The organism is Gillisia lutea (assembly GCF_021568705.1).
In the GTDB taxonomy this organism is placed as follows: domain Bacteria; phylum Bacteroidota; class Bacteroidia; order Flavobacteriales; family Flavobacteriaceae; genus Gillisia; species Gillisia lutea.
This window is the reverse complement of record NZ_JAKGTH010000008.1, coordinates 346,028-461,370: the sequence shown is the minus strand read 5'-3', so window position 1 is coordinate 461,370 and position 115,343 is coordinate 346,028. Positions and strand designations below refer to the sequence as shown.

At 35.6% G+C, this 115,343-nt stretch carries 104 protein-coding genes, 1 tRNA gene and 1 riboswitch (2 of these 106 running past the window's edge); of the genes, 41 read left to right on the top strand and 64 right to left on the bottom strand.

Annotated features, from left to right (window positions below; translation table 11 throughout):
- The 4 genes from accC to L1I30_RS09270 form a co-directional block, all read left to right on the top strand.
- Nucleotides 1-335 carry the final stretch of an acetyl-CoA carboxylase biotin carboxylase subunit gene (accC, locus tag L1I30_RS09285; protein ID WP_236134001.1) on the top strand. Its footprint begins 1,111 nt before the window's first position, so 335 of the gene's 1,446 nt are visible here — the last part of the coding sequence; its start codon lies beyond the left edge, outside the window; the stop codon is at nucleotides 333-335.
- A 76-nt stretch (nucleotides 336-411) separates the two neighbouring features.
- The gene (locus L1I30_RS09280; RefSeq protein WP_236134000.1) at nucleotides 412-1,953 is read left to right on the top strand and encodes an acyl-CoA carboxylase subunit beta; all 1,542 of its coding nucleotides are present in this window, start codon (nucleotides 412-414) and stop codon (nucleotides 1,951-1,953) included.
- Between the two features lie 160 nt (nucleotides 1,954-2,113).
- A complete protein-coding gene (locus L1I30_RS09275) occupies nucleotides 2,114-2,671 on the top strand; it encodes a YeeE/YedE family protein (RefSeq protein WP_236133999.1) in 558 nt (185 codons plus the stop codon).
- A 3-nt stretch (nucleotides 2,672-2,674) separates the two neighbouring features.
- Nucleotides 2,675-3,088, top strand: coding sequence for a DUF6691 family protein (locus L1I30_RS09270; RefSeq protein ID WP_236133998.1), 414 nt, complete (start codon nucleotides 2,675-2,677; stop codon nucleotides 3,086-3,088).
- Nucleotides 3,089-3,130: 42 nt separating this feature from the next.
- On the opposite strand, the gene L1I30_RS09265 is transcribed toward L1I30_RS09270, so the two are convergent.
- Nucleotides 3,131-3,763: a trimeric intracellular cation channel family protein gene (locus L1I30_RS09265; RefSeq protein ID WP_236133997.1), complete on the bottom strand. Its 633-nt coding sequence runs from the start codon at nucleotides 3,761-3,763 to the stop codon at nucleotides 3,131-3,133.
- A gap of 185 nt (nucleotides 3,764-3,948) precedes the next feature.
- Here L1I30_RS09265 and trxB point away from each other — a divergent pair, with 185 nt between their 5' ends.
- Nucleotides 3,949-4,923, top strand: coding sequence for a thioredoxin-disulfide reductase (trxB, locus tag L1I30_RS09260; protein WP_236133996.1), 975 nt, complete (start codon nucleotides 3,949-3,951; stop codon nucleotides 4,921-4,923).
- 79 nt (nucleotides 4,924-5,002) lie between these two features.
- Here trxB and L1I30_RS09255 read toward each other — a convergent pair whose 3' ends face one another.
- From L1I30_RS09255 to L1I30_RS09235, 5 genes are all read right to left on the bottom strand, one after another.
- Nucleotides 5,003-5,245 (bottom strand): hypothetical protein, encoded by a 243-nt coding sequence (locus L1I30_RS09255; protein WP_236133995.1) that lies wholly within the window; start codon nucleotides 5,243-5,245, stop codon nucleotides 5,003-5,005.
- Nucleotides 5,246-5,331: 86 nt separating this feature from the next.
- A complete protein-coding gene (locus L1I30_RS09250; protein ID WP_236133994.1) occupies nucleotides 5,332-5,514 on the bottom strand; it encodes a hypothetical protein in 183 nt (60 codons plus the stop codon).
- Between the two features lie 2 nt (nucleotides 5,515-5,516).
- Entirely contained in the window at nucleotides 5,517-7,283 is a 1,767-nt protein-coding gene (locus L1I30_RS09245) for a PspC domain-containing protein (protein WP_236133993.1), read from the bottom strand.
- The gene (locus L1I30_RS09240; RefSeq protein WP_236133992.1) at nucleotides 7,276-7,620 is read right to left on the bottom strand and encodes a PadR family transcriptional regulator; all 345 of its coding nucleotides are present in this window, start codon (nucleotides 7,618-7,620) and stop codon (nucleotides 7,276-7,278) included. Before L1I30_RS09240 ends, L1I30_RS09245 begins: the two co-directional genes overlap by 8 nt.
- Entirely contained in the window at nucleotides 7,617-8,141 is a 525-nt protein-coding gene (locus L1I30_RS09235; protein WP_236133991.1) for a DUF4870 domain-containing protein, read from the bottom strand. The genes L1I30_RS09240 and L1I30_RS09235 overlap by 4 nt, the downstream gene beginning before the upstream one ends.
- Nucleotides 8,142-8,286: 145 nt before the next feature.
- On the opposite strand from L1I30_RS09235, the gene L1I30_RS09230 reads away from it, so the two are divergent.
- The 3 genes from L1I30_RS09230 (at nucleotide 8,287) to L1I30_RS09220 (ending at nucleotide 9,898) form a co-directional block, all read left to right on the top strand.
- Complete coding sequence (locus tag L1I30_RS09230) at nucleotides 8,287-8,745, top strand: DUF4442 domain-containing protein (protein WP_236133990.1); 459 nt, start codon at nucleotides 8,287-8,289, stop codon at nucleotides 8,743-8,745.
- Between the two features lie 28 nt (nucleotides 8,746-8,773).
- Nucleotides 8,774-9,574 (top strand): TIGR00266 family protein, encoded by an 801-nt coding sequence (locus L1I30_RS09225; protein ID WP_236133989.1) that lies wholly within the window; start codon nucleotides 8,774-8,776, stop codon nucleotides 9,572-9,574.
- A 129-nt stretch (nucleotides 9,575-9,703) separates the two neighbouring features.
- Nucleotides 9,704-9,898, top strand: a complete 195-nt coding sequence (locus L1I30_RS09220; RefSeq protein WP_236133988.1) for a hypothetical protein — start codon at nucleotides 9,704-9,706, stop codon at nucleotides 9,896-9,898.
- A gap of 11 nt (nucleotides 9,899-9,909) precedes the next feature.
- On the opposite strand, the gene L1I30_RS09215 is transcribed toward L1I30_RS09220, so the two are convergent.
- From L1I30_RS09215 to L1I30_RS09180, 8 genes are all read right to left on the bottom strand, one after another.
- Complete coding sequence (locus L1I30_RS09215) at nucleotides 9,910-10,878, bottom strand: LysR family transcriptional regulator (protein WP_236133987.1); 969 nt, start codon at nucleotides 10,876-10,878, stop codon at nucleotides 9,910-9,912.
- 77 nt (nucleotides 10,879-10,955) lie between these two features.
- Nucleotides 10,956-11,381 carry a DUF2141 domain-containing protein gene (locus L1I30_RS09210; RefSeq protein WP_236133986.1) on the bottom strand — a complete coding sequence of 142 codons (426 nt, stop codon included), beginning with the start codon at nucleotides 11,379-11,381 and terminating at the stop codon, nucleotides 10,956-10,958.
- A 171-nt stretch (nucleotides 11,382-11,552) separates the two neighbouring features.
- Nucleotides 11,553-12,884, bottom strand: a complete 1,332-nt coding sequence (locus L1I30_RS09205) for a DUF58 domain-containing protein (RefSeq protein WP_236133985.1) — start codon at nucleotides 12,882-12,884, stop codon at nucleotides 11,553-11,555.
- A complete protein-coding gene (locus tag L1I30_RS09200; protein ID WP_236133984.1) occupies nucleotides 12,885-13,883 on the bottom strand; it encodes an AAA family ATPase in 999 nt (332 codons plus the stop codon). It abuts the gene before it with no gap.
- Nucleotides 13,880-15,082, bottom strand: coding sequence for a DUF4350 domain-containing protein (locus L1I30_RS09195; protein ID WP_236133983.1), 1,203 nt, complete (start codon nucleotides 15,080-15,082; stop codon nucleotides 13,880-13,882). The genes L1I30_RS09200 and L1I30_RS09195 overlap by 4 nt, the downstream gene beginning before the upstream one ends.
- Nucleotides 15,075-15,836, bottom strand: coding sequence for a DUF4129 domain-containing protein (locus L1I30_RS09190; protein ID WP_236133982.1), 762 nt, complete (start codon nucleotides 15,834-15,836; stop codon nucleotides 15,075-15,077). Before L1I30_RS09190 ends, L1I30_RS09195 begins: the two co-directional genes overlap by 8 nt.
- Before the next feature lie 4 nt (nucleotides 15,837-15,840).
- Nucleotides 15,841-16,692, bottom strand: coding sequence for a YciC family protein (locus L1I30_RS09185; RefSeq protein ID WP_236133981.1), 852 nt, complete (start codon nucleotides 16,690-16,692; stop codon nucleotides 15,841-15,843).
- Nucleotides 16,685-17,650, bottom strand: a complete 966-nt coding sequence (locus tag L1I30_RS09180; RefSeq protein WP_236133980.1) for a stage II sporulation protein M — start codon at nucleotides 17,648-17,650, stop codon at nucleotides 16,685-16,687. Before L1I30_RS09180 ends, L1I30_RS09185 begins: the two co-directional genes overlap by 8 nt.
- A gap of 35 nt (nucleotides 17,651-17,685) precedes the next feature.
- Between L1I30_RS09180 and L1I30_RS09175 the strand changes: the two genes are divergently transcribed.
- Entirely contained in the window at nucleotides 17,686-18,399 is a 714-nt protein-coding gene (locus L1I30_RS09175; RefSeq protein WP_236133979.1) for an RDD family protein, read from the top strand.
- Here the strand turns inward: L1I30_RS09175 and L1I30_RS09170 are convergent, their stop codons facing one another.
- Nucleotides 18,400-19,119: a peptidylprolyl isomerase gene (locus L1I30_RS09170; protein WP_236133978.1), complete on the bottom strand. Its 720-nt coding sequence runs from the start codon at nucleotides 19,117-19,119 to the stop codon at nucleotides 18,400-18,402.
- Between L1I30_RS09170 and L1I30_RS09165 the strand changes: the two genes are divergently transcribed.
- Nucleotides 19,118-19,759, top strand: coding sequence for an NUDIX hydrolase (locus L1I30_RS09165; RefSeq protein ID WP_236133977.1), 642 nt, complete (start codon nucleotides 19,118-19,120; stop codon nucleotides 19,757-19,759). The genes L1I30_RS09170 and L1I30_RS09165 overlap by 2 nt on opposite strands.
- A gap of 64 nt (nucleotides 19,760-19,823) precedes the next feature.
- On the top strand, nucleotides 19,824-20,627 hold the full coding sequence (locus L1I30_RS09160) for a lysophospholipid acyltransferase family protein (RefSeq protein WP_236133976.1): 804 nt from the start codon (nucleotides 19,824-19,826) through the stop codon (nucleotides 20,625-20,627).
- Nucleotides 20,628-20,701: 74 nt separating this feature from the next.
- Here the strand turns inward: L1I30_RS09160 and L1I30_RS09155 are convergent, their stop codons facing one another.
- Complete coding sequence (locus L1I30_RS09155) at nucleotides 20,702-21,340, bottom strand: DUF8845 family protein (RefSeq protein ID WP_236133975.1); 639 nt, start codon at nucleotides 21,338-21,340, stop codon at nucleotides 20,702-20,704.
- Between the two features lie 4 nt (nucleotides 21,341-21,344).
- Nucleotides 21,345-21,839, bottom strand: coding sequence for an RNA polymerase sigma factor (locus L1I30_RS09150; RefSeq protein ID WP_236134034.1), 495 nt, complete (start codon nucleotides 21,837-21,839; stop codon nucleotides 21,345-21,347).
- A gap of 236 nt (nucleotides 21,840-22,075) precedes the next feature.
- Here L1I30_RS09150 and L1I30_RS09145 point away from each other — a divergent pair, with 236 nt between their 5' ends.
- On the top strand, nucleotides 22,076-23,383 hold the full coding sequence (locus L1I30_RS09145; protein WP_236133974.1) for an NAD(P)/FAD-dependent oxidoreductase: 1,308 nt from the start codon (nucleotides 22,076-22,078) through the stop codon (nucleotides 23,381-23,383).
- A gap of 56 nt (nucleotides 23,384-23,439) precedes the next feature.
- Here L1I30_RS09145 and L1I30_RS09140 read toward each other — a convergent pair whose 3' ends face one another.
- Nucleotides 23,440-23,874, bottom strand: a complete 435-nt coding sequence (locus tag L1I30_RS09140; protein WP_236133973.1) for a hemerythrin domain-containing protein — start codon at nucleotides 23,872-23,874, stop codon at nucleotides 23,440-23,442.
- A gap of 183 nt (nucleotides 23,875-24,057) precedes the next feature.
- Here L1I30_RS09140 and L1I30_RS09135 point away from each other — a divergent pair, with 183 nt between their 5' ends.
- The 5 genes from L1I30_RS09135 (at nucleotide 24,058) to L1I30_RS09115 (ending at nucleotide 29,423) form a co-directional block, all read left to right on the top strand.
- Complete coding sequence (locus L1I30_RS09135) at nucleotides 24,058-26,211, top strand: TonB-dependent receptor (RefSeq protein ID WP_236133972.1); 2,154 nt, start codon at nucleotides 24,058-24,060, stop codon at nucleotides 26,209-26,211.
- Between the two features lie 123 nt (nucleotides 26,212-26,334).
- Entirely contained in the window at nucleotides 26,335-26,958 is a 624-nt protein-coding gene (locus L1I30_RS09130; RefSeq protein WP_236133971.1) for a hypothetical protein, read from the top strand.
- Between the two features lie 15 nt (nucleotides 26,959-26,973).
- Nucleotides 26,974-28,314 (top strand): 2TM domain-containing protein, encoded by a 1,341-nt coding sequence (locus L1I30_RS09125; protein WP_236133970.1) that lies wholly within the window; start codon nucleotides 26,974-26,976, stop codon nucleotides 28,312-28,314.
- A complete protein-coding gene (locus L1I30_RS09120; RefSeq protein ID WP_236133969.1) occupies nucleotides 28,314-28,634 on the top strand; it encodes a 2TM domain-containing protein in 321 nt (106 codons plus the stop codon). Before L1I30_RS09125 ends, L1I30_RS09120 begins: the two co-directional genes overlap by 1 nt.
- A 15-nt stretch (nucleotides 28,635-28,649) precedes the next feature.
- Nucleotides 28,650-29,423 (top strand): LytR/AlgR family response regulator transcription factor, encoded by a 774-nt coding sequence (locus tag L1I30_RS09115; RefSeq protein ID WP_236133968.1) that lies wholly within the window; start codon nucleotides 28,650-28,652, stop codon nucleotides 29,421-29,423.
- 291 nt (nucleotides 29,424-29,714) lie between these two features.
- Here the strand turns inward: L1I30_RS09115 and L1I30_RS09110 are convergent, their stop codons facing one another.
- From L1I30_RS09110 to L1I30_RS09090, 5 genes are all read right to left on the bottom strand, one after another.
- A complete protein-coding gene (locus L1I30_RS09110) occupies nucleotides 29,715-30,512 on the bottom strand; it encodes an anti-sigma factor (protein WP_236133967.1) in 798 nt (265 codons plus the stop codon).
- Nucleotide 30,513: 1 nt separating this feature from the next.
- Entirely contained in the window at nucleotides 30,514-31,041 is a 528-nt protein-coding gene (locus L1I30_RS09105; protein WP_236133966.1) for an RNA polymerase sigma factor, read from the bottom strand.
- Between the two features lie 94 nt (nucleotides 31,042-31,135).
- Nucleotides 31,136-31,720, bottom strand: coding sequence for a superoxide dismutase family protein (locus L1I30_RS09100; protein WP_236133965.1), 585 nt, complete (start codon nucleotides 31,718-31,720; stop codon nucleotides 31,136-31,138).
- A 129-nt stretch (nucleotides 31,721-31,849) separates the two neighbouring features.
- Nucleotides 31,850-33,064: a bifunctional alpha/beta hydrolase/OsmC family protein gene (locus L1I30_RS09095; RefSeq protein ID WP_236133964.1), complete on the bottom strand. Its 1,215-nt coding sequence runs from the start codon at nucleotides 33,062-33,064 to the stop codon at nucleotides 31,850-31,852.
- A 53-nt stretch (nucleotides 33,065-33,117) separates the two neighbouring features.
- Nucleotides 33,118-34,005, bottom strand: coding sequence for a diacylglycerol/lipid kinase family protein (locus L1I30_RS09090; RefSeq protein ID WP_236133963.1), 888 nt, complete (start codon nucleotides 34,003-34,005; stop codon nucleotides 33,118-33,120).
- Between the two features lie 66 nt (nucleotides 34,006-34,071).
- Here L1I30_RS09090 and L1I30_RS09085 point away from each other — a divergent pair, with 66 nt between their 5' ends.
- Both L1I30_RS09085 and L1I30_RS09080 read left to right on the top strand, forming a co-directional pair.
- Nucleotides 34,072-35,037 (top strand): App1 family protein phosphatidate phosphatase, encoded by a 966-nt coding sequence (locus L1I30_RS09085; RefSeq protein WP_236134033.1) that lies wholly within the window; start codon nucleotides 34,072-34,074, stop codon nucleotides 35,035-35,037.
- A gap of 99 nt (nucleotides 35,038-35,136) precedes the next feature.
- Nucleotides 35,137-37,260, top strand: coding sequence for a Tex family protein (locus tag L1I30_RS09080; RefSeq protein ID WP_236133962.1), 2,124 nt, complete (start codon nucleotides 35,137-35,139; stop codon nucleotides 37,258-37,260).
- A 51-nt stretch (nucleotides 37,261-37,311) separates the two neighbouring features.
- On the opposite strand, the gene L1I30_RS09075 is transcribed toward L1I30_RS09080, so the two are convergent.
- The 3 genes from L1I30_RS09075 to L1I30_RS09065 form a co-directional block, all read right to left on the bottom strand.
- Entirely contained in the window at nucleotides 37,312-38,670 is a 1,359-nt protein-coding gene (locus tag L1I30_RS09075; RefSeq protein ID WP_236133961.1) for a M28 family metallopeptidase, read from the bottom strand.
- Between the two features lie 124 nt (nucleotides 38,671-38,794).
- Nucleotides 38,795-39,082, bottom strand: a complete 288-nt coding sequence (locus tag L1I30_RS09070) for a YtxH domain-containing protein (protein WP_236133960.1) — start codon at nucleotides 39,080-39,082, stop codon at nucleotides 38,795-38,797.
- A 164-nt stretch (nucleotides 39,083-39,246) separates the two neighbouring features.
- Nucleotides 39,247-41,457 (bottom strand): bifunctional alpha,alpha-trehalose-phosphate synthase (UDP-forming)/trehalose-phosphatase, encoded by a 2,211-nt coding sequence (locus L1I30_RS09065; RefSeq protein WP_236133959.1) that lies wholly within the window; start codon nucleotides 41,455-41,457, stop codon nucleotides 39,247-39,249.
- Nucleotides 41,458-41,553: 96 nt separating this feature from the next.
- On the opposite strand from L1I30_RS09065, the gene L1I30_RS09060 reads away from it, so the two are divergent.
- Nucleotides 41,554-43,353: a glycoside hydrolase family 15 protein gene (locus tag L1I30_RS09060; RefSeq protein ID WP_236133958.1), complete on the top strand. Its 1,800-nt coding sequence runs from the start codon at nucleotides 41,554-41,556 to the stop codon at nucleotides 43,351-43,353.
- Here L1I30_RS09060 and L1I30_RS09055 read toward each other — a convergent pair.
- The 10 genes from L1I30_RS09055 to L1I30_RS09010 form a co-directional block, all read right to left on the bottom strand.
- The gene (locus tag L1I30_RS09055) at nucleotides 43,350-44,393 is read right to left on the bottom strand and encodes a mechanosensitive ion channel family protein (protein ID WP_236133957.1); all 1,044 of its coding nucleotides are present in this window, start codon (nucleotides 44,391-44,393) and stop codon (nucleotides 43,350-43,352) included. The genes L1I30_RS09060 and L1I30_RS09055 overlap by 4 nt on opposite strands.
- A gap of 158 nt (nucleotides 44,394-44,551) precedes the next feature.
- On the bottom strand, nucleotides 44,552-45,601 hold the full coding sequence (locus tag L1I30_RS09050; protein WP_236133956.1) for a zinc metalloprotease: 1,050 nt from the start codon (nucleotides 45,599-45,601) through the stop codon (nucleotides 44,552-44,554).
- A gap of 161 nt (nucleotides 45,602-45,762) precedes the next feature.
- On the bottom strand, nucleotides 45,763-47,571 hold the full coding sequence (locus L1I30_RS09045; protein WP_236133955.1) for an acyl-CoA dehydrogenase FadE: 1,809 nt from the start codon (nucleotides 47,569-47,571) through the stop codon (nucleotides 45,763-45,765).
- A gap of 87 nt (nucleotides 47,572-47,658) precedes the next feature.
- Nucleotides 47,659-48,849 carry an acetyl-CoA C-acyltransferase gene (locus tag L1I30_RS09040; RefSeq protein ID WP_236133954.1) on the bottom strand — a complete coding sequence of 397 codons (1,191 nt, stop codon included), beginning with the start codon at nucleotides 48,847-48,849 and terminating at the stop codon, nucleotides 47,659-47,661.
- A gap of 82 nt (nucleotides 48,850-48,931) precedes the next feature.
- Nucleotides 48,932-51,337, bottom strand: coding sequence for a 3-hydroxyacyl-CoA dehydrogenase/enoyl-CoA hydratase family protein (locus tag L1I30_RS09035; RefSeq protein ID WP_236133953.1), 2,406 nt, complete (start codon nucleotides 51,335-51,337; stop codon nucleotides 48,932-48,934).
- A gap of 66 nt (nucleotides 51,338-51,403) precedes the next feature.
- Nucleotides 51,404-51,856, bottom strand: coding sequence for a MarR family winged helix-turn-helix transcriptional regulator (locus tag L1I30_RS09030; RefSeq protein WP_236133952.1), 453 nt, complete (start codon nucleotides 51,854-51,856; stop codon nucleotides 51,404-51,406).
- A gap of 167 nt (nucleotides 51,857-52,023) precedes the next feature.
- Nucleotides 52,024-53,799, bottom strand: coding sequence for an AMP-dependent synthetase/ligase (locus tag L1I30_RS09025; RefSeq protein ID WP_236133951.1), 1,776 nt, complete (start codon nucleotides 53,797-53,799; stop codon nucleotides 52,024-52,026).
- Between the two features lie 126 nt (nucleotides 53,800-53,925).
- A complete protein-coding gene (gene purL, locus L1I30_RS09020; protein ID WP_236133950.1) occupies nucleotides 53,926-57,585 on the bottom strand; it encodes a phosphoribosylformylglycinamidine synthase in 3,660 nt (1,219 codons plus the stop codon).
- A gap of 183 nt (nucleotides 57,586-57,768) precedes the next feature.
- The gene (locus tag L1I30_RS09015) at nucleotides 57,769-59,115 is read right to left on the bottom strand and encodes an endonuclease (RefSeq protein WP_236133949.1); all 1,347 of its coding nucleotides are present in this window, start codon (nucleotides 59,113-59,115) and stop codon (nucleotides 57,769-57,771) included.
- A gap of 12 nt (nucleotides 59,116-59,127) precedes the next feature.
- Nucleotides 59,128-60,342, bottom strand: coding sequence for an RsmB/NOP family class I SAM-dependent RNA methyltransferase (locus L1I30_RS09010; RefSeq protein ID WP_236133948.1), 1,215 nt, complete (start codon nucleotides 60,340-60,342; stop codon nucleotides 59,128-59,130).
- A 72-nt stretch (nucleotides 60,343-60,414) separates the two neighbouring features.
- Here L1I30_RS09010 and L1I30_RS09005 point away from each other — a divergent pair, with 72 nt between their 5' ends.
- Nucleotides 60,415-61,461 (top strand): WD40/YVTN/BNR-like repeat-containing protein, encoded by a 1,047-nt coding sequence (locus L1I30_RS09005; RefSeq protein WP_236133947.1) that lies wholly within the window; start codon nucleotides 60,415-60,417, stop codon nucleotides 61,459-61,461.
- A 93-nt stretch (nucleotides 61,462-61,554) separates the two neighbouring features.
- Here the strand turns inward: L1I30_RS09005 and L1I30_RS09000 are convergent, their stop codons facing one another.
- The 7 genes from L1I30_RS09000 to L1I30_RS08970 form a co-directional block, all read right to left on the bottom strand.
- Nucleotides 61,555-62,010: a hypothetical protein gene (locus tag L1I30_RS09000; RefSeq protein ID WP_236133946.1), complete on the bottom strand. Its 456-nt coding sequence runs from the start codon at nucleotides 62,008-62,010 to the stop codon at nucleotides 61,555-61,557.
- A gap of 5 nt (nucleotides 62,011-62,015) precedes the next feature.
- The gene (locus L1I30_RS08995) at nucleotides 62,016-62,537 is read right to left on the bottom strand and encodes a hypothetical protein (RefSeq protein ID WP_236133945.1); all 522 of its coding nucleotides are present in this window, start codon (nucleotides 62,535-62,537) and stop codon (nucleotides 62,016-62,018) included.
- 32 nt (nucleotides 62,538-62,569) lie between these two features.
- Nucleotides 62,570-63,115 (bottom strand): RNA polymerase sigma factor, encoded by a 546-nt coding sequence (locus L1I30_RS08990; protein ID WP_236133944.1) that lies wholly within the window; start codon nucleotides 63,113-63,115, stop codon nucleotides 62,570-62,572.
- A 370-nt stretch (nucleotides 63,116-63,485) separates the two neighbouring features.
- Nucleotides 63,486-65,309 carry an ABC transporter ATP-binding protein gene (locus tag L1I30_RS08985; protein WP_236133943.1) on the bottom strand — a complete coding sequence of 608 codons (1,824 nt, stop codon included), beginning with the start codon at nucleotides 65,307-65,309 and terminating at the stop codon, nucleotides 63,486-63,488.
- Between the two features lie 10 nt (nucleotides 65,310-65,319).
- Complete coding sequence (locus L1I30_RS08980) at nucleotides 65,320-67,050, bottom strand: phospho-sugar mutase (protein WP_236133942.1); 1,731 nt, start codon at nucleotides 67,048-67,050, stop codon at nucleotides 65,320-65,322.
- Nucleotides 67,051-67,095: 45 nt separating this feature from the next.
- A complete protein-coding gene (locus tag L1I30_RS08975) occupies nucleotides 67,096-68,055 on the bottom strand; it encodes a glycosyltransferase family 2 protein (protein ID WP_236133941.1) in 960 nt (319 codons plus the stop codon).
- 6 nt (nucleotides 68,056-68,061) lie between these two features.
- Entirely contained in the window at nucleotides 68,062-68,592 is a 531-nt protein-coding gene (locus L1I30_RS08970) for a DUF4199 domain-containing protein (RefSeq protein WP_236133940.1), read from the bottom strand.
- Between the two features lie 182 nt (nucleotides 68,593-68,774).
- Between L1I30_RS08970 and L1I30_RS08965 the strand changes: the two genes are divergently transcribed.
- The 3 genes from L1I30_RS08965 (at nucleotide 68,775) to mtaB (ending at nucleotide 71,792) form a co-directional block, all read left to right on the top strand.
- Nucleotides 68,775-69,026: a type B 50S ribosomal protein L31 gene (locus L1I30_RS08965; protein ID WP_236133939.1), complete on the top strand. Its 252-nt coding sequence runs from the start codon at nucleotides 68,775-68,777 to the stop codon at nucleotides 69,024-69,026.
- 180 nt (nucleotides 69,027-69,206) lie between these two features.
- Nucleotides 69,207-70,382 carry a GlmU family protein gene (locus L1I30_RS08960; RefSeq protein ID WP_236133938.1) on the top strand — a complete coding sequence of 392 codons (1,176 nt, stop codon included), beginning with the start codon at nucleotides 69,207-69,209 and terminating at the stop codon, nucleotides 70,380-70,382.
- A gap of 75 nt (nucleotides 70,383-70,457) precedes the next feature.
- Nucleotides 70,458-71,792: a tRNA (N(6)-L-threonylcarbamoyladenosine(37)-C(2))-methylthiotransferase MtaB gene (gene mtaB / locus L1I30_RS08955; RefSeq protein WP_236133937.1), complete on the top strand. Its 1,335-nt coding sequence runs from the start codon at nucleotides 70,458-70,460 to the stop codon at nucleotides 71,790-71,792.
- Here mtaB and L1I30_RS08950 read toward each other — a convergent pair.
- Entirely contained in the window at nucleotides 71,789-72,094 is a 306-nt protein-coding gene (locus L1I30_RS08950) for an N-acetyltransferase (protein ID WP_236133936.1), read from the bottom strand. The two genes, mtaB and L1I30_RS08950, sit on opposite strands and share 4 nt — an antisense overlap.
- Before the next feature lie 257 nt (nucleotides 72,095-72,351).
- Between L1I30_RS08950 and L1I30_RS08945 the strand changes: the two genes are divergently transcribed.
- Both L1I30_RS08945 and L1I30_RS08940 read left to right on the top strand, forming a co-directional pair.
- The gene (locus tag L1I30_RS08945) at nucleotides 72,352-73,044 is read left to right on the top strand and encodes an alpha/beta hydrolase family protein (RefSeq protein ID WP_236133935.1); all 693 of its coding nucleotides are present in this window, start codon (nucleotides 72,352-72,354) and stop codon (nucleotides 73,042-73,044) included.
- A 1-nt stretch (nucleotide 73,045) separates the two neighbouring features.
- Entirely contained in the window at nucleotides 73,046-73,981 is a 936-nt protein-coding gene (locus tag L1I30_RS08940) for a lytic transglycosylase domain-containing protein (RefSeq protein WP_236133934.1), read from the top strand.
- Between the two features lie 76 nt (nucleotides 73,982-74,057).
- Here L1I30_RS08940 and L1I30_RS08935 read toward each other — a convergent pair whose 3' ends face one another.
- Nucleotides 74,058-74,765 (bottom strand): TlpA family protein disulfide reductase, encoded by a 708-nt coding sequence (locus tag L1I30_RS08935; RefSeq protein ID WP_236133933.1) that lies wholly within the window; start codon nucleotides 74,763-74,765, stop codon nucleotides 74,058-74,060.
- 134 nt (nucleotides 74,766-74,899) lie between these two features.
- Entirely contained in the window at nucleotides 74,900-75,415 is a 516-nt protein-coding gene (locus tag L1I30_RS08930) for a DUF2892 domain-containing protein (RefSeq protein ID WP_236133932.1), read from the bottom strand.
- Nucleotides 75,416-75,578: 163 nt separating this feature from the next.
- Here L1I30_RS08930 and rpmH point away from each other — a divergent pair, with 163 nt between their 5' ends.
- Nucleotides 75,579-75,737, top strand: a complete 159-nt coding sequence (rpmH, locus tag L1I30_RS08925) for a 50S ribosomal protein L34 (RefSeq protein WP_006990417.1) — start codon at nucleotides 75,579-75,581, stop codon at nucleotides 75,735-75,737.
- A 106-nt stretch (nucleotides 75,738-75,843) separates the two neighbouring features.
- Entirely contained in the window at nucleotides 75,844-78,693 is a 2,850-nt protein-coding gene (gene carB / locus L1I30_RS08920) for a carbamoyl-phosphate synthase large subunit (protein ID WP_236133931.1), read from the top strand.
- Between the two features lie 68 nt (nucleotides 78,694-78,761).
- Here the strand turns inward: carB and L1I30_RS08915 are convergent, their stop codons facing one another.
- A complete protein-coding gene (locus tag L1I30_RS08915; protein WP_236133930.1) occupies nucleotides 78,762-79,157 on the bottom strand; it encodes a lipocalin-like domain-containing protein in 396 nt (131 codons plus the stop codon).
- A 90-nt stretch (nucleotides 79,158-79,247) separates the two neighbouring features.
- On the opposite strand from L1I30_RS08915, the gene L1I30_RS08910 reads away from it, so the two are divergent.
- Nucleotides 79,248-79,640 (top strand): DUF423 domain-containing protein, encoded by a 393-nt coding sequence (locus L1I30_RS08910; protein ID WP_236133929.1) that lies wholly within the window; start codon nucleotides 79,248-79,250, stop codon nucleotides 79,638-79,640.
- A gap of 11 nt (nucleotides 79,641-79,651) precedes the next feature.
- On the opposite strand, the gene L1I30_RS08905 is transcribed toward L1I30_RS08910, so the two are convergent.
- From L1I30_RS08905 to L1I30_RS08875, 7 genes are all read right to left on the bottom strand, one after another.
- Nucleotides 79,652-80,602, bottom strand: coding sequence for a bile acid:sodium symporter (locus L1I30_RS08905; RefSeq protein WP_236133928.1), 951 nt, complete (start codon nucleotides 80,600-80,602; stop codon nucleotides 79,652-79,654).
- A 3-nt stretch (nucleotides 80,603-80,605) separates the two neighbouring features.
- Nucleotides 80,606-81,151 (bottom strand): acyl-CoA thioesterase, encoded by a 546-nt coding sequence (locus L1I30_RS08900; RefSeq protein WP_236133927.1) that lies wholly within the window; start codon nucleotides 81,149-81,151, stop codon nucleotides 80,606-80,608.
- Complete coding sequence (locus tag L1I30_RS08895) at nucleotides 81,148-81,516, bottom strand: 6-phosphogluconate dehydrogenase (RefSeq protein WP_236133926.1); 369 nt, start codon at nucleotides 81,514-81,516, stop codon at nucleotides 81,148-81,150. Before L1I30_RS08895 ends, L1I30_RS08900 begins: the two co-directional genes overlap by 4 nt.
- A gap of 98 nt (nucleotides 81,517-81,614) precedes the next feature.
- On the bottom strand, nucleotides 81,615-83,021 hold the full coding sequence (locus tag L1I30_RS08890) for a DNA recombination protein RmuC (RefSeq protein ID WP_236133925.1): 1,407 nt from the start codon (nucleotides 83,019-83,021) through the stop codon (nucleotides 81,615-81,617).
- Nucleotides 83,022-83,101: 80 nt separating this feature from the next.
- Nucleotides 83,102-83,896, bottom strand: a complete 795-nt coding sequence (locus L1I30_RS08885; protein WP_236134032.1) for an ABC transporter ATP-binding protein — start codon at nucleotides 83,894-83,896, stop codon at nucleotides 83,102-83,104.
- Nucleotide 83,897: 1 nt separating this feature from the next.
- Nucleotides 83,898-84,929, bottom strand: a complete 1,032-nt coding sequence (locus tag L1I30_RS08880; RefSeq protein ID WP_236133924.1) for a FecCD family ABC transporter permease — start codon at nucleotides 84,927-84,929, stop codon at nucleotides 83,898-83,900.
- The gene (locus tag L1I30_RS08875; RefSeq protein WP_236133923.1) at nucleotides 84,930-86,063 is read right to left on the bottom strand and encodes an ABC transporter substrate-binding protein; all 1,134 of its coding nucleotides are present in this window, start codon (nucleotides 86,061-86,063) and stop codon (nucleotides 84,930-84,932) included.
- A 69-nt stretch (nucleotides 86,064-86,132) separates the two neighbouring features.
- Nucleotides 86,133-86,389, top strand: a riboswitch (cobalamin riboswitch).
- Between the two features lie 64 nt (nucleotides 86,390-86,453).
- On the opposite strand from L1I30_RS08875, the gene L1I30_RS08870 reads away from it, so the two are divergent.
- Nucleotides 86,454-88,385, top strand: coding sequence for a TonB-dependent receptor plug domain-containing protein (locus L1I30_RS08870; protein ID WP_236133922.1), 1,932 nt, complete (start codon nucleotides 86,454-86,456; stop codon nucleotides 88,383-88,385).
- Nucleotides 88,386-88,457: 72 nt separating this feature from the next.
- Here L1I30_RS08870 and L1I30_RS08865 read toward each other — a convergent pair whose 3' ends face one another.
- Nucleotides 88,458-89,909, bottom strand: coding sequence for a GFO_1087 family putative carboxy terminal peptidase (locus L1I30_RS08865; protein ID WP_236133921.1), 1,452 nt, complete (start codon nucleotides 89,907-89,909; stop codon nucleotides 88,458-88,460).
- Between the two features lie 129 nt (nucleotides 89,910-90,038).
- Between L1I30_RS08865 and L1I30_RS08860 the strand changes: the two genes are divergently transcribed.
- The 4 genes from L1I30_RS08860 to L1I30_RS08845 are packed head-to-tail and all read left to right on the top strand — an operon-like array spanning nucleotide 90,039 to nucleotide 92,075.
- Nucleotides 90,039-90,548, top strand: a complete 510-nt coding sequence (locus tag L1I30_RS08860) for a GFO_1088 family ECF-type sigma factor (RefSeq protein WP_236133920.1) — start codon at nucleotides 90,039-90,041, stop codon at nucleotides 90,546-90,548.
- Nucleotides 90,535-90,981 carry a PG0215 family putative anti-sigma factor gene (locus tag L1I30_RS08855; protein WP_236133919.1) on the top strand — a complete coding sequence of 149 codons (447 nt, stop codon included), beginning with the start codon at nucleotides 90,535-90,537 and terminating at the stop codon, nucleotides 90,979-90,981. Before L1I30_RS08860 ends, L1I30_RS08855 begins: the two co-directional genes overlap by 14 nt.
- A gap of 15 nt (nucleotides 90,982-90,996) precedes the next feature.
- A complete protein-coding gene (locus tag L1I30_RS08850) occupies nucleotides 90,997-91,524 on the top strand; it encodes a GFO_1090 family protein (protein WP_236133918.1) in 528 nt (175 codons plus the stop codon).
- A gap of 2 nt (nucleotides 91,525-91,526) precedes the next feature.
- On the top strand, nucleotides 91,527-92,075 hold the full coding sequence (locus tag L1I30_RS08845; RefSeq protein ID WP_236133917.1) for a GFO_1091 family lipoprotein: 549 nt from the start codon (nucleotides 91,527-91,529) through the stop codon (nucleotides 92,073-92,075).
- 74 nt (nucleotides 92,076-92,149) lie between these two features.
- On the opposite strand, the gene purB is transcribed toward L1I30_RS08845, so the two are convergent.
- Entirely contained in the window at nucleotides 92,150-93,487 is a 1,338-nt protein-coding gene (gene purB, locus L1I30_RS08840) for an adenylosuccinate lyase (RefSeq protein ID WP_236134031.1), read from the bottom strand.
- Between the two features lie 126 nt (nucleotides 93,488-93,613).
- Nucleotides 93,614-94,291 (bottom strand): SIR2 family NAD-dependent protein deacylase, encoded by a 678-nt coding sequence (locus L1I30_RS08835; protein ID WP_236133916.1) that lies wholly within the window; start codon nucleotides 94,289-94,291, stop codon nucleotides 93,614-93,616.
- A 573-nt stretch (nucleotides 94,292-94,864) separates the two neighbouring features.
- Here L1I30_RS08835 and L1I30_RS08830 point away from each other — a divergent pair.
- The 5 genes from L1I30_RS08830 (at nucleotide 94,865) to L1I30_RS08810 (ending at nucleotide 104,848) form a co-directional block, all read left to right on the top strand.
- Nucleotides 94,865-95,944 carry a polysaccharide deacetylase family protein gene (locus L1I30_RS08830; protein ID WP_236133915.1) on the top strand — a complete coding sequence of 360 codons (1,080 nt, stop codon included), beginning with the start codon at nucleotides 94,865-94,867 and terminating at the stop codon, nucleotides 95,942-95,944.
- 443 nt (nucleotides 95,945-96,387) lie between these two features.
- Entirely contained in the window at nucleotides 96,388-99,552 is a 3,165-nt protein-coding gene (locus L1I30_RS08825; protein ID WP_236133914.1) for a SusC/RagA family TonB-linked outer membrane protein, read from the top strand.
- A gap of 10 nt (nucleotides 99,553-99,562) precedes the next feature.
- The gene (locus tag L1I30_RS08820; protein ID WP_236133913.1) at nucleotides 99,563-101,194 is read left to right on the top strand and encodes a RagB/SusD family nutrient uptake outer membrane protein; all 1,632 of its coding nucleotides are present in this window, start codon (nucleotides 99,563-99,565) and stop codon (nucleotides 101,192-101,194) included.
- 41 nt (nucleotides 101,195-101,235) lie between these two features.
- Entirely contained in the window at nucleotides 101,236-102,594 is a 1,359-nt protein-coding gene (locus L1I30_RS08815) for a glycan-binding surface protein (protein WP_236133912.1), read from the top strand.
- Nucleotides 102,595-102,658: 64 nt separating this feature from the next.
- Nucleotides 102,659-104,848, top strand: coding sequence for an endo-1,4-beta-xylanase (locus L1I30_RS08810; protein WP_236133911.1), 2,190 nt, complete (start codon nucleotides 102,659-102,661; stop codon nucleotides 104,846-104,848).
- Between the two features lie 289 nt (nucleotides 104,849-105,137).
- On the opposite strand, the gene L1I30_RS08805 is transcribed toward L1I30_RS08810, so the two are convergent.
- Together L1I30_RS08805 and L1I30_RS08800 are read right to left on the bottom strand one after the other, a co-directional pair.
- Nucleotides 105,138-109,175 carry a hybrid sensor histidine kinase/response regulator transcription factor gene (locus L1I30_RS08805; RefSeq protein ID WP_236133910.1) on the bottom strand — a complete coding sequence of 1,346 codons (4,038 nt, stop codon included), beginning with the start codon at nucleotides 109,173-109,175 and terminating at the stop codon, nucleotides 105,138-105,140.
- Between the two features lie 375 nt (nucleotides 109,176-109,550).
- A tRNA-Met gene (locus L1I30_RS08800) sits at nucleotides 109,551-109,624 on the bottom strand.
- Between the two features lie 192 nt (nucleotides 109,625-109,816).
- On the opposite strand from L1I30_RS08800, the gene L1I30_RS08795 reads away from it, so the two are divergent.
- Entirely contained in the window at nucleotides 109,817-110,203 is a 387-nt protein-coding gene (locus L1I30_RS08795) for an START-like domain-containing protein (protein WP_236133909.1), read from the top strand.
- 57 nt (nucleotides 110,204-110,260) lie between these two features.
- Nucleotides 110,261-111,106 (top strand): aminotransferase class IV, encoded by an 846-nt coding sequence (locus L1I30_RS08790; protein WP_236133908.1) that lies wholly within the window; start codon nucleotides 110,261-110,263, stop codon nucleotides 111,104-111,106.
- Here L1I30_RS08790 and L1I30_RS08785 read toward each other — a convergent pair.
- The 5 genes from L1I30_RS08785 to L1I30_RS08765 form a co-directional block, all read right to left on the bottom strand.
- Nucleotides 111,103-111,663, bottom strand: coding sequence for a YqgE/AlgH family protein (locus tag L1I30_RS08785; RefSeq protein WP_236133907.1), 561 nt, complete (start codon nucleotides 111,661-111,663; stop codon nucleotides 111,103-111,105). The two genes, L1I30_RS08790 and L1I30_RS08785, sit on opposite strands and share 4 nt — an antisense overlap.
- A gap of 118 nt (nucleotides 111,664-111,781) precedes the next feature.
- On the bottom strand, nucleotides 111,782-112,054 hold the full coding sequence (locus tag L1I30_RS08780; protein WP_006990442.1) for an HU family DNA-binding protein: 273 nt from the start codon (nucleotides 112,052-112,054) through the stop codon (nucleotides 111,782-111,784).
- 184 nt (nucleotides 112,055-112,238) lie between these two features.
- Entirely contained in the window at nucleotides 112,239-113,186 is a 948-nt protein-coding gene (gene fmt / locus L1I30_RS08775) for a methionyl-tRNA formyltransferase (RefSeq protein ID WP_236133906.1), read from the bottom strand.
- Nucleotides 113,186-115,087 (bottom strand): RecQ family ATP-dependent DNA helicase, encoded by a 1,902-nt coding sequence (locus L1I30_RS08770; protein ID WP_236133905.1) that lies wholly within the window; start codon nucleotides 115,085-115,087, stop codon nucleotides 113,186-113,188. Before L1I30_RS08770 ends, fmt begins: the two co-directional genes overlap by 1 nt.
- Nucleotides 115,088-115,089: 2 nt before the next feature.
- Nucleotides 115,090-115,343 carry the end of an AAA family ATPase gene (locus L1I30_RS08765; RefSeq protein ID WP_236133904.1) on the bottom strand. Its footprint extends 286 nt past the window's final position, so the window shows 254 of its 540 coding nt (coding positions 287-540); its start codon lies beyond the right edge, outside the window — the gene reads right to left on this strand; it ends in the stop codon at nucleotides 115,090-115,092.

Below are 115,343 nucleotides of genomic sequence, written 5' to 3'. Positions count from 1 at the left end.
TTGAAGAAGGAATGGAAGTTCCTATTTATTACGACCCTATGTTATCTAAACTTATCACCTATGGAAAGACGCGAGAAGAAGCAATGCAACTCATGATAGATGCCATAGATAATTATGAGGTGAAAGGAGTGATGACTACACTTCCTTTTGGAAAATTCGTTTTTGAACATGAGGCTTTTAGAACCGGAAACTTTGATACCCATTTTGTAAAGAATTATTATTCTGCCGAAAAATTGGAATCTAAGTTCGAGGAAGAAGCTAAGTTAGCAGGTCTAATTGCTTTGAAACAATATCTTAAAGATCAACAACTAGTGAGACTCCCAAATAATAACTAAAGCTATTTCATTTAAAATATATTCATTAAAAATGCTAAGCTTTAAAAGGCATTTTCAATGTAAACTACTATAAATAATGAGCCAAAATATAGAGAAATTACAAGATAAAATTGCTCAAGCCCATTTAGGGGGAGGAGAAAAGCGCATTGAAAAACAACATGAGAAGAAGAAACTTACCGCAAGAGAGCGTGTAGATTATCTTTTAGATGAGGGTTCTTTTGAAGAAATTGGAATTCTGGTGACTCACAGGACCACCGATTTTGGGATGGAGAAGCAAAAGTTCTATGGAGATGGAGTGGTAACCGGCTATGGAACCATTAATGGGCGATTGGTATATGTATTTGCACAGGATTTCACCGTTTTTGGGGGTGCTCTTTCTGAAACTCATGCTGAAAAGATATGTAAGGTAATGGACCATGCCATGAAGGTTGGGGCACCAATTATAGGTTTGAATGATTCAGGGGGCGCCAGAATTCAGGAAGGAGTACGCTCTTTAGGTGGTTATGCTGATATCTTCTACAGAAATGCACAGGCTTCAGGAGTGATTCCCCAAATTTCAGCAATTATGGGCCCCTGTGCTGGGGGAGCAGTGTATTCTCCAGCCATGACAGATTTTACTTTAATGGTACAGGACACTAGTTACATGTTTGTAACCGGACCTAATGTGGTGAAGACCGTAACTAATGAAGAGGTTACTTCAGAAGAATTGGGAGGAGCCAGTACTCATTCTACTAAATCGGGTGTAACACATATAACTTCCTATAATGATATCACTTGTTTGGAAGATATCAAGAAGTTGATGAGCTATCTTCCGCAGAACAATAAGGAAACCCCTAAAAAGTTAAATTACGAACTTAACGATGAGGTTCGCGAGCAACTGGATAGTATTGTACCTGATAGTTCGAATAAGCCTTATGATATGCATACAGTTATCAAAGGGATTATAGATGAAGATTCTTTCTTTGAGATTCATAAAGATTATGCCGATAATATTATCGTCGGTTTTGCAAGATTAGGAGGAAGAAGTATTGGGATTGTTGCCAATCAGCCCAGCAGTTTGGCCGGAGTTCTCGATGTAAATTCATCGAAAAAAGCAGCCAGATTTACTAGGTTTTGCGATTGTTTCAATATTCCTTTACTAGTTCTGGTAGATGTACCAGGTTTCTTACCCGGAACCGATCAGGAGTGGGATGGGATCATTCTACATGGTGCTAAATTATTATATGCGTTAAGTGAAGCTACGGTACCAAGAGTAACAGTTATTACCCGAAAAGCTTATGGTGGGGCCTATGATGTAATGAATTCCAAACATATAGGAGCCGACCTGAATTTTGCATGGCCTACGGCAGAAATAGCAGTGATGGGAGCAAAAGGCGCCAGTGAGATTATCTTCAGAAAAGAGATACAGGAAGCTGAAAATCCGGAGTTGAAATTATCAGAAAAGGAAGCAGAATATGCTGAAAAGTTCGCTAATCCTTTTGAAGCGGCGCAACGCGGATTTATAGATGAGGTAATAATGCCTAGAGATACCAGGAAGAAGTTATTAAAGGCGTTTAGTATGCTTGAAAATAAAACGGTTTTAAGAGCCGATAGAAAACACGGGAACATTCCTTTGTAACAAATTTTAAAAGACATTAAACCGGCAGGAATGTCGGTTTTTTTATTTTAAAATAGTTTGAAGGAAGTAACTTTATGAGCAAGGTTGCGACTGTAACATTTGTTACTGTTTTTTTAGAGGAATTAGGTTTTCTTTGCAACCAAATAAAAAAAAAGAATTTATGGAATGGATTTATGAACCCTGGCCATGGTATGTGTCGGGGCCACTTATAGCAGGAATAATGTTTTTGCTGATCTTCGTTGGAAGGCAATTTGGAATGTCATCAAATTTACGCACCATGTGTACCATAGCAGGTGCCGATAAGAAAGCAGATTTCTTTGCTTTTGATTGGAAAGCACAGCGATGGAATTTAGTAGTAGTAGTGGGGGCAGCCTTGGGTGGATTTTTGGGATCTCATTATTTAACCAATACAACCGCTGTAGCTATTAACCCTGATACTATTGCAACTTTAAATAATTTAGGCTTTCAAAGTGCCGGAGAAACCTACCTTCCAGAAGAATTGTTTGGTATGGAAGCACTTACCAATATCAAATCACTCGTACTGCTTTTACTTGGTGGTTTATTAATCGGTTTTGGAGCGAGATATGCAGGAGGTTGTACTTCCGGGCATGCTATTTCAGGACTGAGTAATTTACAGTTACCATCTTTAATTGCTGTGATCGGATTTTTTATAGGTGGACTTTTTATGATCCACATTTTGTTCCCCTTTATATTTTAGAACATGAAAACATTTAGTTATTTATTTATAGGAACCATTTTTGGAATTGTAATGTATAAATCGGAAGCCGCATCGTGGTTCAGGATTTATGAGATGTTCCAATTTCAATCGTTCCATATGTATGGAATTATTGCATCGGCTTTAGTTTTGGGTGTAGTTGGAATTCAGCTTATTAAACGTAAGAACATAAAATCTTTTTATGGTGAGCCTATTACCTTTTCTCCTAAAGACAGAGGTTTTAGCAGATACATGTATGGTGGAATTATATTTGGACTAGGTTGGGCTTTAGCCGGATCTTGCCCAGGACCAATCTATACATTGATTGGCGCAGGATATGTCTCTATTATCGTTGTGCTTTTTGGAGCGCTATTGGGTACATTTTTATACGGAGTATTCCGTAAGAAATTACCTCATTAAGAGAGCATATACTTGATAATAATTAATCCCTATTCTAAATACTTAGTTTGGGGATTTTTTTTGATCTAAGGTGAAAAAGGGGAGGGAGATCTTATATTTTACCACAAGCAGTCTGATGCTTATTACCGTAAGTGCGGTAACCAGGTAAGTAATATCGGTGTTTACTTGAAGCTCATCCAACAATACAAAGATTAATGCTCCGGTTAAACTAGCAGTTGCATAGATCTCTTTTCTAAATAGTACCGGAATTTCATTACATAGAATATCCCTAATAACACCTCCAAAGGTACCTGTCATTGCTCCCAGTGCAATTGAAATAATTGGATCAAGATCGTTTTGAATTCCGGTTTCTACCCCTGTTATGGTAAAGATGCCCAGACCAATGGTATCAAAGAGAAAGAGAGAAGTCTTTAGATAGTTAATCTTATTGCGGAAAATGATGGTTAAAATGGTTACCACTCCAATTAGATATACATAGTTGGTATTTTCCATCCAGTTAACAGGAGTGTTTCCAATTAAAACATCCCGAAGTGTTCCTCCACCAATAGAAGTAACAAAAGCAATGATGAATATCCCGAAAAGATCCAATTTTCGGCTCATTGCGGCTAATGCACCGGAAATGGCAAAGGCCATAGTACCCAAAAGATCGAGGATGTTGAATAATGAAAACTCCATAGACAAGATGCAAAGGTAATTTTTATATGCTTATTTTATTAAAACTTGCAATAATAAAGAAAGCTTTGCGTGTTGCAAAGCTTTCAAATACAATTGATTTATAAATAAATAACAAATCTTAATAGGAATAACTGTAAGGTTTTGACTAAAGTTTCTACTTTTACAGAATAAAATTTATTTAAGACATGACAGATAGCATTGAACGAATTAAATGCCTTATTATAGGATCTGGGCCTGCGGGATATACCGCTGCAATTTACGCTGCACGTGCCGACATGAAACCTATAATGTATACCGGGATGGAACCTGGCGGACAGTTAACTACTACCACAGAAGTTGATAATTTCCCTGGATATCCTGAAGGTATAGATGGCCCGGCTATGATGGTAGATCTGCAGAAACAAGCCGAACGCTTTGGAACCGAAGTAAGAATTGGAATGGTCACTGAAGTTCAATTAAGTAAAGAAATTGGTGGAATTCATAAAGCTTGCATAGATAACGCACATTGGGTAGAAGCTGAAACGGTGATAATCTCAACCGGAGCAACGGCTAAATATTTAGGCCTACCTAGTGAACAGCGCTTGCGTGGAGGTGGAGTATCTGCCTGTGCCGTTTGTGACGGATTCTTTTATAAAGGACAGGATGTTGCAATTGTTGGAGGTGGAGATACCGCTGCTGAAGAAGCTACTTATTTAGCGAATATCTGCAACAAAGTTACAATGTTGGTTAGAAAAGATGAAATGCGTGCTTCTAAAGCTATGCAACACCGTGTAACTAATACAAAGAACATCGATTTAAGATATAATACCGAAATTGATGAAGTATTAGGTGAACAGGTTGTAGAAGGCTTAAGAATGGTAAACAATGCTACCGGAGAAAAGGATGAAATAGCCATCACCGGTTTATTTATTGCAATTGGGCACAAACCTAATACCGATATCTTTAAAGGTCAGCTAGACATGGATGATGCGGGTTATCTAATAACAAAGGGGAAGAGTACAAAAACTAATCTTCCGGGAGTTTTTGCTTCAGGAGATGTTCAGGATAAAGAATACAGACAGGCAATTACCGCTGCAGGAACAGGTTGTATGGCTGCGCTAGATGCTGAAAGGTATTTGAGTACAGTTGAAGAACAAAAAGCAGAAGAGTTAAATGCATAATTGAGTTTATATTCTTAATTCAAGCGTAGAACAAAAAAAGTCCCGAATTATCGGGACTTTCTTCATTATAGAATATTGGTTAATCGTCAATCTTCACTTTCTTTTCAACAGAGCCGTCTTCATTTACCTCGACCTTTATTTTCTTCTCATCGGTCTTAATTTTTAATTCGTCTCCGTCTTCACTTACTTTTATTTTTGCGTCAGGATCGTTGCTTAATTCAGTAACGTCATCTACTTCCTCTTTTTCTTTGGTATCGCGACATGCAATTACCGAGGTGCTTATAGCTAATAATAAAAGTGCAGTTCTAAAAAATCTTTTCATAGTTTAAGGGATATAGGTTTATTTTAATTAAATATACTATAAATAGCTTTTAGTGTAACAAGTATTTTTAACCTGTATCCTCTAACTTAAACTGTGCGATATAGTTGATAGCAATTCAACAAATCCTTACTTGGGCATTGAATTTCACATTCAAAGTTGGGTTCGGCATCTTTCATGAAGTAAATTGCTTGTTCTGTAGGGGGGACTTCAGTAATAGAGGTGAAAAGACCAATTATGGCGCTTACTAAAATTTCTACTAGAGTTATCATGATTAATTGCTTTTAATTTCAATTCCATTCTTGTCTATTTGAACCTTTTTCTTCTGGTTCTTATTAATTCTTATTCCATTTTCGTTTATTTTTATACTAACATCACTTAAGCTGTCATCATCAAATTCGAAAGAATCTTCATATTCATTATCATCTTCGTCCCAAGAATCATCACTTTCCCAAGAATCATCATCACTGTCTAATTGTTTTACTGGGCAAGCTTCACAAGTAGTACCGTTTTCAGTAATAGTTAAGAAATTCTCTTCCTCTCCATAATTCAATATTCCCCCGTAATAATCAGAATATCTGTGAAAGTTAGAAGTATTCTTATCAGCATACAGGGTGGTGCCTTCCGGTAAATAAAGAGTCACTCTTACTTCTTGATCTCTGTATTTGTTGGTCAAAGCCGTAGTGAGGAATGCATCTAAGTATAGCTTGTCTCCCGTAAATTTGGTACGGTAATTAATATTTTCTGCTCTTGTACGTGCCTCTTTATAATCGCTCCCTTCAGCAGTCTTCACGATTTCAAGCTTAGCGATAGAATCTTTAGTAGATTTCACCACTAAATTAACATCGGTAGAATACATAATTTTGTTATCGGTTTCATCATACTTAATCTGCACATCTCTCCTATAAATATTAGAAGTATAGAAAGGGTTGTTTTGCATAGCCAGATATAGAGTATCCTGTGATTTTACAGGTAATACTTCGCTAATAACCACTTCCCCGTCAAAGGCTCTTGTAGTTGCCTGGTTGATTGCCAATGTAACTCCGGCTATAACCGATAATAACCAAATTCCAAGCAATACCAGTTTCGCCGGTGTACCAATAGATTTTAGTTTTTTAACAAGTATCTTCAGCCCTAATATGAAAAGGAAGAAGAAAGGTATTCCCACTATTAAGAAGGCTAGAAGAAACAGTACCCACAATGGAGCGCCAATTCCTGCCATTTCAATATAATCGGTCCAGGGAGCATCAAAGATTCCAAAAATTCCCACCGTGAAGAGAGCAATGAAAAGTGAAATCAAAACACTTCCTGCCACCAAAAGAACAAATACTCCTATAAGTTTTACGAAAATATTCAGAATAAAAAGTATCCCCGAGCCAATGCCTGTTGCGGCATGAGAAGCACCAGACTTTGCTTTATTCCCATACTTTTCATAATCTACATTTCTTACTTTTCCTGCAACATCTTCAAAACCTTCACGTATCTTACGTTCTATGTTAGTGATGTTCACCGCTTCCCCTCGCATAGATAATTTATCGGCTGTTGTCTTAGCTTCAGGAACAAATATCCAGAGAGCGATATATATAAGGATGAAGGCTCCACTGGAAGCAATGGTTAGAATAACCCACAGCAACCTGATCCAAACCGCTTCTATGGCCAGGTAATGTCCCAAGCCTGAAGAAACTCCACCTACATACGAATGTTCGGTATCGCGAAATAATTGTTTTCCATTTGTGCTCTTATATGAATAACTAGGTTCATCTTCAAAGATTTCCTCATCAACCATATAGTCTTCCGGCTGTCCCATAACAGAGATTACTTCTTCTACCTCTGTAGCGCTAATAACCTGACGCTTGTCCTTGATTTTCTCTGCAAATAATTCAGCAATACGAGCCTCGATATCTGCAATAATCTCATCTCTCCCCTGAGTATTGGTTAGAGAGCGTTTTATAGCCTCAAGATAATGTTGCAATTTGGCATATGCATCCTCATCAATATGAAAGAAAATGCCTGCAAGATTTATATTTACTGTCTTATTCATGATTCTTAGGTTTTTGGGTGGTTACTATACTTACAGCAGTTTGTAATTCTCCCCATGTATGGGTGAGTTCATTTAAAAATAATTTTCCGGTATCGGTTAACCCGTAATATTTACGAGGAGGCCCACTTGTGGATTCTTCCCAACGATAATTGAGTAATCCTGCATTTTTCAAGCGGGTGAGCAGGGGGTAAATTGTTCCTTCTACCACTAGCAATTTTGCGTCCTTCAGTGTGTCAAGGATCTCTGCCACATACGCATCATTGTCTTTTAAGACAGAGAGAATGCAGTATTCCAGCACGCCTTTACGCATCTGCGCTTTAGTGTTTTCAATCTTCATAGCGTTTGATTTTGAGTGTTGTTAAACTGTTCATTTTTTGATTGATGTTTTTCAACCGGAGTTGAGTTGATGAAATTGATGCTAAGCGGATACTTATATAATAAACCTTCTTTGGCTTTCATTGTGGCGGCAATTACCGAAACCACTTCTAAAATAAGCAAGCCTAAAAGTAAGGTTGCAATTACTACAAGGAATACAAGTAGCGGAAATGCTTGAGAAATATCATTGATCTTCACAAGATGTTCTGAGATAATCAAAGGTTCATTCATACCAAAACTTACACCCCATAATACAATACCTGCAAGTCCTAAACATACAAGAACTACAAAGTACAGGAAGATGCTGATTTGAAAATTGATGGCCTGTTTTCCATGATCGTCTACAAAAGGATCATTCTTTTTTGCGGTCCAAAAAATAAGGGGGAAAATAAAATTTCCGAAGGGGATAAAATACTTTGAAAAAGTAGACAGATGCAAAAAAGCAGCAACTGTTTTATCCGGGTTTGATGAGTACGTTTCCATAATTGATTGATTTTCTTATACAAATATATATCTTTAAAAAGGTATTATGCAAAACAAAGTACTAAATTTTTTAACTGAAGTGTAAAATTTAACATTTCGGTATGTTTGAAATTTTGAATACTTTTAATGAAAATCAAACAAGAATATGAGCATTACAGCCTCTCAACTAAACAAATTCCTATTATTTAAATTACCCAGTGCCTGGATTTGCGGGGTAAGAGTTAAAAAAATCGATTCGCATAGCTGTGAAGTGGGAGTAAAGCATCGCTGGATCAACCAAAATCCTTTCAATTCCATGTATTTTGCGGTACAGGCTATGTCGGCAGAATTAAGTACGGGAGCAATGGTAATAGGTCAAATAAGAGAAAGTGGCAAAAAAATCTCTATGCTTGTAGCTCAAAATAAGGCGACATTTACCAAAAAGGCCACCGGGAAAATTACTTTTGTTTGTAATGACGGACAATTAATAACCGATGCCCTTCAACTAACTATTGAAACGGGAGAAGGACAAACCTTTTGGATGAAATCTATAGGAACCAATGAAGAAGGAGTAGTGGTTTCTACATTTGAATTTGAGTGGACCGTGCGATTAAAATCGAAATAATAAAGTAAAGCCATTAAAAAATAATATTATGAACTCACATGAAATAGACTACCAGATTTTTGGCGAGGAAATGCAATACGTAGAGCTTGAATTAGACCCAAGGGAAGCAGTTATTGCCGAAGCAGGAAACTTTATGATGATGGAGAGCGGGATTTCCATGAACACGATTTTTGGAGATGGTTCCAAACAAAATGAAGGGTTTTTAGGCAAAGTTCTTGGTGCTGGAAAACGCTTGCTTACCGGAGAGAGTTTGTTTATGACCATCTTTTCAAACGAAGTTCAAGGCAAGAAGAAAGTGAGTTTTGCTTCACCCTATCCCGGAAAGATCATTCCGATAGATCTTACTAAATATAATGGTAAATTCATTTGTCAGAAGGATGCTTTTCTATGTGCTGCTAAAGGAGTTTCTATAGGAATTGAGTTCAGTAGAAAATTAGGTAGAGGCTTTTTTGGCGGTGAAGGTTTTATCATGCAAAAAATAGAAGGAGATGGAATGGCCTTTGTTCATAGTGGGGGAACCATGGCTAGAAAGGAATTGAAACCGGGCGAAAAAATAAATGTAGACACAGGTTGTATTATTGGTTTTACCCAAGATATTTCCTACGATATAGAATTTGTAGGCGGAATTAAAAATACCATTTTTGGCGGAGAAGGACTGTTTTTTGCCAGTTTGACCGGGCCGGGCATTGTTTATGTTCAATCTTTACCTTTTAGCAGATTGGCAAACAGAGTGTTACAGGCAGCACCTCAGGGAGGTGGAAAAGATAAAGGAGAAGGTAGTTTGTTAGGTGGTTTAGGTGATGTTTTAAGCGGGGATAACAGATTTTAATTAATTAAAATCAAGTTTTCTCAAACGTTTTCGGAAATATTTGTATCTTTAAAGAAGTAATAAAAATTTAGCCTATAGCTTCAACTCTACTTAATATTTTATCAATCAACCTAAAATCAGTATCAAATTATGGCGAGAGCGATGTTTGAATACACCAAGACAATACTTTCAAAAGTGAGTTTTGATGCGGTACTATTCTGTAAAGAAGTTAAGAAAGCACTCCAAAGATTATTACCTCATGAAATTGAGGAATTAAAGATTTGGATTGTATCTCTTACAAGACAAAATCCAGAGTTAAATCAATGTTTAATATTTTTAACGTAAAAAAAGCCGGTCTACAGACCGGCTTTTTCATTGGTATTTTTCTTAGGACTTAATGGACTTATTATTTTCACATTCTGAAAAGCAATGGCTCCTTTTATTACCCCAGAAATACTGGTTCTTAGTGCCTCTATAATCTGCATTTTAAGTTCACTCTTGTTATAAATAAGACTAACTTCTCTGGCAGGTACGGGCTCTTTGAACATTTTTAAGTTTTTCTTACCCGCTTCATTGATATCTAATGTATGCAGGTACGGTAAAAGTGTCATTCCAAGGCCTTCATCAGCTAATTTAATAAGAGTTTCAAAACTTCCGCTTTCCAATTGAAAACGATCTGCATCTGAATTTTTCGAGGCTTTGCATAGGTTTATAATACCATCTTTGAAACAATGTCCGTCTTCCAGTAATAACATATCATCTAGATCCAGACTCTCTACATCCAATTTTTCTTCACTATCTAATCGGTGACCTTTAGGAATGTACGCTACGAAAGGTTCATAATAAAGTACTTGTTCTTTTATACCCTCCAATTCTAATGGAGTAGCAGCAATGGCAGCATCCAGATGTCCTTCTTTTAATCTTTCAATAATAGCTTCGGTATTAAGCTCTTCTATTTTAAGCTTAACTTTTGGGTATTTCTTAATGAAATTATTCAGGAACATGGGAAGTAAGGTAGGCATAACCGTTGGAATGATCCCTAAACGAAAAGCACCTCCAATAAAACCTTTTTGTTGATCTACAATATCTTGTATTCTGTCACTTTCATTCACTATGTTACGGGCCTGAACAACAATTTTTCTTCCCGTTTCTGTGAGTTGAATAGGTTTTTTCCTTCTATCGAAAATCTGAACCTGTAATTCATCTTCCAGTTTTTGAATTTGCATACTTAGCGTAGGCTGTGTAACAAAAACCTTTTGAGCTGCTTTAGTGAAATTTTGATGTTCGGCTACTGCCAATACATATTGTAACTGAGTAATTGTCATAAACTGTAAATCTATAAGCTACAAATGTATTGATTTTTTCTATTACACATTTATAATACTTATAATATACCTATAGTTTAACGCGTAAGTTTAATGTTCATTTTCATCTCATTTCCTTCAGTATCAAATTTAGCGTCGCTCCAGATAGGAGGTCCGTATAAATTCACTTTGTTATTAGAGATTCCGTAAGCTTCTTTCGGAATTCCGGTAGGTTCGAAATCCATTTTATTGTTCCCGTTTGCATCATGGAAACAGGAAATAGCATAAGTGCCTTCAGGAATGTTTTCAAAAGTGATCTGGGCAACGCCATCAAGAATTTCGCTTTTTGCGCTATAATTAGGTTTCGCCTTCATAAAAGTATCTTCCGTATAAAGACCAAATAAAACACTACCGTCTGCACTGCTTATGTTTTCTACGATTACTTCAATATTAAGAGATTTTTCACTTTGAGCATTAAGTGTATGCGCAAGGAACATGGCGAATAGAATGGAAATAGTTTTCATAATAGTAGCTTTTAAGATTATAATTTCAAATGTAACCGCTATTTATTTTAGCTGATAAAAATTAATACTGAACTGTAATTTTTTGAGGTTCAACGGTATTTTTATGATAAAAAACGTTGATTTACAGTTTGTTAAAATAGCCTTGTAGGGAAAACTATATTATGATAATGTTTAAAGCAAGCCTCGGGCTTTTATCTCTAAATATTTATTGATGGTGTTTACGCTAAGGTCTTCTGGGCGTGTTAGAACGCTCTGAATTCCATTTTGTTGTAATTTCTTCACCATTAATCTCTTCTCAAATGAAAAGTCTTCAGCAATGGTTTGATGTGCTATTTTGGGTAAGCCCTCTACATTTTTATTAATAAGAGCTTCAACTTCTGTATTCTCAAAAAAGATGACCACCACAACATGTTTTTGAGACAAGGCTTTTAAATAAGGGAGTTGTCTCTCCAAACCATTCATATGCTCAAAGTTAGTATAAATTAGTAATAAACTTCTATGTTTTATACTGCGCTTTACCCAGGCATATAACAAGCCAAAATCTGAATCTAAGAAAGCAGTTTTAATGTTATACAGGCTTTCTAACAACTGGTTTAAATGAGTTTTTTTGGAACTTGCCGCAACTAGATTCCCTGGTTCATTAGAGAAAGTTAGCATTCCCACTTTATCTTTTTTCTTGAGAGCAATATTTGAAAAGGCTAAACTGCTATTAACAGCATAATCTAACAAACTTAAGCCATTGAATGGCATTTTCATTACCCTGCCAATATCGATGATGGAATAAACCGGTTGTGCTTTTTCATCCTGGTATTGATTTACCATGAGGTCGCCATGTTTAGCGGTAGCCTTCCAATTTATACTTCGTATATCATCTCCGGAAACATATTCTTTTATTTGTTCGAATTCCTGAGTGTGTCCTATTCGTCGTATTTTTTTTAGTCCTACATGATTAAGGCGATTATCTATAGCCAGGAAATCATATTGCTTCATCTGTATAAATGATGGATATACCTTTACTTCCTGATCTTCATTGAAGATTAAGCGTTTTTTGATGAGTTTAAGCGGTGTAGAAACGTAAATGTTAAGCTTTCCAAATATATATTCGCCACGCTCTACCGGTCTTACTCCATAAGTAACGGTGTCTTTCTGCCTGGCACTGAGTTGTAATTTTTGAAGAAAATCTCTTTTTTGGAACTGTATAGGTAATTCATCTATAATTTCTATACTAACCTTGAAAGCATGTTTATTCTCCAATGTAATATAAATAGTATTTAGATCGGAGTTGGAGAGTTTTTCGGGTAACTGTCGGTTGGCATTAATGGCATTTCTTGAAAATAAAACAGTAATATCCAATAAGGAAAATACGCTTAATAATACTGCCAGTATCCATGCAATTGGATACAAAAAGGCTATCCAATAGGAGAAAAGAAAGATAGTTGCAATGGCAAATATCCCTACAAAAAATCTCTGATGAAAATAAATAGCCTTTACAAACTTCAGCATTTAGCGTGGTATTTCAATAGAATTGGTAATCATGTCAATAACATTATCTGGCGTTACCCCTTCCATTTCCCGCTCAGGAGAAAGGATAATACGATGCGCTAAAACAGGAGAAAGCACTTTCTTAATATCTTCAGGAAGCACAAAATCTCTTCCGGAAATAGCGGCCATAGCCTTTGATGCATTCATAAGGGCTATGGAAGCTCTAGGGGAAGCTCCTAAATACAGATGCGGATGATTTCTTGTTTTAATGACTATTTGAGCGATGTAATTCAATAATTTTTCTTCTACCAGCACTTCCTGAATTTGTACCTGAAAAGCTAACAGTTTTTCTGGATCAAGAACTGGAAGGATGTTGGTTTCAGGTAAGGCACCTTTTCGCTGATGGTGAGACTGTAGAATTTGAATTTCTTCTTCAGGTTGAGGGTAATCTACCTTTATCTTAAATAGAAATCGGTCCAGTTGTGCTTCGGGCAGGGCGTAGGTTCCTTCCTGCTCAATAGGGTTTTGGGTTGCCAATACCATAAAAGGTGGTTGCATCGGGTATTTTTTACCATCTATGGTTATTTGACGTTCTTCCATCACTTCAAATAGGGCAGCTTGAGTTTTTGCAGGAGCTCTGTTAATTTCATCTATTAAAACAATATTTGAAAATATAGGACCTTCCTTAAATTCAAAATCTGAACTTTTAGCATTCAAGACCGAAGTTCCTAACACATCGCTAGGCATAAGATCTGGAGTGAATTGAATTCTGCTATATCCGGTTTCTAAACTTTTGGCAAAGAGTTTTGCGGTTATTGTTTTGGCTACTCCGGGCACACCTTCTATTAACACGTGACCGTTTGCAATTAATGCTGTAATTAGTAACTCAATAAAATTCTCCTGACCGATAATTACGGTGGAGAGTTGTTTTTTTAAATCGATTACAGCTTGTTGTAAATCCTGTAAAGGAATGCGATTATCAAAATTGAGTTCTGGGTTTTCAGAAGTTTCGTAGGTCATGATTTATATTTTTTAAAAGTAAGAATCAGCTCATGTAATTCTTCCAGTTCTTTCTTTGTAATGTTGTTTTTTTCAGAATATTTACCAAGCTTTGCTAGAAGTATAGAAATTTCATCAAGCTCTTTATTAGCTTTTAAAGCAAAGTCTTCCTGAAGATTTTGATTGCTTTGAGAAGTATCTACTCGGTACTTCGATCTAATATAATCATAAAAATGTTCGATCTTTTTATCGGCTAAAGTTTTATAATCTTTTTGCTCTAAATAGAGTTGTGAAATTGTTTTGGAGTATTCGTAACTCTGATTCTTTAATGGGGACACAATAGGAATAGCACGTTGTTTTCTTTTTCCTTCAAAAATGATAAAAAGTACAACTCCTATTAATATAAAATAATAAGCCCATTTTAAGGATCTTTTACTGAAAAGTACATGAAGGGGAGAGGTGAAGAACGATTTTCCAGTTTTATAATAAGCATCCCAATACAGCGGCTTATCCTGGTCTAAATAACTCACAACAGATTGAGCGTAGGTGTAATTAGTGTTAGAAAGCATAAAATAATTACTAAATGCCTCGGGCATAGTATGGATGTAGATCTTTCCTTTTCCAAAAGCCGTGCTTATAAAATTTACTTTCCCTTCATTTTTAGTTGAAAGGTTGTCCAAGTTGGAAACTCCTAAAATAGTATGTTTTAGTGTGTCTATCTTTTTTAAATATACCAGAGAACTTTCATGTTCATACTTATAAGGCTGGGAAGGTGCAATTTTAGGATTTACCAGAGTAAGTAAAGGTTGGGAGGAAAAATCTTTTCCCGGCACTTTAATAGCCGTTTCCAATTTTAAAGTGTCTAGTATATTCTCACTATACCACCCGGAAGATAGAAATAGTATATTCCCTTCATATACCCAGTTTAGTAGCTTTTCCAACTCAGAATCGTCGAAATTCAAATAATTATTTACAAAGAAATATGTGCCTTTCGGTTTCTTATTCAAAAATTCAAAAGGAGGGATTTTTACTTTTATAATACTATCTTTTCGGCTTTTCTGCCAGGCTTCATAGAAAACGTAACTTCCTAACGCAATCTTATCGGTTTCGAGGTAGCTTGGATTCCAGTTTACGGGATCTGGTTCTGAAGCTTCTAAATACGTTAAAAGAAGCAGCAGTAGCAGGAACACTGCAAATAGTAATTTAAAGCCTTTATTCATTTGGTAGACTTTTAAGTGTTCTTTCCAACTGCTCAAAATGAAGCTGCGCCTGATGAAAATGGTTTTCAGAAATAGGGAAGTTTCCATACCATATGAAATCGTAAATGCGCATAGCCTTTTTGATCTGTTCCTTTGAGTTTAGATGTTTTATTTCCTGTAAATACTCAGAATTTGTTTTTTGAAACTCATATTTAATCTCAGCTTTCTTATTGAGCGTTCGTATCAGTTGTAGGTAATAATATCTTATAGCGAGCCTTAAATTTCCGGCGGTAATCGCTTCTTGTATTAACTGCGAAATATTTTCTGAATGTACCAGTTGTTCTTCTTCATTTAAAATTACATCTGCAGAAGCTGTTTCCTTAAAAAATGAAGCTCCTGGATTTAATCGAATGAATAACCAAATTATCAATCCCAAAATGGCTCCAATAATAATGAAAGGTAATATTGTTACGAGCAGTTTAATAAAATCGTTCGCCTGGTAATCTCCAAATAACCAAGCTATAATTTTGTTGTATTGCAGTTGTAACCAACGTTTAAATCGTGTCCACCAACTATCGTTTTCAATTTCGTTTAAATAATTAAATGCCTCTTCATTCTTATGAATTTCAATATTCTCTTCAGAAAAATGAACGGGTTGCAGTTTGCTGTTCTTATCGTATAGCAACTCATTAGGAGTTATAGCAATAGAGTCCTGCGCCTTCAAAGGCAAGAATGCAATGGAAAACAATAAGATTAATAGCAAACGCTTGTTCATAGGTTTAATTTCCCAAATTATCTATCGCTTCGTAAGTTCCCGTTAGATTTTTATGTTCATTTAAATTATAATAGATCAAGCTTATTGATATGATGGTAATACCAGAAAGTACATATTGCATTACTGTAGCAAATGTGTTTAGGCTTATAAATATCCAATCTTGAAAAGAGGAAGGATCGGCAATCGAACCTTCTTGTGAGCTCATAAAAACCTTGGTAACTGTATATATAAGAACTGGTAATTGAAATATAAGCCCTATTACATATACCAGAATATAGATTACCAATAAAGAACCAAAGGTAGTCCACCAATGATTTTTCACTAGATCGAAGCAATAGGATATCGATTCAGAAATACTTCTATTCTCAATAATCAAAATAGTAGAAGCCAGCGTGAGGGGAACGAAAATATAAATTCCTGGAATTACAAGAAACATGAATCCGGCAATGGTAAGAACGGAGGTAATTACATATAGAAGTATCAATTTCAAGAAATTTTGACGTACTCCGGTGCGAATATTTTGGGGTTGTACCACCCCATTGTTTTCTACATAACTTTTAATGTAATGCAGGATTGTAGCGTAATAAGCCGAATAAAATAGCATTAAGGCCAGGAATAACACGAGCATTGCAATTAAAAAATTGGCAGCACTATCTTGCATTGCTTTAAAAGGACTTCCCGCTATAGCACTTGTATAGTAAGCAATTGCAGCAATAAAAATAAGGAATAACGGTCCTACATTTTTGATTATGCTTTTCAATAAAGGCTTGTAATTATTTCTTATAAACTGAAATGTAACAGTGATAATTTCACCTAATTCACGTTTCCTTTTAAATTGGATGTAAGTTTCATTCATGATGTGAGTTGACCTTATTTAAGTAGATTGGATAATAAACGTAATAAAATAGAATGCTAAATAATGAAATGCTAATTATGACTATCGCTAACCAATCTGGCATTTCTGTTCTCCTTGTTACAAAACCTTCTAAGAAGCCTGCAACAATAAAAAAAGGAATGGTGCTAAGAACGATCTTTAAACCATTTTTTACGCCATTTATAAAAGAACTTAAGCGGGTATATGTTTCCGGAAATAAAATACTTTTTCCAACTACCAGACCAGCACAACCGGCAATTATTATCACCGATATTTCTATGGTGCCGTGAATCCAGATGGTTCGTGCCGATTCCCATAACATGCCATTTGCATAAAAGAAATATTGAAAGGAGCCAAGCATAATAGCATTTTGCATGAGCACGTAGGCAGTACCTATTCCTGCTAAGATTCCTAGCGAATATGCCATAAGTGCTACCCGAATATTATTTATTGTTATCCCCAAAAACATATCTAATTCCCCCATCTTTTTATAAACAGCCATGGGGTCATTTTTCTCAATGTTCTCTAAGGTCATATTTACATACGCATCGCCTAATATGGCTCTTACAAAAGCAGCATCGTTTGCTGCTGAAAAGATTCCTACCGATACGAAAATAAGGAAGATCAAAAAGCTGATGAGCAATTGTTTTTGATGAGTATAGAACATCTTAGGAAAATCTTTAGCATAGAATTTCCAGAAAACATTTCCCGATTCTTTCTTGTTCGTATAGATCTTTTGATGTGCCTTTACCGCTAATTCATTTAAATATGACGTAGTATTGCTTTGAGGATAGAACGTCTTGGCATAGCTCAAATCTTGAGTTATTTCCAGATAGTGAGCTGAGATCTTTGAAGGTGCTAACAATTTTTTATTGTGAAGCTCTTTTTCAAAATTAAGCCATTTATCCTTATTTTGCCTGACGAAAGCGGCTTCGCGCATATAATGGGAATATTTCTCTCAAAGAAACGTATTTAATGGATAAATTTCAAATAGAAACAGCCCAAAATATTGGGATTCACCAAAAATCTGCATCAGTAGGAGACAGGATCTTGGCATTTTTAGTAGATTGTTTAATCCTAGGGGCTTATGCAATTATTATTTCTTTAAGTATTTCAGGCATGGGACTGGATGGGGGAAGTAAATGGGTTCTCTATTTAGTAATTGGGTTGCCCATGTTTTTATATTATCTCCTGTGGGAGGTTTTCAATAACGGTCAAACTCCAGGTAAGAAAGCTCTAAATATAAGAGTTGTTAAATTAGATGGGGCCAGACCCGGTTTTAGTCAGTATTTAATTAGATGGTTATTAAGATTGATCGATATCAGTTTAAGCAGTGGGAGTATAGCAGTAGTAACTATTTTGTTCAATGGGAAGGGTCAACGTCTAGGCGATCTGGCTGCAGCAACCACAGTAATTAGTGAGAAAACACAAATCGGAATTTCACAAACCTTAGTAATGGATGTACCGGAATCTTATATTCCTAAATATCCTCAGGTAAGTATTTTAAAAGATAGGGAGGTTCAGGAGATCAAAAACATCTTTAGTTCAGCTAAACTTCAGGGCAATCATAATGTTATAATCGCATTATCCCAGAAGATCGCCGGTATTCTCCAAATTAATCCGGAAGAACGCCCTGTAGATTTTATTAATACGGTTCTATTAGACTATAATTATTACACGCAGCATTAATTATTCTAAGATTTCAATTTTTAATTGAATATTAATAAGAGGCCATTCGCCCTCTCCAACAGGTTGTTTAGCTATAGTATCTACCACATCCATGCCTTTTATCACCTCTCCATATACAGTATGATCGTTATCCAAATGATGTGCGCCTCGTTCACTTTGAACAATAAAAAATTCATAAGGAGAGGAAGCTTTGCTAACATTTTGCTCACTGTATTTTGCTGCTGAAAAAGCCCCACGCTTATGTTTATGACCTGCTTCAAATTCGCTTGGTATTAAATAGGATCCATTCTTGTTCCTTTTCTTGCTAGTTTCGGGATTATCTGAATTTCCTCCCTGAATAACAAAACCTTGTGCTACCCTATGGAAAAAGGTACCGTTAAAATATCCTTCTTTAGTAAGATAGATGAAGTTGGCTCGATGCAAGGGAGTATCGGTATAAAGCAACACATCAATATCTCCAAATGAAGTTTTTATTCGAATTTTACGTTCTTGATTTTCATTTCCAAATTCAGTTAAAAAAGGGATAAGTTCTTCCTGAGTTAAGGTTTTAGAGATTTTAACTGGTTTTGTTGTTTTTTTGTTATTAGAGGTATCATTTTTTACTTTTTCAGTAATCTTTGGCCCACTGTTAATAACATTTTTCTTGGACTTTTGCGTATCTTCACAACTTGCACAAAATAAAAACAATACACTTAAAAAAATTGAAAGATATCTTCGCATGGTGTTTACTGACTTTAAATATAAGGTTTCAAATTTAGAAAAAATAGCACTTCCCGGGGAGGAATCGCACTATAAATTGGCTCCTGTTTTAAGAATACGGGAGATTGAAAAAATAGATATCGCTTCAAAAAATCCTAATAAGGCTGGGGTGATGGCAGTTTTTTACCCCAATAAACAGGACATTACCAGCATGGTATTGATTTTACGTAAAACCTATAAGGGTATACATTCCAATCAGGTTGGTTTTCCAGGCGGTAGAGTGGAGGTATATGATAAAAATTTAAAATATACAGCGCTTCGAGAAACCGAAGAGGAAGTTGGAATACCTCAAAGTGAAGTAAAAGTGATTAAAAAGCTTACAAAGCTTTATATTCCGCCAAGCAATTTTTGGGTTCATCCCTATGTTGGGATATTAGAGAGAACCCCAATACTGGTACCGCAGGAATCTGAAGTAGAGCAAATACTGGAAGTGGATTTAGATCAGTTCCTGGATGAAAAGAATATTATTACTCAGAATATAACCACTTCCTATGCTAAAAATATTGAAGTGCCGGCCTTTACTTTAAGCGGACATGTTGTATGGGGAGCAACGGCAATGATGCTTAGCGAATTAAAAGATATCTTGAAACAAGTACTCTAATAGTAATTGTTATATTTGCGACTTTTTTAACATAAAGGCAGATAATTTAATATAAAAATCAAAAATGGGGTTGTTTAAAAAAAATCCGTTTGGACATTATCTTTTTCTGAAAAAATGGCTCATCCGTATTTTCGGTCTGTTATCTCATAGACGCTATCGAGGCTTTAATGAATTGCAAATTGAAGGCTCCGAGATCATAAAGAATTTACCCAACAACAACGTGTTATTTGTTTCTAATCACCAAACTTATTTTGCCGATGTAACCGCAATGTTCCATGTATTCAATGCCAGTTTAAGCGGTCGGGTAGACTCCATAAAGAATGTTGGTTATTTATGGCAGCCTAAATTAAATGTCTATTACGTTGCTGCAAAAGAAACCATGCAAGCAGGACTCTTAACCCGGATTATGGCATATGCCGGAGCGGTAAGCGTAGAAAGAACCTGGAGAGAAAAGGGTAAAGAGGTTCAACGGGAAGTAAATTTTGATGATACCGAGAATATAGGTATTGCCTTAAAAGATGGTTGGGTAATTACCTTTCCACAGGGAACTACCAAGCCATTTAAACCTATTAGAAAGGGGACGGCCCACATCATTAAACAATATAAACCCATTGTAATTCCTATTGTTATTGACGGATTTAGAAGGTCTTTCGATAAAAAGGGAATCAGAATCAAGAAAAGGGGGATTTTACAATCTTTTCAAATTAAACCACCTTTAGAAATAGATTATGATAATGAATCTGTAGAGGAAATAGTAGAAAAGCTAGAATATGCTATAGAACAACATTCCTCATTTTTAAAGGTAATTCCTCAGGATGAGCTGGAAGCTATAGAAGAGCTTAATAAAACAAGACAGTGGGAATATTGATATTATATTCTTAATAGAAACGAAAAAGCCTGAATAACACTATTCAGGCTTTTTTATATTTTGAAACTTATGAATTATACTTCTAGTTTCTTCAATTCCTTATAATTTTTTGAAAGTCTTTTAAGTAATATTCCATAAAGAAGGCGATAGAACAACCAAATCAAGCCCAGGAATACAGCGAAAAATACAAACATCAATCCAAGGAAGATCAACCATTGCTTAGTATTGAAGTCGTATGTCGTAATTTTCTCAACCTGGGTTTCTGTTGCATGATAGCGTAACATGAAATACGTATATACTAAAGCTGTTAAACCAGAGGAAATAAGCACATACCAAATATAATATTTTACGGTCTTTCTGGTTTTTAGAATGCTTTCCATGAGATGGGCAGCATTATCTGTTGAAGAGATTTTTCTATAGTTTTGGTAAAAATTATAGATAAAATAAAAAGTTATGATATAGCCTATAATATATAGTGCTATTGTAAAGCCTTTTAAATGAATACGTTCCATTTCCTTCCAGTATTCATTGTCTGCCAGAAATACATTCATAACAGCCCAAAATAGAAATTCAATAATACTGATAACAAATATCCATTTTACTATGGAGGAAGATTTCTTCCAAATCATTTTATAGATCTCGTCATAGCTAAGCTTAGGGTAATTACCCTCCTGCTTTTTCCAATCTTTTTTTAATAAATCTAATTCATCCATATGCTTACGGATTTAATATTTTTTTTAGTTTAGTTTTCACTCTGTTCATTTTCACTCTGGCATTTACTTCACTTATCCCAAGTGTTTCTGAGATTTCTTTATAGTTCTTATCTTCTAAATACAGAAAGACAAGGGCTTTATCAATATCATTTAATTCTTTAACTGCAGTGTACATCAGTTTTAATTGTTGTTCTTCCTCATCATCGTATTCCTGTGCCGTTATTCTAAAATGTACGCTATCGTAGTCCTGAGTCTGGATTCCTCTCTTTTTCTTACGGTATAATGTAATTGCTGTGTTTAAAGCTACTCGATACATCCAGGTACTAAATTTGGCGTCTCCCCTAAATTTGGGGTAAGCTTTCCAAAGCTGAATGGTAACCTCCTGAAAGAGATCGTTGTGAGAAGCCTGATCATTAGTATAGATGCGACAAATTTTGTGCACTATATTTTGGTGTTTCTCCAAATTACTAACAAACGTATGTTCAAGTTCTTTATTCACAAATCTTGGTTGGCAAATATTAGTAGCTTCTTTATAGACAACGTTACAAAGGTTTTGAAAATAATCCAACAAATAAGGTAGTTTAGAGTTATTTTTTCCTGACATCTTTTCCAATGTTTGAACTTAGGAGCTTCTAAAATGCTTATAAGATCATTTAGATTTGTTTTTTAACTAATTTTTGGGCTGATAAAAGTATTCATCAGATTTTGAAATGATAACTTTGGAAAAAGAGCAGTATGAACGTACCAAAAAGCGATTTACCAAGAGTAGTAATAATAGGAGGAGGCTTTGCCGGAATCTCATTATTGAAGAAACTATTGAAACTGCCCTTACAGGTGGTGCTTTTGGACCGACATAATTATCACACATTTCAGCCCTTATTATATCAGGTTTCTACTTCAGGTTTAGAGCCAGATTCTATTGCATATCCACTTCGGAAAATAACCAGAACCGGAGATAAGGCATTTTTTAGAATGGCGGAAGTAACAGGTATAGATCCTGATAGAAATCTTATAAGCTCAAGTATTGGGGATATCGCCTTTGATTATTTGGTTATAGCCACAGGTTCTAAAACAAATTTCTTCGGAAACAAAAGTATTGAAGAGAATGCCATGTGGATGAAAACCGTTCCACAGGCATTGAATATTAGAAGTTTGATACTCGAAAATCTTGAACAAGCGGTAATAACCGATAATGTTGATGAACGAAAAGCTTTACTGAATTTTGTACTAGCTGGTGCGGGACCTACGGGCGTAGAGCTTAGCGGGGCTATTGCCGAGTTAAAGAATCATGTGGTTCCTAAAGATTATCCTGACATTAATGTAGAGGAAATGAATATTCATTTATTGGAAGGAATGGATAGAGTCCTTCCTCCCATGAGTGAGAATGCTTCCCAAAAGGCAGAAAAGTTTTTAAAAGAATTAGGGGTAAAGATCCATCTCAATACTATGGTAGAGTCTTATGATGGGAAAGAGGTCGTGACAAACACCAATGAAGTTTTTAAAGCAGCAACTTTTATATGGAGTGCGGGAGTTACTGGTGCGCCGGTAAAAGGCTTAAATGCATCGGCAATGCTGGAAAAAGCAAATCGGTACCAAGTAAATGTTTTCAATCAGGTAAATGGCTATGAAAACATTTTTGCTGTAGGAGATATAGCAGTTATGCAAACAGAAGAATTTCCTAAAGGGCATCCTATGGTAGCCCAGCCTGCTATTCAACAAGGAAGCCATTTAGCTAAGAACTTTGCCCGTTTATTAAAAAATGAGCCATTAGAGCCGTTTCAATATAAAGATAAAGGGACTATGGCAACGGTAGGAAGAAACAGGGCTGTTGTAGACCTCAAAAAGTTCAAATTTGGTGGCTTCTTTGCGTGGTTTGTATGGATGTTTATCCATCTATGGTTCTTAATAGGTTTTAGAAACCGATTAGTTACCTTTTTTAATTGGGTGTATAATTATGTGAATTATGACAAGGCTGCCAGGCTGATCATTAGGCCTTTCAAGAATTATAAGAAGAATTTAGAAATAGAAAAGAAGACGTCTTAATAAATGTTTGTTCAGAAATACCCTGATGTAGAAGGCTATTTCTGAACAAAATAATACTATCTGTTTTCTCTTATTTCCTTGTTATAATCAGCAGCTAGAGAGATTTTTTGCTTTTCCGTCAAGGCTTTCCCAGCCATTTGAAAAACTTCATGCTCTTCTTCATCTAAATGATGATTCACTTTATGTCTTAGGTCTTTTGCAATCTTTAACCAGTTTGAAGCACTCATTTCGGTATCTTCCAATTGCTCTACTAGTTCATCCATTTCATGATGCTCAGCTACACTATGCCTTGCTTTTTCCTGAGTTAAATCCTTTTGAATAAGAGGTACGTAGAAATGTCTCTCTTCTGCATCGGCATGTATCTTAAGTTCATGTTTCAACTGGTCAAAAATTTTCTTTCGTTCCTCGGTGTCTCCATGTGTTTCTACTAGCTTTTTAGCTAGGTCTCGTTGTATTTCATGTTCTTGTCGTAAAGCCTCAAAAATGTTCATGTTATTGGTTGATTGATTAAGTTTTCAAGGTATAAAATATAGTGTTAAGGATAATTTAAAAATTTAAGAACTGATAAAATTGATACATGAATTTCAGCTCATCCGTTCAATACTACATTTCAGTATTAATTTTTATATAGTAACATAGAAATAATTCAATTTTGACCTTATAATCCAACTGTTATGAGATCTATATTTATTTTGTCAATTTTATTTTTTAGCCAATTTCTTTGTGCTCAAACCGAAATATCAGGGAGAGTTGTAAATGTTAAAGGGAAACCGGTAATGGGTGCCAATGTTTTTATAGAAGGCACTTATAATGGAGACACCTCTAAGGAAGACGGTTCCTTTTCATTTTCTACCAAAGCATCAGGGGAACGGACTTTGCTTGTTTCTTTCCTGTCTTTTAAGACTACGAGATTACCAATGTTAGTCTCCAATATGAAAGCTTTAAACATTGTTTTAAAAGAAGACCTGAATGCACTGGATGCAGTAATTTTGAATGCGGGGTCATTTCAAGCAGGGGCAGCTTCAAAAGTTTCGGTTTTAAAACCATTAGATATTGTAACTACGGCAGGAAGTGCAGGTAATATTATTGCGGCCCTTCAAACTTTACCGGGAACTCAAGTGGCTGGAGAAAGCGGTAGACTCTTGGTAAGAGGAGGGGAGGCCGAAGAAACTCAAACCTATGTTGATGGCCTAAGAGTGGCACAACCTTATAGTGCATCAGTTCAAAATGTACCAAGTAGAGGGAGATTTTCACCATTTCTTTTCAAAGGTATTTCTTTTCAAACCGGAGGTTATAGCGCAGAATATGGGGAAGCACTCTCTGGAGTTCTATTGCTGAATACTGAGGACGAAGCCGAACAAAACAAAACCGACATCTCATTAATGACGGTAGGTTTAGGGATTGGAAATACCCAGAAATGGAAAAACAGGTCGTTAAGCGTTAATGCTTCCTATATTAACCTTGCTCCTTATATGCTGGTTGCACCTCAAAATTTAGACTGGAACAAGCCTGCTGAATCCATTTCGGGAGAAGCAGTTTATAGACAATCTTTAAAAAGGGGATTATGGAAAACTTATGCAGCCTTTGATGCTTCAAGATTTGATTTTAATCGTGAAAGTGTGGAGTTGGAAAGTAAGGAAAGAATTGATTTAAAAAATAATAATTTTTATTTGAACACCTCTTACTTAGGTAATTTCGGCGATCGCTGGGAATTAAATACCGGCCTGAGCTATGGTTATGGAACTAATCATATAAATTATAACACTACTAAGATCAATAATTCTGAAAACGCATTTCATTTAAAATTGAAAGTAAGCAAAAGATTTTCAGATCATATAAAACTGTCAGCAGGATCTGATCTGTTTTCCTCCAAATTTGATGAAACTATAGAGCAACCAGAGATTTCTACGTTTATATCAGATTTCCATACAAATATTGGCGCAATTTATACAGAAGCAGATATTTTATTCAACAAGAATTTCGCTCTTAAATTAGGAGTGCGCGGATCATATAATGACTATTTAGACGAGACCAGAATTTCTCCAAGACTTTCTATGGCTTATAAAGTGAGTAATTCTTCACAATTCTCCTTTGCATATGGCGACTTCACACAAGCTCCTAAGGCAGATTATTTGAAATACAACGAAGAGCTATCATCTGAAAAAGCATCACATTATATAGTGAATTATCAATTTAATAAAGATAACAGGTTCCTAAGATTAGAAGCTTATTATAAAAAATACAGAGATCTAGTTACTTATAACGGGAATGAGAATTCTTATTTAACAGCTCTTCAAAATTCTGGAGACGGATATGCCGGCGGGTTGGAAGTATTTTATAGAGATGGTTCCAGTATTAAGAATTTGGAATATTGGGTTTCTTATTCTTATATAGATTCTGAAAGAAAATTTAAGAACTATCCTGTACAAACCACTCCAAATTTTGTGGCCAATCATACCTTATCTATGGTAACTAAATACTGGATTTCAAATTTAAGATCTCAGGTAGGACTTACCAATACTTTTAGTTCTGGAAGGCCCTATAACAACCCCAATCAAGATTCATTTATGAGCTCTAAAACCAAATCGTATAATAACTTAAGCTTGAGTTGGGCTTACCTTTTAAGTAAGCAGAAGATTCTTTATTTCTCTGTGTCGAACGTATTAGGAACTAAAAATGTCTATGGTTACGAGTATGCATCTTCAGCAGATTCTAATGGTAACTTTAGAAGGCAGGCAATTACTCCAACTGCAGACAGGTTTTTCTTTGTTGGTTTCTTTTGGACTATTAGTGACGATAAGAAAACAAACCAATTAGATAATCTTTAAAACTATTGAATTCAAAGAAATGAGATACAATTCATCATTAAAATTGTACAACTCGGTAATTCTTAATTTAAAATCGGTGATAATCAGAAGATATTTGTAAAACAATTAATAAAAATAGAACTTATGGAAAAAATCATTTTAATACTCGCGTTGCTTTTCACTAATCTCATTTTTTCTCAAAATAATTATGATGAAGGAATGGCACAAGCCTTAGAACTTTGGCAAAATGATAGACCAGCTGAAGCTTCAGATCTTTTTGAAAGAATTGCAATTGCCGAGCAGGAAGAATGGATACCTAATTATTATGTGGCTCTAGTTAATACCACGAGGGCATTTCAGAACTTGGATAATAAAAACGTGGAAGATTTGGTGGCAAAAGCTCAAGAAGCACTGGATAAGGAGCTTAATAAAGATCCTGAAAATCCCGAATTGCTGGTTGTACAGGCTTTAATATACACAGCATTAATTGCTAATGATCCCATGAACAACGGTCAGAAACTATCTGGAAAAGTAATACAAATCTATGAACAGGCAGAAAAAATCGATCCTACTAATCCTAGAGTAATACTCTCCAAAGCCCAATTTGAAATGGGATCGGCCAAATATTTTGGAACAGATACCCAGCCAATTTGTGACAGGATAGAAAAATCTTTAACACTTTTTGATACCTTTAAGTCGGAAATAGCTTTTTATCCTAAATGGGGTAAAGAACAGGCCGAGCAGGCCATAAGCCAGTGTGGTAAATAATATTGAAATAGAATAATGAAAAAAGTCATAAAACTTGCAATTATAATCTTGGTAATAAGCTTCTTATTGAATGCTTTAGAGGTGAGTTTTAAGCTTCTATCTGGTGAAGGTCTGGATCTGGATATTTCCACTCTCAAATCTTTTGGGTTATACGTGCTTTATACGCTGCCGCTTACACTTATTAACTATTATTTCTTCAATTATATCAATCATAAAATCAATTGGGAGAAATATGATCAGCGATACAGGTTTGTGGTAGGTTTTTTAGGATCTATCTGTCTCACCTTATTTGCACTATTTTTTATAAGGTTACTACATAACGTTTTATTAGAAGGGAAATCGTATACCGAATTCATTAAAGATCAAAATGGCACTTTTTACCTGACAGCATTAATAATTACGGTAGTTATATCATTATTTTTTCATGCTTTTTATTTTTATAAAGCACTTCAGGAGAAAAAAGTAAAAGAACAGAAAATTATTGCAGGTACGGCTTCAGCAAAATTTGAAAGCTTAAAAAATCAAATAGATCCTCACTTTCTTTTTAACAGTTTAAATGTGCTAACCTCATTAATTGAAGAAAGTCCGGAGAATGCTCAAAAGTTCACCACTTCCTTATCTAAGATCTATCGCTATGTTTTAGAACAAAAGGATAAGGAGCTGGTCTCTATAGAAGAAGAATTATCTTTTGCAGTGCTTTATATGAACCTGCTTAAAATGAGATTTGAAAATAGTATTCAGTATGAAGTGCCCAATAGCATCACAAATCCTGAAGGTAAGGTGGTGCCTCTATCATTGCAATTGCTATTGGAAAATACAATTAAGCATAATGTGGTAAGTGAAAACAAACCTTTACATATAAGGATATACGAAGAAGATGGTTATTTAATTGTGGAAAATGATTATCAAAAAAAAGAAGTACTTAAAGCAAGAAAAGGGGTAGGCCTGCAGAACATTGCCGACAGATATGCTCTAATTACTAAACGGGAAGTACTTATAGAACAGAACCCGGATGTATTTCGAGTGAAATTACCAATATTAACAAAACAATTTTCAGTTATGGAAACAAATCAATATAACAAGAGTGAAGCTTATTTTAAAGCTAAACAGCGTGTAAAAGAGATCAAGGATTTTTATGGGAACTTAATTTCCTATTGTGTAATTATACCATTTTTGATATTTATAAATTATATGACCTATTGGGGCTTTCAATGGTTTTGGTTCCCTTTATTTGGATGGGGATTAGGCTTAGCCATTCATGGATTTTCAGTTTTCGGATATGGATCTACCTGGGAAGAGAGAAAGATAAAGGAAATTATGGAAAAAGATATCGAACAAAATAATACCTGGAACTAATGAGAGAGCAAAATCAACAAAGAATGTCTTATGAGCAGGCTAAGAAACGGGTAAAACGAATTAGAGGATTTTACATTCATCTGGTTATATATATAGTGGTGAATACCGCCATCTTAATATTCGATTCTAATAGAAAGATTTTTGTAGACGGAAACTTACAATTTTGGGGTATAGCTAATCTCTTCTTTTGGGGAATTGGGTTATTTGCACACTGGGCAAGCGTATTCGGTCCAAACGTTTTTCTAACTAAAAGATGGGAAGAACGCAAAATTAAGGAGTTGATGGAGAAGGATAGCTACGAACAAAAAAAATGGAAATAAAAAGAGTACAACATTATGAATGCCATTATTATTGAAGATGAAAAACCTGCCGCCAGACGTTTAAATAGAATGTTAGACAAACTGGAGGTGCCAATAATTGCTGTACTTCATTCGGTAGAAGATGCTGTTAACTGGTTCATAGAGAATGAACATCCTGATATTATTTTCTTAGATATTCAACTTAGTGATGGCTTGTCTTTTGAAATCTTTGATAAAGTGAAAATTAAAAGTGCTGTGATATTTACAACGGCTTATGATGAGTATGCGCTGCAGGCCTTTAAATTGAATAGTATAGATTATCTTCTGAAACCTATAGATGATGAGGAGCTACAAGTAGCGGTAGATAAATATAAGGAGTTATTCACGAACCTGACTCCTAATGAGTCAAATACCAGCTTACAACTAAATTTTGAAGATATCAAGAAATTGCTTGTCAACCCTGTTGAGCGTGAGTATAAGAAAAGATTTACTGTTAAGGTTGGACAACATTTAAAAATGATTCCCCTGGAAGAGGTAGAATGTATTTATAGCGAAAATAAAGGAACTTATGTTCATACTTCGGAAGGAAGAAATTATTTGCTGGAAACAACTTTAGAGGGACTAGAAGATGAATTGCCCCCAGACGATTTTTTTAGAGTAAGTAGAAAGGTGTTTATACAATTGGCTGCAATAAAAGATATTATAGCTTACAGTAATTCAAGGTTAAAAATTGTACCTAATAGTTTTAAAGATTTTGAAATTATTGTAGCGCGAGAACGGGTGAAATCGTTTAAGCAATGGCTGGGCTAATACTATTTTCAATAAAAATGCAATAAATAAAACCAACCTGGCAATATCTTCGTAAGTATGTTATAAGAAGGTTTTTAGGAAGATATCTTAAAATGAAAATTTCTATTACTGTTATTATTTCTTGGTTTGGAATTTTGAACAGCGCTTTCTAAAATATCTTCTGCATGATTTTTTGGTTGGTTAGTGAAAGGTTTGTTCATTCTGGACAAACCTTTCATTTTTAGAAGGAATACACAAAAAAAGAGGCTGTATATAACAGCCTCTTTTTTTGTTGGTAGAAATAGTAAGTGTTTATGAGGATATTGTTCCCAATGTGTATAAACGTTCTAAGGTAGGTGTTTCGCTTCCGCCTTCAGGTTCTAGCGTTATACCAAATCCTTCCGACAAATTAGCATTATCTAATTCAAATATTTTATTAGCATCATCCTCAAATTTATCTAGTAACCCGATACTGGTTGGGGTAAGAGGAGTCATTTTTAAAGACCATACCTGATAGACCATTCCCCGGGGTGGAGTTGGAAGATCCTGTGCATCAATATAAGTAGTATTGGTGTTCTTATCCCAGTACGCAGTGGCATAAGCATCTGGAGCTACAGCCTGTCCCGCTAATGGTATTCTAATGATGTTCTTGTCGCGTAGAACATTAAGTAATTTTGTAGTTTTCTCTGCATTATCCCTTGAACTGGCAATTTGTGATTCCATTTGAGCTTTCTCCGCCTGCAAGGCCTGTAAATTGGCTCTTAAATCATTATTTTTGTTGAAGAGCGCAAACAATCCGACCAAAAACAGAAGCGATGCTGCCCAACCTAAGTAGGCTGCCCAATTTGTACTTGGTTTCTCAATGGGAATAACTTTGGGATTACCTGAAGAAAGTTTTAATTTCAGTTTTTCTAAAACATGCTCAGGGTTATATGGAGCTACCGAAGAGGAAAGTTTTAAAAGTGAATTTTCGATCTCTTCTACCTCCTGCCGTACTTCAGGATATTTTTTTAAGACTTTGCTTACTTCTGCGCTTTCAGCAGCACTAAGTGCTCCATAAACATAGAGCTCTAAGATTCCTGAAGATATATATTCGTGTATGTTGTTCATATTATATTACTGTTGATCTCAATTTATCGATACAAACCCTGTTACGAGTTTTAACCGTTCCTAATGGCATAGCTAGTTCTTCTGCAGTTTCTTTTTGAGTGAACCCTTTAAAAAAGAGCAAGTCTATTAGCTTTTTACAAGTTGGTTCCAGTATGTCTAAATATTTCTGTAGTCCTATAGCATCCAGCTTACCGGAAGTATTGGACTTAGATTCTAATATATCTACGAAATTATCACTCTTAAGGTTTAAGCGCTTGTTCTTAAAATCTTTAGATCGAATCTTATCTATGGAAGCATTTCTAGCAATGTTTAACACCCAAGTGAAAAAACGTCCCTTTTCGGGGTTATATGATGAAGCATTGTTCCATATCTTCATGAAAACATCCTGAAGTATTTCTTCTGATACTTTTTCATCTTTCGTAATACTGAATATTATCCCATATGTGCTTACAGAATAGAGTTGATAAATTCTCTCAAAAGCTCTTTCGTTTTTCTGTTGAAGTTCAGCAATTAATTGGTCTTGTTGCATATAATATAATTGGACTTAAAAATATGAAAATAATACTGTAATAAACAAAAGCAACCCAAAGGCTGCTTTTGTTTATATAATATGTAATAAATGCTTAAAGTTTAATAACTCCGCATCCAACTCTTGTTCCGGCAGCCCCAGATGGTTGAGATGTAAAATCATCTACTCCATCATGTACTATAATTGCCTTCCCTACAATGTTTTTTGTTTCATCATCACAATCAATACACCATTGGTCGGTAGTCATAGTAATGGTACCATTACCATTGGCATCTACTTTAAAGTTACCAATATCGCCTCTGTGGTACCCATCAGGATCGCCCCATTTTCCGTGCTTTTCAAAAGTTGGATTCCAGTGTCCGCCAGCAGAAGAACCATCTTTCGCAGAACAATCAGCACTTTCATGAATGTGAATAGCGTGCATACCTTCTGCAAGTCCATCAATTATAGCTGTCATGGTCACTTCTCCATTTTCTTGTTTGAAAACTACATTTCCTGAGAGCTTACTATCGCTTTTAGGATCTAGAGTAACCTTTATCTTTTTTACTTCTTCTTTCTTAGTTTCCTGAGTCACCTCAGTGTCAGAAGTTTTATCAGCTTCTTTTTCCTTTTTTTCGTTTTTACATCCTATAATAGCAAGGGATGCGCAAAATAATAATGTTAAACTTATACGTTTCATAATTTGAATTATTGGTTAATTACATTAGTACCTCTAAAGTAATTTGAATAGCATGAAACACCAAAGATTTAAGGATTGCTTAACACATGGCAGCATTGGTGTTTTAAAAAGAGGAAGCCTTACAGTGTATCATTTTTTAAGCAATGTGGTAATGATTTGAGTAGGGCTATGTAATGTTTTATGAACAGGACATTTGTCTGCTATTTCTAACAATCGGGTATATTGTTTTTCATCAAGATCGCCCATGATCACTAATTTCCTTTTAAAAGTATCTATTTTAGCAGTGGTGTCATCACAATGATCACAGTCTGAGGCGTAATCCTTGCTATAGTCTATATGTGTTTCTACCGAGTGGATTTTCCATCCTTTTCTTCGTGCATACATTTGAATGGTCATGGAAGTACAGGCCGCTAATCCAGCCGACACATATTCATATGGATTAGGACCAAAATTATTTCCTCCCACACTTATTGGTTCATCAGCAATGAGCCTGTGTTCTCCTGATTGTATGTGTGTAGTAAAGCCAGATTCACCTAAATAAGCCGCTACATCGTGTTTAGATTGAAGGGATACGGTTTTAGGCTTATCAATATATCTCATAGCCCAAGAACCAATTAGTTCTCCAGTGTATTGTGAATCTTCGGTTTGTTGTAATAAATGGTCGGCCCTATCTAGAGATATAAAACTTTTTGGATGTCGGGCAGCAAGATATAGTTCTTCTGCATTTCTAATTCCAACTATTGTATCTTGTGGGCTATGTAGTAACAGCAAAGCAACTTCAGTATTTGGCAAAATATCTAAAAGTTGTTTGCTCTCCAGATCGTCTAAAAACTGTTTCTGAATATAAAATGATCGTCCCCCGATATTTACAGAAGCTCTTCCCTGGGATTGAATCTCCTCTATATGCTTTTCAATTAAATTTTGTACATGGGTAACTGAGGCTGGAGCGCCAATAGTTGCAACGGCTTTAACCGATTTTATTTTTTTGGCAGCAAATAGAACGGCAGCCCCGCCAAGAGAATGTCCCACCAACATAGTTGGAGCTTTATATTCCCTTTCTAAAAAATCAGCAGCCGATAATAGATCTTCTACATTGCCCGAGAAATTGGAATCCTCAAACTCCCCATCGCTTTCGCCCAAACCTGTAAAGTCAAATCTTAGCACACCAAATCCCTTAGAAGTAAGTGCTTCGCTAATATTTTTAACAGCGAAATAATTTTTGTTGCAGGTAAAGCAATGTGCAAATATCACAAAGTTATGCGGTTCCTGATCTATGGGTAATTCTAGTTTTCCATGTAAACTGTGGCTGTCTTTATTAGTAAATGTTACTTTAGTTGAACTCATTTTTAAATTTGTTAAGGAGTATATTCAGTTTGCGGAAATAATAGTTTTAAGAGCTATTCGATAGGTGAAGGAACTGCAATTAGCAATTTATTAGGGGAGATTTGAGCTTCAACTTCACACACTTCCCCTACATATTCACCGTCAATTTGGAAGGCCACAGGAGTTGTACATCTTATCTTAGCCTGAGTTGTCGAGATAATCTCTACAAAATCGGATCCTAATTTTGCATTCTCACTTAAGGTTTTGAAGATCTTAATGAAATTCAGTTTTTTAAACACCAAAATTTCAAATTTACCGTCATTCATTTTACCGGTAGGATTAACATTGGCCCCGGTTCCGAATTTATTGGCATTAGCTATAGCTAAAAGAATACCTTTTTTATAAACCGTCATGTGGTCTATTTCAATTTCGAAATTAAATGGAAAGTTGGAGTGAAAGAGCGTAGGTATCGATTTTAGGAAATAACCTAATTTCCCACGAATGCTGGCATGTTCATAATTTTTAATGAGTTCAGCATTAATTCCCAGGTCGGCAATATGCAAACAGGTTCTTCCGTTAATTTTGAGGACATCCATTTCCAAAATATTATCACCTAAGGCAATTTTTAACTGGTCTTGTAATTTAGGAGGTAATTTTAAATTAACAGCTAGGCCATTTGCGGAACCGGCGGGAAGTATTCCTACGCTTATTTTGTGGCCATCCAATACCTCGGCAACCAATTGAATGGTACCATCGCCACCAACCACCAGGATATGGTCGGGTTGAAAATCTTCAATCATTCTTTTGATTTTCTTCTTATCCTTTTTTCCGGTAGTTTCATATAACTCTAGCTGTAAACCCCTTTTTTTAATTTCAGCTTTAACCGTAACCAGCATAGTACGCTTATTAAGGCCTCCGGAAATGGGATTTACTACAAGTAAAATCTTATTTTTTATTTTCATTGATTGTAGATTGTATTTAAAATTAAGTAATTTGGAACAGAAGTATCGTTAACAAAACCTCAATTGATAAAATTTGATTTAAAGCTATATCGCGGATATCTCAACGACAAGAACTTAGTTGTTTTTGGACATGTTTTTAAATCGTGGGCACCAGATAAGTATAGAACCGATCAACGCGGAATAAAGCATGCGGTTTCTGTTATTCAGATGTTCAATATTAGTCCTATCTCCAATATAAAAGTTGAATTGCAATTCAAAAACTCAACCGTAACAACAAAAACCTTAGCCGATGGTTATTTTAGATTTAGTATTCCTTTTGAAGAAGAACTGGAAAGCGGTTGGCATGAGTATAAGGTGAAATGCGAGTTTAATAATATTGGGGTTGTAGAAGTGGGAGAAGTTCTTAAGCCGTTTGAGAGTAAATATGGGATTATCTCAGATATCGATGACACCTTTTTAATTTCCCACAGCGACAATGTACTTAGGAAATTATATGTAATGTTGCTTAAAAATATCAATAAGCGTAAAGTTTTTGCAGATGTGGTTATGCATTATCGCGCTTTAAGTTCTTATGGCCAGGAAAAAGATACAGCCTTTAATTCTTTTTTCTATGTATCCAGTAGTGAATGGAATTTATACGATTTTATAATGAAGGTTGCTCAAATTCATGAATTACCAAAAGCGGTTATTAAATTAAAAAAGATCAAAACCGGTGTTGCAGATTTTCTGTTTACAGGAAGAGGCAGCCACGATCATAAATTTGAGAAAATTAAAGATATAATTTCCTTTTATCCTAAGTTGCCTTATGTGCTGTTGGGAGATGATTCTCAAAAAGACCCAAATATCTATGAGCGTATTTGTAAGATCTACCCATTAAATATTCAGGCTGTTTATATTAGGCAAACTTCCGACGCTCCCAAGAAAGCAACACAGGAAATATTAAAGAACCTAGAAGATATGGGGGTTAAGATATGTTATTTTGAACACAGCGAAAAAGCCATTCAGCATTCCAAAGAAATAGGCCTCATTTAGATAGTAAACTTTTCAAGTTTTCAATACCATTTCTAAAAACAAAACTATAAGCTAAGGCGTATATTTGCGCCAATGCTAAACCGCTAAAAATCCTCACTTTTGAAATTATTAGATTTTATACTTCTACAGGTTAAACTGCCTGTAAGATCTGTAACAAACACTATAGAACTTCTATCCCAAGATGCTACAATTCCATTTATTGCCCGGTATAGAAAAGAGCATACGGGCAATTTAGATGAAGTGCAAATTGAAAGCATTGCCAATCAGATCAAATTATTTCAAGATCTTGAAAAGCGAAAAAAAGCAATTCTGAAGAGTATTGAACAGCAAAATGCTTTATCTGATGAATTAAAATTAAAAATCGGGAAATCGGTGAGCCTGATAGAGCTAGAGGATTATTATTTGCCTTACAAAAAGAAAAGAAAAACCAAAGCTGATGCGGCAAGAGAGAATGGATTGGAACCTTTGGCCAAGATCATCATGGCGCAAAATCAATCAGATATAAAAAGATCTGCTGAAAGATTTGTCAAAGGAGATATAAAAAATATAAATGAAGCTATAGAGGGTGCTAAATATATAATTGCAGAGTGGATCAATGAACATAAATTAGTTAGGGATAAGCTTAGAAAATTATTTCAAAGGCAGGCCAAAATCGTATCTAAGCTTGTTAAAAAGGAAAGAGAGAATGAAAACGCTCAAAAATATAAACAGTATTTCGATCTGGAGGAGACACTTTACAAAATGCCCTCTCATCGATTTCTCGCCTTACACAGAGCAGAAAGTGAAGGTTTTGTAAAGCTTAAAATAGAAGTAGAAACAACTACGGCTCATCAACAAATAGAGCATATTATTTGCAGGGCAGGTAATTCCCCATCTCGGTATATAGTGGAGGCCATTGAAGATGCTTATAAACGTTTGTTAAAACCTTCTTTTACGAATGAAATGATTACTGAAGCTAAAAAGAAAGCCGATGCAGATGCAATTAGGGTGTTCGCTTCAAATTTGGAACAACTATTAATGGCCTCGCCATTAGGAGGAAAGCGAATTTTAGCTATAGACCCCGGATTTCGTTCAGGATGTAAGGTGGTATGCTTGGATGAACGGGGAATGCTGTTGCATAATGAAACTATTTTTCCGCATCCTCCGCAAAAGGAGATGAACATGGCGCTCAAAAAAATTAAATCATTAGTAAATGCTTATAATATTGAAGCCATTTCTATTGGAAATGGAACAGCATCTAGGGAGACAGAATTTTTTATAAAGAAAGTGTCATTTGACAGAGATATATCAGTTTATATAGTAAATGAGGCCGGAGCTTCTGTGTATTCAGCATCGAAGATTGCTCGCGACGAATTTCCCAATTATGATATTACCGTTAGGGGGGCAGTCTCAATAGGAAGAAGATTGAGTGATCCGTTAGCAGAATTGGTGAAAATAGATCCGAAATCTATTGGGGTAGGGCAGTACCAGCATGAAGTAGAACAATCAGCACTAAAGGAAAAACTGGATACTGTAGTCATGAGTTGTGTTAACAGAATAGGTGTCAATGTTAATACGGCTAGTAAGGAGTTACTAGCTTATGTTTCCGGGATTGGACCTTCAATAGCCGATAATATTATCACTTACAGAAACGAGGAAGGAAATATTGTTAGTAGAAAGCAGTTATTAAAAGTTCCTCGTCTAGGAGAGAAAGCTTACGAACAAGCTGCTGGATTTCTAAGAATTAAAAATGCTAAAAACCCTTTAGATGATTCTGCCGTTCACCCGGAGAGCTACCAGGTGGTAGAAAAGATCGCAAAGGATAAAAAAGTGAAATTAAAAGAGCTCATAGGGAATAAAGAAGTGCTTGAGAAAATTGATCTATCAATTTATATCACTGATGATTTGGGATTACACACTTTAAAAGATATTGTAAAAGAATTGGAAAAGCCGGGAGTAGACCCTCGAAAAGCAATAAGTAATTTTCAGTTCGATCCTACTGTGAAAACTATTGAGGATATTAAAATTGGTATGAAGTTACCTGGAATAGTCAATAATATTACCAATTTTGGATGCTTTGTAGATATAGGAATTAAAGAAAGTGGGTTAATTCATATTTCAAAATTAGCGAATGAATTTATTAGCGATGTAAATTCGGTGGTTAAATTAGGACAAGTACTGGAAGTTAGTGTTGTTGATGTTAATGTGGAAAGAAGAAGGATACAGTTATCTTTGATAGATTAATAAAAAAGCCTGAGAATTTATCTCAGGCTTTTTTATCTGAAAGTATAATTTCTATCTAAAAGTTCCCGAAGGAAAAACCACAGGACTTTCGTGCCCGTTCTTTCCGACGGTGGCAATTCCAAAGAAGAAATTGTCTATTACAATTCCATTTAACGTGAACTGGTCTACATCTCCCACAAACCTCGAGTATTGCCAGTGTGGATTAGTTGTATCCCTCCAATATATCTTATATCCTGCAACATCTCCTTCAACTTTTTCCCATCTTAATTTGGTTGATGCTTCCACGATACCGCCAATCTCTACATTGTTGGGAGCAGGTGGTGCCCAGGCCAAACTTGCTAAATTAATAGCGTTTACGCTGGTAAGTTTGGCAGCATAATCAAAATTAACACCTTCGATAACGTCTCCGTATTTTATCCCATTTTCTATGCGAATATTCTGGTGCTGACGATTGTAATTTTCATGGGCCTCCATGATACGTACCCCGGCATAGCCCAGATCATTGAATGAGCGGTGATGCCCCCCTCTTCCAAACCGGTCTAATCTGTAGATCATCATAGGGTTCATTTCTGGCATATATGCTTTAGTGGTCTTGTAAATATATCTAGCCAGTTGCCTAGAAATTCCGTCTACTTCCCCTCCGTAATAACGACGCATATTACGTTCTCTTTCGGTTTCGGTGGGAGGAACTGGTTCAGAAAAAATCCTGAAACTTCTGTTGTCTATCACACCATCTACTCCCTCGATATTCCCTATCATATCATTGTTTAACACTCCAATAATTTCCCAATTCTTGTTTTTAGCATATTGTGCAACTCCCTTTCCTCCAAACAGGCCTTGCTCTTCTCCGCTAAGCCCCACATAGATAATACTGTTTTCAAATTTATATTTAGAAAGCACCCTAGCCGCTTCAATGGAACCGGCCATTCCACTTGCATTATCATTTGCACCTGGAGCATCGTTCGTAAAATCACTTCCATCAGAGTTTCGAGAATCTATATCACCACTCATTATTATATATCGATTGGGATATTTTGTTCCTTTTTGAATTGCAACAACATTTACAATCCAGGCTTCCTTAGGGATTCGCTCCCCATCTTTAGGTGTTACAAAATCCTTTTGGTAAAATACCTCCAAGCAATTTGAGCAGTTTGAAGATATTTTGTCAAATTCAGATTTTATCCATCTTCTCGCTGCTCCAATACCACGCGTATTGGATATAGTATCACTAAAAGTGTTCCTGGTTCCAAAACCTGCTAATTTTCGGATATCTGCTTCAATTCTTTCAGAAGAGACGTTGTCTATAATGTCGTAGATTCTCGAATCGCTTTGCTGGGCGGTTGCAGAAGAGATGGAGGTAAATGATAGGATGCTAAATAGTACTCCTGAGGAGAGAAAGTGTAATTTCATATATTTCTTTTTTAAAGCATTCTAAAGTACAGAAAGTTTGGCGGTTCCCAAAATTAGCATTTTTGATTTTAAGGCATAAAAAAACCCCGATGTACATCGGGGTTTTTGAACTCTAATAACCAGTTTAACTGGCTTTCATTTCGTGTATTGCAGCTTTCGCTTCATTTACCTTTTGCTCTGATGTAGACTTAGATAAATTCGCTTTTGTTTTAGCTTTTACAGCCTCTACTTTATGACTTAAATTATCGGCAAATTCATTGAATTTTCCTTTAGCGCCTTGTATGTAGTCTTCACTGGTATCGGTGATTTGTTTTCTGGTATCTTTTCCCTTTTTAGGGGCAAATAATATCCCTAACGCTGCTCCTGCTGCTGCTCCTGATACTAAACCTACTAACAATTTTCCTACTTTCATAATTATGTTTTTATTTATTGGTTTTACAAATATTCTATTGTAAATGTACTTTTAATAAGTGGTTTAGATATATAATTCTAGTTAAGCTTGGTATAAAATTTTATAAGAATTGCTAAGAAATTTAACACTTGTAAAAAATCAATTTAAGTCTCCATATCACATTATTAAACTTGTAAAAACCCCCTTAATAAATCTCTTACTTTTTTGGTGTTATTTACATAATAATTGGCGCTGGTATTCTTTAAACCTACTTTTACCGTTACAGCTTTATCAGGCAACTCTTTAAATAAATATTCATCAGTCCAATCATCTCCAATAGCGAATATAAAATCTGTTTCCTTTCTTAAAAGAAATTTCGTAGCGGCCTTTCCTTTATTCACTCCACTACTTTTAATTTCCAGAACTTTATTTCCATCTAAAACGCTTAAGCCATGATTAGAAATAAGATCTTTTAATACGGTAGAAAGTTCATTAGCCCGTTTTTCTCCAAGATCGGGATCTGCTTTTCTGTAATGCCATGCAAGGGAATAGTTTTTCTCTTCTATGAAACTTCCTGGAGTTCTGTCTACAAAAGCTTCAATAACCGGACGTATAGATTCCATCCAATCGTTCCTTACATTTTCATTAAGTCTCCACTCCTTATTAGATTTTAATGCCCAAACTCCATGTTCTGCAATTAATTCTACATCAACTTCTTTCCACCAGGTTCCCAAAGTTTCTTTATCCCTTCCGCTAATAAGAACTACCGTAATATTTTCCATAGCTGCAAGTTCAGTAATTAGTAAGGTAAGTTCTTCATCGGGTTTTGCATTTTCGGGTTTATCTACAAAATCTACCAATGTGCCATCGTAATCTAGAAACAATACTCTGTTTTTAGAGTTCTTAAAGTCAGAGAGTATTTTTTCTTTAATATCTTCAGAGATATGAGTAGCTTTATTACTTTGCCTATTTTCCTGGGTTTTGCTCAATGATTTCATAAAGTCGTTAGCCCATTTCTCTACATCGTAACGTTTTAATCGTTTCTGAAGGAGTTTGTTTCTGCTAATCTGTTCTTCTACAGGCATCTCGATTGCCTGGTTAATAGCATCCGCGATTTGTTCGAAGTTATTAGGGTTAATAAGTATAGCTTCATTCATTTCCTGGGCTGCACCGGTCATTTCACTTAAAATAAGCACTCCTGTTTGATCTTTTCTGCTAGCAATATATTCTTTAGCCACCAAGTTCATTCCATCCCTTATTGGGGTTAACAGAGCGATGTCGCATGATGCATAAAGGTCGATTAAGTTGGTAAATGGCATAGATCTATAAAAATACCAGATAGGGGTCCAGCTTACCGTAGCAAATTTTCCATTTATTCTACCTACTAACGCATCTATCTCTTTTTTCAGTAACTGATATTGGGGCACTTCCGATCGGGATGGCACCGCAAGCATTACCAGACGTATCTTTTCTATATACTGAGGGTATTTTTCCAGGAAATACTCAAAGGCTCTTATTCTATGAGCAATTCCCTTTGTGTAATCTAACCTGTCTATACTGAGAATCAACTTAGCTCCCGGTGCTCCTTTTCTGTGATGATCTAACCTTTGTTGCAAATCTGATTGACTTTCCAACGTGTTTTCGAAATGATTTAGGGCTGCCTGCTCAAATTTGTTATAGTCTATTCCCATAGGAAAGGAATCTACTTTTACCATTCTGTCTGGAAGGCTCACTTCATTGAAATTAACCTGATGCCTTAAGATGCGGCTTACAGAACTTAAGAAATGACGTTCATAGTCGTAAGTATGAAAACCAATAAGATCGGCACCCAGTAAACCATTCAGAATTTCTTCTCTCCATGGCATGGTTCTAAATACCTCATAAGAGGGAAATGGGATATGATTGAAGAAACCAATAATAGCATTAGGACGTTGTTCCCTAACCATATTAGGCACTAGGAGAAGTTGATAATCATGTACCCAGATTTTATCTCCTTCTTTATAATGTTCTAAAATGGCATCGGCATATTTTTGATTTACGCTTTTATAGGTTTCCCAGTGCCATGTTTCCCATTCGGTAAATTCCATGAAATAATGAAAAAGAGGCCAGATACTTCTATTGCTGAATCCATAATAGAAGCCTTCCATTTCCTTTTCGGTGAAATTTACCGCTATACATGCCTGCTCTTTGGCTTTTTGAGAGACTTCATCTATAAGATTAGCGGGGATTTCTTCTGTGGTTAAACCGCTCCATCCTATCCAGATACTATCTCCGTCTCTGTGGAACGATTTTAATCCGGTGGCCAGACCTCCAACACTAGGGGTGACATCTAATTTCCCGTGATTTAATGAAATTTGTAAGGGTAATCTATTGGAAATAATGATTGTTTTACTCATAATATAATGTGAATGCTGTGGTAAGGTTTTGGTTTTTTACTAAATTTCCGAAAATACATTCGTTCCACCATCATTTTTAAAGAATTTTATGATTATATGAAGAATTTAGACTACGGAATAATAGGAAATTGTAAGAGTGCTGCACTGGTTTCAAAAACAGGTTCATTGGAATGGTGTTGTTTACCAAATTTTGACTCGGCAGCGGTTTTTGCTAAATTATTAGATGAAAAAAAAGGCGGAAGCTTTGAATTAAAAGTTACAGAAGATTATAAAATAACTCAGGAATATCTCTGGGGAACCAACATATTAAGTACCATTTTCGATAATGGATCCGATGCTTTTCAGCTAATAGATTTTATGCCTCGGTATCAACGTGACGATAGATCATATTATGCGGCGCCTGATGTTATTCGATTTATCCGATTATTAAAAGGAAAACCTTCATTTAAAACCTTGTATAATCCTAAATTGGATTTTGCCAGGGAGAAGACTTACAATGAAAATAAAGGGAATTATATAAAGAGCTATACTACTGAAGGAAAATATGATTCTCTTTTCCTATATTCAAGTTTCGATCTTGATGCTATTTTAGAACAAAAAGAGATCGAGCTAACCGGGAATGCGTACTTTTTAATGGGATATCACGAAAAATTGATCGAACAATCGTTAGATAGAACGTATCTTAAATACCAGCGCACCAAGACTTATTGGATGAACTGGAGCGAGCATACCACGAAATATAAACACTATAACGAAGAAATATTAAGAAGCGCTTTAGTGCTTAAAGCTCTTACCTTTAAAAAATCTGGTGCTGTACTTGCAGCAGCTACCACATCGCTTCCTGAAACTATTGGAGAAGAGCGAAATTGGGATTACAGATTTTGCTGGATACGAGATGCCTCTATGGTAATTAAAGTAATGGCCGGGTTAGGACATGCTAAATCGGCTAAAGATTTCTTACAGTTTATTATTAACTTAATACCTCATAAGGATGAAAAGATCCAGATTATGTATGGTATTAATGGAGAGAAGAATCTAACCGAACATATATTAGACCATTTAGATGGCTACGAAGGCTCCAAGCCTGTACGTACCGGGAACGCTGCCTATATACAGAAACAGAACGATATCTATGGAATATTGATGGAAGTTATCTATCAGCAATTTGTTCAGTTTGATACTAATCTGGAAAACAGTGAGGAGTTATGGACAGTGGTGAGAGGTATTGTAAATATAGTAGAGGAACATTGGCAGGAACCTGATAAGGGGATATGGGAACTGCGGACAGAAGATAGGCATTTTGTGTTTTCCAAGTTGCTATGTTGGGTGGCAGTAGATAGAGCAGTTAAAATAGGAGAGATTCTTAGAAAGGGGATAAATGATACAAAGTGGATTTCTTTAAGAGCTGAAATATATGATGATATCTACAAGAATGGATGGAATGAAGAGGTGCAGGCATATACGCAATCTTACGGATCTAAAGACTTAGATGCTTCCACACTTTTAATGGAGAATTATGGGTTTATTGAAGCTTCAGATCCTAGGTTTATAAGTACTGTTAAGGCAACAGAAAGGGAGCTTTCTCGAGATGGTTTAATGTATAGATATAAGAATAAAGATGACTTTGGTGAGCCTACTTCATCTTTTACCATTTGTACTTTCTGGTTTATAGATAGTTTATATAAAATAGGAGAAACACAAAAGGCAAAAGAACTTTTCGATAAGCTATTATCCTATAGCAATCACTTAGGATTATTCAGTGAGGATATCGATTTTGAGACGAAGCGATTATTAGGAAATTTCCCACAGGCATATTCACATTTAGCCTTAATTGAAACTGCAACCAATTTCAGTAAAGGAGTGTTACCGCAGGAAAGCGCTGCTGTAGCGTTCTAACCTTCTTTGGTGTCTAATACTAAGCGGGATTTAGGTAAACTATCTGGGAAATTTTCCTTGATGTAAATAAGAAGATGCTCTCTAACATAGACTCTTAAATCCCATGCGGTTGGCGAATCTTTTGCACTCATGAGTGCCCGTAATTCTACAGATTTTTCAGTGGCATTGGTAACTTGTAATACATTCACTTTTTTATCCCATAGAGGAGAACTTTCCAGTAAACGGGTAAGTTCTTCTCTTAACTTTCCAAAGGGGATATCATAATCTGTGTAAATGAAAACGGTTCCCAAAATATCTGATGAATTTCTGGTCCAGTTCTCAAAGGGTTTTTCAATAAAATAAGTAGTAGGAAGGACCATACGGCGTTTATCCCAAATTCTAACTACCACATATGTAAGGGTGATCTCCTCGATCCATCCCCATTCTTTTTCAACTATTACAACATCATCCAATCTAATAGGTTGGGTAATGGCAATTTGAATTCCAGCCAGTAGCGTACCTATGGCTTTTTGGGCTGAAAATCCTAAAATAAGTCCGGCTATCCCAGCTGAAGTCAGTACACTTATACCTATAGAACGTATGTTGTCGAAACTCATAAGTGCAATTCCAATAGATAGTATAATGATTATAAATATGATGATGTTTTCAAGAATCATGAATTGTGTGTAGACTTTTCTGGCTTTCAGATTGTTTTCTGATGTAACATCATATCGGGAAAGCATTCTGTTTTTAAATACCTTTAAAACAATAATAAGTATCCATGTAACACTTAGAATAATTCCTAATATACTAATATGACCAACTAGAATAGAGGTGTATTCAAATCGGAAAATATTACTGATAACCGCAATTTGAGCTAGGAGAGAAGCCAAAAAGATAATTAATGGAACCTTTATTCGGTTAGCGAAATTTAAGGGGAGAATGTTCTTAGGATCCTTTCCAATCTTTTTGAGAATGAAAAAGCTGAGATAAAAACTAGATATCAATAGTATAACACCTGTAATAAGGTATGTCAAGAAATTAGAATTGGTTGAAAGCATAAGGACATATCAAATTTTACATTTTTAAAAAGATACCATTAATTTACGGGTAGCTATAAACATTAAAATTATTTTAACCTATCTGCTTTTCGGAAAGGAGAGAAATTAAAAGCCACCCTTAGTTGGGTGGCTTTTAATATAAATTTTATAAAAACTGTTTAGTTTGCCATTGCAGCTCTTGGCCCACCGCTGGCAAAAACAGTTCTAAGTCTAGATTTTTGACCTTCAGAGAACATGTACATACATTCATCATTCGTGTAATCCATGTAATTCATTGTCATATCGTTTGATCGACAATTAGCAGTTGGATAAGAAGGGCATCCATAATTTGGAGCGTCAGAAGAAGGCGTATCGGCAACGAAATCATCTTGGTTACATCTTCCATCTCCCCAGATATGACGTAAATTCAAGTAATGTCCAACTTCATGTGTAGCTGTTCTACCTTTGTCAAAAGGTGCAGCAACATAACCGGTATTTCCAAAATATTGAGGCCCAATTACTACACCATCAGTAGATGCTGGACCTCCAGGAAACTGAGCGTATCCTAAAATTCCACCTCCAATATTACATACCCAGATGTTTAAAGTATTTGCTGGGGTAACTGGAGGGTAAACAAGTTTTACCTCATCATTCGTTCCCCAAGAAGATTTTGAGTTACTGTAACGGCGAACTTGAGAAAGAGTAAATTGAACTTCAGAATCTGCTACTAATGAAGCGAATTCTGACGGAACACTATTTTTATCGCTATTAGTAGCCCTAAAATCACTGTTTAATATTGAAATTTGCGAATTAATTTGAGCATCTGAAATATTTTCCTGAGAATTACTGTATACTACAGTTACTACAACTGGAATTGTAATTACCCCAAGATTATCGGCTGGTGGAGTAGTACCACCGCCACCTGATCCGGGCTTTCCTTTTCCATTTCCGGAAGATTTGGCTAATATAGAACGAGTTTTATGCTCGATATCATACATTTTTTGATAGAGCTTTTCGTCTTGATTTAATAAGCGGTTAAGATTTTTCATGGAATAGCATTCCTTTGAATTGGGGGCTTTGTTGGTTTCAAGGCTGGCATCGGTGTATACATAAAAATCGCTCATATCTACCTTTTCCTGAGCTTGTTCGGATAAATTGGAAGGTTGTTCTTCTTCACAGGATGTAAACAATAGGGCTAAGGCAGCCATTCCCAAAATTAGTTTTTTCATTTAGTAAGTTTTTATAGGTTTAGTTTGCCTAATATATAAACTTTATTAACATAGTTTAACAAAATGTTATCTTTTGAGTCTTTTTAATGCATATTTCATCGATTAAAGGAAATAAAAAAGGCCACTTTTCCAAGTGACCTTTTTACAATATTTACAATAATCTAGAAACAATACTTGTTTTCGGTAGTAAGCTTATCAGCAATAGTATTTCTTAATGCCACTACGTTCGGTTGATTTTGATACTTCGTGAAGCGTTTTAAGCCCATTAGCATCATTCTTTGCTCATCACCTTCTGCAAAAGATACAATCCCTTCTTTGGCCTTTTGAGTTACAATATCTACAGCATGGTAAAGATACAGTTGAGACATTGCAATTTGTTCTGTCTGCTTATTCTCCCCAAAACGTTTTGCATTTTTCTCAGTTCTCAAAATAGCTGATTCTGCCATATAGATCTCAATAAGGATATCTGCTGAAGCTAATAGCAGTTGTTGGTGTTCTTCCAGCTGAGGTCCAAATTTTTGAACTGCACTTCCAGCCACCATTAAAAATACCTTTTTAAGGTTTTTTAAAATCTCTTTTTCTTCAGCGAATAATTGAGAATAATCTGGTTTATCGAATGATGGAATTCCCGTTAACTCGTTTCCAACAGCAGTAGCCGGACCTAACAGGTCCACATGTCCTTTCATTGCTTTTTTAACTAACATTCCCACTGCAAGCATACGGTTAATCTCGTTGGTTCCTTCATAGATCCTTGAGATACGAGCATCACGCCAAGCCGATTCCATTGGTGTATCTGCCGAAAAGCCCATTCCACCAAAAACCTGGATTCCTTCATCACTACAATTTTGAATATCTTCAGAACATGCTACTTTCAAGATAGAACACTCAATAGCATATTCTTCCACACCTTTCAATTCTGCTTCCTGATGAGAATTTCCATCCTTCATTCTCAAAGCGATCCTGTCTTCAATGTTCTTAGCAGCTCTATAAGAAGCCGATTCACCAACATAGGCAGAAGTTGCCATTTCAGCCAACTTCGATTTAATAGCACCAAATTTCGCAATAGGAGTATCAAATTGAATTCTTTCATTAGCATATTTAACCGATCCGTCTGTTACGCGGCGTTGTGCATCAAGACAGGCGGCAGCTAATTTAATTCTACCAACGTTTAGAGCGTTCATGGCAATTTTAAAACCATCACCTCTTCCTCCTAACATATTCTCTGCCGGAACTTTGGTTTCATTGAAAAACACTTGTCGAGTAGAGGAGGCGTGTATACCTAATTTTTTCTCTTCTTCTCCAAACGTTATCCCGTTAGAAGTGTCCTTTTCAACTATAAAACCTGTAATGTTCTTATCATCCTCAATTCTTGCGAATACAATAAAAAGATTTGCAAAACCCGCATTAGAGATCCACATCTTTTGTCCGCTAATAAGGTACTCCTTACCGTCTTCAGAAAGTACTGCCTTTGTTTTTCCAGAATTAGCATCACTTCCCGCTCCCGGCTCAGTTAAGCAATAGGCTCCAAACCATTCTCCGGTAGCTAATTTAGGTACATATTTTTTCTTTTGCTCTTCAGTTCCATAAAGGGTAATTGGCATGGTTCCAATTCCTGTATGGGCTCCAAATGCGGTGGCTATAGAACCGGTCGCTCCAGAAATATAGTCGCATACAAGCATGGTAGAAACAAAGCCCATTCCAAGCCCGTCATACTCCTCGGGAACAGCAACTCCTAGAAAACCAAGTTCTCCAGCTTTGTTCATTATTTCTTCGGTAAGGGCATAGTTCTTTTTTTCAAACTCTTCCTTATTAGGCCAGATCTCACGATCTACAAACTCCTTTACCGAATCTTTCATCATCTTTTGCTCCTCATTGAAATCTTCAGGAGTAAAAACATCCTCACAATTGGTTTCTTTTACTAGAAATTGGCCACCGCGAAGTAATTCTTTGTTTTCTGTTTCTGTGCTCATTTTTATTGTTATTAGAAAGAGATATCAGTTTCCAAAAAAGCCAATATCTATATAATATTAATTAAAGGTTTAGTTGGTCATTCTTATTTATGAAAGGAATTCGTAAACTCCGGCAGCTCCTTGTCCTGTTCCTACACACATGGTTACCATGGCATATTTATTCTTCAAGTCGCGCTTACGCATTTCATCAAAAATTTGAACAGATAGTTTAGCTCCGGTACATCCTAGTGGGTGGCCCATTGCAATGGCTCCTCCATTCACATTCACGATATCTTGGTTAAGACCGAGTTCTCTAATTACTGCTAATGACTGAGATGCAAATGCTTCGTTCAATTCAAATAACTCTATTTGATCTTGTTTCAAACCTGCTTGTTTTAAAGCTTTAGGAATAGCGTGTACTGGACCTATCCCCATAATTCTTGGTTCTACACCAACGGGAGCATAACTAACCATTCTGGCAATTGGCTCTAAATTGAGTTCTTTTACCATTTCTTCACTCATTACCATTACAAAGGCAGCTCCATCACTCATTTGTGAAGAATTTCCAGCGGTAACACTTCCTCCATCGGCAAATACTGGTCTTAGTTTACCAAGAATCTCTTTTGAAGTATCTGCTCTTGGCCCTTCATCTTTGTTAACTACGTAAGATTTGGTTTGCTTCTTATTATTATCATCCACGTAAGTTTGCTCAATAGTAATAGGAACAATTTGGTCTTGAAACCTATTTTCTTTTTGGGCTTTCAAAGCTTTTTGGTGGGAATTGAATGCAAATTCATCTTGATCTTCACGATTCACATTGAATTTATTCGCCACCGCTTCCGCAGTCAGTCCCATTCCCCAGTAATAGTCTTCGTGACCTTCCTTAGCAAGTTTATAATCGGGAACCGGCTTATATCCTCCCATTGGAATATAACTCATACTTTCTGCTCCTCCTGCAATAATACAATCTGCCATTCCAGATTGTATTTTTGCTGAAGCGATAGCGATGGTTTCTAAACCTGACGCACAATACCTGTTGACAGTCATTCCAGGAACATCTTCTATTTTAAGCCCCATCAGGGAAATAAGTCGCCCTACATTCAAACCTTGTTCGGCTTCCGGCATGGCGTTTCCTACAATTACATCATCAATTCTTTTTTTGTCAAATTGCGGTAATTCATCCATCATATACTGAATGGTCTCTGCCGCCAATTCATCAGGTCTTTTGAATCTGAACACTCCACGTGGGGCTTTCCCCACTGCAGTTCTATATGCTTTTACTATGTATGCTGTTTTCATTATTTTAGATTTTAGATATTAAATTTGAGAGTGAAGAGAGTTTTTATGTATACTTCTTCGCCGCTTGATATTCGTATGGAAATTAATTTCTAAGCGGTTTCCCTTTTTTCAACATATGCTCTATTCTTTCTAAAGTTTTTCTTTCTCCGGTAAGTGAAAGGAAAGCTTCACGTTCAAGATCTAATAAGTATTGTTCGCTTACGTAAGAGTTCTCAGAAAGATCTCCTCCAGCCATTACATAGGCCAGTTTATTTGCAATTTTCTTATCATGTTCGCTAATATATTTACCGGCATACATTTGGTCGGTTCCTACGTAAAAGGCACCTAAAGCTTGTTTTCCCAATACTTTTATATCTGTACGCTGAATAGGCTGAGTATAACCGGTTTCGGCCATTAGTAAAGCGTGCTTTTTAGCAATTGCAAGTTGACGATCTGGATTTACAACAACTATATCTTTTCCTTTTTGTAAGATATTAGTATCGTAAGCTTCATAGGCCGAAGTGGATACTTTGGCCATAGCTATGGTTAAGAAGTGTTCTCTCAACCTATTCAATTCCACATCATCTTTTTGATATGTATCTGAAGCTCTTAGGGTCATTTCTTTTGAACCACCTCCACCTGGAATCACACCTACACCAAACTCTACAAGTCCAATATAAGTTTCAGCAGCAGCAACTACTTTATCGGCATGAAGGGATAATTCGCATCCACCTCCCAACGTCATAGCATGTGGGGCAGCTACTGTTGGGATGGATGAATAGCGCATTCTCATCATAGTATCCTGGAAATATTTGATAGCCATATTAAGCTCATCATACTCTTGCTCTACAGCCATCATAAAGATCATTCCGATATTTGCTCCTACAGAGAAATTTGCTCCGCTATTAGCAACTACCAATCCTTGATAATCTTTTTCGGCAATGTCGATGGCTTTATTCAAACCATCTAATACATCACCACCAATGGAATTCATTTTACTTCTGAATTCCAGATTTAAAATACCGTCTCCAAGATCTTCCAGTACCACTCCGCTGTTCTTGAAAACTTCTTTTGATTCTCTAATATTATCTAGAATAATAAAGGCATCCTGTCCTGGAACTTTTACTTGTTCCTTTTTAGGAATATCGTAATAATAAGTGTTTCCTTCTTTTACAGTGTAAAAACTCTTACTGCCACTTTCTAACATTTCAGTTACCCAAGCTGCAGGAGTATAACCTTCAGCTTTCATCATTTCAATGGCTTTTTCCACACCTATTGCATCCCAAATCTGGAAAGGACCGTGTTGCCAGCCAAATCCTGCTTTCATGGCATCGTCAATCTTGTAAAGCTCATCGGTAATTTCCGGAATTCTGTTAGAAACGTATGCAAATAGGGAAGAGAAGCTCTTACGATAAAATTCTCCTGCTTTATCTTTACCTTTCACCAAAACCTTAAAGCGATCGGCAACATTATCTATTGTTTTGGTAAGTTCTAAAGTTGCAAAAGATGCTCTTTTTTGAGCTCTATATTCTAAGGTGTTAAGATCTAAGGACTGAATTTCACTTGATCCATCTTCTTTCTTTATCTTCTTGTAGAAACCTTGTCCCGTTTTACTTCCTAACCATTTTTTCTCCATCATCGAGTCGATGAAATTCGGAAGGGCAAAAAGGTCGTGCGCTTCATCATTAGGCACTCCCTGATGTAAGCCATTTGCTACATGTACCAGAGTGTCTAGGCCTACTACATCTACAGTTCTAAAGGTGGCAGATTTTTGACGGCCAATTACTGGGCCGGTAAGTTTATCTACCTCTTCAATAGTCATATCCATTTCCTTAACGGTATGAAATAGACTCATAATGCTGAAAATACCAATTCTGTTCCCAATAAAGGCCGGAGTATCTTTTGCTACTACCGATTTCTTTCCAAGGAACTTTTCACCATATTCATTCATGAAATCTAAAACTTCCTGAGAGGTTTGTGGCCCAGGAATGATCTCGAACAATCTCAAGTATCTAGCAGGATTAAAGAAATGTGTTCCACAGAAATGCTTTTGGAAATCTTCGCTTCTTCCTTCAGACATTAAATGAATTGGAATACCTGAGGTGTTAGAGGAGATAAGCGTTCCTGGAGTTCTGTGCTGTTCTAATTGATCGAAAACCTTTTTCTTTATATCAAGTCGCTCTACAACTACTTCAATAATCCAATCTACATTGGCAACTTTTGCGATATCATCTTCTAAATTTCCTGTTTTTATTCGCTTTGCAAAATCAATGCTATATATAGGAGAAGGTTTAGATTTTAAAGCAGCCTGTAACGAGTCGTTAACTAGGCGGTTTCTAACTACTTTATCCTTTAAGGTCAAGCCTTTTTTCTCTTCTTTTTCTGTAAGTTCTCTAGGCACAATATCTAAAAGGAGTACCTCTACACCAATGTTGGCAAAATGACAAGCAATACCGCTTCCCATAATACCGGAACCAATAATGGCAACCTTGTTGATTCTTCTTTTCATTTGTTGTTTTATTTAGTATTTAAAAAAAGCCTCACCCTAAATTAACAAGGGGGAGGCTTTATATATTTATTTTGAATTGATTTCCTGTTTGTAGATCTGTTTGTTTGAAATAAGATCCATAATAGTATTTGCAACTTTAATAAAGGTTTTTAACTCTTCTTCTGAAATAGCTCCTTTTACAGCTTCATCAAACTGAAGAACGACCCCTTTTGAAAAGTCCCGCATCTCTTTCCCAAAATCGGTAAGATATAATAATACACTTCTTCCATCTTTGGGGTTTCTCTTACGAATAATTAAGCCTTTTTCCTCCATTGATTTTAATATTCGGGATAAGCTGGTTGCTTCCATGCCCATCTTTGGGCCTAACGAGGTAGAGGGGGTACCTTTTTCCGGGTCTATACTTAATAATGCAAAACCTGTGGCCATCGTACTACCGGCTTTCCCGGCTTCTTCATTATACATTTTGGAAACTGCCATCCAAGTGGCCCGCAATACATAATCGATGGTTTTTTCTTTCATAATAAATCTTGATGAGATCAAAGTTATGAAAAATTATTATGCATGCATAATAAAAATATGAAATATTTTAAATTCCCAATTAATTCACTTAAAATTACATTAAAACAACAAAAAAACTCCTCTTAGTAGAGGAGTTTAACAAATTCTTAATCTAAACCTTATTAATTCTACCGTTCGTAGATTTTATTGTAAAGTTCTATATATCGCTCTTTGATGTATCTGCGCTTTAATTTCATGGTAGGAGTAAGGGAATCGTTTTCTATGCTCCATACATCTGGGGTGAGTTCAAAACGTTTGATTTTTTCCCAATGACCAAATTTTGCATTATAAAAGTCCACTTCTTCCTGAATACGAGCAATTACTTCAGGATTGGCTATAAGTTCTTCATTGCTCTTTCCAAGATCAAGGTTTTTACGTTGTGCCCATTCTTCCACAAACTCGAAATTAGGCTGAATGAAAGCGGCCGGCATTTTTTCGCCCTCCCCAATAACCATTATTTGTTCAATAAATCTTGATTGTTTCATGGTGTTCTCAATCATTTGAGGTGCCACATACTTACCTCCCGATGTTTTGAACATTTCTTTCTTTCTATCGGTAATCTTTAAAAAACCTTCGGCATCGATCTCGCCTATATCTCCGGTATGAAAATATCCATCAGTGTTTATGGCTTCTCTTGTTTTTTCTTCATCTTTATAATACCCCATCATTAAATTAGGGCCTTTGGTAAGAATTTCTCCATCTTCTGCAATAACAACTTCCACATTGTCTATTACTTTTCCTACTGTACCTATTTTAAAACCGTGGTTTCTTTCATCGTTCACAGCAATTACCGGAGAGGTCTCTGTTAGTCCGTATCCTTCCATAACAGGAATCTCTGCTGCAGCAAAAACTCTGGCAAGCCTTGGTTGTAAAGCTGCACTTCCCGACACAATAAGTTCTATATTTCCGCCTAAACCTTCTTTCCATTTAGAAAAGATCAATTTTCTGGCAAGGCTAAGTCTGGTTTCATACCACCAACCATTTGCACCGTACGGTTCATATTCCAAACCTAATTCAACAGCCCAGTAAAATAATTTTTGTTTGATACCTCCAAGTGCAGTTCCTTTGGCTATAATCTTATCGTATACCTTCTCAAGAAGTCTTGGAACAGCAGTGATTACATTCGGTTTTACTTCCTTCAAGTTGTCACTTATCTTATCTATAGATTCTGCAAAATAAATGGATACACTGTAATACTGATATAGATACAGGATCATTCTTTCAAAGATATGACAAACCGGTAAAAAACTTAGCGCAACAAATTTTCCCATTTCAAAAGGTACTCTTGGAGCACTATTTAAAACGTCGCTTACAATATTTTGGTGTGAAAGCATAACTCCTTTTGGTCTTCCTGTAGTTCCGGAAGTATATATAAGAGTAGCAAGATCAGTAGATTTTACTTGTTTTTTCAGTTTTTCAACCTCATCCTGGTTGCTTTTATCTTCTCCTAAATCAAGAACCTCTGTCCAGTGTTTACAGCCTTCTATTTGGTCAAAGCTATAGACTTCCTTTATTTTAGTATTATGCTTTACGGCATTTAGTTTTTCTAAAACTTCGGTATCTGAAACAAAACAATAGGTAGCCTCACTGTGGTTTAGAACATATTCATAATCTTCTTCAGAAATTGTAGGGTATACCGGTACATTTTGCGCTCCAAGTTGGAGCACTCCTATATCCATAACATTCCATTCATTTCGGTTTGAAGAAGAGATTACAGCAATTTTATCGTTAGGCTGTACTCCTAATCTTAAAAGTCCTCTACTTATAGCATTGGCCCTGTCAATATATTGTTGTGTGGATAAGGTTTCCCAAATACCATTATATTTTGTACCCAGGGCTTTCTCCAAAGGATGATTTTCTAACTGAAAATATGGAAAATCAAAGAGTCTTTTAATTTCGATCATGTGTTTATATGAATATTAGGTTTTTCGCAAAATAGCAATTTTGCAGGCTATTTCAAATCTATTTTTTAAAAACTGAAGGTATATTTTCTTATCTCTTCAATTTTGGTCTTAATATAGTGAATATTATTAATGAGTTTCTAGCCATTCTTTTGCATTTACAAATGCCTGTAACCATGGAGAAACTTCATCTTTTCTTTCTTTTGGATAATAAGCCCAGTTCCATTGGAAAGTAGATCGCTCAAAATGCGGCATAGTTACTAAGTGCCGCCCCGTAGAATCGGTTAACATAGCAGCATTGAAATGGGAACCGTTAGGGTTAGCAGGATATTCTTCATAACCATACTTTCCAACAATATTATAGCTGCTTTCTTCTAAAGAAAAACTGAATTTCCCTTCTCCATGCGCTGCCCAAATTCCTAATTTACTTCCTGCAAGACTTGATAACATTACGGAATTATTCTTTTGAATTTCAACACTGGTAAAGTTACATTCAAATTTATGCGATTTGTTATGCAGCATTTTTGGACGTTGTTGATGCTCTGGATTAATAAGTCCTAATTCAATAAATAATTGGCAGCCATTACAAACTCCAAGCGATAAAGTATCTTCTCTTTTGAAGAAGTTATCTAATGCCTCTCTTGCTTTTTCATTATATAAGAAAGCCCCGGCCCAACCTTTTGCACTTCCAAGTACATCCGAGTTAGAGAAACCTCCTACAGCCGCAATAAATTTAATGTCTTCCAGAGTTTCTCTTCCGCTAATAAGATCGGTCATATGAACATCCTTTACATCAAATCCGGCAAGGTGCATGGCACGAGCCATTTCGCGTTCAGAATTAGAACCTTTTTCACGAATAATAGCTGCTTTTATTCGAGGTTTGCTATTATCTAATTTAGGTAGTTTTCCATCGAAGTTCTCTGGAAAAATAAACTCTAATGGTTGATTTTTATAATTTTTGAAACGTTGAGTGGCCATATCTGTTCCACTCTGTTTCTTATCTAATAAGAAAGAGGTTTTATACCAGGTATCGCGTAAGTCTTCAATGCTTAAGCTGAAGTTATTCTCTCCATTTTTAATTGAAAGTGTTTTTCCTTCAATAGGTGCACCTATTTTAAAGAATTCGATATTGTTTTTAGCTAAGATATCTTCAACTGAAGTATTTTTAGCCTGAAATACTATTCCACAGTTTTCATTAAAAAGCAGCTTTACGCTATCACTTTCATTTAAACCTGAAAGATCCAAATCAGCACCTAAATTGGTATTAGAAAAACACATTTCTAATAAGGTTGTAATCAAACCACCTGAGGCCACGTCGTGTCCGGCAAGTATTAAATCATCTTTAATAAGGCCTTGAATAGTATTAAAGGTAGTGCTAAATTGCTTGGCATCTTTAATAGTTGGAACTTCTGTCCCTATCTTATTTCTAGTTTGCGCAAATGAAGAGCCTCCTAATTTGAAAGTGTCCTGAGACATGTTAATATAGTAGATATTTCCTTCAGGCTGGAGTACAGGTTCAACCACTTTAGTAATATCATCACAATGCCCGGCAGCAGAGATAATTACTGTTCCTGGGGCGAGTACATCTCCGTCTTTATATTTTTGTTTCATAGAAAGGGAATCCTTTCCGGTAGGTACATTTATTCCAAGTTCTAGTGCAAAGTTAGAAACGCCTTCCACAGCGTTATAAAGACGGGCATCTTCACCTTCATTATTACAAGGCCACATCCAGTTTGCTGATAATGAAATAGATTTCAATCCTTTTTCTAAGGGAGCCCAGATAATGTTAGATAAAGCTTCGGCAATAGAATTTCTTGATCCTGCAACCGGATCTACCAAAGCGGAAATAGGGGAGTGTCCTAATGAAGTAGCAACTCCTTCTTTTCCTTTATAATCCAAAGCCATTACTCCACAATTGTTCAGAGGTAATTGTAGTTCACCCGCTGTTTGTTGTTTAGCAACACGACCACTTACACAGCGGTCTACTTTATTGGTAAGCCAATCTTTACAAGCAACGGCTTCTAATTGTAACACATCTCTCAGGTAATCCTGAATGTTCTCTTGAGAGTATTCTAGATCCTTATAATTGCGAACAATACTAGTATCGTTCATGATTACTTTGGGAGAACTTCCAAACATATCTGCTAGAGCTAGATCCATGGGCTTTTCTCCCGTAGTCCTACTTTGGAAGATGAATTTGTGATCTTCAGTAACTTCTCCAACATTATACATAGGAGTACGCTCTCTTTGGGAAATTCGTTGAAGAGTACTTAAATCCTTCTCGGCGATAAGAAGTCCCATTCGCTCCTGAGACTCATTTCCTATTATTTCTTTTGCTGAAAGTGTGGGGTCTCCCACCGGGAGCATATCAAGATCGATATTTCCTCCAGTCTCCTCGACTAATTCACTTAAACAGTTCAAGTGTCCACCTGCACCATGGTCGTGAATAGAGATGATAGGATTCTCTTCTCGCTCCACCATTCCTCGAATAGCATTAGCAGCTCTTTTTTGCATTTCCGGATTGGCACGTTGTACAGCATTCAGTTCTATACCACTGCTAAACTCCCCGGTATCGGCAGAAGAAACGGCGGCTCCACCCATTCCAATTCTATAGTTTTCACCCCCAAGTACCACAATTTTATCTCCTTTTTTAGGAACTTCCTTGATGGCTTGATCTGCTTTGCCATACCCAATTCCACCGGCAAGCATAATTACTTTATCATAACCCAGCACTCTGTTTTCTTCTGAATGTTCAAAAGTTAGTACAGACCCTGTAATTAGGGGCTGACCAAATTTATTTCCAAAATCTGATGCTCCGTTGGATGCTTTTATTAAGATGTCCATAGGAGTTTGGTATAACCATGCTCTTTCTTTAACTTCTTTCTCCCAAGTTCTATCTTCATCCAAACGAGAATAGGAGGTCATGTAAACCGCTGTTCCGGCAAGCGGAAGTGAACCTTTCCCACCTGCAAGTCTATCTCGAATCTCACCACCACTTCCGGTAGCAGCACCGTTGAAAGGCTCCACGGTGGTAGGGAAGTTATGAGTTTCAGCTTTTAGAGAGATTACCGATTCGAAATCTGAATTAATGTAATAATCTGGAATATCTGCAGATTTCGGAGCAAATTGCTCTACTACAGGTCCTTTAATAAAGGCAACATTGTCTTTATAAGCGGAAACGATCTCGTTTGGGAATTCTTCTGAAGTTTTTCTAATGAGCTTAAATAAACTGGAAGGTTTTTCTACACCGTCAATAACAAAAGTTCCGTTAAAGATCTTATGTCTACAGTGTTCTGAATTCACCTGAGAAAACCCAAAAACTTCAGAATCTGTTAGTTTGCGTTCCAGTTTTTTAGAAAGTCCTTCTAGGTAAGAAATCTCTTCGCTACTTAGCGCTAAACCTTCCTGACTATTAAAAGCAGCAATATCTTCAATCTCCAATACAGGTTGTGGTTGTGCATCTACTGTGAAGATATTTTGATCTAAACCTTCGAACTTTTGAGAAAGCATCGGGTCATAATCGTTATAATGAGAATCGATTTCTAAGAATTCTTCAATTCTAAGAATTCCTTTTATTCCCATTGTTTGAGTGATTTCAACTGCATTTGTACTCCAGGGAGAAACCATAGCGGCACGAGGTCCAACAAAAAAATCTGCCAATGCAGATTTGTTTAGAAGTTGAGCGTCGCCAAAAAGCCAGTTTAATTTTGAAATATCTTGAGCTGTAAGAGCCGTGTGAGTTTCTACGGCATAAACCTTAGGGGTTTGAGTTCCAAAAAAAAGGATCATTCTAGGTGATTTAGTGTTGTTGTGTTAGCGCAAATTTATGATTTTTTTAAAAGATTTTCGGCCAATAAAAAATATAAATAATAGGCTAGCTGAATAAGTATTTCCATTAGTAATAATACTTTTAGCGCTCCAAATATTATTAGTAGATAAGTTTTTATACTATTGAAGACGAGGGTTTTGCTTCTAATTTTGAGAACCTATATCGTTAAGGTCCTTATGAGGAACCACATCCCATTCTGCACGAATGTATTTAGAGGAAGGGTTTTTAATGCTTGATTTTCTTCTTAAGATAAGGTCCTTGCCGAAATTTTCAGGACTATTAAAATTTCCAATAATATCGATAAGTCGGTTATTTTTAAACAACCCAATGGGATCATTTCCATTAAAATTAAGGGGGGAGCCTGTGTGCTCAATATCGGCCTCTTCTAATAGTTTGGCTAAAGTAGCTTCCTTGTTTATGATAACATAAACATCATTTGCAGGGATAGTTCCATCTAGATTTAAAGCATCTGTCCATTTCCCGGTACCATTAGCTTGTTTTTTAATACTATATCCATTCAATGCTATGGGTTTATCGGTGAGATTAGCAATTTCTATGGCTTTGTTATTACCCATGTTCCCTTCAACATATTCTGAAAATATGATTTGAATCTCTGAGTTCACTGTATGGTTCTTCTGGGTACTTACTTCTTCTCCTTGTTTGTTGGTGCTCTTCCATCTGTTCTCAGCAGCTTTACTGTCCCAGATAAGCGTTGCAAAATAAGGATTATCAATAAAAGGATTTCTATTTCCCTGGGCTTCCATGATGCGCTCGTTTCGTTGGATTTCCAGATCTGAAACAGGGTCTAGCACATTCCATTTAAGGAACAAATTTAAATTGCCCATATCCTGAAAATTCTCATTATACCTTAAATGCATATACATTATAATTCTGGCTACATCACCTATCCATTCATCTCCCGGATACCAGTTTTTATAATTTACATGTTTGTAAGTTCCTTTTCCGTCTACAAATGAATAATTACTTCTCTTTTTATTTATTTGAATATCTGCGGTTACCAGATTATGCAGGTCGGCTTCAGCATTGCTGTTCAAATAATACTTTGGGTAAACATGTTCTGTATTAAAGGTTTGTTTGGAATAGGAATTAGAACCAGAAGCATGCTCTCTGTTGTTTCTGCTTTCTCCACTATAAAACAGAATTACATTATTAGAATTTTCGGAATCCTTATTGGCATCATAAAGATGATCGTGACGCTCGTAATACTGAAGAAAATTGGAGTGCTTTGATATTGTTAGAACAGAGAGTTGCTCTTTTAATTCTCTTTGTGTTTTTGTGAAGTCAATATCGGCGTAGTAAGAGGAAAGATTAGAAGGAATCTCTATGTTTCCTTCAATTTGATGTGTAGAATTAAAGGCTTCCTCCTGATAATTGCTATTGGGATCAGATCGGCATGAACTTAAAATTAAAAGAATAAAAAATAAGAAGTATTTCCCTTTATTTAATATTCCTTTAATTTTAAAAATCATGATCTAATAATTTTATTTAGCTTTTTCTAATAAGGCCATATAGAATCCGTCATATCCAGATTCACTTGAAAGTACTTTTTTGTCTTTAACAAGTTTAAAATCTTTTCCTTCTTCTCTGTCGAGAAACTGAGCTACCTGCTTTTCATTTTCAGAAGGTAAGATAGAACAAGTTGCATAAACCATTTTTCCTCCGGGTTTAAGGATTCGGGAGTATTGATCTAAAATATCTGATTGTGTTTTCTTGATATTATCAATGAACTCCGGCTGAAGTTTCCATTTTGCATCCGGATTTCGACTTAGTACGCCAAGTCCGCTACAAGGAGCATCAATTAGCACTCTATCTGCCTTCCCGTATAATTTCTTTACAACTTTAGAAGAGTCGATTACGCGGGGTTCGATATTGTGAGCACCAGCACGTTTTGCTCTACGTTTAAGTTCCTTTAATTTATTTTCGTAGATATCAGTAGCTATAATCTGGCCTTTATTCTCCATCAAGGCTGCAATATGAAGAGTCTTACCGCCAGCACCGGCACATGTGTCTACTACCCGCATTCCTGGTTCTACGTCAAGAAATCTCGCTACAAGTTGAGAGGAAGCATCCTGAACTTCAAAATAACCTTTTTGAAAAGCATCAGTTATAAATACATTAGCGCGTTCTTCCAATTGCAGGGCATCGGGATAATCTTTTATAGGTTCAGTTGCAATGCCTTCATCCTTTAAGATGCTTCGTAATTTATCGCGGGTTATATTTAAAGTGTTCACTCTTAGCACAACAGGAGCCTGCTCATTTAAAGCATGAATTTCTTTTTCCCAGGTTTTTTCACCTAATTCTTTTACCCCCAATTCGTCCATCCAATCTGGAATAGACTCCCGGTATTTCCTAATTTGACTTAATTCATCAAATTTTCCTTTAATACGGCGACTTGGTACTGGTTCAAATTGTTTCCAATCGGGTATAGTTATACCTCTTAAGGTTGCCCATACTGCAAAAAGGCGGAACAGGTTTTCACGTGAATATGGAGCCTTTACCTCGGCTATTTCAGAATATAAACGTTTCCAACGTACAATATCATAAGTGGTTTCGGCAACAAAACTTCTATCTCGAGATCCCCAGCGCTTATCGCGTTTAAGAGTGTTCTGAATAACTTTATCGGCATATTTTTCCTGATTAAAAATTTCGGAAAGGGCATCAATGGTTGCAAATACTAAATTTCGGTGTAAGCGCATAGTTTAATTTTAAGGCTGCAAAGGTACTTAAAATTGCCTGCGAATATTTTATATTTGGATCAAATTCTCATAATGAAAGCATTAGTCTCCATATTAGTATTAGTTATTACTGGCTGTGGCTCCAAGGAAAGCCAACAAAAACCATCTTATTACACCTCTGTAGAGGTGCAAACCATATTAGAAGATTCTATTAGTATTAGGGCGATAGAGATAATAGGAAATGACGTAGCGTTTGCAGCAAATAACGGGGTTTATGGCTTGTATAATTCAAAAACCGGAGGATGGAGAAATAATGTACAGAAATACGATACAATTATTCCGGAATTTCGAGCAGTAGCAAGTACTTCTACAGATTTTTTAATGCTTAGTGTTGGAAACCCGGCATTACTCTATAAAACAGGAGAGAAAGGAAGTATGGAATTGGTGTATAAAGAAGAAGATGAAAAAGTCTTTTATGACGCGATGGCTTTCTGGAATGACAAAGAAGGGATAGCCATGGGAGATCCAACGAATGATTGTCTTTCGGTAATAATAACCAGAGATGGAGGTAACAGCTGGAAGAAAATAAGCTGTGATAATTTTCCTAAATCAGAAGAGGGGGAAGCTGCTTTTGCTGCAAGTAATTCAAATATAGCTATTAAAGGTAATAATGTATGGTTGCTTTCAGGCGGAATGAAATCAAGAATATTCCATTCTGAGGATAGGGGAGTGATATGGAAAGTATATGATACTCCTTTATTGCAAGGTGCCCCAACTTCAGGAGGGTACAGCATGGATTTTTATGATGAAAAGAATGGAATAATAGTAGGAGGAGATTACACTAAACCTGATGAAAATACAAAAAATAAGGCCATAACAGCCGATGGAGGAAAAACCTGGACACTAATTAGTAATGGTAAAGACCCCGGTTACAAAAGTAGCGTTCGTTATGTACCCGGTAAAGAAGGAAAGGAAATAATTGCTATTGGTTTTACGGGGATTCATTATACTAAGGATGCGGGTATGAGCTGGGATAAACTTTCTAGCGAAGCCTTTTTTACAATCAGGTTTCTTAATGATTCAGTAGCGTATGGTGCTGGTAAAAATAGAATTGCACGCTTGAAATTTAACAGAGAATAATATCGACCTACGTACACGTATAAAAAAATATTCCGAATGAAGATCATTCGGAATATTCCACTATTAACTAACAACTAACTTAACTATTTAACCTTAATTCTTCCTTTTTCTATCAGACTCTCTGCGCTCTCGGTATTCTTTTAAAAGGCGCTTATTGAAGTCGGCTTCTAATTTATGAAGTCTGATGATTTCTTTTGCAGAGAGAATTTTTTTGAGATCAGAAAAAAGTTCTTTTTTAATTTCATATTCTTCTCTTTCAACATTCAAATACTCTTTTAGCATGTCTTCGGCCTTGGCTTCAGAAATGGGATCAATATTATCCAACTCTATATGCTCTCTTCTATGTAAATCCATTTTCAGGCATTCGTAGCGGTTATAAATAGGCCAAAATTTTTCAGCTAATTTGGTGTCCATATCCAGTTCTTGAGTAATATAGGCTACTTTCAAAGCTTTAATCTTCTCCATATGCTCCTGTCTACTCTTAGTATTTTGAGCATTCACAGAAACTATCAGCAGAAAAAAAGTGAAAAATAATAGGTGCTTTTTCATATAATTTATTCTAGTATTAAAGCGGGATCTTCAACATTTTCATTTAAATATCTAAATACAGCTTCTTCGGAAAGGTTGGAACTGGTCAAATTATCTACAGCGTATCCTTCATCATACATAAAGGAAGATAGCTCGTTTAAATCTAATTCAATATATCCATTGTCTATATAGCTTTCTATTGCCGATAGCTCAACCGAATCAATATTATTCTTATTCAATTGAATGATAAATAAGCTCGATATAAGACCTATAAACATAGCTGCAACAGCAATAGAATAATAGAATTTCTTGGTTTTATGCAAAGGAATAAGCCTTCCTTTTGGCGTAACAATTTTAGATAATACTTCTTCTTCAAGAGAATTGAAGTAATTATCAGGAACATGAAAGCCTGCTTGCCTCTTATAACCATCTAATGGCTTATTATTTGAAGGAATAGCATCTAAAATACGAGATTCAAAGTCTTCAAAATAAGTGTTTGAGACTTTGAAACCAGATTTCTTATGATATATTGAATCACTCTTTTTCATTCAATTATAAGACTAACTTTTTATAAAAAGGTTTAATCGATCTTTAAACTTTCTTTTATTTTTTTTACGGCTAAATGATAAGAAGCTTTTAAAGCCCCCTCACTAGTCTCCAGGATTTCTGATATCTCACGATACTTCATTTCCTGAAAATACTTCATATTAAATACCTGTTGTTGCTTTTGTGGAAGGCCTGCAATAGCCTTCTGAAGTTTTAATTGGATCTCGTCCCCTTCAAAATAAATGTCACTTTCAATATTTTCAACCAAATAATGCTGAAGCTCTTCAGAATTTAATTGTAATCTCTTTGCTTTTTGATTTAAAAATGTGATTGCTTCATTAGTAGCAATGCGATACATCCACGAGTATAACTGACTTTCCCCTTTAAAGTTGTCTATATTATTATAAATTTTGATAAAAGTGTTTTGTAATACATCATCAGTATCATCATGATTTTTAACAATATTTCTAATATGCCAATAAAGACGCTCTTTATAAAGTTGAAGTAACTTTTTAAAGGCCTCGTTTCTGGTAGGTAGCGTTTTTAACTGAGCAAGCAGTTTGGCGTCATCCTTTTTCAATACAGGGGATTATTTACGGGCTAAAGTTATTGAAAGATTATAAGCTGAAGAATATTAATTTCTATAAATTTTTGTAGGAATTTTGTAGGAAAAATAGATATTTACATCGATTAAGTACAATTTTAACAAGATTAAATGCTAAAAATGTTTGGTGGATGATAAAAAGTGGCTATATTTGATATTGTTAATATGATAGAGTCTTTTTTTGCCCCAAGCAGTTAAATTGAATCTAAGTTAGTTTTCATTTTCCCCAAAAATGAAAATTTCTCAAAAATGGATGAACCTACTTCATCCATTTTTTGTTTTTAAAACAAGAAACGCCCGATAAGATTTTTTACTTATCGGGCGTTTTATTTGAAGTGAAACCTCTTTAGTCGAAAGACTGCATCTCCACTAATTTTCTATAAGTCCCATTTTTATTTAATAATTCATCATGTTTGCCTTGCTCTACAATTTCACCCTTGTGTAAAACCACAATAAGATCGGAATTTTGTATAGTAGATAAACGGTGAGCTATAACAATTGATGTTCTGTTCTTCATCATGTTCTCCAAAGCCTTTTGTACGAGTTTTTCGCTTTCGGTATCCAAAGCAGAAGTGGCTTCATCTAAGATCATAATTGGAGGATTCTTTAATACTGCGCGCGCAATGGAAAGACGTTGTTTTTGACCTCCGCTTAATTTATTACCGCTATCTCCAATATTGGTTTCCAGACCTTTTGGAAGTTCTTTTACAAATTCCCAGGCATTTGCAATTTTTAGTGCTTCAATTATCTCATCTTCCGATGCGCCTAACTTTCCTAAAGCAACATTATTTTTAATACTGTCATTAAATAATATAGAATCTTGCGTAACCAATCCCATTAAATTCCGGAGGGAGTATTTTGTTACTTGCTTAATATCATTTCCATCAATTTTAATGCTTCCTGCATTAACATCGTAAAATCTTGTAACCAGGTTGGCGATTGTAGATTTCCCGCTTCCAGATTGCCCCACCAAAGCTACTGTGGCTCCTTTTGGAACAGTTAAATTGAATTTTTTTAATACCAGCTCATCTTCATATTTAAAATCTACATTTTCTATAGCTACTTCTCTTTCAAATCCCACTAAAGAAGTCGCATTAGGTGCTTCTATTAAAGTGGTTGGTGTTTCTAAAACTTCAATAATTCGTTCAGCAGCCGCATTTCCTTTTTTTACGCTATAAGAAGCTTTGGAAATCTGTTTTGCGGGGGTCAAGATATTGTAGGCCAATCCCAGAAAAGCTATAAAGGCTGCGCCGTCCAGGGTACCTTCAACTAACACCATATTACCTCCAAACCAGAGAATAATAACAATTACAAATATTCCTAGAAATTCACTAGCTGGAGAAGCAAGATTTTGGCGGTTAACCAGCGCGTTTAAAATGGTGTTGAGCCGTGTTGTAGATCCTTCAAATTTTTTCTGAAATTGGTCTTCAGCATTAAAACCTTTAATGATTTTTAGGCTCGATAAAGTTTCTTCCACTATAGATAAGAAATTTCCATTTTCTTCCTGCGCCTGGCTCGACTGTTTTTTCAGCGACTTACCAATCATTGAAATTATAAATCCGGAAATTGGTAAGAATACAAAAACAAAGAGAGTAAGCTTAGCACTAATCATTAACATTGCAATAATGGTGAAGACAATAGTAAGAGGCTCCCTAACAATAAGCTCTAAAATTGAAAGAAAGGAGTTTTGAACTTCATTTACATCTGCTGTAATTCGTGAAATGGTATCTCCTTTTTTCTTTTCTGAAAAATAAGAGACCGGTAAGAATAAGATCTTTCTATAAACAGCATCACGTAGGTCTCTTAGAATACCATTTCTAAGAAATGTAATAAAAAAAGCAGCAAGATATCCGAATAGGTTCTTTAAGAAGAACAACAAAACAACTATCCCACAAATAAACACTAAAGCCGAAACTTCATCTTCGGCAATACGTTGACTTACATGATAGTTGAAATAATCAATAGAATAATCTTTTATGCCAGTTATTCCCTGCCAAGTTGGTAAGGTGTCTATGCGTTCATTTTCACCAAAAAGAATATTAATAACCGGAATTAAGGCAATAAAAGATAATGTGCTAAAAAGAGCATATAGTATATTAAAGACAATATTTAATACTGCATATTGCTTGTAAGGCCTTGCAAATTGAAGGATTTTTTTAAAGTAATTCATTTAATAGGGGTTAATCTACCTGTAGATCAGATTTAATTCTTTCAATGCGCTTTGCTAAAATATTATTCAGTTCAGTGAAATCTTCTGGTTTATCCAGTTCTTGATTTACACTGATGTAGAATTTGATCTTAGGTTCGGTACCACTAGGTCTGGCAGCTATTTTAGTGCCTTCTTCTGTGTAATAGATCAACACATTGGATTTAGGAACGTCCATAGTTTCCTGAGTGTGGTTCTGTACATTTTTAGCAATTGAAGATTGGTAATCTTCAATAAGTACTACTTTTTCACCATTTATTTCGGTTAATGGATTTTCTCTAAGGTCGATCATCATCTGTTTGATCTGGGCTTCTCCATCAATGCCTTTTTTTACTAGTGATATAAGTTCTTCTCTGTATAAGCCATATTCAGCATATAGCTCAATAAGTTTTTTATAGAACGAACTTCCCTGCTCTTTCATTTGAGCTGCTATCTCACAAGCGAGTAGGGTGGAAGTGGAGGCATCTTTATCGCGTACAAAATCACCAACCATAAACCCAAAGCTCTCTTCCCCGCCACCTACAAAATTTAATTCAGGGTGGTCTTTTATCAATTTTGCAATCCATTTAAAGCCTGTAAGTACTTCAAAATATCTTGCTCCGTAACCCTCGGTTACCGCTTTCATCATCGGGGTAGAAACAATTGTAGAGGCAACAAAGGACTTATCGTCTAATTTACCTAGTTTCTTCCACTGGTCCAGCAAGAACCACGTCATTACTAACATGGTTTGATTTCCATTGAGAAGTATCATCTTGTTATCGAGATCACGTACAGCTACTCCTAATCTGTCAGCATCCGGATCTGTACCAATTACGATATCGGCATTTTTTTCTTCTGCTAATTTTAGAGCTAATTCTAAAGCTTCCGGTTCCTCCGGATTTGGTGATTTAACAGTTGGGAAATTCCCGTTAGGCTCAGCCTGTTCTTTTACAAGGTTCACGTTGGTGTAACCTGCGCGCTCAAGAACTTTAGGGTTTATGGTGCTGGAAGTTCCATGAAGCGAGGTAAAAACAATAGTTAAATCTTCTTTTGCTTGTTTAGAAGTATCAAAACTTCCGTTTTTTACCGAAGCTTCAATAAATGCTTCATCCACTTTCGTGTCTATACTATGTATAAGAGATTTATTTCCATTAAAATGGATTTCCGAATAATCCAGTTGCTCAATTTCCTTAATAATCTCAGCATCTTGTGGTGGTACTAATTGTCCACCATCCTGCCAGTAAACCTTATAGCCATTATACTCTGGAGGATTATGGCTTGCGGTTAATACGATTCCGCAGTGACAGTTTAAATATTTTACTGCAAACGAAAGTTCGGGGGTAGGCCTAAGATCTGAAAAAAGATAAACGCTAATTCGATTAGCAGAAAAAACGTCGGCAACAATTTGTGCAAGTTCTTTACTATTATTTCTACAGTCGTAAGCAATAACTGTTTTAAGGTCTTCTCCTTTAAAAACTTCTTTTAAGTAATTGGATATACCTTGAGTATTCTTTCCTAAGGTGTATTTATTGATTCGGTTTGGTCCAACACCCATCACGCCACGCATTCCACCGGTACCAAAAGCTGCATTTTTATAAAAGCTTTCTTCCAGACCAACCGGATCGGTTTCAATTAGATTATTGACTTCCTGTTGTGTGTTTTTATCAAAAGAATCTACAAGCCAGGCTTGCGCTTTTGCTAATATTTCGGGTTTTATTTTTGACATGATCTAAAATTTACTGACAAAAATAAACATTAAAGCGGAAAGGAATTAACTTATACCAGTAGTTTTATTAATAAGATAGCGGTCTTTTTCTCGTTTGCTCCTTAAAATAAGTTCCCCAAGAAAACCTGCAAGGAAAAATTGAGTACCAATTACCATGAGGATCAGGGAGATATAAAACCACGGATTTTGAGTTACAAGAATATTGGGTAACCCGTGGTACATTTTGTAAAGTTTAGAAAGGCCTATCCAGCTGGCGGCCATAAACCCGAAGAAGAACATGAGTACGCCTAAGGCTCCAAAGAGATGCATGGGGCGTTTTCCAAATTTAGATAGAAACCAGATGCTGATTAAGTCTAAAAAACCATTGAGAAAACGCTCAATCCCAAATTTGGTCTTCCCATATTTTCGGGCCTGATGTTTTACTTCCTTTTCAGTGATTTTAGAAAAGCCGGCATTTTTGGCCAGCACAGGAATGTATCGGTGCATTTCTCCGTACACATCAATATTCTTTATCACATTTCTTCGATACGCTTTTAGTCCGCAATTAAAGTCATGAAGCTTTACTCCTGAAGTTTTTCTTGCTGCTGCGTTGAAGAGTTTTGAAGGTAGGTTTTTAGTGAGAACTGAATCATATCGCTTCTTTTTCCAGCCGGAAACTAAATCGAAATGTTGTTCTTCTATCATTTTATATAATTCCGGGATTTCCTCGGGATTATCTTGTAAATCGGCATCCATAGTAATGATCACATCACCTTTTGCTTCCAGAAAACCGGCATGTAGCGCTTGAGATTTCCCGTAATTCCGGTTGAATTTTATTCCTTTTACCGCTGGATTTGTTGAAGATAAGGAAGAAATGATTTTCCAGGAGTGATCTGTGCTACCATCATCTATGAAAATTATTTCATAAGAATAGGAATTGGATTGCATCACAGATACAATCCAATTATATAATTCAGTTAAAGATTCTTCCTCGTTAAGAAGAGGAATAACTATGGATAATTGCATTAAAAGTTATTGTTTGTTAGGATCTTTTTCTCTAAAGATCAATGCTATAATTAGCCCGATCAAAGATAGAAATGCTAAGCTAAATACATAACGTTTTAATTGATTAATGAGTGAAAATTGATTGTCCTTCTCCATTTCCGCTAATGCAGTATTAATATCAGACTCGGGAGCATTGAACTTTTCCATCATTCCACGAGCTGCTTCTATAGAAAGCTCTTTTACTGTTTCTGCAGCTTCGGGATCAATGAAATTAAAAAGAAGAATACTAATTACTGTTGATATTAAAGTTCCAATAAGTATAGTTACAAAATAGGTGGTAAATGCGCTTTTAAAGGAAAAATAGGTTGTTTTAAGCTTTTTAGCTGATTTAACAGCTAATATCCCGATAACAATTAGTAGTACAAAACTGAATATCCCAAACCACCATTCTGTAAATAATGCTAAATTGAAGGCATATGCAACAATGGTAAGGATGGATAAAGCAATACCTAAATAAATTCCATAGGTAACTGCGGTAGATTTTACTGATTTTTCCATTTTAAATTGATTTAATTGGTTAGATAATGGTTAGTAAACAAATATACTAAAACGTTACACATCCTGTTTTCTCAGAATTTATTTTGGGATATTAAAAATTTACTGCTCTTTTAGTTTGTTATTTAGTAATTTTACTTAAATTTGCCACTCGAAAAACGAACACGATTTTAAAGAATAAAGAGATGAAGCAGGGAATCCATCCGGAAAATTATAGATTAGTAGCTTTTAAAGACATGTCTAACGAAGAAGTTTTTATTACTAAATCTACCGCCAACACTAAAGAAACTATTGAAGTTGAAGGAGTTGAGTATCCATTAGTAAAAATGGAAATCTCAAGAACCTCACATCCTTTTTACACCGGGAAATCTAAATTATTGGATACCGCAGGTAGAATTGACAAGTTCAAGAACAAATATGCTAAGTTTAAAAAGTAATCTTTTTTCTTAGTAACTATATAAAGCCTTCAGAAATGAAGGCTTTTTTTATTTAAAAGCTACTTTCTAATTATGTCTGATATCAGTTTTAATTTAAATTGATTATTATATAGTTGAAAATGTTAATGCAGCATCAATTTTAATTTTCATGTATTTTTATATCTAATAAATTAATTTGAAATGAATTATATTTTATTCGATGGTTCCGCAAGAAAGAAATTACTTCCATTTACTTATACGAGACCCGTTGCAGATTTGAGGGTAGGGATTTTAAGCATTCGTGAAAAATGGGAAAAGAATTTAGGCTCTACTACTTCTACGATAACTGAAGATTATCTTTCCGAAAAATGGCCGATGGTAGAAATGCCGGTTAACATCATGATAAATGCTTCTTTTTTACCTACTTCAGAATTGGTGGAGCAAGTAATGAAGTTGCAGCAAAACCAAGCTATATTCTATGAGGAGGATGTGGTGGCATTTTATGCGCTTGAAGATGAAGAAATAGATTTTGATGAGTGTACGCAGATAGAGCTGGAGGGTAAGCCATTTCAAATTGCTCATACTTGGGATTTATTTTCAAAGAATGGGGAAGCTATAAAAGCTGATTTTCAACTACTAACTCAAAATAGGGATAGTGCTCCATTGTCTTCATCTAACAATGTTATTAATCCCGAAAATATATTCGTAGAAGAAGGGGCTAAGGTTGAATTTGCTACATTAAATGCGTCTAACGGGCCAATTTATATTGGTGCAGATGCTGAAATTATGGAAGGAAGCTTAATTCGCGGTCCGTTTGCATTATGTCATAATGCTATCTTAAAATTAGGTAGCAAGATTTACGGGCCTACCACTATTGGTCCATATTCTAAAGTGGGAGGAGAGGTTAATAACTCTGTGCTTTTTGCTAATTCTAATAAAGGGCATGATGGCTTTTTAGGAAATTCCGTTCTGGGGGAATGGTGTAATTTAGGTGCCGATTCTAATAATTCTAATTTAAAGAATAATTATGCTGAAGTACGATTATGGGATTATGAGACAGAGCGCTTTGCAAATACCGGACTTCAGTTTTGTGGTTTGATGATGGGAGATCATAGTAAATGTGGCATAAATACCATGTTCAATACCGGAACAGTAGTGGGAGTTAGTGCCAATATTTTTGGAAGCGGTTTTCCTCGAAATTTCGTTCCTAGCTTTAGCTGGGGTGGTAGCGGGGGAATGTCTACCTATAAGACCGTAAAAGCTTTTGAAGTTGCCGAAATTGTAATGAAACGTAGAAATATAGACTTTACCGATGAGGATAAGGCTATTCTAGAGCATGTATTTGAAGAGACCTCAAAATTCAGAAGAGATTCCTAAGGTTAGTCTTAGTAAACAAATTAAAGTAGGTATATTTGCAGCCCTATTTTTGAAGAATATTTAAAGCTAATAGTAATGAGCAAGGATAAAAAAGTAGCATTTTATACATTGGGTTGTAAGCTCAATTTTTCGGAAACTTCTACCATAGCCAGGTCATTTAAAGATGAAGGTTTTCAAAAGGTTGATTTTTCTGAAAAGGCTGATATATATGTGATTAATACTTGCTCAGTAACCGAGAATGCTGATAAACGATTTAAAAGTATTGTAAAGCAGGCTCAAAAGGTAAATGAAGATGCTTTTGTAATTGCAGTTGGTTGTTATGCTCAGCTTAAGCCAGAAGAATTGGCAGATGTAGATGGAGTAGATATGGTGCTTGGAGCAACAGAAAAATTCAAAATCACCGATTATATTAATGATCTCACTAAACATGAATTTGCTGAAATTCATTCCTGCGAAATTCAGGACGCCGATTTTTATGTTGGAGCCTATTCTTTTGGGGATAGAACACGGGCGTTCTTAAAAGTTCAGGATGGGTGTGATTATAAATGTACCTATTGTACTATTCCTTTGGCAAGAGGGATTTCAAGAAGTGATAAGTTGGAAAATGTTTTAAAGAACGCTGCCGAGATTTCTGCAAAAGGAATTAAAGAAATTGTACTTACAGGAGTTAATATTGGAGATTATGGAAAAGGTGAATTTGGGAATAAAAAACATGAGCATACTTTTTTAGACCTGGTTAGAGCTTTGGATGAAGTTGATGGGATTGAAAGGCTGCGAATATCTTCTATTGAACCTAATTTATTGAAAAATGAAACTATCGATTTTGTTTCGCAAAGTAAAACCTTCGTACCTCATTTTCATATCCCTCTTCAAAGTGGAAGCAATGATATTCTTAAGCTTATGAGAAGAAGGTATCAACGCGAATTATATGTAGATCGTGTAACTCAAATAAAGGAAGTAATGCCTAATGCATGTATTGGGGTAGATGTAATTGTTGGGTTTCCTGGAGAGACAGAAGAGCAATTCTTGGAGACCTATCGCTTTTTAAGTGATCTAGATATATCATATCTCCATGTTTTTGCCTATTCTGAAAGAGATAATACTCTCGCTGCTGAAATGCAGGGAGAGGTGGCTTTAAAAGTTAGAAAGAAAAGAAGTAAAATGTTGCGTGGACTTTCTGCTAAAAAGCGACGTGCCTTTTATGAAAGTCAGATAAATACCTCACATACGGTTCTTTTTGAGAGCGAAAATAAAGAAGGATTTATTCACGGATTCACTGAGAATTATGTGAAAGTTAAAACACATTGGAATCCCGATCTTGTAAATACCCTGCATCAAATTGAATTGAAAAAAATTGATGAAGACGGACTTGTTCGCTTTGAATACGTAGACTCGTCTGTCCTTGCCTAAATATTAATACCAACCGGAAGTAGGTCTTTATATTTTCGTTTATTCTTTCTCATGAATTTTGCGATATCTGGATTTGTAGGAACTACTCTGTCATTTCCTCTTTCTTTTATATAATCCAGCAACTTTTCTAAAAAAGGTTCCATAAATCCTTTCTCTTTTAGCTCTTCCGTTATCACTAGCTTCGTCAGAAATATTTTTCGATCTTGTTGGGAGTATTCTACTTTTACTAATTCCCCTTGAATTGTAGTTTCAAATTGTCTCAGAAAATCATTGTCGGTAATAACCATTTCCTCATCCTTCATTTTCTTATTTTTTTACTTATTACAAACTATACATAAATGGGTACAGAATAAAAACAAACCACTGGCACTGTTTGTTTGCTACATGTTTTGCTTATTAAATGTTATACTTAAAAGAGAACAACCAAAAAATTTAAACTTGATAACCATTGATCAGCCTATTTAAATCTCATTTACTATTAAAGCCGGAAAAAATGCAGTAATTTTGATAGTAAATTTACAATATAACTGTTACAAGTGATGTTATTCCCTTGTTAAAAATGTTTAGAGTGAAGGATATTATCCACGTGTATTTTATGCCGGGATTGGCAGCAAACCCCTCTATATTTGAATATATAAATTTGCCGGAAGACCAGTTTGAAATGCATTTACTTGAATGGTTGATGCCGGAATATAATGAAACTCTGGTTCATTATTCCGAAAGATTGTGTGAGAATGTTAAACATGACCAAGCGGTGCTTATTGGCGTGTCTTTTGGTGGGGTAGTAGTGCAGGAAATGAGCAAATTTCTTAATTTGAAAAGGCTCATAATAATTTCCAGTGTAAAATGTACCGATGAATTGCCAAGAAGGATGCGTTATGCTGCAAAAACCGGTTTGTTTAAAATGATTCCAACAAGTTTATTGAATTATGTAGATCAATTTGAAAAAGTGGCAGTTGGTGACTTTTTAAAAAAGCGCGCTGTATTATATAGAAAATATCTTTCTATAAGGGATGAAAAATATTTAGATTGGTCGCTAAAAAACATGATTTGTTGGAAAAGTGGTAACCCCATTAAAGACCTAATACATATACATGGGGATAAAGATGAAGTGTTTCCAATAAAATATATCAAAGGAAGCATTGTGGTTAAAGGAGGTACCCATATCATGATAATTAATAGGTTTAGGTGGTTTAACAGGTATCTACCGGAGATTATTTTAAATGGGAAGATTAATAATTATAAAGGATAGAATGAAAGTTTTAAAGATTTTATTGATGAGTGTGGGGTTAATTACCGTGTTTGCAATTAGTATTCAGGCAGTTCAGGATAAACCTGAGGCCACCGAAAGTAAAAGTGGTGGTGCCTCTTCAAAATCTACATGCGATTATAATGTTTATGCTCTACCTATGCCAGAAAATTTAAATTTTGCGGGTGAATCGGTGCCTATCGAAAACCCGGACATTTACGAACGAATGGATAGGGAGCTATTGGTAAATACCTACTGGCAATCTAACGCACTATTATTAATAAAGCGCGCGAATAAATATTTTCCTGTTATTGAGCCAATTTTAGCTGAATATGGCGTACCAGACGACTTTAAATATTTGGCAGTAATAGAATCTGGTTTAACTCAGGCAGTTTCTCCTGCACGAGCAGTAGGGTTTTGGCAAATAATGGAAGGTACAGGGAAAGATTATAAGCTTGAAATAAATGATAATGTTGATGAGCGCTATAATATTGCTAAATCCACCAGAGTGGCATGTGAATATCTAAAAAGGTCTAAACAGAAGTTTGGTAGTTGGACTATGGCCGCAGCTGCTTATAATGCCGGAAATACTGGTGTAGATAGACAGTTAGACCGACAAGAGGTGAATGATTATTACGATCTTCTTTTGGGAGAAGAAACGGGAAGATATGTTTTTCGAATTCTTGCTTTAAAAGAGATAATGAGTCATCCTGCTAAATATGGATTGAACTTTACTAAAGATCAACTGTATGAAAACATTCCAACCTATAACGTACCGGTTGATACAGCAGTTTCAAACTTTGCTGCATTCGCTAAAAAGTTTGATATTAATTATAAAATACTAAAAATTCATAACCCTTGGTTGCGTGAAGCAAATTTGAATAATAGTTCAAGAAAAAAATACATGATTGAAATTCCTGAGAAAGGATATTATAAATAATTAATTATGAAACTAAAAAAAGGGATTTGATTTTATCAAGTCCCTTTTTATTTGGTAATATTTAATAATAAAGAAATCAATTTGCGGCAACAGGGTCCTGTCGGGTTCCGAAAGAACGTTTATTGCCAAGTAAATAATTGGTAATTCCATCATTTATAGAATCGTAATTTAGACTAAAAGATTCATTGAAACTTATTCCGTAGGCATGGGTAACACCACGTTTAATATCTAAGATCTTTTTGTCCGTATCTATTAAGAAAGTTGTAGGAAGGCCTAAGGAGTGCTTTAATTTGCTTATAACATAGGAATCTTTGTTAGTTAGCTCATTTACGTACACTACCTTTATATTTGAGTTATATGATTTCGCCATTTTTTTCGTGATTTTCTGATTATCCCAAAAAAGTATAACGAAATCCACTTGATCTCCGTACTTATCTGCTAATTTATTTATTGCTGGAATCTCTCCGTCTGATGTTACACACCATGAAGCATAAGTAATGAGATATATCGGTTTCTTGAAATTATGTAAACTAATCTCCTTACCATTCAGTTTATTGAAGCTAAAATCATCCATATAGCTTCCATTCAAATTATAATTTATAAGGGAGTCAAAAAGATGTTGCGCTTTAATATAATCTCGATGCTCGTATGCAATTTGAGCCATCTTATCATATTTAGGTAAGTGCATGGAAAGAGCATCAGAGAAAAGAATTTTCTTTTCTTGCTGTGCAAAGGCAGGTAGCCCAAGATTAAAAATTAATAATAAAAGTAATAATCTAATCATCTCTCTTTCTTAACTATTATAAAGTTAATCAAGAAAGAAGTGCTAGTGAAAATTATTCGTTGAAGGACCTAAATATTAGTCCAAAGGAGGGGTGTTTTAAAATCCCATGAAAAAATTAACAATGAACAAAAAAGTTAGATCTTTTTCATTTGTTGTTTCATCATCTGGATTTGCTCTTTTAACATACCGTGCTTATCTAATTTTTTCGCTTCGGTAAGTAAAATCTGTGCTTCGCGTTTGCGTCTCTTTGTCATTGCAATACCTGCCAGGTTTAATTTAGCCATTGCAAGATCCTGATCCATGGCAAGTCCTAATTTAATTGCCTTTTTGAAATACTTTTCAGCTTTTGTAATATTAGTTTGGGAAAGCATTAGGCCGTGTAGATACCAAAAATACCCTTGCTGTTTTGTGGTAAGAGCAGCTTCGGGATTTTTAATTTTATCTAACCATTTCTTAGCACCCGGAAAATCCTGTTTTCTAAGCCTTAAAAAAGCCAGCAGGATCATTTCATTTTTATAATATAAGAAGACAAATATAAGAGAGAGCAGGATATACATAATCCCATTTCCAATATTACCTAAGTAAAATTGCCAAATGGCTACTGCTATTATTATTCCCGCTAAAACTAATTTGATATTTTTGTTGAACATGCCGCTTCTTATTTTTGAAGGCGCAAAGTTAATAAAAACAATTCAAAAATATTTTAATTTAGTGTTTGGAAGAGATAAAAGTCTTTGTATATTTGCCCGCAGTTTTAAAGAAAGGTTTAAAACTATTTAAACTAAGGATTCCACAGAAGAAAAGATAATTAAAATGAAAAGAACGTTTCAACCATCTAAGAGAAAAAGAAAAAACAAGCACGGATTCAGAGAGCGCATGGCGAGTGTGAACGGAAGAAAAGTGTTAGCTAGAAGAAGAGCTAAAGGAAGAAAGAAATTATCTGTATCTTCGGAGACCAGACACAAACACTAATGAGAATTAGTTTCTAATATATTAAGGTGTTACTTTTATAAGTAACGCCTTTTTTTATACCCAAGCGGTTCCTACATTTATACAATCAAAAAATTACCTCTTTAAAATGCCAAAAAACAATCAAATTAAAAGTGTTTTAATAATCGGTTCAGGTCCTATTGTAATTGGACAGGCTTGTGAATTTGATTATTCCGGTGCTCAGTCACTAAAATCCTTAAATGAAGAAGGAATTGAAACTGTATTGATAAACTCCAATCCGGCGACTATCATGACAGATCCTTCCATGGCCGATCATGTTTATTTAAAACCACTTACAACAAAGTCTATTGTCGAGATTCTAAAAAATCATCCTAATATAGATGCAGTTCTTCCAACCATGGGTGGACAAACAGCCCTAAATCTTTGTATTGAAGCCGATGAAAAGGGAATTTGGAAAGATTTCGGTGTAAAATTAATTGGGGTTGATATTGATGCCATAAATATTACAGAAGATCGTGAGAAGTTTAAGCAACTAATGGGGAAAATTGGGATACCTGTTGCGCCTGCAAAAACAGTAACCTCATATTTACAAGGAAAAGAAGTTGCACAGGAGTTTGGTTTTCCATTGGTAATTCGTGCTTCCTTTACCCTTGGAGGTAGTGGAGCTGCCTTTGTACACAAAGCTGAAGATTTTGATGAATTGCTTACCAGAGGTTTGGAAGCATCTCCAATACATGAAGTACTTATAGATAAAGCTCTTTTAGGTTGGAAGGAATATGAACTGGAGCTACTGCGCGATAAAAATGATAACGTTGTTATTATTTGTTCTATAGAGAATATGGATCCAATGGGAATTCATACCGGAGATTCCATCACTGTTGCTCCTGCAATGACGCTTAGTGATACCACCTATCAGAAAATGAGAGATATGGCCATCAAAATGATGCGTAACATAGGTGATTTTGCAGGTGGTTGTAATGTGCAGTTTGCGGTAAGCCCCGATGAAAATGAAGATATTATCGCTATCGAAATTAATCCGAGAGTTTCAAGATCATCAGCGCTAGCTTCAAAAGCGACGGGGTACCCAATTGCTAAAATTGCTACTAAACTTGCAATTGGTTATCATTTAGATGAACTTGAAAATCAGATCACAAAATCAACTTCTGCTTTATTTGAACCGACTTTAGATTATGTGATTGTAAAGATACCTCGATGGAATTTTGATAAATTCGAAGGAAGTGATCGAACGCTTGGTCTTCAAATGAAATCGGTAGGAGAAGTGATGGGGATTGGAAGATCTTTCCAGGAAGCCCTGCACAAGGCCACTCAATCTTTGGAGATAAAAAGAAATGGATTAGGGGCCGATGGTAAAAGCTATACCAATTACGAGCAAATTATAGATAAACTTACCCATGCGAGTTGGGATAGAGTTTTTGTGATCTACGACGCAATTAAGATTGGAATTCCACTTAGCAGAATTCATGAAATCACCAGAATAGACATGTGGTTCTTAAAGCAATATGAAGAATTATATGCTCTGGATGTTGAAATTTCAAAATACAACATAGATAATTTGCCGAAAGATCTTCTTTTAGAAGCCAAGCAAAAAGGATTTGCAGATAGACAAATTGCTCATATGGTGGGTTGTCTGGAAAGTCAGATCTACAAGAAAAGAAATGAGTTTAATATCAACCGTATCTTCAAATTGGTAGATACCTGTGCTGCCGAATTTAAAGCGCAAACCCCATATTATTACTCCACATTTGAAGCTGAAATTGAAACTCCCGATGGAAAAAGGTATGTTTCCAACGAAAGTGTGGTGACCGACAAAAAGAAAGTGGTAGTATTAGGTTCTGGACCTAACAGGATAGGCCAGGGGATAGAATTTGACTACAGTTGTGTGCACGGAGTGCTTGCTGCTTCTGAATGTGGTTATGAGACTATCATGATTAATTGTAACCCTGAAACGGTTTCAACAGATTTTGATGTTGCCGATAAATTATATTTTGAACCCGTATTCTGGGAACATATCTATGATATTATCAGGCATGAAAAACCGGAAGGTGTAATTGTTCAGTTAGGTGGGCAAACCGCTTTGAAGCTTGCTGAAAAATTAGAACGCTATGGTATTAAAATAATTGGTACCGATTTTAAAGCTCTGGATCTTGCTGAAGATAGAGGAAGCTTTTCTAAATTACTGGAAGCTAATAATATTCCTTTCCCTGAGTTTGGGGTAGCCGAAACGGCTGAAGAAGCCTTGGCATTAGCTGATGAACTGGACTTTCCCATTTTGGTAAGGCCTTCCTACGTTTTAGGTGGCCAGGGAATGAAGATCGTAATCAATAAAGATGAATTGGAAGCTCATGTAGTCGACCTACTTCGTAAGATTCCAAACAATAAACTGTTACTGGATCATTATTTGGACGGAGCGATAGAGGCCGAGGCCGATGCGATTTGCGACGGAGAGAATGTTTATATCATTGGTATCATGGAGCATATAGAACCTTGTGGAATACATTCTGGTGATTCTAATGCGCTCCTTCCTCCTTTTAATCTGGGAGATCTTGTAATGCAACAAATTAAAGATCATACTCATAAAATAGCTTTAGCTTTAAATACAGTTGGATTGATAAATATTCAGTTCGCTATTAAAGATGATAAGGTGTATATTATTGAAGCTAATCCAAGAGCTTCTCGTACAGTGCCTTTTATTGCAAAAGCTTATGGTGAGCCTTATGTAAATTATGCTACCAAGGTAATGTTGGGGGCAAAAGTGACCGATTTTAAGTTTAACCCCCAGCTCAAAGGGTACGCAATTAAGCAGCCTGTGTTCTCTTTTGATAAATTTCATAAGGTGAATAAGCAATTAGGACCAGAGATGAAGAGTACCGGAGAAAGCATTTTGTTCATTGATAGTTTGAAAGATGATGCTTTTTATGATCTTTATTCAAGAAGAAAAATGTACCTAAGTAAATAAGTATCATTCTTATATATTAAAAAAGGCTGCACTTAATGTGTAGCCTTTTTTATTTTTTTTCAAATAACTTAATCCTTTGTTAGTTGTAGTACCTGAACAGTGTTACTACCATCGGTAGATTTCCAAACCTGCCTGTCGCCTTTATCGGTTACGATAATCCATGTTTTATCGAAATCAGATTTTTTATCATTCTTCATGCCTGTAATAGTTAAATTGCTGTCTTGTAACTTCCATGTAAACGGTCGGGCATCACTATAGTCGTTGCTAAAAATACTGTATTCAATCTTTTTTTCCCCGGTTCCGTTTTTATTGAAGGTTATTTTCCCCGCATTGGTGGTGGTTAGATTTTGCCCTTTCTGATTGTTTACCTCATACTTATCTACATTCCAGGTTCCTACAATTCTTTGACTGCATCCGGTGAAAATAAACGCGGCAATTGCTGCAATACATAACGATTTCTTCATAACTTTCTTTTTTTTACGAAAATAGGGGAAACATAATTTTTAAAAGAATCTGCCTTTGGATGTAGCCTATTTTTCACTAAAGTTTAGCAAATGAAAGAACTAATGTTAATTTTTGGAGGAGTTTACGGTGGTTTAGCTGTAGTTTTTGGTGCTTTTGGCGCCCATGCCCTCAAGAAAAAATTTAGTGAAGAACAACTTAAAAGTTTTGAGACAGGGGTTAAATACCAAATGTATCATGCGCTTTTATTGATTATTACAGGAATTGCATTCCCTTTCTTACAAATTTCTCAACAAATAATGGGTTGGTGCCTTATTTTGGGAGTTTTTCTCTTTTCATTTAGCATCTACGGACTTTGTTTAAGCAGTGCTTACGGAAAAAAAATAAGAATTTTAGGCCCCATTACTCCACTGGGCGGACTTTTATTGGTTATTGCGTGGGTACTATTTACGATAAATGCTGTAGAATTCGCCTTATATCTTTAATAGAAGCTTTTTTAGCCATCAATTCGATTTCCATATCGTTCAGCAAAAACAGAAATCATAAGTAGCTGAAAGATGTGATATAGCATAATTGGCAACAAAAATAATCCTGCACTAGCACTGGCTCCAAATATAATTTTCATCATAACAGATCCATGAACCAGGGATTTTTTTGTGCCGCAAAATTGAATGGTAATTCTATCTTTTAAATTGATCCCCATTTTCTTGCAAGCTAAACCTATTGAAAAATAGACAACAAAGAATAATGTTAATACGATCCCAAATATTTTTAATAGGTCGGTAAATGTTACGGTTTCAAATAATCCTGAGTTAAAGGAATTGCTGAAACTGGTGTAGACAATTAAAATAATAATCCCTTTATCGAATAACCCAAGCTGTTTGCTATATCTTCTTGCAATTCTACCCAGCCAGACCTGAAGCAATAGCCCTGATATTATCGGGAGCATTATTTGTAATAGGAGCTTAGATATAACAGTTTGAATTTCGAATTCTCCTGTTTTCAGCATGAAAATACTTAGCAGAAAGGGCGTTGCAATTATCCCGATAATACCGGAAATACTGGCATTAAAAATAGCGGTAGGAAGATTTCCTTTGGCCAAGGCTACCATCACTACCGAGGAAGATACCGTGGAGGGGAGAACCCCTAAAAAGAAAATAGACAGCCATAAATCGGATCTCGTGCCTCCTTCAAAAAAAGGAATAAATACTAAAGTAAGCAAGGGAAATAAAATAAAGGTGGTTACCTGAATTAGTATATGTGACCTGTAATTTAAAAGTCCTGCCTTAAATTCAGCAGGTGCTAATTTAAGTCCGTAGAAGAAAAATATAAACCCAATTCCTATGTCAATTATGTATTTTAAAGGTAATTTACTAAGTGCATCGGGGAAAAGAAAAGCCAGAACGATAGCGCCCAGCAAGGCCAAAATGAAACCGTTAATCTTCACTAATTATAAAAGTTTTACATTATGATCTTCAAGTATATGTAAGTACTCTTTACTTGAAAAGTCGGTTTCATGAAATTCTCTTTTTCGGTTCGATTTCATTTTATTTCTTTTAATACTTTTTACGAAACGTCGAATGTCATGGTCATTCTCTAAGATCAAACCGGGAACTGCTATCGATTTACCGTTTTCATCTTTGGCCACCATCGTGAAATAAGAAGAATTACAATGTTTAACCTCTCCGCTTTGAATATTCTCTGCTTCTACCCGTATTCCAATTACCATAGAGCTTCTACCCACGTAATTTACAGATGCTCTCATAGTTACCAGTTCGCCAATTTCTATAGGGCTTAGAAAATCGACAGTATCTACGCTGGCAGTTACACAATAGGCTCTAGAATGTTTAGAGGCACAGGCAAAGGCAATTTGATCTAAAAGGGATAAAATATAGCCACCATGTATCTTACCATTGAAATTGGAATGGGAGGGTAGCATAAGTTCATTTATAACTACCTGTGAGTCTGAAATGTGCTTGAATTTATTATCTATCATCTATCTCTAAAATGTGGGGATTGTGCTTCTTCTACCTTTTTTATGAAATACTTGGAGTCTCCCCAGAAGTAAAAAGTAGCATATCGCTCTATGTAGGTTAGTTTTACGTAATTTCCTTCATTTTCCTGAAGTTGTTTAATTACTTCCTTGTCACTTCCAAGGACAGAAAATTGAAAAATCTGTGCCCCGCTAATGCCTTGGCTAATTTCTCCTTCCCATGTTTTAGCGATTACCCCTTTTCTACTAAATTTTATTAATTCCCCGGTTCTGGTTCCTTCACTATAGGGAACAAATGTTATGAATGCAAAATAGAGCAGGTATAAAACTGCCAGTACACCCAAAATATAAAAAAGGACTTTTTTCATTATATCTGTTGTCGAATTATTTCATTTGCCATAAAGCGCTTGGCGAAGGTACATTGAAATTTATAGAGTTAAAAGCGTGACTGTTTTTGGGCTTTAAATTAATTGTTCTCTGGCAACATATTATCTTCATCTTTAGCCTGCGTAAGTAATTTGTGCTCCATTTGCTTACTTGACTTTGCTCCAAGTTTCTTTAATTTTTCTACTCTGTTTATTAAATTACCTTTTCCGGTGAGCTTTTTCATTGCAGAATCATAGGTGGTTTGTACGGTTCCAATTTGTTTCCCGACTTTTAAAAGATCATCAGTTAAATTAACAAAGGAATCATATAAAGCCCCTGCCTGAGTGGCGATAGCAATTGCATTCTGTTTTTGCTTCTCATTTTGCCACATGCTATCTATGGTTTTTAGAACGGCCAGGAGAGTAGTGGGGGTTACGATAATGATATTTTTATCGAATGCTTCAGAATATAAGCCGGGATATTGGTGAGAGGCAATAGCGAAGGCAGCTTCAATAGGTATAAAAAGAAGCACAAAGTCCGGACTTTCCATTTCAAATAGCTGATGATAGTTCTTGGCGCTAAGCTCATCCACCCGCTTTTTGACAGAAATCACATGGCTTTTTAAATCGGCAGTCTTTTCGTTTTCTTCATTCCCATTAATATAGCGTTCATATGCTATTAGAGAAACTTTCGAATCGACAATAATTTTCTTATCACCCGGTAGATGTATCACTACGTCGGGCATCACTCGTTTGCCGCTATCGGTAGTGAAGTTTTGCTGCACAAAGTATTCGCTGTCCTTTTGCAATCCGCTGCGTTCAAGAACTCGCTCTAATACCATTTCACCCCAGTTACCCTGCATTTTGGTGTCGCCTTTTAAAGCTTTGGTAAGATTGAGCGCTTCTTCGCTTATCTTTAAATTCTGTTCGTTTAAAAATTGAAGTTGCTTCCCTAATTCGGCATGTCGCTGAATGAAATCGGTACTATTCTTATCTACCTTTTCCTCAAAATTTTTAATCTTCTCGTTAAGAGGATTTAATATGTTCTGAATATTTTCTTTATTGAGTAAGGTAAATTTCTCCGATTTCTGATCTAATATCCTATTGGCAAGATTCTCGAATTCTTTGGTAAATTTTTCCTGAAGTTTTTCAACTTCCTCTTTTTGCTCCACATTTCTTTGCTGAAGATTCTTGAATTCTGAATTCTTTCTGGTAAGCTCGGTACTAAAAAAATCCTTTTCTCTTCTGATTTCTTCCTGCTCTTCTCTAAGCGTTTTAACCTGCTGTAACTGTTCTTCTTTAAAATAATTAAATTCAGAATTTTTTCTTTCTAAATCGCTGGAATATAGTTTTTTGTTTTCTTCTATCTGAATGGTTAATTGATTGTTTTTTTCCTGAAGGATGCTTATTTCTGCTTTACTTTTAAGGCCAGCAAGCATTCGTCCTAAGAAAAACCCAATGGTGAGGGAAACTACAGCACTAATTAGGATGAAAAGGGTATCGTTCATATTTTCAGAGTTACTACTTCAAAGATAGATAATAGCAGCACTTTTTAAAGAGTATAACCTAAAATCTAATCGAGGAAGATTTAAGTGTTTATTTTGAAAGTTTGAGAGCTCCTATCGAAAATAATGAGATCTGTGGGGAAAAGGTTAGTAAATGCGTCTTTTTCAATTAACTCCAGAGGAGTTCCAATACTCACTTTATCCTTTTCCATCAAAATAATCTTATCACATAGTTGTAGGGCAAGATTAATTTCATGTGTAGCGAAAAGAATACTTTTATTAGTACGCTGAGTAAGGTCTTTTAAGAGTTTTAATACATGGGCTTGATGATAAATATCAAGATGAGTAGTAGGTTCATCTAAAATTACCAGAGGCGTATTTTGCGCCAAAGCTCTGGCAATTAAAGTTTTTTGCAGTTGGCCGTCGCTTAACTCGTAACATTTTTTATGTTGGAGTGAGCTTATGTTTACAAGTTCAATAGCCTGATTTATATGTGTTTTATCTTCTTCACTTAAAGTCCCAATCCAATTTGTATACGGCTGCCTTCCTAAAGCTATCAGCTCATAAACACTCAAATTTTTCGATATAGGCTGCTCGGTTAAAACGACACTTATCAAAGTAGAAAGTTCCAAAGAATTAAGCTTGTTTTTTTGTAATCCATTAATCAGAATTTTCCCATTTAAAGAATCCTGTATACCGCTAAGACTTCTTAATAATGTGGATTTCCCAACACCATTAACGCCTATAAGGGCCACTAGAGCTCCACTCTCAATCTGGATATTGATATCTTTGGCAATAAGAGTTTCTTCACTTTTATTACGATATCCAATAGAAAGATTATTGGTTTGGAGGATGATATGTTGGTTCGAGGTTTTAATTTTAAAATAAAAATTTACGTTTTCTAATAAGTAACCAAATTACAACTGGTGCACCAATTAAAGAAGTGATAGCATTAATTGGAAGTGTAAACTCACTTCCTGGTAGTTGAGCGGCTGTATCACATATCAACATGAGAATAGCTCCCCCCATTATTACGGCAGGGAGTAATATTCTGTGGTCATTAACTGGTATAATTTGTCTTACTAAATGGGGGACGGCTAGTCCAACAAATGCTATTGGTCCGGCAAAGGCCGTTATGCTACCAGCCAGAAGGCTAGTTGAAATTATAATAAGTAATCTGTTTTTGCTAATACTTACACCCAAACTTCGGGCATATTGCTCTCCTAACAGTAGGGTGTTAAGATTTTTTATACAGAATATGGCCACAATTATGCCCGTTATCCAGAATAATGATAGAATGATAACATCATTCCATGAGAGATTTCCAAGGCTTCCAAACGACCAAAAGACGTATTGCTGTAATTGTGCCGCAGAGCTAAAATAAGAAAGCACACTAACCACTGCTGCCGTTAAACTCGCAAACATAAGCCCAATTATTAAGATGGCCATAGTATCCCTTAATTTCGCTGAAGCCAGAAGCACAGCCAATAACACCAGTAAACTTCCTATACTGGAAGCAATAACTAAACTCCATTTAGATAGAAGAACCGCGCCTGTTACACCTCCAAATAAGCCGGCTCCCATGATAATTAAGGCAACACCAAGGCTTGCTCCACTACTTAATCCAAGCACGTATGGCCCGGCAAGCGGATTTCTAAAAAGAGTTTGCATTAATAATCCACTCACGGCTAATCCAGAACCGGTTAAAATTGCGGTTAACACTTTGGGAAGCCTATATTCTAAAATAATATATCTCCAGCTCTCATTCTCTACTTTGTAATTAAATAGACTTTTTAAGATATCGGGTATAGGAATGTTAACAGAGCCCAAACTTAAATTGATGCAGGCAATTAAAATAACCCCGCCAAATAATGCTATTAATAACTTATTGTAATAGTTGGGATTAGGCATTTATTCCAGAGGTTTAAAAAAAGTGGTTTTATAGTCTGGTAAAAGTTCAGGATGAAAAATTGCAATGAGATCTTTTAATACCAGGTCAGGTCGGTTGGGACCTAATTCATAGTATAATACACCACCGGTTTCTCCTAAGCTGTTGCTATAGGTATACACCTTTTTGTTTTTGACAGCTGTAAACTGTTTATAATGAAGTGAGGCATCATCTAATTGAGAAAAGCTAGTGAACTGACCTGGCGCCACCCAAAATTCGGCATGTTGGGCATCACTTAATACCGTTTCAAAGGCTAATGCTATGCTACCATTTCCGTGCGTGTCTGAATAGATATAAGAAGCATTTGCATCTTTAATAAATTGTGCCTGCCATGAATTGCCATAGGGAACATACCACTGGTCTTTATACATAGACCCGCTCAATACCTGTGGACTACTTTCTGCAGTTGCTGCAAGCTTTTTAGCCTTTTTATAACCGATGTCTATTTTTTTGAATAATAATGAAGCCATTTCAGTTTTATTATAGAATGCTCCAAAAAACTTAATCCATTCAGCTTTTCCCAAGGGTGATTCTTCCATCCAGTCTCCATTAAATACTACCGGAATCCCAGATTTTTTAAAAGTATCATAGGTTTTATTATTTCCTTCTATAGAAAATCCTATTAGTACATCGGGTTTTAAAGCCAAAACAATTTCTGTGTTAATAGCTTCATTGGTACCCAACTCTGTAAGTTCATTTTTTTCAATTCTTGTTCGTGTCTTTTTAGAAGAAATATATTGCAGGCCTGGAAATCCAACCAAACTTTTTTCTTCGTTTAAAGCCTCTAAAGAAGGGATATGTGTAGTAGAAGTAACAACGATTTTCTTTACAGGGATAGATATTTTGCTATCGTAATTAAGGTTTTCAGGAACTTTATTTTCATCTATAACCAATAGATAGGTATAATCTTTATCTGAATCCGGCCACGCATTTTTAACATTAAGGATCTTATAGCCATCAAATTGAGTTATGCTGAAACCTTTAGCGTATTTAATTGCGAGGGTATCACCTTCAGGATTTGAGGTATCCATTTGTTTTTTATCAGTTTTGCATGATAAAAGAGAAATTACTAGAAAGAAATAAAGAATTGATTTCAAGAAATAGTATTTAAGTTTCAAAAGTAAGATTATTTAATTTTTTATAGAGCCGAGATAGAGAAATGTTTAAATTCGCATTGAAATTTTGGTTTGATCGCGTGTTATTATTTACACTCGATCAATTAAAAGGGAATCAGGTGAGCTGAGTTAGAATTTTATAACTCATAAATCCTGAGCTGTTCCCGCAACTGTAAGCTTAGTCTAATCTTACTAAAAGAGATTGGATGTTTATTGTTACTACTTCTTAAACCACTGTCCGTTTAGAATGGATGGGAAGGTAAACAATAAAACGCAAGCCAGGAGACCTGCCATAATTCACTAATGTCAAACTTTCGGGATAAAAGTTTGGTGTAGGATACTACATCTTTTTTCCTGTACTAATTAATTATTATGCACAAAAAATTATGGATTTGTGGTGCGTTGCTATGCACCGGTTTGTCTATTGCACAAACCCAAACAAAAGTGGAATCTTTAGAGGAAGTAGTTCTAATAGATTCTAAGTTCAACTTGAAACGCGAGCACAGCGGGAAGGTGGTAACAAAGATCACTGCTGCAGAACTGGAAAGAAGTCGCGGACTCAGTATTCCAGAGCTTATTAACAGGGTGTCTGGTATTGAAATTAACGGATCTCAAAGTAACGAGGGGCAGAACCTCGGTTATTATGTTCGCGGGGGAAGAAATAGGGAAGTGGTTATTTTAGTAGATGGTATACAGGTGAGCGATCCATCATCTATTGCTAACGATTTTGATCTACGTTTATTGGCGCTCGATCAGGTAGCCTCTATAGAGATTATAAAAGGGGCTTCCAGCACACTATATGGTTCTGGCGCCGCTGCCGCAGTTATAAATATAACCACCAAAGTCCCTGTAGATAAAAAGATAGGCTTGAACCTTCAAACAACGCTTAGTACTAATCAGTCTCAAAATGATCAGGATTATGATGTTGCTAAATTTGATAATGCGGTGGGCGTGAGCGGAAGAGTTTCTAAGTTTAATTACCAGGTAAATTTCAGCAATAGATATTCTGATAATCTTTCTGCTGTTAGCTCGGGAGATGAAACAATAAAATTTGATGAAGATTCTTTTTCCAAATACAATGTGTATGCGCGACTGGGGTATAAAATTAGCGATCAGCTGAAATTCTATTTCTATGGGAATTTTGATAAGTTCAATTCAGCATTTGATGATGCGTTCATGTATGCCGATGCAGATAACAAGTTAATATCTGAACAGTTTAGAACCGGAAGTCACTGGGTGGCAAGCTATAAAAATGGAAGTTTTATTTTTAGCGATAGTTATGCTGAAGTTAAAAGAGAGACCCAATCAGATTATCCTGGTAAATATGATAGTCGTGTCTATAGCTTCGATGCGCATAATAAATATGTTTTTGGGGAGAAGTTTTATACTATACTGGGTGTAAATGGTATTTTTAGCGACTTCAATAGTTATAGTATTCCATATGGTGAAACCGATTTCACGCAAACGGTGAGCGATAAGGTTGCTGATTTTGATATTGTTGATCCCTACTTCAATGTGGTATATATATCTGGAACAGGTTTTAATTTAAATACCGGAACAAGATTGAATATTCATAGTGAATACGGTACAAATTGGGTTCATAATTTAAATCCATCCTATACATATACTACTAAAAATGGATATGTAAAGGCTTTAACCTCTTATAGTACAGCATATATCACCCCGTCTTTATATCAATTATATGATCCTAATTATGGGAATGCAGAATTAAAGCCTGAGGAAAGCAGGACTTTTGAAGTTGGCTTAGAGTATAACAATCTGCATTTAAATATAAGTGCGGTATACTTCAACAGGAAGTCTGAAAATTATATCGATTTTGTTACAATAGATCCTGTAAACTATATTTCAGCTTATAAAAATATAGAGGAAGAATTTACAGCAAAAGGATTGGAAATTGAAATGAATACTGAGATAATTAACAACTTAGATCTTTCAATGAACTATACTTTTACGGAAGCCGATGAGAAATTTGCATTACGCATCCCTAAGCATAAGATTAATGCAGAATTGGGTTACCAAATTACAACAAGCACTTTCACCTCTTTATCGTATCAATATAATGACGATAGAACCGACACGTATTTTGATAATACAACCTTTGAGAACAAGCAGGTGATTTTGAAGAGTTATAGCCTGTTAGACTTTTATATAAGTCAACAGGTTAACTCACATCTTAAAATATTTGGAGGGATTAGTAATATTACAAATGAGAAGTACCAGGAGTTATATCGTTTCAGAACTCGTGGAAGAAATGCGAGAATGGGGTTAGCTTTAAATTTTTGAGGAAGATTATTCAGTTAATAAAAAAAGGCTTCGATACAATCGAAGCCTTTTTTTATTAACTAAATTAGGAATTTATTCTCTAATTGCAGGAACTTTATCAATATACATTCTTTGATAGTTTAACTCGCTCATGTTGCTTTCTCCTACAAAATCATATTTAATAAAATCTGTTGGAATAGCCCTTCTGTTTCCTTGAATAACATCTAAAGCCACTTTTAGCATAGGCTCATCAGCATCTCCAAGAACTCCTAGTTGTCTAAAGTTTTCGCTAACCTCATAATCTGGATCCAATCCATTCACATAATCAGAAACACCTGCAGAGTTAACCGATTTTAACACTAATGGCTGAATAGCATAGGTGTGCTTAGAATTTGCTCCATTTCTTCCGAAGTTAGAAGAATCGTATAATGTAACGGATGCTTGGAATTTACCTGTAGTAGTCTCACCAACTTGTACTACATCAATATAAGGCTTTAAACCATTTATCACTAATTCACTGGCGGAAGCTGATCTTCCCGTGGTTAAAATGTACACCTTTGAAAGGTTAAGGCTGTTAATTGATTCCCCTGTTTTTAAGGTGGTATTGAAGTTGTTCACTAAGCTTTCAGGACTTTCTGCTTCAAAGTACGCCTGATAATCTGCATTCCACTGTTCTTTCATAAACAGTTGTCCTGCAAACTGCCCGGTGATCATAGAAGCTAAGTCTGTTGCAGTTCTTACAGAACCACCACCATTGTAACGTAAATCAAGTACCAGTTCTGTTACACCATCAGTTTTAAACTGTCCAAATGCATCGTTCAATTGTGGATCATAATCAGCAGTAAAGCTATTATACATTAAGTATCCCACTTTTTTACCGCCAACATCTAAAGTCTTCGAAATATAAACAGGGTTGGTATTGTATTCAGTTTTAGTAAGGTTTATGGTTTCTCCTGAATCAGATATTGTAGTATCGTTAAGTGTAGCCAATCCAATGGTAAATGTTTGAGGCTCTAATAACGCAGCATAATTGGTATCGGTAAGTTGTTGTCCATCGATCTTATTAAAGAAATCGCCTCTTTTTACTCCGGCCACCGCGGCAGAAGAGTTTGGCAGCACATATCTCACATACCCAAATACTTCCGAACAGCCATCACAATAACGCACTAAACCATAAGACATTCCGGTAGTCGTACTCTTACCGCTAAAAGAATTTTCTAATTCTACATAGTCCTCTACAATAAAGCTGAATCTGTCTTGTGTTGCAGTTAATCCGTCATAAAATAAATTCTCGGGAGTGCTGTAATTATCAAGGAAATCGTTTCTGTCATCGGCCGTAGAAAAATATCCATCAGCCAATTGTGCTACATCTGATTTATATAGATAGATTTCATTTAAACCACGATAGATGAAATTTTCTATTGTTAGATCTCTTCCTTCAACAACTGGATCTGGTTTAACGGGAGTATCAGTATCATCACTTGAACATGCAGTAAAAAAACCTACCGATAACAGGCTAAACAAAATAAGTTTGTAAATTTTCATAGAATATATAATTGATTATTTTAATTTTTTTCTAAAAGTAACATGATATTCGTAATTTCAAAAAAATATGTAACAAAATTATTTTTGATTCGTCGTAAAGATGAGAAGGTTATTAACCAACCAATTTAAATGAACCAGCATACCTTCATAAATATAATAAACCCGGTAAAGGATAAAGTATACCGTTTGGCACTGCGTTTGCTTGTATCAAAGGAAGCAGCTGAAGATGCCACACAAGAAATTATTTTAAAATTATGGAATGCTAAATTAAGTATCAAGCATTATACCAATGTGGAAGCTTTTATAATGACGATGACAAAAAATTACTGTCTGGATCAGTTAAAGTCAAAACAAAATAACAATTTAAAAATTGTTCATAGCAATTATGAGGGTAGGGAAAAGGGAATCCATGAGCAGCTGGAAATCAAAGATGAACTAAGCCACATTGATGTGATTTTACAAAAGTTGCCGGCCCAACAGCAATTAATTTTTCAGTTAAGAGAAGTGGAGCAATATGAATTTGATGAAATTGTAGAAATAACGGGGATGAATCACACTGCTATTAGGGTGGCTTTATCCAGAATTAGAAAGAAACTGAGGGAAGAAATGATCAAAAAGCATCGTTATGGAATTACATAAACTAAATAAGCTAATAGATAAATACGAAGCCGGGGAAACCTCTTTAGCAGAAGAAGCCCAGCTTAGAAATTATTTTAAAAGCCACAATGTTCCTGCACATTTGGAGGAGTATCAAGATATCTTCAATTATGCGTTGATAGAAAAAAAGCACAGTTCTAAGAAGAAGGTAAGAATTAGAAGATCGAATAAATACTATGGTTTAGTAGGTGTAGTAGCTAGTCTATTACTTATGATTGGAATTTTTTCGTTTCAGTATTACGGTAATAACGAACTGACCACTGAGAATCTAGGAACCATTGAAGATCCGGTGGAAGCTTATGAAAATACAAAGAAGACCCTGCAAATGGTAGCCGAAGTGCTGAATAGTGGGAGAAAAGATCTAGAATATTTAAAAGAGTTTAATACCACCAAGAACAAATTTTTAAACAATTAATTAAACTATAAGCAGATGAAAAAATTAATAATTATAGCAATAATAGCCATGACCTCTTATGTGAGCAATGCTCAGAATTTCGATAAATACGAAAATATGAAGGAGGTAGATGCAATGGTAATGACCAGCAAAATGTTCAAATTGCTAGCAAAAGTAGATCTTAGTTCGGAAGATCCTGAGGCACAGCAATACATCAATTTGATTGAGAATTTAAAAGAAATCAAGATGTATACTTCCAGTCAGGCATCTGTGCGCACTCAAATGTCTACCGATGTTTCCGCATATTTGAAGAAAGGATCTCTTGAACAATTAATGAGGGTGAATGAGGATGGTAAGAATATTAAATTCTATTCTAAGCCGGGAAGAAATGAGAATTTTGTAAGTGAACTTTTTATGTTCATGGAAGGAGAAAAAGATGGTAAACCTGTTTCTGTGATCTTAAGTATCACGGGAGATATAGATCTTACTCAATTATCAAAATTGGCTACCGACTTAAAAGTGCCTGGGGCTAATGAATTAAAGAAAGTAAATAAAAAATCGTAGATATGAAATTTATAAAAGCCTTAAGCATAGCAGCCCTGAGTATTGGTTTTATAGCTTGTAATAGCGAGCAAAGTTTACAGAAATACTATGTAGATAATCAAGACAACAAGGAGTTTGTTGCTATAGACGTACCCACAAGTATGTTTACAAATGCTGAATCTTTAGATGAAGAACAGCTAAAGACATTGGAAACTATTAAAAAAATCAATTTGTTAGCTATTCCTAAAAAAGCTGAAAATGAAGAAAGAATAGCGGCTGAAAAATCGAATATTTCTGAAATTCTGAAGAACAAGAAATATCAATTATTGATGAAATATGGTGGAGCAAACGCCAAAATGGAAGTATACTATACCGGAGAAGAAGAAGCTGTTGATGAAGTAGTGGTATATGGATTTGACAATGAAAGAGGTGTTGGTATAGCTCGAGTTCTGGGGGATAATATGAAACCTGGAGATATATTGGGTTTGATGAGGTCTTTAGAAAAAGGGGATATAGATATGGATGGTTTGAAAGGTATTTCTACAATATTCTCTGATCAAGTGTCGAAATAGAAGCATAGTTAATTAAAAGAAAAATCCCTTAGATTAAGTAAATCTAAGGGATTTTTTATGGGTAGTAGAATTATTTAAATGCCCGTATAATTTTGAGGGGTAATGGCTTTAAGTTCGGTTTTAATTTCATCAGAAACTTCTAAGGTTTCAATAAAATTAGCCATACTTTCCTTATTAATAGCATTATTAGTTCTAGTTAAGCCTTTCAAGGCTTCATACGGATTTGGATAAGCCTCGCGTCTAAGAATTGTTTGGATAGCTTCAGCAACAACAGCCCAGTTATTTTCTAGGTCCATTTCAATTTTAGATTGATTCAGCAATAATTTCCCCAGTCCTTTTAAAGTAGATTGAAATGCAATAAGAGTATGTCCAATGGGAACGCCAATATTTCTTAAAACAGTGCTGTCAGTCAGGTCGCGCTGAAGTCGGCTTACCGGTAACTTTCCAGATAGATGTTCAAATATAGCATTTGCAATTCCTAGGTTACCTTCACTGTTCTCAAAATCGATTGGATTAACTTTATGAGGCATAGCAGATGAACCTACTTCCCCTTTTTTGATCTTTTGCTTGAAATAATCCATAGACACATAGGTCCAAATATCTCTGTCAAGGTCAATTAAGATGGTGTTAATTCTCTTTAATGCATCAAAAAGACCAGCCATATGGTCGTAATGTTCTATTTGTGTAGTAGGGAAGGAGTGATGTAATTGCAATGTGTTTTCAACAAACCGAGAACCAAATTGTTTCCAGTCTATTGCGGGATAAGCAACTTTATGAGCATTATAATTCCCGGTTGCTCCACCAAATTTCGCTGCATGGGGAATAGTTTTTAATTGCTCTAATTGGGCTTCAATTCTTGTAATATACACGTCTATCTCTTTACCTAAACGGGTAGGTGAAGCAGGCTGTCCATGTGTTCTGGCTAAAAGTGGGATATGGGCCCAGTCTTTGCTCAAGTTCTTTAAAGTTGAAATAATTTCTTGTAAGGAAGGGAAATACACCTCTTCAATAGCCTCTTTTAGGCTTAATGGAATAGCTGTATTATTAATATCTTGGGAGGTAAGACCAAAATGTATAAATTCTTTGGAATCACTTAGGCCTAACTTATCAAATTTATCTTTTATAAAATATTCAACAGCTTTCACATCGTGATTGGTAGTTTTTTCAATCTCCTTGATTGCTTGAGCATCTTCCGTGGAAAAATTTAAATAGATGGCCCTAAGTTCAGGAAAAATAGCAGTTTCCACCTGTTTTAATTGAGGAAGCGGTAATTCGCACAGAGCGATAAAGTATTCAATTTCTACTCTCACTCTATATTTAATAAGCGCTTCTTCACTGAAGTAAACACTTAGGTTTTTTGTTTTTTGATGATATCTTCCATCTATAGGTGAAATTGCTGAAAGCGGTGTCATTTCCTGCTGTTTTTTGGATTTAAGCATCAAAGATAATCCTTTAGCTATTTTAACAAAGACAGAAACCTTCTTATTTTCCATGATTTTTCATCAATTTTAATTTCTGATGAACGTCTAGTCCAATGTCTACTCTAGTAGCCGGGATACTAATTCAGGTACACCGAGGCTTGCCTTCTTAGGAATGATCTCCACATTAGTGCTTTTTAATAAATTAGGTTGAGGATCAATAAAGTAGATAGAAGTGTTATCCTTGGCATAATCTAGAAGTGCAGCTGCGGGATATACCTGCATTGAAGTACCTATAATAATAAGGATATCTGCTTTTTCGGTAATTTCAGCAGCTTTAGGAAACATTTTTACCGCTTCACCAAACCATACCACATATGGCCTTAATTGAAAATTGTGCTCACAAAAATGTCCTATGTTAAGGTCCTTTCTCCAATCCATAATTAGATCTTCATCAAAAGTACTTTGTACCTTTAACAACTCTCCATGCAAATGATACACCTTAGAGCTACCTGCACGTTCATGTAGATCATCTATATTTTGTGTGATCACGCTTACATCATAGAGTTTTTCTAATTCCTTAATTGCAAAATGAGCGGGATTGGGGCTAACTTCAAGCAGTTGTTTGCGGCGCTGATTGTAGAACTCCAGAACCTTTTTTGGATTTTTCTTCCAACCTTCAGGAGAAGCAACTTCCATTATATCGTGTCCTTCCCATAGGCCGTCGGCATCACGGAATGTTTTAATCCCGCTTTCAGCACTAATACCTGCACCAGTCAAAACTACTATGTGTTTCATTTCAAGTTTATTAAGTACTGAAAGTTGAGCTTTCTGGGTACTTTGGTGAAAATAAGATTTTAAGTCTTATTATTATGTTTTACTATAGGTATATTTAGTTAGACTGTAACGGGAACATAAAGCGATTAAGAACACTAAATTACTATTGTGAGTCTAAATAATGTCATGAGCTCAATATACTTCCAGCCTTTTATCAATTGTTTATAATTAACAATAACAAGATATATACGCTGATGATCGTGTAAATAGAGGTATCATTAAATAGAAACTCAACAAAGTCTTTTTTTCAAAATTGGATTTCGAAGAAAGTCACAATGATTATTTCTCGGTTTAAACGAAAACTAAATCTCCTGTCGAATACTCAATTTAATCAATTATATGATATTTTATGCAATCGATTGATATAAGATTTGTTTAATGATTAAAAATTAATAGTTCGTGCTTCAAAAATTCTATTTGTTCATCCATCTCAGTTCTATATTTGTTTATAAAGCACGCTGAATTTCTATGTTGTAAAGTTCGGGAACCGATTTCGAGTTATTTGAATTTCTAATAAAAAATATCAACTTCATTATGTACAAATTTTTAACCGTTCTACTGTTTTTCATTTTTTCTTATATCAATCTAGCTGTAACGGAAAAATATGGGACCTCGGATTTAAGAAATTATAAAATCTCTACAAGATGTAAATATCAAATCAAAGAAAACGCAGTTTCTAATAAGTATGAGGTGGCAGTATGGAAAAATTTTACAGAAGCAGCCATTAGTCATACATGGGATGACAATACTTCCAATCAGCTAACAGTAGCACTTCCGATATATGATCATTATAATTTTAAAACTACTTTCTTTACCGTTTCCGGATGGGAGCCTAACTGGGAATCTTTAAGATCTGCAATGCTGAATGGTCACGAGGTGGCCTCTCATTCACACTCTCATAGGCGGTTTGATGAATTAACTAAGAAGGAAATAAACAGTGAACTTGTAAATTCTAAAAATGAGATAGCTACAAAGTTAGGAAGTAATAAGTGTCTTACATATGCCTATTCCAATTGTATAACGGAGGATTATGAATTAACAAAAAACTTCTATATAGCGGCCAGAGACTGCGATGAGCAGATAGAGGCTCAAACTCCTGCAGATTTTATGAAAATTAGCTCCTTTCTATGCGGGAGCGAATCAGAGAATAAAACAGCGAAACATTTTAATGACATCGCCGAAAGTGCTGCGGTAGAGAAGGGGTGGGCAGTTTATCTCTTTCATGGTGTAGATAATGATGGAGGCTATTCATCTATAAAAAGTGATGAACTTGCGAAGCATTTAAAATTCCTTGACGCTAACCGAACTACTTACTGGTTAGACACTTTTGTAAACGTAGTAAAATACATTAAAGAGCGTGATGCAGTAATTGTAAAGGAGCTTTCTAATAGTAGGAATATTATAACAGCTGAACTAACCGACGGCCTTGATAATGATATATATAATTATCCTCTTAGCATAAAAAAGGAAATTCCGCTTTATTGGAACACTGTAAAAGTAGCGCAAAACAAAAAGGCTGTTCAATTTTTTATAAAGAAAGAGGATGGCAAACAATATGTAATTTTTGAAGCGATTCCAGACGCTGGTATAGTAAGCATTAAGAATTATAAATAACACCTTTTTATTAGAGCGGTAGATATGCTAAATCTTACCAATAGTTTGTGTGAAACGAAGCTTTTAATTTGCAACAATTTGCTCTTGCTGTCTCAATAGGTGTGAATAATCTCTTAAATAAGTTTAAAAAAATGTTTCGAAATAGTCATTTCTACCCCTCTCTTTTTAGTTTTTCTTAACTAAAACCAGTTAAAAACATCAGGTTTTACGGGTAATGCTTCAAAATTGATGTATAGATGCAGCAAATGTTTTAGTAATTTTCTATTACGGCAGATATATTTGTTACTAAGCGTAAAGATTTTTTTAACAAAATTTTATTTCTCAATCGATTTCGTAAAAACGGTATCAAAAAAGCGTCTTTTGTTTTTACTGTTCTGTAATAATCGATGTGTAGAAATATCAATCATCCTATGTATAAACGCTTTATCAAAATTAACAAGAACATGACACAACATTTACTTTATGAATTAAGCTCAAAACTACGGGGTAAGTACCTGGTTGCCGTTTTAATTATGGTCAGTTTTACTGCATTTTCCCAAACTACAGTTACAGGAACGGTTTTAGATGAAACAGGCCCTCTTATGGGGGTATCTGTTCTTGTTGAAGGCACAACTAATGGGGTAGTGACCGACTTTGATGGTAATTACAGCATTAGCAATGTTTCTCCCAATAGTGTTCTTATTTTTAGTTTTGTAGGCTATAAAACCCAAGAAATTACTGTTGGTAATCAAAGTTTGATTAATACTACACTCGAGCTGGATGTTTCTTCTTTAGATGAGATCGTTGTAGTTGGTTATGGTAAAATGAAACGAAGTGATCTAACAGGCTCGGTAGTTTCGGTGTCCAGTAAATCTATTGAACAATCTGTTCCCACCACCATTGATCAGGTATTGCAAGGTCGCGCTGCCGGGGTTCAAATTCAGCAAAATAGTGGAGCTCCGGGTGGAAGTTCCTCTATTCGTATACGGGGTATTAGTTCATTAAATGGATCAAATGAACCCATCTTTGTAATCGACGGCGTTATTATAGACAGCGGTACAGGAACAGGAAATCAAAATGCTCTGGCATCAATTAACCCTTCTGATATTGTTTCTTTAGACATATTGAAAGACGCTTCTGCTACCGCTATTTATGGGTCTAGAGCTGCTAACGGAGTTATTATTATTACAACTAAACGGGGTAAGGATGGTCAGGCTACTGTTACTTACGACAGTTATATAGGTTTTCAAGAAATACCCACGAAACTGGAGTTGCTTAATCTGCAGGAATATGCGATACATAAAAATACCCGGGCAGATCTCGGAATTGTTCAACAAGATCCAAATTTTATTCGTCCAGACCTCTTAGGGGAAGGAACCGATTGGCAGGAAGCTATGTTTACACGAGCGAAAACTCAGAGTCATAACCTTTCAGTTTCCGGTGGTAATGAAAAAAGCACCTATGCTATGGGAATAGGTTATTTAGAACAGGAGGGAATTGCTATAGGCTCTTCCTTTGAAAGATTTAATTTGAGAGGGGTTTTTGATACACAGGTAAAAGATTTCTTGAAGGTAGGGGTAAATTTGGCCTTTAATAACTCTAAGCAAAAAACCACAGTTTCTGATCAGGCATTAATAATTACAGCTTTAAAACAAACTCCAAATGTAGCTGTACGAAATGCCGATGGCACCTTTGACGGTCCAGATACAGATGAATTTGTTCAGAACAATCCAGTTGGATTGGCCAGCATTAGAGATAACCGCAATGAAAGTGCTGGTATCAGGGCAAATACTTTTGCCGAAATAACTTTTTTTGAAGGTCTAACCTTTAAAACCGAATATGCTATCGATTATGGTTTTGCTAATGTGTATACATTTAATCCTTCCTATACCTTTGGGGCTATTAAAAATGATATTAGAGAAGGATCCCGCACTAAAGCCTATAGCAAATATTATAATTTTAAAAATGTTCTTACCTACGACAGGACATTTGGGATACATAGTATAAATGCAATATTAGGACAGGAATTTCAAGAATCTAATTATGAAAATTTATATGGATATCGTTCTGGTTATCTTACAAATGGCGCAACAGATTTGAATGCAGGGGATGCTACCACCGCCAGAAACTCTAATTTTAGCAACAAGAGCGCTATTAGTTCCTATTTTGGAAGAGCATTTTATTCGTATGATGATAAATATTTATTAACCGCCACTTTGAGGTATGATGGTTCTTCAAAATTCTATAAAGACAATAGATGGGGTTGGTTTCCCTCTGCTGCTCTAGCATGGAAGATTTCAAATGAAAATTTTCTAAAAGATAATTCTACTATTAATAATTTAAAACTCCGATTAGGGTGGGGATCTGTAGGTAATCAAAATGTGCCTAATTACGCATATACTTCAACTTATGCGGCATCAGCAACCAATTGGGGTACGGGATTGCTTGCAGCAAATACTGCAAATCAGGACTTGCAATGGGAAACAACCTATTCCAGTAACCTAGGTTTGGATCTAAATCTTTTTAACAATCGCGTAGAATTTATTGCTGATGTATATTACAAAAAGACCAAAAATCTCTTATTGCAATTGCCATTGCCTGCTTATGTAGGAACAACCGGAATAGGTTCTACTTCAGCTCCATGGGTAAATATTGGTTCACTTGAAAATAAGGGGATAGAACTCACTCTAAATACCGTAAATGTGGATACTAAAGATTTTTTCTGGAGATCTAACTTCGTATTTTCTGCAAACCGCAATAAGGTATTGGCTTTAAATACTGAGACTGGAATTTTGAATCGAACGCTTCAACAAGGCTCAGATATAACCATTGTAACGCGTACTGCAGTAGGGCAACCTATTGGCCAGTTTTATGGTTATAAGGTAATTGGGCGTTTTGAGGAAGCAACAGATTTTTACTATAGAAATAATAATGGCGAGATAGTACCTACCGCATTACCGGACGGAATGAGTATTGGAGAAAATGGGGTTTGGATTGGTGATTATATTTTTGAAGACATCAATAACGATGGTGTGATCAATGAACAAGACAGGGATTATATAGGTAATCCTTCTCCAGATTTCACTTTTGGTATCGGTAACACCTTTACCTACAAGGGATTTGATCTTAGCGTCTTGCTATCTGGTTCCTACGGAAATGAAGTGGTAAACTATCAGCGAAGGTTTTTAGAAAATCCCCGAGAGAACACTAACCTATTAAAAACAGCTCTAGGTTATGCGGAATTAGGATTGATAAACCCAGATGGTCCTAATGATTATAGAAATGTACAAATCGTGGGAGGAGATAGATATATGCCTAGAATTGCTGCTTCTTCAGCAGCTTCAACCTCTAATTTCAGGTATAGCAATAGATTTATAGAAGATGGTTCTTATTTAAGAATTCAGAACATTTCTCTGGGATATAATCTTCCACGTAATTTTGTAGAACAATTCGGACTTCTGAATTTCAAAATATATACCAATCTGCAAAACGTACATACGTTTACCAAATACTCAGGATTCGATCCAGAGATAGGCTCTATTAATCAGGATGCGCTATTAACGGGAATTGATAACGGCCGTTATCCTTCACCGAGAATTTATACGCTAGGGATAAATGTCAATTTTTAAAAAAAGAAACATGAAGACAAAGAAATTAATATATAGACTTTTTATAATGAGCTTATTTGTGAGTTCTTATAGTTGTAGTGATAATTTAGAAATAGAACCAGAAGATCAAATTACAAAAGAGAATTTCTATCAATCTGAAGAAGACTTTCAAGCAGCAACAGCACCGCTTTATAATAAAGTTTGGTTTTCCTTTAACGATAAATTCTATTTCGGGTTAGGCGATGGGCGTTCTTATAACCTGTATGCACCCTTTTCAGATTATGTCTATCCGTTCAGCGACTTGGCTGAAACCGGATTAACAGGACCGTTAGTGGAGGCATGGGGATCTCTTTATAATGTTATTCAACAATCAAATAATGTAATTATTGGTATAACTAATAGTGGGGTCGATGAAGATATTCAAAAGCAATATATAGCTGAGGCCAGATTTATGAGAGGTACCGCCTATTGGTATTTAGCATCACTTTGGGGAGATGCTATTATTTCTACAAATCCAACAGAATTAGTGAATAACCCTTTAGTTAATAAAAATTCAAGGGATGACGTTTATGAATTTGCAATTCGGGATCTAGAATATGCTGCAAAATTTTTACCGGAACAGGCAGGTCAAGGAGGTCGATTAACAAAATATAGCGCCTACGGTATGCTTTCTCGTCTTTACTTATCCTATGCAGGTTTAAGTGATAATCCTAATAGTGGAACAAGAAATCAGGCGCTTTTAGATTTAGCTAAAAAAGCTGCAGAGAAAGTTATAAATGAAGGCCCTTACACGTTAATGGCAGATTACGCCGATTTATTTAAAGTAGAAAATAATAATAATTCGGAGTCGATGTTTGCCCTGCAATGGGTTCCCAATGGCGATTATGGTGTAAACAATCCGCATCAGGCCTTTTTCGCTTTAGGATCCGAAATTACGGGTGATGATGCCGCTTGGGGGTATTATACAAGAGCTTCTTATGATGTATTGTTAGAATATGAATCGAAAGATAAGCGACGTAAAGCGACCTGGATGGCAGATGGCGATTTCTACCCAGAAATTAGCAAGGCCAATGGTGGTTACACGGTTGATCATGAAAATACCTATGTTAATGTGAAAAAGGGAGTAGTTGGATCTACCAAGGATAACGCCAGTATCTCCAGACAGAATTCCGCTCTTAACACTTATATGATGAGGTTGGGAGAGGTTTATTTGAATTATGTGGAAGCGGTTTTGGGTAATAACGAAAGTACCAGTGATGCTACTGCTTTAATGTACTTGAATGAACTAAGATCTAGAGCCGGCTTAGAAGCTAAAACCAGCATAACATATGATGACATTATGCACGAACGCCGAGTAGAACTATGTATGGAAGGGCAGTTTTGGTACGATTTGGTAAGAGGAGCCTACTACGAGCAGCAAGAAGTTATAAACTATATAAATGCGCAGGATAGAGGAACGATCGTAGCTTTTACCTATGATGCAAGTAGTAATAAAGTTTCTCCAGATGATACTCGTGACAATGATACCAGGGCAGTAGGCGTAGCTGATGAAAGTATTTTTCTGTTGCCTTATCCAGAGTCTGAAGTGGTTCAAAACCCTTTACTGAGTGAGGCTCCTGTGCCGTATGAGTTTACTGAAGAAAGAATAACTGATCTATTTTAAGTTTCACACTAAAAATGAATTTCATTAAAAAATTAATTAATATGAAAGAAAATATACGAATTAAAAATCCTTGGTCCTATCTCTCTCTGTTAGGGCTGATGGTTATTACACTGCTATTTACATCCTGTGAGAAGGACGACGATGAGGGTGGAATGATTACTATTAGCAAAATATATCTGGAAGATGTTAATTCCACGGTACCAGACAGAGAGGTTAGTTTTGCGAGATTAGGGCAACTTCTGCGTATTGAAGGTTCAGGATTTACTGGCCTTAAAAGGGTTTATATTAATGGTTTTCAAACCACCTTTAACCCGGTATATGTATCTGATACTTCTATGCTGGTTCGTATCTCGGGAGATACCCCAATTACTGAAGCAGAAGAAGATGTGCGAAATACTATTCGTTTAGCGAACAGCAGTAATGAGACCATAATTTCCTTTGAAATTCGTTCTTCACCTCCCACAATTACCAATATTTCAAATACTCTTCCAAATCCGGGAGAGGAAATTACCGTATATGGAACCGGACTAATAGAGGTTAGTAAGGTTGTTTTTCCGGGGGATGTAGAAGTAACCAGCGGAATTACTTTCGATGAAGAAGAGGGGGAGTTTTTTACAGTTACTATGCCTGAGGGAGTTTCAGAAAGTGGCGGATCAATCTATGCAGAAACAGCTAATGGAGGGGTTTATTCCCCAGCTTATTTCAACTTCAAAGATGGTGTTCTTTTAAACTTTGACGGGATGGGAAGCATAGGTGAGTTTGGTAATACTATTCGACAGACAGATCTTGAATCAGCGTCTATAGGAGAAGGAAATGTGTCGCAGGGAACATATGTCCCTCATCGTCCGGCTAGTGTAGCGTCTTTTGATGCAGGTAAAAATCGTGCTTCTGAAGTGTTCACTTCGGGGAATGAAAGCTGGCGTACACAGTTAACTCCCAATATACCAGCTTCCACCCCTTTGGATGAAGTTGCATTTCAATTTGATATTTATGTTCCTGAAGCCTGGGAGGGAAGTGGATTTTTAAAGATCCTTCTTATAAATAATTTTAATGGAGGAGAATGGACTGGTGGTGTTTACAACTACGTACCTTGGATTGTTGATGGAGAAGTAGAAGCTTTTCAAACTACCGGGTGGACCACTGTAACGATTCCGTTAAATGATTTTTATAGTTATGAAGACGGCGACTATACTTTTGAAGATGTATTAGCTTATCGAGAAGCCGCTACCTATAAGAATTTCGGTATTTTCTTTGAAAATTCTGATATAAAATTGAGTGATGTAATTAGAGGTAGCAGTGATGTGGAGTTTCCTTCTTCCTCAACTTCAGTAAGTGTGTATACAGATAATTGGAGAATTGTTTCTTTAGAAACTCCAACTGTGAGTGATTTTCCTGATTAAATAATAAATTAATACGAGATGAATTTTATTGGTCTTTATTAAATACACTATTAAAAAAATAGAAATGAAATACACAAAATTAATACCCATTATAGTACTTTCATCTGTGATGTTTTCTTCATGTGAAGATAACTATATGGAGTGGCAGGAAGTTCCTGATGCAAATAAAATAACTTCAGCCGAGTTACCTTTGGAGTTACAGGAGAAGATTAGTAGATATGAAGCCCTCAATTCGTACACCGACTTTACATTAGGTGCTGGTATTGTGCTGGACCTCTATATGAATAATGATTCCTATAGAAATTTAGTAATTGAAAATTTTGATGATGTTACAGTGGGCTATGCTATGAAGCATGGTCCTATGGTGAACTCTCAAGGAGAAATTGAATTTGAAACGGTAGATAATTTTATCGCATCAGTACGAGATGCAGGATTAGACGTATATGGGCATACCCTGGTATGGCATGCTAACCAAAATGCCAGTTACCTAAATGGGTTAATTTCGCCTATAGTAATTCCCGGTTCAAGTGGAGCCAACTCACTTGATTTATCTTCCTTACAAGCAGGAACACTCGATGGATGGGGAGGATCATGGAATTCTGCTATTTCGATAGTTGATGGTAAGGGATTGTCAGATAGTTCAAAAGCGGTTCAAATGGTTGCAGATGGTACAGCTAATCCTTGGGAGCTGCAACTGGGAACGCCAAATATTCCTATTGTTAGTGGACATTCTTATGAGGTTTCTTTTTACATAAAATCTGATCAACCGGGGAAAGGGCGTATTTCGTTTGATACAAATCTATCAAATCAATACCCATGGTTCGACTGGTATAGTTCAGGAAGTCAAACAGAAGCTTTTGAAACTTCTTCTGAATGGAAGCAGGTAAAATTCACATTAGACGCTTCCAATTTTGTTACAGGAGCCACCACTTTCATGTTTAATTTTGATCTAGGCTATTTATCGGGTGTTACATATCTCATAGATGTAGATAATATTTCGGTAGTAGATTTAGATGCTCAGCCGGAAAATATGATTGCAAATGGCGATTTTGAAGATGGTACAATTTCCCCATGGAATGGTTGGGGAAATGGATCATCAAGAGAAGTTTCAGCAGCGGGAGATGGTTTTGGAGGAACTGGGTATGCCATGGTTCTCAATAATTCTGTTGCAGCTAGTAATTATAGCGCTCAACAAGTTTACACTTTTAGTCAACCTTTAGAAATGGGAAAAGAGTATACCTGTTCTTTCTGGGTGAAGTCCACTTCTTCCAGTGCCAATCTGCAAGTTCAGATACAAAGCGATGATTATAGTGCCGATTATTATGGCGGAATAGTAGTAGGAAATTCTTGGACGAAAGTAGAATTCCCGGTTACACCCACTACAGATAATCGTACCAAATTAATTTTTGATTTTGGAGAAACTGCTACTACGTATTATTTTGATGATATAGTGTTCACTTCAGGAGAAGCAGGCGGAGGATCAGGGCCAACGATTATCGAAAAAACAGACGAGGAAAAAACGGAGATTATCGGGGATGCTATGGAAGACTGGATATCTAAAATGGTTAGCCATTACAAAGATGATGTTTTTGCCTGGGATGTGGTAAATGAACCTATGAAAGAGGGTGGTTCCTTACGTGATGGAAACGTAGCAGAATTAGCTGATGATGATTTTTACTGGGTGAAATACCTGGGGAAAGATTATGCAGTGACTGCTTTTAAATTAGCAAGACAATATGGAAACCCAACCGATAAACTTTTTATAAATGATTATAATTTAGAATCCAGCTTAGAAAAATGTGATGGGTTAATAGAATATGTTCAGTATATAGAAAGTAAAGGAGCTACTGTTGATGGTATAGGAACTCAAATGCATATTTCTCTGAATTCTGATAAAGACAAGATTATCCAAATGTTTCAAAAGTTGGCAGCCAGTGGAAAGTTGATCAAGATCTCTGAGCTCGATGTAAGACTTGGCACCAATTCACCCACAGTAGCTCAATTGGCCGATCAGGCAGCAATGTATCAATTTGTAATAGATTCTTTTAAAGAGCATATTCCTGCAAGTCAGCAATATGGTGTTACACTATGGAATATCTCTGATAACGCAAATGAACATGAGTTCTGGTTGCCAAATGAAGCTCCAAATGTTTGGGATGCAAATTATGCTAGAAAACATGCATATAAAGGAGTAGCCGATGGACTCGCTGGCCGGGATGTAAGTGAAGATTTTTCAGGAGAAATAGAATACTGATAGTTTGAGTTATAGCTGAAAGATCTCTTATAGCCGGTTATTAATAAAAAATAGTTATTGGCAAAAAAGAGATTGTAATTACCTTTATTTAACTTCCTGATTAGAAAGACTATCGAGAGCCTAGCTCCTCGATAGTTTTTTATTTTACAGGAAATGATATTCATTAATAAGATTGAATTGGCCAAAGGAGTTATAAACCTAGAATGGACTAGCCACCGGTTGGAGCAGAGAATATTAACTTACAGGATATATAGGTTAAAAGCATTAACCTTTAACAACGCAATTTGTATTATTTATTATTAACCTCTGTTGGGAGAACTCCAAAATGGGCTTTAAAGCACTTTGAGAAATAGGAGGGAGATGAAAAACCTACGTTATAACTTATTTCACTAATAGAATTATGCCCTGCTTCAATTAATTCTTTAGCTCTTTCAAGACGTATCTTACGTATTAATTCATTTGCAGTTAAACCAGTTAAAGCTTTTATTTTTCGATATAGCTGACTTCTACTTAAGTTAAATTGATCTGCCAGTTTTTCTACATTCAAATTAGCTTCACTAATATTTTCTTGTGTGTATATAATAATATTAGAAATAAACTCTTTATCCAGAGAGGTGCTTGGTTCTAATTCGGTCTTTTTATAAGCTCCCATATATTTAGAGAAAAGTAACTCCCGATTCGTAATAAGTTGTTTCAAGTGAGATCTCATCACCTTCATCTCAAAAGGTTTATTTAGGTAGACATCTGCACCAGCATTAAGTCCTTCCACCCAATCATCTACCATAGATTTTGCAGTGAGCATAAGTACAGGGATATGGCTTGTTCTTAAATCATTTTTAAGCATTTCACATAATTCATGACCATTTAGTTTTGGCATAACTACATCGGTAATCACAACATCGGGGATCATTTTCTTAGCCTTTTTTAAACCTTCCTCACCATCTTCGGCTTCTATTACCTTGTAAAATGTTTGTAGTTCCTGTTTTATGTATGTTCTAAGTTCAATATTATCTTCCACAACTAACAGGGTTCTCTTCTGCGCATTATTTTCAGGGGGTGTTTCGTCTTCCTGTATTTCGTTAACAGGAATATATTTAATTGAATTATCTGTATTAGAGGCAATATCTGAAGGTTCATAATGTTCTTTACCAATAGGGATCAGAATTCTAAACTTCGTTCCCACGCCTATTTCACTTTCTACATCTATTTGCCCTTTATGCAGATCAATAAAACTTCTAACAACTTCAAGACCTATCCCGGTGCCGCTATAATATTGCTCATTAAGTTCTTTTATTTGATAAAATCGGTCGAATATCTTGTTAAGTTCATCTGGATGTATGCCTTTGCCGGTATCTTCTATACTTATTTCAAGTGCCTTCCGGGGACTAGCGTCTTTTATTAATGGGAATAGATGATTTTCCTTTAATCCTATAGTAAGCGTGATTATACCATTATTGGTAGTGCTCTTAAAAGCATTTGAAAGGATATTAAATATTATCTTTTCCAGCTTGCTTTTATCGGCCCATATATTTTTAACCCCATATTCATTCTCTATTGATAAAGCTATATTTCTGTGTTGAGCCTCTTCCTGAAAGTGATCAATAATATCTTCAACGAGATTATTGATATTGAAAAAAGTAACACTTAATGGAATTTTATTGAACTGGAGTTTTCTGAAATCCATCAACTCATCTATCAAATGTTTTAAGCGTTTGGTATTCTTATGAATGATCTTGTGTTTATTTTTTATTTTTTCAGGAAGCGAAGCCTCTTTTAAAATATCTTCCAACGGACTCAATATAAGGGTTAGCGGAGTTCTAAATTCATGAGAGATATTAGTGAAAAATTGGATTTTCTTGTTGTTCAGGGTTTCCTCATGAATACGTTTTTCACGTTCCTGAGCTATAGTACGCCGAGCTTGAAGTCGGGAGTCCAAAAATTTGAAAGTGAAATAAGTGATAAGGGCTAAAATTAAAACATAGCATATAATTGCAAAATTGGTAAACCACCAGGGACGCAAGATTTCGATATTTAGGCTTGCTGCTTCATCATTCCATATCCCGTCACTATTTGCGGCCTTAACTTTAAAAACGTAATTTCCTGCTGGAAGATTAGTATAGGTGGCGCTTCGAGAATTTTCAACATAATTCCACCGATCCTCAAAACCTTCAAGGTAATAGGCAAATTGTATTTTCTCCGGACGAGTAAAATCGATAGAAGCATAGTCGATAGTGAAAACCGATTGGGAGTGGGTGAGAGTAATTTTTTCAGTTTGTGAAACTACTTTTTTTAGTGGGGAATCTTCCTGACCCGGTAGTACGGGCTGATTGAAAAGTTTAAAATCTGTGAGATATACAGTTGGTGTATGCTTATTTACAGTCAGATTCTCCGGATTAAAATGGTTGATGCCTTCATAAGAGCCGAAGTATAGTTTTCCTTTTTCATCTTTAAAAACAGCGCTGTTATTAAAATCATTAGTTAAGAGTCCATCATTTATCGAGAAATTTTGAGAAATATAATTTTCCTTATCAATTTTTGTTAATCCGTTATTTCCTGCCACCCATATAGCACCATTTTCGTCTTCAATTATAGAAGATGCTGTAACCTTGTTAAACCCGGATTTAGCTTCCATCCATGAAAAAGTATCTTTTTTCATATCATATCTACATAACCCGGCTCCATCGGTACCTATCCAGATGTTTTTAGAAGAATCTTCGTAGAGGTCTATTACTAGACTGGTGTATGGCTGACCAGCGTTTTTATTATATAATCTAGAGGATAACATATCAAGCTTAAAATAGTTTTTATGCCTTTTAAATTTGAATAATCCGGCATTCCCTCCAATCCAGATGTTATCTTCACTGTCTACATATATTTTTCTAATATCGCTAAAACTGATTTTTGCACTTCCAAATGGCTCCTGATTATAGGTGGAGAATTTTTTTATTATGGGAGAAAACGAATGAATACCACTAGAGAATGTCCCTATCCAGATTATCCCGTCAGAATCTTCGGAGAAACTAAGAATGCGGTTGGAGGTTATTTGTCTATTGGTGTTTTCTACAGAATAATGGGAAAAAGAAGTTGAGCCTTTTTCTAAGAAGTAAATTCCGTAATCCCATGTACCAACCCATATATTACCTTTACTATCCTTATAGAGGGTTTGCACATCAGGAGAATTAAGCCCGTTAGCAATTGAATTTTTGTTATTTAACAAATGGGTAAAGACGTTGGTTTTAGGGTCATAAACATCAATTCCACCACCATCCATCCCAATCCACAGTCTGTTATTATCATCCTTAATTATACCGGTAACCGAGCTTGATTGTAGGGAGTTGGGGTAGTTGGGTTTACTTTCTATATCTGGAAATTTATCATGAAGCCTGTCGTATACTCCTACGCCATTATTATAATATCCAATCCATATACGTTGCTGATCGTCTAGAAATAAGGACCAGATAGAATTGGATTTTATTCCTTTATTATCAAATTTGTTATTCAAATAGTGGTTTACAACCTTTCCCTTTCTATCTATTTCAAACATACCGTCGTTCTCGGTACCACATAAAATGGTTTTTCTTGGTGTATCCAGAAGGGATAATACTCGTTTAGTTGTAATTGGAAAATGCTCAATTAGATACCTTCCATTTTCATTACCGTCAATCTTTAGCAAACCTTGGTTAAGAGTACCTAACCAAACACTTCCTTTATCGTCAACTTCCATGGTTTTAATAGCTGTAGAAACTTTCTCCTTCCCATTTACTGTTACAAATACAATTGGGTATACTACATTTTCGTCTGTATCTAATTCGAGAAGTCCATCATTGGTTCCAATTAGAATTCTATTGTCAAAGAAAGCAAGACTGTTTATTAGAAGATTTTCGGTTTGCCTAACTCCGGTTATCTTAATTTTTGAAGGAAGTAGCGTTATAGGGTCTATCTTAAAAAGACCTGATTGATGGGTGCCTATTAAGATATCTCCATTTTTATCTTCAAGTATTGCCTGTACCGAAATACGCTTAACGGTTTTCTTTAAGAATAAATTGATGTGTGTAAAATTATCCAGTTCTCTATTATAAAGATCTAAACCTGCTTCGGTACCCACCCACAGCCTATTTTTAGTGTCTAAATATGTGGAATGTATAAGCGAATTACTAAGGCTGGTACTATCGATCTCGCTATACTGATAAGAAGTATAATCTACCCCGTTAAACCTGCTAAGGCCAAGCCCGTTGGTTCCCATCCATATAAAGCCCATTTCATCCTGAGAAATACTTGCTACAGCTCTTTGGGTAACATTGTTTTTAAGAGACTCGAAATTATACATAGGAAAGCTATTCTCTTGCCCATATAAGGGAGAGAAGGCTATAAAAAGAATAGCGACTAGTATAGCTGGAAATTTTATGATAGGCGGTAATTATTTTGATTGTTACAATTGATTAAAATTTATTTAAAATCTAAAAAAATATGGATTTTTAAATAAATCATGTCAATATACTCAGAACCTGACAACAATAATAGTTTTTTCTAAAAATCAGATAGATTTTTTCTGAATATTATAGAGTGCTATAAATAGAATGCGGGAGGTAAAAGAGTTTTATTATCAACCTTTTAAATCTAGATTGGAAAATGCAAATGCAAATTTTCGGCTTATGGTATAAAATAAAAAAAAACCGTTCAGAAATTTCTGAACGGTTTTTTGTAGCGAGAACGAGATTTGAACTCGTGACCTCCGGGTTATGAATCCGACGCTCTAACCAACTGAGCTACCTCGCCATACATTAAATTTTTAGCAATCTCGAAACGTTTGGGAGCACCAGCATATATGGGCTTCGCTTTCTAAGTTTGCGGGTGCAAATATAGAAACTATTTAATATGCTGCAAATATTATTTTGCGAAATATTTATTTTGTTTTCTTTTAGGGTTTGTAATTAATATTTATATTGCCCGAAATCTAATAAATACAGCATGGAAGACAAAGTTAAGTACGAGATGGAGTTTCCTATTCAGGCATCCCCTTCATTATTGTATCAATATATTTCAACACCTTCAGGATTAAGTGAATGGTATGCAGATAATGTTAATTCTCGTGGCGAACTGTTCACATTTATATGGGATGGGTCTGAAGAAAAAGCGAAGCTTCTAAGCAAAAAGAATGGAGAGCGAATTAAATTTAGATGGATAGATGATGAATCTACCCCGTATTTTTTTGAAATAAGAATTCAGGTAGACGATATAACTAAAGATGTATCTATAATGATTACCGATTTTGCAGAAGAGGATGAAGTAGATGAAGGCAAAATGTTATGGGAAAATATGATCTCCGATCTTAAACAGATTCTTGGATCAGCATAAAAATCCTTTTAGAAATAGTACCTTTGCCCCGTTTTATAACAAAAACGGGGTTTTTTTATGATTAATTTGAATGGGATTTTAGTAGAAGATAGCAAGGCAACTATCAATGTAAGTAATAGGGGGCTTGCCTTTGGTGATTCAGTTTTTGAAACTATTAGGGTTATTAATGGTAAAATCATTTTCTGGGAAGATCATTATTTTCGTTTAATGGCGTCCATGAGAATAATGCGCATGGAAATTCCTGCTAATTTTTCTCCGGAATTTTTAGAAAATGAGATTATTGAACTGGTTTCAGAAAACAATTTGATTGATTCGCCGGCACGAGTGAGATTTACCGTTTACAGAAAACAAGGAGGTCTATATCGCCCTCAATCGCTCGAAATTGAATATGCTATAGAGGTTTCCAAGTTGTCTAACCCGTTCTATTTGTTCAATACCGATTTTTATGAAGTAGAACTTTTTAAAGACCATTACATCAATAGCGGTCTTTTGTCTACCATTAAAACCAATAATAAGGCTGTAAATGTATTAGGAAGTATCTACGGTAAAGAAAATGCATATAACAACTGTTTGTTGCTAAATGAAAATAAAAGCATTGTAGAGGCTTTAAATGGAAATATCTTCCTAGTGAAGGGCGATAAAATTAAAACACCACCATTAACTGATGGAGCACTAAATGGAATCGTTAGAAAACAGTTATTGTCTATCATTAAAACCATTCCGGATATAGAAATTGAAGAAGTGTCCATTTCACCTTTTGAACTTCAAAAAGCAGATGAATTGTTTATTACAAATGTAATTGTTGGAATTCAACCTATCACGAAATATAGAAAGAAAGAATTCAGAACTGAAGTGTCTAAGAATCTACTTACTAAACTAAATGTAAAAGCGAGATTAGGTTAGTTGTAACTAGGGTTTTCGGGAGCGTTAGACCATAACATGTAGTTTCCTCCTAATTCTATCATCTTATCTTTCCAGAAAGAACGATAGGGTCTTTCTATAATGTCTTTTGGATCTTGGTGAGCGGTAATTACCCAAGAGTTAGAATCCAACTCCTGTTGCAGTTGCTCGGCATCCCATCCCGAATAACCTAAAAAGAATCTGATCTGTTTTTCTGAGATCAAGTCTTTTTCGATCAATTCTTTAACCGCATCAAAATTCCCTCCCCAAAATATCCCGTTCGCAATTTCAACGCTTTCCGGGATAAGATCTGGTATCTTATGGATAAAATATAGATTGTCCTGCTCTACAGGCCCGCCGTTATATATCTTAAAACTTTTATTAAGTTCAGGAATAAGATCGGCAAGAGTGAAGTCGAGTATCTTATTTAAGATAAAACCAATAGAACCGGTTTCAGAATGTTCCGCTATTAAAACCACCGATCTATTGAAGGATGCATCACCTATTATAGATGGTTCAGCCACTAATAATAAGCCTTTGGCTGGTTTTAACGCTATCATGATTTCATTCTTTTTATTAAATCTAAAGATTAAATTAACAATTTCAAATTAAAATTTAGATAATTTCAAAAAAAACTCCCCAGAAGGGGAGTTTAAAGTTTTTAACTAATGCTAAGGTTTAGTTTACAGCTTTTTGTAAATCTGCACCAGCTTTAAATTTCACTACGTTTTTAGCAGCGATCTTAATAGTTTTTCCTGTTTGTGGGTTTCTTCCTTCACGTGCAGCTCTTTTAGAAACTGACCAAGAACCAAATCCAACTAAAGAAACACGGTCACCTTTTTTAAGAGACTTTTCAACGTTCTCTAAAAATGACTCTAATGCTTTTTTTGCAGCAGCTTTTGAAATTCCAGCGTTTTCAGCCATTGCATCGATTAAATCCGTTTTGTTCATAATTTGAATTTTAAATTAATTGTTGGTTAAACATTCTGTTAATTTGCTTTACAAATTTATGTGGATTTCTCAGCCATGCAAGTAATATCAAGGGAAATGCGGGTTTTTGTTAATAACTTGAGCTTTTTGTTAATAAATAAGCTTGATTTATTTTAAAATCCGCCATTTCAGTAATGATAAGGCCTCACAGAAGTTTTGCGTCTAAATCAAATTGATAACCGTTCAATAGCTCTTTGGTTTTCATTTTTCTTTTTCCTGGAAGTTGTAATTCTTTTAAAATAAGATAGCCTCCGGAAACTGCTACTTTTAATTCTTTTCCCTCCTGTAGTATTTTTCCGTTTGAATAATTGTGACTTTCTGTAAGCGGTTCCACCTCAAAAAGTTTGACTTTTAATGTTTCCTCTCCATTTTTTAAATAGCACCAGGCCGCAGGATAGGGATTAAGCCCTCGAATATGATTATAAATTTCAATTAAAGGTTTGCTCCAATTTATCTGCGTGTTCTGTTTTGTGAGTTTGGGAGCATCTTTCAACTCCGGATGCTCGACTTGTTTTTGGGTGGTAACCTTATCTTCTTTTATTAAATTTAATGTATCGGTAACTAATTTAGCACCTATAATCATTAAATTATCATGTAATTCTCCCACATTCTCTTCCTTAGAGATTGTTATTTCTTTTTGAAGGATCATGGCACCGGTATCAATTTTTTCATCTATAAAAAAAGTGGAAACCCCAGTGGTGGTCTCTCCATTTATAATGGCCCAGTTTATAGGTGCAGCGCCTCTATATTGAGGTAGGAGTGAGGCGTGCAAATTAAAGGTGCCGTATTCCGGTAATTTCCATACCGCTTCAGGTAACATCCTAAAGGCAACCACAACCTGTACATTGGGATTTAACTTCCTTAATTCCTCTAAAAAACTCTCCGACTTTAAATTAGTAGGTTGTAATACGGGGAGATTTTGGGTCACGGCGTATTGCTTAACGGCACTTTCCTGTAGTTTCCTTCCTCTTCCTGCCGGTCTATCGGGAGCAGTAATTACTCCTACTACATTAAATCCTGTATTTATAATTTCTTTCAAGGTGGAAACCGCAAAATCGGGGGTTCCCATAAATACTATTCTTAAATCTCTCATCAATTCTTTAATTTATATGTGTTAGTAGCTGTTAAACTTATAATCCCTCTGTCTAGCATTAATTGTAATACCTTTAATATCCCATTTTCAGGAAAGGGGAGTGCCGCTACCAGTTGTCTTGAATTTTGTTCCTCATTTTTTAAAATGTCGATAAGTTCTTCATAGATACGTCTTATCAGTTCTTTTTTAACATTGGTTTCAGGTGGCTTACAAACAGAACAAATTCCGCATTTTTGAGCAGTTGTTTCTCCAAAATAAGTCAGGAACTGAATACTACGGCAAATGTTTTCATTTTCAACATAGGATAACATAGCTTCTATTTTTTCAAGTTTGTTCTTTGACTGATTTTTAATATAATCTACAAAAGGATAGATGCTACTTTCATCTTCTCTGGGTACTAAGAAGGTTATGGAAGCGTCGTGGAGCTGATGCTCGAACTCTACTATTTTATCTTTATGTAATTGTTTTAAAATACGGATTGCTTCCGACTCGATTGTGCCGGCTTTTTTGCAAATAGAAGTTAAATTGATGGGCATTTTACTTTCAAAAATTCCCCCATAGGTTCTTAAGATAGCTTTTATTACCGGATCAAATTTTGGGTTTTCTTCAAGGTAATAAAACAATTGTTTATTAGATATAATAAATTGCAAACTGGTTGTCTTCTGAAACTGTTGGGACAACTTTAAAATGCTTATCCTATCTAGAAGTTGTAAAGTGTTATAGGTCTTGGCAGAGTTTAATTGATAATGACTGCAGAAGGCAGCAAAATTGAAATCATGAGTTGTGTTTACTCCTTCACCGTAGGCAACTCTGAAATAGGAAGAAAGTTTTTTATAGATCAGAATTACATATTCCAGATCTGGTAAATTATTTAAGAACTGATTTTTAACAACAGGGATATCACTCTTATTAGTTATTATGGTTGCAGTAGCTAACTTCCCATCTCTCCCTGAGCGGCCAGCTTCCTGAAAATAGCTTTCTATACTTTCCGGTAAATTTAGATGTATAACATGCCTTACGTTGGGCTTGTCTATACCCATTCCAAAAGCATTGGTGGCAACCATAACTTTTACTTCTTCCTTAAGCCATGAATTGAGCTTTTGGGTCTTTTTTTCGCGCGAAAGTCCTCCATGAAAGGCAGCGGTAGTATATCCATATCGCTGTAATTCTAAAGCAACTTCTTCCGTAGCTTTTCGGCTTCTAACATAAATAATTGCAGAATCATTCTTATTGAATAGCAATTGCCTGAGTCGGTATATTTTATCTTCAGTATTAATAACATGGAAAGCAATGTTCTTGCGTTCTAAAGATTTTTTAAAGATAGAAGGTTCTCGTAGCTTTAACTGAGTTTGTATATCTTTTATTACATCCTTGGTTGCCGATGCGGTAAGCGCCATTACCGGAACTTCAGGTTTTAGCTCTCGTAATAATGAAATATTTAAATAGGCAGGTCTAAAATCATGTCCCCACTGCGAGATGCAATGCGCTTCATCTATAGCAATCAAATTAACGTTCATATGCTTGATGCGCTGCTGTACGATATCTTGTTGTAAACGTTCTGGCGATAAGTACAGAAATTTGTAGTTTCCATAAATACAGTTGTCCAGAAGTGTGTCCAGTTCGGAAAAGGAGATTCCGCCGGTAATAGCAATGGCTTTAATGCCTTTTTCCTGTAAACTCGCCACCTGGTCTTCAATTAAAGCTACCAGAGGGGAGACTATAATACATATTCCTTCCTGTAAAAGGCTGGGAATTTGAAAGCAAAGAGATTTTCCACCACCGGTAGGCAATAGCGCAATAATATCTTTATTGCTTGTTGCTGCGGTAATTATCTCTTCTTGAAGAGGCCTGAAAGCTTGATGCCCCCAGTATTTTAATAATATGTCTTTTGCTTCCTGCAAGTTTAATCATCAAGATTGTTCAATATGAAATCACGTCTGTTTTCAATAGAATCTGTAGGAACTTCAATTGGATTATAACCGTATCTAATATACGCTTTTTTTAAGTATTCATGTATGCTCATTGCTTGATCAAACGATTCATAGCGTTCATTATCGGTGGTGTAGATCTCTTTCCATGGAGGAAGAAGGAAAATTTTGTCGTATTCATGTCGCTCGCAGGCTTCATCAAATTTCGACGGATAATGTGTATTGAAAT

Coding starts and splice junctions, on each gene's coding strand:
- L1I30_RS08855 (WP_236133919.1), top strand. CDS start 90,535: ATGGAATTACATAAACTAAATAAGCTAATAGATAAATACGAAGCCGGG.
- L1I30_RS08890 (WP_236133925.1), bottom strand. CDS start 83,021: ATGAACGATACCCTTTTCATCCTAATTAGTGCTGTAGTTTCCCTCACC.
- L1I30_RS08805 (WP_236133910.1), bottom strand. CDS start 109,175: ATGTATAATTTCGAGTCTCTTAAAAACAATGTTACCCAAAGAGCTGTA.
- L1I30_RS09040 (WP_236133954.1), bottom strand. CDS start 48,849: ATGAAAACAGCATACATAGTAAAAGCATATAGAACTGCAGTGGGGAAA.
- L1I30_RS08830 (WP_236133915.1), top strand. CDS start 94,865: ATGTACAAATTTTTAACCGTTCTACTGTTTTTCATTTTTTCTTATATC.
- L1I30_RS09195 (WP_236133983.1), bottom strand. CDS start 15,082: ATGAATAAAGGCTTTAAATTACTATTTGCAGTGTTCCTGCTACTGCTG.
- L1I30_RS08820 (WP_236133913.1), top strand. CDS start 99,563: ATGAAGACAAAGAAATTAATATATAGACTTTTTATAATGAGCTTATTT.
- purL (WP_236133950.1), bottom strand. CDS start 57,585: ATGATCCTTTTTTTTGGAACTCAAACCCCTAAGGTTTATGCCGTAGAA.
- fmt (WP_236133906.1), bottom strand. CDS start 113,186: ATGAGAGATTTAAGAATAGTATTTATGGGAACCCCCGATTTTGCGGTT.
- L1I30_RS09115 (WP_236133968.1), top strand. CDS start 28,650: ATGAATGCCATTATTATTGAAGATGAAAAACCTGCCGCCAGACGTTTA.
- L1I30_RS09280 (WP_236134000.1), top strand. CDS start 412: ATGAGCCAAAATATAGAGAAATTACAAGATAAAATTGCTCAAGCCCAT.
- L1I30_RS08985 (WP_236133943.1), bottom strand. CDS start 65,309: ATGAATTACTTTAAAAAAATCCTTCAATTTGCAAGGCCTTACAAGCAA.
- L1I30_RS09045 (WP_236133955.1), bottom strand. CDS start 47,571: ATGAGCACAGAAACAGAAAACAAAGAATTACTTCGCGGTGGCCAATTT.
- L1I30_RS08940 (WP_236133934.1), top strand. CDS start 73,046: ATGAAAGTTTTAAAGATTTTATTGATGAGTGTGGGGTTAATTACCGTG.
- L1I30_RS08900 (WP_236133927.1), bottom strand. CDS start 81,151: ATGATAGATAATAAATTCAAGCACATTTCAGACTCACAGGTAGTTATA.
- L1I30_RS09275 (WP_236133999.1), top strand. CDS start 2,114: ATGGAATGGATTTATGAACCCTGGCCATGGTATGTGTCGGGGCCACTT.
- L1I30_RS09140 (WP_236133973.1), bottom strand. CDS start 23,874: ATGAACATTTTTGAGGCTTTACGACAAGAACATGAAATACAACGAGAC.
- L1I30_RS09130 (WP_236133971.1), top strand. CDS start 26,335: ATGGAAAAAATCATTTTAATACTCGCGTTGCTTTTCACTAATCTCATT.
- L1I30_RS08835 (WP_236133916.1), bottom strand. CDS start 94,291: ATGAAACACATAGTAGTTTTGACTGGTGCAGGTATTAGTGCTGAAAGC.
- L1I30_RS08790 (WP_236133908.1), top strand. CDS start 110,261: ATGATTAATTTGAATGGGATTTTAGTAGAAGATAGCAAGGCAACTATC.
- L1I30_RS09235 (WP_236133991.1), bottom strand. CDS start 8,141: ATGGAAACGTACTCATCAAACCCGGATAAAACAGTTGCTGCTTTTTTG.
- L1I30_RS08870 (WP_236133922.1), top strand. CDS start 86,454: ATGCACAAAAAATTATGGATTTGTGGTGCGTTGCTATGCACCGGTTTG.
- L1I30_RS09205 (WP_236133985.1), bottom strand. CDS start 12,884: ATGCTGAAGTTTGTAAAGGCTATTTATTTTCATCAGAGATTTTTTGTA.
- L1I30_RS09030 (WP_236133952.1), bottom strand. CDS start 51,856: ATGAAAGAAAAAACCATCGATTATGTATTGCGGGCCACTTGGATGGCA.
- L1I30_RS08945 (WP_236133935.1), top strand. CDS start 72,352: ATGTTTAGAGTGAAGGATATTATCCACGTGTATTTTATGCCGGGATTG.
- L1I30_RS09050 (WP_236133956.1), bottom strand. CDS start 45,601: ATGAAAAAACTAATTTTGGGAATGGCTGCCTTAGCCCTATTGTTTACA.
- L1I30_RS08965 (WP_236133939.1), top strand. CDS start 68,775: ATGAAGCAGGGAATCCATCCGGAAAATTATAGATTAGTAGCTTTTAAA.
- L1I30_RS09095 (WP_236133964.1), bottom strand. CDS start 33,064: ATGAGTTCAACTAAAGTAACATTTACTAATAAAGACAGCCACAGTTTA.
- L1I30_RS09110 (WP_236133967.1), bottom strand. CDS start 30,512: ATGAACAACATACACGAATATATATCTTCAGGAATCTTAGAGCTCTAT.
- L1I30_RS09035 (WP_236133953.1), bottom strand. CDS start 51,337: ATGAAAAGAAGAATCAACAAGGTTGCCATTATTGGTTCCGGTATTATG.
- trxB (WP_236133996.1), top strand. CDS start 3,949: ATGACAGATAGCATTGAACGAATTAAATGCCTTATTATAGGATCTGGG.
- L1I30_RS08980 (WP_236133942.1), bottom strand. CDS start 67,050: ATGTCAAAAATAAAACCCGAAATATTAGCAAAAGCGCAAGCCTGGCTT.
- L1I30_RS08960 (WP_236133938.1), top strand. CDS start 69,207: ATGAATTATATTTTATTCGATGGTTCCGCAAGAAAGAAATTACTTCCA.
- L1I30_RS08815 (WP_236133912.1), top strand. CDS start 101,236: ATGAAAGAAAATATACGAATTAAAAATCCTTGGTCCTATCTCTCTCTG.
- L1I30_RS09160 (WP_236133976.1), top strand. CDS start 19,824: ATGGGGTTGTTTAAAAAAAATCCGTTTGGACATTATCTTTTTCTGAAA.
- L1I30_RS08970 (WP_236133940.1), bottom strand. CDS start 68,592: ATGGAAAAATCAGTAAAATCTACCGCAGTTACCTATGGAATTTATTTA.
- carB (WP_236133931.1), top strand. CDS start 75,844: ATGCCAAAAAACAATCAAATTAAAAGTGTTTTAATAATCGGTTCAGGT.
- L1I30_RS08995 (WP_236133945.1), bottom strand. CDS start 62,537: ATGAAAAAGAGTGATTCAATATATCATAAGAAATCTGGTTTCAAAGTC.
- L1I30_RS08880 (WP_236133924.1), bottom strand. CDS start 84,929: ATGCCTAATCCCAACTATTACAATAAGTTATTAATAGCATTATTTGGC.
- L1I30_RS09105 (WP_236133966.1), bottom strand. CDS start 31,041: ATGCAACAAGACCAATTAATTGCTGAACTTCAACAGAAAAACGAAAGA.
- L1I30_RS09230 (WP_236133990.1), top strand. CDS start 8,287: ATGAGCATTACAGCCTCTCAACTAAACAAATTCCTATTATTTAAATTA.
- L1I30_RS09135 (WP_236133972.1), top strand. CDS start 24,058: ATGAGATCTATATTTATTTTGTCAATTTTATTTTTTAGCCAATTTCTT.
- L1I30_RS09175 (WP_236133979.1), top strand. CDS start 17,686: ATGGATAAATTTCAAATAGAAACAGCCCAAAATATTGGGATTCACCAA.
- L1I30_RS08795 (WP_236133909.1), top strand. CDS start 109,817: ATGGAAGACAAAGTTAAGTACGAGATGGAGTTTCCTATTCAGGCATCC.
- L1I30_RS09190 (WP_236133982.1), bottom strand. CDS start 15,836: ATGAACAAGCGTTTGCTATTAATCTTATTGTTTTCCATTGCATTCTTG.
- L1I30_RS09200 (WP_236133984.1), bottom strand. CDS start 13,883: ATGACCTACGAAACTTCTGAAAACCCAGAACTCAATTTTGATAATCGC.
- L1I30_RS08910 (WP_236133929.1), top strand. CDS start 79,248: ATGAAAGAACTAATGTTAATTTTTGGAGGAGTTTACGGTGGTTTAGCT.
- L1I30_RS09250 (WP_236133994.1), bottom strand. CDS start 5,514: ATGATAACTCTAGTAGAAATTTTAGTAAGCGCCATAATTGGTCTTTTC.
- L1I30_RS09225 (WP_236133989.1), top strand. CDS start 8,774: ATGAACTCACATGAAATAGACTACCAGATTTTTGGCGAGGAAATGCAA.
- L1I30_RS09245 (WP_236133993.1), bottom strand. CDS start 7,283: ATGAATAAGACAGTAAATATAAATCTTGCAGGCATTTTCTTTCATATT.
- L1I30_RS09210 (WP_236133986.1), bottom strand. CDS start 11,381: ATGAAAACTATTTCCATTCTATTCGCCATGTTCCTTGCGCATACACTT.
- L1I30_RS09255 (WP_236133995.1), bottom strand. CDS start 5,245: ATGAAAAGATTTTTTAGAACTGCACTTTTATTATTAGCTATAAGCACC.
- L1I30_RS09180 (WP_236133980.1), bottom strand. CDS start 17,650: ATGCGCGAAGCCGCTTTCGTCAGGCAAAATAAGGATAAATGGCTTAAT.
- L1I30_RS09025 (WP_236133951.1), bottom strand. CDS start 53,799: ATGATCGAAATTAAAAGACTCTTTGATTTTCCATATTTTCAGTTAGAA.
- L1I30_RS09055 (WP_236133957.1), bottom strand. CDS start 44,393: ATGCTTTCAACCAATTCTAATTTCTTGACATACCTTATTACAGGTGTT.
- L1I30_RS09075 (WP_236133961.1), bottom strand. CDS start 38,670: ATGAAATTACACTTTCTCTCCTCAGGAGTACTATTTAGCATCCTATCA.
- L1I30_RS08785 (WP_236133907.1), bottom strand. CDS start 111,663: ATGATAGCGTTAAAACCAGCCAAAGGCTTATTATTAGTGGCTGAACCA.
- L1I30_RS09005 (WP_236133947.1), top strand. CDS start 60,415: ATGAAAGCATTAGTCTCCATATTAGTATTAGTTATTACTGGCTGTGGC.
- L1I30_RS08825 (WP_236133914.1), top strand. CDS start 96,388: ATGACACAACATTTACTTTATGAATTAAGCTCAAAACTACGGGGTAAG.
- L1I30_RS09070 (WP_236133960.1), bottom strand. CDS start 39,082: ATGAAAGTAGGAAAATTGTTAGTAGGTTTAGTATCAGGAGCAGCAGCA.
- L1I30_RS08895 (WP_236133926.1), bottom strand. CDS start 81,516: ATGAAAAAAGTCCTTTTTTATATTTTGGGTGTACTGGCAGTTTTATAC.
- L1I30_RS09090 (WP_236133963.1), bottom strand. CDS start 34,005: ATGAAAATAAAAAATAAGATTTTACTTGTAGTAAATCCCATTTCCGGA.
- L1I30_RS09015 (WP_236133949.1), bottom strand. CDS start 59,115: ATGATTTTTAAAATTAAAGGAATATTAAATAAAGGGAAATACTTCTTA.
- L1I30_RS09145 (WP_236133974.1), top strand. CDS start 22,076: ATGAACGTACCAAAAAGCGATTTACCAAGAGTAGTAATAATAGGAGGA.
- L1I30_RS09100 (WP_236133965.1), bottom strand. CDS start 31,720: ATGAAACGTATAAGTTTAACATTATTATTTTGCGCATCCCTTGCTATT.
- L1I30_RS08975 (WP_236133941.1), bottom strand. CDS start 68,055: ATGCAATTATCCATAGTTATTCCTCTTCTTAACGAGGAAGAATCTTTA.
- L1I30_RS09215 (WP_236133987.1), bottom strand. CDS start 10,878: ATGACAATTACTCAGTTACAATATGTATTGGCAGTAGCCGAACATCAA.
- L1I30_RS08850 (WP_236133918.1), top strand. CDS start 90,997: ATGAAAAAATTAATAATTATAGCAATAATAGCCATGACCTCTTATGTG.
- L1I30_RS08915 (WP_236133930.1), bottom strand. CDS start 79,157: ATGAAGAAATCGTTATGTATTGCAGCAATTGCCGCGTTTATTTTCACC.
- L1I30_RS09220 (WP_236133988.1), top strand. CDS start 9,704: ATGGCGAGAGCGATGTTTGAATACACCAAGACAATACTTTCAAAAGTG.
- L1I30_RS09060 (WP_236133958.1), top strand. CDS start 41,554: ATGAAGAATTTAGACTACGGAATAATAGGAAATTGTAAGAGTGCTGCA.
- L1I30_RS08810 (WP_236133911.1), top strand. CDS start 102,659: ATGAAATACACAAAATTAATACCCATTATAGTACTTTCATCTGTGATG.
- L1I30_RS09000 (WP_236133946.1), bottom strand. CDS start 62,010: ATGAAAAAGCACCTATTATTTTTCACTTTTTTTCTGCTGATAGTTTCT.
- mtaB (WP_236133937.1), top strand. CDS start 70,458: ATGAGCAAGGATAAAAAAGTAGCATTTTATACATTGGGTTGTAAGCTC.
- L1I30_RS08860 (WP_236133920.1), top strand. CDS start 90,039: ATGAACCAGCATACCTTCATAAATATAATAAACCCGGTAAAGGATAAA.
- L1I30_RS09170 (WP_236133978.1), bottom strand. CDS start 19,119: ATGCGAAGATATCTTTCAATTTTTTTAAGTGTATTGTTTTTATTTTGT.
- L1I30_RS09065 (WP_236133959.1), bottom strand. CDS start 41,457: ATGAGTAAAACAATCATTATTTCCAATAGATTACCCTTACAAATTTCA.
- L1I30_RS08780 (WP_006990442.1), bottom strand. CDS start 112,054: ATGAACAAAACGGATTTAATCGATGCAATGGCTGAAAACGCTGGAATT.
- L1I30_RS09155 (WP_236133975.1), bottom strand. CDS start 21,340: ATGGATGAATTAGATTTATTAAAAAAAGATTGGAAAAAGCAGGAGGGT.
- L1I30_RS08935 (WP_236133933.1), bottom strand. CDS start 74,765: ATGATTAGATTATTACTTTTATTATTAATTTTTAATCTTGGGCTACCT.
- L1I30_RS09125 (WP_236133970.1), top strand. CDS start 26,974: ATGAAAAAAGTCATAAAACTTGCAATTATAATCTTGGTAATAAGCTTC.
- L1I30_RS08930 (WP_236133932.1), bottom strand. CDS start 75,415: ATGTTCAACAAAAATATCAAATTAGTTTTAGCGGGAATAATAATAGCA.
- L1I30_RS09265 (WP_236133997.1), bottom strand. CDS start 3,763: ATGGAGTTTTCATTATTCAACATCCTCGATCTTTTGGGTACTATGGCC.
- rpmH (WP_006990417.1), top strand. CDS start 75,579: ATGAAAAGAACGTTTCAACCATCTAAGAGAAAAAGAAAAAACAAGCAC.
- L1I30_RS09120 (WP_236133969.1), top strand. CDS start 28,314: ATGAGAGAGCAAAATCAACAAAGAATGTCTTATGAGCAGGCTAAGAAA.
- L1I30_RS08845 (WP_236133917.1), top strand. CDS start 91,527: ATGAAATTTATAAAAGCCTTAAGCATAGCAGCCCTGAGTATTGGTTTT.
- L1I30_RS09010 (WP_236133948.1), bottom strand. CDS start 60,342: ATGCGCTTACACCGAAATTTAGTATTTGCAACCATTGATGCCCTTTCC.
- L1I30_RS09165 (WP_236133977.1), top strand. CDS start 19,118: ATGGTGTTTACTGACTTTAAATATAAGGTTTCAAATTTAGAAAAAATA.
- L1I30_RS08950 (WP_236133936.1), bottom strand. CDS start 72,094: ATGAAGGATGAGGAAATGGTTATTACCGACAATGATTTTCTGAGACAA.
- L1I30_RS08865 (WP_236133921.1), bottom strand. CDS start 89,909: ATGAAAATTTACAAACTTATTTTGTTTAGCCTGTTATCGGTAGGTTTT.
- purB (WP_236134031.1), bottom strand. CDS start 93,487: ATGACACCGCTTTCAGCAATTTCACCTATAGATGGAAGATATCATCAA.
- L1I30_RS09240 (WP_236133992.1), bottom strand. CDS start 7,620: ATGAAGATTGAAAACACTAAAGCGCAGATGCGTAAAGGCGTGCTGGAA.
- L1I30_RS09185 (WP_236133981.1), bottom strand. CDS start 16,692: ATGAATGAAACTTACATCCAATTTAAAAGGAAACGTGAATTAGGTGAA.
- L1I30_RS09270 (WP_236133998.1), top strand. CDS start 2,675: ATGAAAACATTTAGTTATTTATTTATAGGAACCATTTTTGGAATTGTA.